The 111,910-nt window shown below is 72.1% G+C and carries 103 protein-coding genes and 3 pseudogenes (1 of these 106 cut by a window edge); 52 read left to right on the top strand and 54 right to left on the bottom strand.

All coding sequences use genetic code 11. From position 1 onward, the window contains the following. Positions 1-203, top strand: partial view of a phosphocholine-specific phospholipase C gene (locus ACWC0C_RS14845; RefSeq protein ID WP_450864220.1) — the end only. The gene continues 1,816 nt to the left of window position 1, outside the view; only the last 203 of its 2,019 coding nucleotides appear in the window; its start codon lies beyond the left edge, outside the window; it ends in the stop codon at positions 201-203. Here the strand turns inward: ACWC0C_RS14845 and ACWC0C_RS14840 are convergent. Then, on the bottom strand, positions 193-1,227 hold the full coding sequence (locus ACWC0C_RS14840) for a Gfo/Idh/MocA family protein (protein ID WP_450864218.1): 1,035 nt from the start codon (positions 1,225-1,227) through the stop codon (positions 193-195). The two genes, ACWC0C_RS14845 and ACWC0C_RS14840, sit on opposite strands and share 11 nt — an antisense overlap. 70 nt (positions 1,228-1,297) lie before the next feature. Further along, positions 1,298-2,392 (bottom strand): baeRF3 domain-containing protein, encoded by a 1,095-nt coding sequence (locus ACWC0C_RS14835; RefSeq protein WP_449197091.1) that lies wholly within the window; start codon positions 2,390-2,392, stop codon positions 1,298-1,300. A gap of 179 nt (positions 2,393-2,571) precedes the next feature. Here ACWC0C_RS14835 and ACWC0C_RS14830 point away from each other — a divergent pair, with 179 nt between their 5' ends. After that, complete coding sequence (locus ACWC0C_RS14830; RefSeq protein ID WP_450864216.1) at positions 2,572-3,351, top strand: alpha/beta fold hydrolase; 780 nt, start codon at positions 2,572-2,574, stop codon at positions 3,349-3,351. Between the two features lie 235 nt (positions 3,352-3,586). Continuing rightward, positions 3,587-5,428: an asparagine synthase (glutamine-hydrolyzing) gene (gene asnB / locus ACWC0C_RS14825; RefSeq protein ID WP_450864214.1), complete on the top strand. Its 1,842-nt coding sequence runs from the start codon at positions 3,587-3,589 to the stop codon at positions 5,426-5,428. Here asnB and ACWC0C_RS14820 read toward each other — a convergent pair. After that, a complete protein-coding gene (locus tag ACWC0C_RS14820; RefSeq protein WP_450864212.1) occupies positions 5,421-5,945 on the bottom strand; it encodes a DUF4232 domain-containing protein in 525 nt (174 codons plus the stop codon). The two genes, asnB and ACWC0C_RS14820, sit on opposite strands and share 8 nt — an antisense overlap. A gap of 126 nt (positions 5,946-6,071) precedes the next feature. Then, the gene (locus ACWC0C_RS14815) at positions 6,072-7,679 is read right to left on the bottom strand and encodes an alpha/beta hydrolase (RefSeq protein ID WP_450864210.1); all 1,608 of its coding nucleotides are present in this window, start codon (positions 7,677-7,679) and stop codon (positions 6,072-6,074) included. Positions 7,680-7,961: 282 nt separating this feature from the next. On the opposite strand from ACWC0C_RS14815, the gene ACWC0C_RS14810 reads away from it, so the two are divergent. The 4 genes from ACWC0C_RS14810 to ACWC0C_RS14795 all read left to right on the top strand — a co-directional run bounded on the left by ACWC0C_RS14810 (position 7,962) and on the right by ACWC0C_RS14795 (position 10,968). Beyond that, the gene (locus ACWC0C_RS14810) at positions 7,962-8,621 is read left to right on the top strand and encodes a chaplin (RefSeq protein WP_450864208.1); all 660 of its coding nucleotides are present in this window, start codon (positions 7,962-7,964) and stop codon (positions 8,619-8,621) included. Between the two features lie 95 nt (positions 8,622-8,716). Beyond that, the gene (locus ACWC0C_RS14805; protein WP_450864206.1) at positions 8,717-8,971 is read left to right on the top strand and encodes a hypothetical protein; all 255 of its coding nucleotides are present in this window, start codon (positions 8,717-8,719) and stop codon (positions 8,969-8,971) included. A 112-nt stretch (positions 8,972-9,083) separates the two neighbouring features. Next, positions 9,084-9,938 carry a GNAT family N-acetyltransferase gene (locus tag ACWC0C_RS14800; protein WP_450864205.1) on the top strand — a complete coding sequence of 285 codons (855 nt, stop codon included), beginning with the start codon at positions 9,084-9,086 and terminating at the stop codon, positions 9,936-9,938. Between the two features lie 253 nt (positions 9,939-10,191). Beyond that, positions 10,192-10,968, top strand: a complete 777-nt coding sequence (locus ACWC0C_RS14795) for a GNAT family N-acetyltransferase (RefSeq protein WP_450864203.1) — start codon at positions 10,192-10,194, stop codon at positions 10,966-10,968. A gap of 7 nt (positions 10,969-10,975) precedes the next feature. Here ACWC0C_RS14795 and ACWC0C_RS14790 read toward each other — a convergent pair whose 3' ends face one another. Further along, complete coding sequence (locus ACWC0C_RS14790) at positions 10,976-11,239, bottom strand: GlsB/YeaQ/YmgE family stress response membrane protein (protein WP_450864201.1); 264 nt, start codon at positions 11,237-11,239, stop codon at positions 10,976-10,978. Positions 11,240-11,452: 213 nt separating this feature from the next. Here ACWC0C_RS14790 and ACWC0C_RS14785 point away from each other — a divergent pair, with 213 nt between their 5' ends. Beyond that, positions 11,453-12,907: a hydrolase gene (locus ACWC0C_RS14785; RefSeq protein WP_449197081.1), complete on the top strand. Its 1,455-nt coding sequence runs from the start codon at positions 11,453-11,455 to the stop codon at positions 12,905-12,907. 50 nt (positions 12,908-12,957) lie between these two features. Here ACWC0C_RS14785 and ACWC0C_RS14780 read toward each other — a convergent pair whose 3' ends face one another. Next, entirely contained in the window at positions 12,958-15,681 is a 2,724-nt protein-coding gene (locus tag ACWC0C_RS14780) for a glycoside hydrolase family 2 protein (protein WP_450864199.1), read from the bottom strand. Positions 15,682-15,788: 107 nt separating this feature from the next. Beyond that, positions 15,789-16,973 carry an ROK family protein gene (locus tag ACWC0C_RS14775; RefSeq protein WP_449197079.1) on the bottom strand — a complete coding sequence of 395 codons (1,185 nt, stop codon included), beginning with the start codon at positions 16,971-16,973 and terminating at the stop codon, positions 15,789-15,791. A 117-nt stretch (positions 16,974-17,090) separates the two neighbouring features. Between ACWC0C_RS14775 and ACWC0C_RS14770 the strand changes: the two genes are divergently transcribed. Together ACWC0C_RS14770 and ACWC0C_RS14765 are read left to right on the top strand one after the other, a co-directional pair. Then, positions 17,091-18,542 (top strand): APC family permease, encoded by a 1,452-nt coding sequence (locus ACWC0C_RS14770; RefSeq protein ID WP_450864197.1) that lies wholly within the window; start codon positions 17,091-17,093, stop codon positions 18,540-18,542. Between the two features lie 266 nt (positions 18,543-18,808). Beyond that, positions 18,809-19,576 (top strand): ArsR/SmtB family transcription factor, encoded by a 768-nt coding sequence (locus tag ACWC0C_RS14765; protein WP_450864512.1) that lies wholly within the window; start codon positions 18,809-18,811, stop codon positions 19,574-19,576. An 88-nt stretch (positions 19,577-19,664) separates the two neighbouring features. Here the strand turns inward: ACWC0C_RS14765 and ACWC0C_RS14760 are convergent, their stop codons facing one another. The 3 genes and pseudogenes from ACWC0C_RS14760 to ACWC0C_RS14750 all read right to left on the bottom strand — a co-directional run. Further along, a complete protein-coding gene (locus ACWC0C_RS14760; RefSeq protein WP_449197077.1) occupies positions 19,665-20,099 on the bottom strand; it encodes an SPW repeat protein in 435 nt (144 codons plus the stop codon). 153 nt (positions 20,100-20,252) lie between these two features. Beyond that, positions 20,253-20,378, bottom strand: a complete 126-nt coding sequence (locus ACWC0C_RS14755) for a hypothetical protein (RefSeq protein ID WP_450864195.1) — start codon at positions 20,376-20,378, stop codon at positions 20,253-20,255. 23 nt (positions 20,379-20,401) lie between these two features. Next, positions 20,402-20,536, bottom strand: a pseudogene (locus tag ACWC0C_RS14750) (LysR family transcriptional regulator); the annotation flags it as partial. A gap of 101 nt (positions 20,537-20,637) precedes the next feature. On the opposite strand from ACWC0C_RS14750, the gene ACWC0C_RS14745 reads away from it, so the two are divergent. The 4 genes from ACWC0C_RS14745 (at position 20,638) to ACWC0C_RS14730 (ending at position 23,480) form a co-directional block, all read left to right on the top strand. Next, positions 20,638-20,721 (top strand): putative leader peptide, encoded by an 84-nt coding sequence (locus ACWC0C_RS14745; RefSeq protein WP_353693630.1) that lies wholly within the window; start codon positions 20,638-20,640, stop codon positions 20,719-20,721. Positions 20,722-21,039: 318 nt separating this feature from the next. Beyond that, positions 21,040-21,594: an NADPH-dependent FMN reductase gene (gene ssuE, locus ACWC0C_RS14740; RefSeq protein ID WP_450864193.1), complete on the top strand. Its 555-nt coding sequence runs from the start codon at positions 21,040-21,042 to the stop codon at positions 21,592-21,594. 178 nt (positions 21,595-21,772) lie between these two features. Beyond that, positions 21,773-22,915, top strand: coding sequence for an LLM class flavin-dependent oxidoreductase (locus ACWC0C_RS14735; protein ID WP_450864191.1), 1,143 nt, complete (start codon positions 21,773-21,775; stop codon positions 22,913-22,915). A 28-nt stretch (positions 22,916-22,943) separates the two neighbouring features. Beyond that, positions 22,944-23,480, top strand: a complete 537-nt coding sequence (locus tag ACWC0C_RS14730) for an HXXEE domain-containing protein (protein WP_449197074.1) — start codon at positions 22,944-22,946, stop codon at positions 23,478-23,480. 135 nt (positions 23,481-23,615) lie between these two features. Here ACWC0C_RS14730 and ACWC0C_RS14725 read toward each other — a convergent pair whose 3' ends face one another. Beyond that, entirely contained in the window at positions 23,616-24,653 is a 1,038-nt protein-coding gene (locus ACWC0C_RS14725; protein WP_450864189.1) for an acyl-CoA dehydrogenase family protein, read from the bottom strand. A gap of 111 nt (positions 24,654-24,764) precedes the next feature. Here ACWC0C_RS14725 and ACWC0C_RS14720 point away from each other — a divergent pair, with 111 nt between their 5' ends. The 8 genes and pseudogenes from ACWC0C_RS14720 (at position 24,765) to ACWC0C_RS14685 (ending at position 32,007) form a co-directional block, all read left to right on the top strand. Then, positions 24,765-25,115, top strand: coding sequence for a YciI family protein (locus ACWC0C_RS14720; protein ID WP_449197072.1), 351 nt, complete (start codon positions 24,765-24,767; stop codon positions 25,113-25,115). A gap of 22 nt (positions 25,116-25,137) precedes the next feature. Continuing rightward, positions 25,138-26,370: an RNA polymerase sigma factor gene (locus ACWC0C_RS14715; protein ID WP_450864187.1), complete on the top strand. Its 1,233-nt coding sequence runs from the start codon at positions 25,138-25,140 to the stop codon at positions 26,368-26,370. 147 nt (positions 26,371-26,517) lie between these two features. Next, positions 26,518-27,840, top strand: coding sequence for an aldehyde dehydrogenase family protein (locus tag ACWC0C_RS14710; protein WP_450864185.1), 1,323 nt, complete (start codon positions 26,518-26,520; stop codon positions 27,838-27,840). Positions 27,841-28,467: 627 nt separating this feature from the next. Further along, a pseudogene (locus ACWC0C_RS14705) lies at positions 28,468-28,866 on the top strand (aldo/keto reductase); the annotation flags it as partial. 193 nt (positions 28,867-29,059) lie between these two features. Then, complete coding sequence (locus ACWC0C_RS14700; protein WP_449197069.1) at positions 29,060-29,440, top strand: BlaI/MecI/CopY family transcriptional regulator; 381 nt, start codon at positions 29,060-29,062, stop codon at positions 29,438-29,440. After that, a complete protein-coding gene (locus tag ACWC0C_RS14695) occupies positions 29,437-30,372 on the top strand; it encodes a M48 family metalloprotease (RefSeq protein ID WP_450864182.1) in 936 nt (311 codons plus the stop codon). The genes ACWC0C_RS14700 and ACWC0C_RS14695 overlap by 4 nt, the downstream gene beginning before the upstream one ends. Before the next feature lie 118 nt (positions 30,373-30,490). Continuing rightward, positions 30,491-30,892, top strand: a complete 402-nt coding sequence (locus tag ACWC0C_RS14690; RefSeq protein ID WP_450864180.1) for a VOC family protein — start codon at positions 30,491-30,493, stop codon at positions 30,890-30,892. 35 nt (positions 30,893-30,927) lie between these two features. Then, entirely contained in the window at positions 30,928-32,007 is a 1,080-nt protein-coding gene (locus tag ACWC0C_RS14685) for an adenosine deaminase (protein ID WP_449197066.1), read from the top strand. On the opposite strand, the gene ACWC0C_RS14680 is transcribed toward ACWC0C_RS14685, so the two are convergent. The 3 genes from ACWC0C_RS14680 to ACWC0C_RS14670 form a co-directional block, all read right to left on the bottom strand. Next, complete coding sequence (locus ACWC0C_RS14680) at positions 31,989-32,504, bottom strand: mycothiol transferase (protein ID WP_450864179.1); 516 nt, start codon at positions 32,502-32,504, stop codon at positions 31,989-31,991. The genes ACWC0C_RS14685 and ACWC0C_RS14680 overlap by 19 nt on opposite strands. A 28-nt stretch (positions 32,505-32,532) precedes the next feature. Continuing rightward, positions 32,533-34,035: a carotenoid oxygenase family protein gene (locus tag ACWC0C_RS14675; protein ID WP_450864177.1), complete on the bottom strand. Its 1,503-nt coding sequence runs from the start codon at positions 34,033-34,035 to the stop codon at positions 32,533-32,535. Between the two features lie 66 nt (positions 34,036-34,101). Beyond that, on the bottom strand, positions 34,102-35,028 hold the full coding sequence (locus tag ACWC0C_RS14670) for a LysR substrate-binding domain-containing protein (protein ID WP_449197063.1): 927 nt from the start codon (positions 35,026-35,028) through the stop codon (positions 34,102-34,104). A 111-nt stretch (positions 35,029-35,139) separates the two neighbouring features. Here ACWC0C_RS14670 and mgrA point away from each other — a divergent pair, with 111 nt between their 5' ends. Then, the gene (gene mgrA, locus ACWC0C_RS14665) at positions 35,140-36,132 is read left to right on the top strand and encodes an L-glyceraldehyde 3-phosphate reductase (RefSeq protein ID WP_450864175.1); all 993 of its coding nucleotides are present in this window, start codon (positions 35,140-35,142) and stop codon (positions 36,130-36,132) included. A 419-nt stretch (positions 36,133-36,551) separates the two neighbouring features. On the opposite strand, the gene ACWC0C_RS14660 is transcribed toward mgrA, so the two are convergent. Continuing rightward, the gene (locus ACWC0C_RS14660) at positions 36,552-36,935 is read right to left on the bottom strand and encodes a nuclear transport factor 2 family protein (RefSeq protein WP_450864173.1); all 384 of its coding nucleotides are present in this window, start codon (positions 36,933-36,935) and stop codon (positions 36,552-36,554) included. 314 nt (positions 36,936-37,249) lie between these two features. On the opposite strand from ACWC0C_RS14660, the gene ACWC0C_RS14655 reads away from it, so the two are divergent. From ACWC0C_RS14655 to ACWC0C_RS14640, 4 genes are all read left to right on the top strand, one after another. Further along, complete coding sequence (locus tag ACWC0C_RS14655) at positions 37,250-37,660, top strand: hypothetical protein (RefSeq protein ID WP_450864171.1); 411 nt, start codon at positions 37,250-37,252, stop codon at positions 37,658-37,660. A 99-nt stretch (positions 37,661-37,759) separates the two neighbouring features. Beyond that, complete coding sequence (locus ACWC0C_RS14650) at positions 37,760-40,099, top strand: FHA domain-containing protein (RefSeq protein ID WP_450864169.1); 2,340 nt, start codon at positions 37,760-37,762, stop codon at positions 40,097-40,099. Between the two features lie 37 nt (positions 40,100-40,136). Beyond that, complete coding sequence (locus ACWC0C_RS14645; protein ID WP_450864167.1) at positions 40,137-40,688, top strand: hypothetical protein; 552 nt, start codon at positions 40,137-40,139, stop codon at positions 40,686-40,688. Beyond that, positions 40,688-41,719: a protein kinase domain-containing protein gene (locus ACWC0C_RS14640; RefSeq protein WP_450864166.1), complete on the top strand. Its 1,032-nt coding sequence runs from the start codon at positions 40,688-40,690 to the stop codon at positions 41,717-41,719. Before ACWC0C_RS14645 ends, ACWC0C_RS14640 begins: the two co-directional genes overlap by 1 nt. Here the strand turns inward: ACWC0C_RS14640 and ACWC0C_RS14635 are convergent. Continuing rightward, positions 41,716-42,984 carry a streptophobe family protein gene (locus tag ACWC0C_RS14635; protein ID WP_450864164.1) on the bottom strand — a complete coding sequence of 423 codons (1,269 nt, stop codon included), beginning with the start codon at positions 42,982-42,984 and terminating at the stop codon, positions 41,716-41,718. The two genes, ACWC0C_RS14640 and ACWC0C_RS14635, sit on opposite strands and share 4 nt — an antisense overlap. A gap of 189 nt (positions 42,985-43,173) precedes the next feature. Here ACWC0C_RS14635 and ACWC0C_RS14630 point away from each other — a divergent pair. Together ACWC0C_RS14630 and ACWC0C_RS14625 are read left to right on the top strand one after the other, a co-directional pair. Beyond that, positions 43,174-44,373 (top strand): annotated as a pseudogene (locus tag ACWC0C_RS14630) (DUF6777 domain-containing protein); the annotation flags it as partial. A gap of 456 nt (positions 44,374-44,829) precedes the next feature. Next, positions 44,830-45,282: an ATP-binding protein gene (locus tag ACWC0C_RS14625; protein ID WP_449197055.1), complete on the top strand. Its 453-nt coding sequence runs from the start codon at positions 44,830-44,832 to the stop codon at positions 45,280-45,282. A gap of 9 nt (positions 45,283-45,291) precedes the next feature. On the opposite strand, the gene ACWC0C_RS14620 is transcribed toward ACWC0C_RS14625, so the two are convergent. Then, complete coding sequence (locus ACWC0C_RS14620; RefSeq protein WP_450864511.1) at positions 45,292-46,140, bottom strand: RNA polymerase sigma factor SigF; 849 nt, start codon at positions 46,138-46,140, stop codon at positions 45,292-45,294. A 198-nt stretch (positions 46,141-46,338) separates the two neighbouring features. On the opposite strand from ACWC0C_RS14620, the gene ACWC0C_RS14615 reads away from it, so the two are divergent. Beyond that, positions 46,339-46,716, top strand: coding sequence for a helix-turn-helix domain-containing protein (locus tag ACWC0C_RS14615; RefSeq protein ID WP_449197054.1), 378 nt, complete (start codon positions 46,339-46,341; stop codon positions 46,714-46,716). Positions 46,717-47,609: 893 nt separating this feature from the next. On the opposite strand, the gene ACWC0C_RS14610 is transcribed toward ACWC0C_RS14615, so the two are convergent. Then, positions 47,610-48,809 carry an epoxide hydrolase family protein gene (locus tag ACWC0C_RS14610; RefSeq protein WP_450864161.1) on the bottom strand — a complete coding sequence of 400 codons (1,200 nt, stop codon included), beginning with the start codon at positions 48,807-48,809 and terminating at the stop codon, positions 47,610-47,612. Between the two features lie 121 nt (positions 48,810-48,930). Here ACWC0C_RS14610 and ACWC0C_RS14605 point away from each other — a divergent pair, with 121 nt between their 5' ends. Continuing rightward, positions 48,931-49,413: a VOC family protein gene (locus ACWC0C_RS14605; protein ID WP_450864159.1), complete on the top strand. Its 483-nt coding sequence runs from the start codon at positions 48,931-48,933 to the stop codon at positions 49,411-49,413. Between the two features lie 22 nt (positions 49,414-49,435). On the opposite strand, the gene ACWC0C_RS14600 is transcribed toward ACWC0C_RS14605, so the two are convergent. The 5 genes from ACWC0C_RS14600 to ACWC0C_RS14580 all read right to left on the bottom strand — a co-directional run bounded on the left by ACWC0C_RS14600 (position 49,436) and on the right by ACWC0C_RS14580 (position 55,128). Beyond that, positions 49,436-50,344, bottom strand: coding sequence for an aminoglycoside phosphotransferase family protein (locus ACWC0C_RS14600; RefSeq protein ID WP_449197051.1), 909 nt, complete (start codon positions 50,342-50,344; stop codon positions 49,436-49,438). 67 nt (positions 50,345-50,411) lie between these two features. Beyond that, positions 50,412-51,290 (bottom strand): geranyl diphosphate 2-C-methyltransferase, encoded by an 879-nt coding sequence (locus ACWC0C_RS14595; protein WP_450864157.1) that lies wholly within the window; start codon positions 51,288-51,290, stop codon positions 50,412-50,414. A gap of 47 nt (positions 51,291-51,337) precedes the next feature. Beyond that, the gene (locus ACWC0C_RS14590) at positions 51,338-52,390 is read right to left on the bottom strand and encodes a family 2 encapsulin nanocompartment cargo protein terpene cyclase (protein ID WP_450864155.1); all 1,053 of its coding nucleotides are present in this window, start codon (positions 52,388-52,390) and stop codon (positions 51,338-51,340) included. Between the two features lie 16 nt (positions 52,391-52,406). After that, positions 52,407-53,849, bottom strand: a complete 1,443-nt coding sequence (locus ACWC0C_RS14585) for a family 2B encapsulin nanocompartment shell protein (protein ID WP_449197048.1) — start codon at positions 53,847-53,849, stop codon at positions 52,407-52,409. A gap of 271 nt (positions 53,850-54,120) precedes the next feature. Then, a complete protein-coding gene (locus tag ACWC0C_RS14580; protein WP_450864510.1) occupies positions 54,121-55,128 on the bottom strand; it encodes a zinc-binding alcohol dehydrogenase family protein in 1,008 nt (335 codons plus the stop codon). Positions 55,129-55,288: 160 nt separating this feature from the next. On the opposite strand from ACWC0C_RS14580, the gene ACWC0C_RS14575 reads away from it, so the two are divergent. Next, on the top strand, positions 55,289-56,083 hold the full coding sequence (locus ACWC0C_RS14575; RefSeq protein ID WP_450864152.1) for a VOC family protein: 795 nt from the start codon (positions 55,289-55,291) through the stop codon (positions 56,081-56,083). Positions 56,084-56,116: 33 nt separating this feature from the next. After that, positions 56,117-56,812, top strand: a complete 696-nt coding sequence (locus ACWC0C_RS14570; protein WP_450864150.1) for a ribonuclease H family protein — start codon at positions 56,117-56,119, stop codon at positions 56,810-56,812. Positions 56,813-56,827: 15 nt separating this feature from the next. Here the strand turns inward: ACWC0C_RS14570 and melC2 are convergent, their stop codons facing one another. Together melC2 and melC1 are read right to left on the bottom strand one after the other, a co-directional pair. Continuing rightward, complete coding sequence (gene melC2, locus ACWC0C_RS14565; RefSeq protein ID WP_450864148.1) at positions 56,828-57,649, bottom strand: tyrosinase MelC2; 822 nt, start codon at positions 57,647-57,649, stop codon at positions 56,828-56,830. Between the two features lie 35 nt (positions 57,650-57,684). Continuing rightward, complete coding sequence (gene melC1 / locus ACWC0C_RS14560; protein ID WP_450864146.1) at positions 57,685-58,086, bottom strand: apotyrosinase chaperone MelC1; 402 nt, start codon at positions 58,084-58,086, stop codon at positions 57,685-57,687. 344 nt (positions 58,087-58,430) lie between these two features. On the opposite strand from melC1, the gene ACWC0C_RS14555 reads away from it, so the two are divergent. The 6 genes from ACWC0C_RS14555 to ACWC0C_RS14530 all read left to right on the top strand — a co-directional run bounded on the left by ACWC0C_RS14555 (position 58,431) and on the right by ACWC0C_RS14530 (position 63,492). Continuing rightward, entirely contained in the window at positions 58,431-59,252 is an 822-nt protein-coding gene (locus tag ACWC0C_RS14555; RefSeq protein ID WP_449197043.1) for a lipase family protein, read from the top strand. Between the two features lie 97 nt (positions 59,253-59,349). After that, positions 59,350-60,834 (top strand): MDR family MFS transporter, encoded by a 1,485-nt coding sequence (locus ACWC0C_RS14550; RefSeq protein ID WP_449197042.1) that lies wholly within the window; start codon positions 59,350-59,352, stop codon positions 60,832-60,834. A 4-nt stretch (positions 60,835-60,838) separates the two neighbouring features. After that, positions 60,839-61,420, top strand: a complete 582-nt coding sequence (locus tag ACWC0C_RS14545; protein WP_449197041.1) for a TetR/AcrR family transcriptional regulator — start codon at positions 60,839-60,841, stop codon at positions 61,418-61,420. A 34-nt stretch (positions 61,421-61,454) separates the two neighbouring features. Further along, complete coding sequence (locus ACWC0C_RS14540) at positions 61,455-61,955, top strand: NAD-dependent epimerase/dehydratase family protein (RefSeq protein ID WP_450864509.1); 501 nt, start codon at positions 61,455-61,457, stop codon at positions 61,953-61,955. Then, a complete protein-coding gene (locus ACWC0C_RS14535) occupies positions 61,940-62,923 on the top strand; it encodes an aldo/keto reductase (protein WP_450864143.1) in 984 nt (327 codons plus the stop codon). Before ACWC0C_RS14540 ends, ACWC0C_RS14535 begins: the two co-directional genes overlap by 16 nt. Before the next feature lie 44 nt (positions 62,924-62,967). After that, positions 62,968-63,492 (top strand): DUF6328 family protein, encoded by a 525-nt coding sequence (locus ACWC0C_RS14530; RefSeq protein ID WP_450864142.1) that lies wholly within the window; start codon positions 62,968-62,970, stop codon positions 63,490-63,492. A 66-nt stretch (positions 63,493-63,558) separates the two neighbouring features. Here the strand turns inward: ACWC0C_RS14530 and ACWC0C_RS14525 are convergent, their stop codons facing one another. The 8 genes from ACWC0C_RS14525 to ACWC0C_RS14490 form a co-directional block, all read right to left on the bottom strand. Further along, positions 63,559-64,602 (bottom strand): hypothetical protein, encoded by a 1,044-nt coding sequence (locus ACWC0C_RS14525; RefSeq protein WP_450864140.1) that lies wholly within the window; start codon positions 64,600-64,602, stop codon positions 63,559-63,561. 120 nt (positions 64,603-64,722) lie between these two features. Beyond that, positions 64,723-65,694, bottom strand: a complete 972-nt coding sequence (locus ACWC0C_RS14520; protein WP_450864139.1) for an LLM class F420-dependent oxidoreductase — start codon at positions 65,692-65,694, stop codon at positions 64,723-64,725. Positions 65,695-65,743: 49 nt separating this feature from the next. Continuing rightward, positions 65,744-67,321: a serine/threonine protein kinase gene (locus ACWC0C_RS14515; protein WP_450864137.1), complete on the bottom strand. Its 1,578-nt coding sequence runs from the start codon at positions 67,319-67,321 to the stop codon at positions 65,744-65,746. 198 nt (positions 67,322-67,519) lie between these two features. Beyond that, positions 67,520-68,479, bottom strand: coding sequence for a threonine/serine dehydratase (locus ACWC0C_RS14510; protein WP_450864135.1), 960 nt, complete (start codon positions 68,477-68,479; stop codon positions 67,520-67,522). Between the two features lie 114 nt (positions 68,480-68,593). Further along, positions 68,594-69,724, bottom strand: coding sequence for a polyprenyl synthetase family protein (locus ACWC0C_RS14505; protein ID WP_450864134.1), 1,131 nt, complete (start codon positions 69,722-69,724; stop codon positions 68,594-68,596). Next, positions 69,721-70,761 (bottom strand): tetratricopeptide repeat protein, encoded by a 1,041-nt coding sequence (locus tag ACWC0C_RS14500; RefSeq protein ID WP_450864132.1) that lies wholly within the window; start codon positions 70,759-70,761, stop codon positions 69,721-69,723. Before ACWC0C_RS14500 ends, ACWC0C_RS14505 begins: the two co-directional genes overlap by 4 nt. Before the next feature lie 156 nt (positions 70,762-70,917). Further along, the gene (locus tag ACWC0C_RS14495; RefSeq protein ID WP_450864130.1) at positions 70,918-71,595 is read right to left on the bottom strand and encodes an AIM24 family protein; all 678 of its coding nucleotides are present in this window, start codon (positions 71,593-71,595) and stop codon (positions 70,918-70,920) included. Between the two features lie 56 nt (positions 71,596-71,651). Beyond that, the gene (locus ACWC0C_RS14490) at positions 71,652-73,088 is read right to left on the bottom strand and encodes a CAP domain-containing protein (protein ID WP_450864129.1); all 1,437 of its coding nucleotides are present in this window, start codon (positions 73,086-73,088) and stop codon (positions 71,652-71,654) included. Between the two features lie 409 nt (positions 73,089-73,497). Here ACWC0C_RS14490 and ACWC0C_RS14485 point away from each other — a divergent pair, with 409 nt between their 5' ends. After that, positions 73,498-75,285, top strand: coding sequence for a M4 family metallopeptidase (locus tag ACWC0C_RS14485; protein WP_450864127.1), 1,788 nt, complete (start codon positions 73,498-73,500; stop codon positions 75,283-75,285). A 245-nt stretch (positions 75,286-75,530) separates the two neighbouring features. Beyond that, on the top strand, positions 75,531-76,751 hold the full coding sequence (locus tag ACWC0C_RS14480) for an SGNH/GDSL hydrolase family protein (protein ID WP_450864126.1): 1,221 nt from the start codon (positions 75,531-75,533) through the stop codon (positions 76,749-76,751). 57 nt (positions 76,752-76,808) lie between these two features. Here the strand turns inward: ACWC0C_RS14480 and ACWC0C_RS14475 are convergent, their stop codons facing one another. The 5 genes from ACWC0C_RS14475 to ACWC0C_RS14455 form a co-directional block, all read right to left on the bottom strand. Then, positions 76,809-77,162, bottom strand: a complete 354-nt coding sequence (locus ACWC0C_RS14475; protein WP_449197027.1) for a UBP-type zinc finger domain-containing protein — start codon at positions 77,160-77,162, stop codon at positions 76,809-76,811. Further along, positions 77,159-78,652 (bottom strand): ATP-binding protein, encoded by a 1,494-nt coding sequence (locus ACWC0C_RS14470; protein WP_449197026.1) that lies wholly within the window; start codon positions 78,650-78,652, stop codon positions 77,159-77,161. The genes ACWC0C_RS14475 and ACWC0C_RS14470 overlap by 4 nt, the downstream gene beginning before the upstream one ends. A 16-nt stretch (positions 78,653-78,668) precedes the next feature. Further along, positions 78,669-80,345 carry an FAD-dependent oxidoreductase gene (locus ACWC0C_RS14465; RefSeq protein WP_450864124.1) on the bottom strand — a complete coding sequence of 559 codons (1,677 nt, stop codon included), beginning with the start codon at positions 80,343-80,345 and terminating at the stop codon, positions 78,669-78,671. A gap of 117 nt (positions 80,346-80,462) precedes the next feature. After that, positions 80,463-80,816 carry a VOC family protein gene (locus ACWC0C_RS14460; protein ID WP_450864122.1) on the bottom strand — a complete coding sequence of 118 codons (354 nt, stop codon included), beginning with the start codon at positions 80,814-80,816 and terminating at the stop codon, positions 80,463-80,465. 13 nt (positions 80,817-80,829) lie between these two features. Then, positions 80,830-81,294: a MarR family winged helix-turn-helix transcriptional regulator gene (locus tag ACWC0C_RS14455; protein ID WP_450864121.1), complete on the bottom strand. Its 465-nt coding sequence runs from the start codon at positions 81,292-81,294 to the stop codon at positions 80,830-80,832. Between the two features lie 88 nt (positions 81,295-81,382). Between ACWC0C_RS14455 and ACWC0C_RS14450 the strand changes: the two genes are divergently transcribed. Both ACWC0C_RS14450 and ACWC0C_RS14445 read left to right on the top strand, forming a co-directional pair. Continuing rightward, positions 81,383-82,309 carry an LLM class flavin-dependent oxidoreductase gene (locus ACWC0C_RS14450; protein ID WP_450864119.1) on the top strand — a complete coding sequence of 309 codons (927 nt, stop codon included), beginning with the start codon at positions 81,383-81,385 and terminating at the stop codon, positions 82,307-82,309. Between the two features lie 44 nt (positions 82,310-82,353). After that, complete coding sequence (locus ACWC0C_RS14445) at positions 82,354-83,220, top strand: universal stress protein (protein WP_450864117.1); 867 nt, start codon at positions 82,354-82,356, stop codon at positions 83,218-83,220. 1 nt (position 83,221) lies between these two features. On the opposite strand, the gene ACWC0C_RS14440 is transcribed toward ACWC0C_RS14445, so the two are convergent. From ACWC0C_RS14440 to ACWC0C_RS14430, 3 genes are all read right to left on the bottom strand, one after another. After that, positions 83,222-84,457: a DUF4032 domain-containing protein gene (locus ACWC0C_RS14440; RefSeq protein ID WP_450864115.1), complete on the bottom strand. Its 1,236-nt coding sequence runs from the start codon at positions 84,455-84,457 to the stop codon at positions 83,222-83,224. Positions 84,458-84,488: 31 nt separating this feature from the next. Then, positions 84,489-85,235 carry an MBL fold metallo-hydrolase gene (locus ACWC0C_RS14435; RefSeq protein ID WP_450864113.1) on the bottom strand — a complete coding sequence of 249 codons (747 nt, stop codon included), beginning with the start codon at positions 85,233-85,235 and terminating at the stop codon, positions 84,489-84,491. A 78-nt stretch (positions 85,236-85,313) separates the two neighbouring features. Further along, positions 85,314-85,943, bottom strand: coding sequence for an alpha-ketoglutarate-dependent dioxygenase AlkB (locus ACWC0C_RS14430; RefSeq protein WP_450864111.1), 630 nt, complete (start codon positions 85,941-85,943; stop codon positions 85,314-85,316). 130 nt (positions 85,944-86,073) lie between these two features. Between ACWC0C_RS14430 and ACWC0C_RS14425 the strand changes: the two genes are divergently transcribed. Next, the gene (locus ACWC0C_RS14425; protein WP_450864508.1) at positions 86,074-86,700 is read left to right on the top strand and encodes a TetR/AcrR family transcriptional regulator; all 627 of its coding nucleotides are present in this window, start codon (positions 86,074-86,076) and stop codon (positions 86,698-86,700) included. 26 nt (positions 86,701-86,726) lie between these two features. Further along, a complete protein-coding gene (locus ACWC0C_RS14420; protein WP_450864109.1) occupies positions 86,727-88,400 on the top strand; it encodes an FAD-binding dehydrogenase in 1,674 nt (557 codons plus the stop codon). Between the two features lie 3 nt (positions 88,401-88,403). On the opposite strand, the gene ACWC0C_RS14415 is transcribed toward ACWC0C_RS14420, so the two are convergent. Further along, the gene (locus ACWC0C_RS14415; protein ID WP_449197015.1) at positions 88,404-88,751 is read right to left on the bottom strand and encodes a DUF488 domain-containing protein; all 348 of its coding nucleotides are present in this window, start codon (positions 88,749-88,751) and stop codon (positions 88,404-88,406) included. Between the two features lie 171 nt (positions 88,752-88,922). On the opposite strand from ACWC0C_RS14415, the gene ACWC0C_RS14410 reads away from it, so the two are divergent. From ACWC0C_RS14410 to ACWC0C_RS14400, 3 genes are all read left to right on the top strand, one after another. Beyond that, positions 88,923-90,350, top strand: coding sequence for a M1 family metallopeptidase (locus ACWC0C_RS14410; protein ID WP_450864106.1), 1,428 nt, complete (start codon positions 88,923-88,925; stop codon positions 90,348-90,350). A 95-nt stretch (positions 90,351-90,445) separates the two neighbouring features. Further along, a complete protein-coding gene (locus ACWC0C_RS14405; RefSeq protein WP_449197013.1) occupies positions 90,446-91,150 on the top strand; it encodes a response regulator transcription factor in 705 nt (234 codons plus the stop codon). Between the two features lie 441 nt (positions 91,151-91,591). After that, on the top strand, positions 91,592-93,427 hold the full coding sequence (locus ACWC0C_RS14400) for a sensor histidine kinase (RefSeq protein ID WP_450864104.1): 1,836 nt from the start codon (positions 91,592-91,594) through the stop codon (positions 93,425-93,427). Positions 93,428-93,473: 46 nt separating this feature from the next. On the opposite strand, the gene ACWC0C_RS14395 is transcribed toward ACWC0C_RS14400, so the two are convergent. Both ACWC0C_RS14395 and ACWC0C_RS14390 read right to left on the bottom strand, forming a co-directional pair. Continuing rightward, complete coding sequence (locus tag ACWC0C_RS14395; protein ID WP_449197011.1) at positions 93,474-93,731, bottom strand: WhiB family transcriptional regulator; 258 nt, start codon at positions 93,729-93,731, stop codon at positions 93,474-93,476. Between the two features lie 352 nt (positions 93,732-94,083). Beyond that, positions 94,084-94,971: a LysR family transcriptional regulator ArgP gene (locus ACWC0C_RS14390; protein WP_450864102.1), complete on the bottom strand. Its 888-nt coding sequence runs from the start codon at positions 94,969-94,971 to the stop codon at positions 94,084-94,086. A gap of 67 nt (positions 94,972-95,038) precedes the next feature. On the opposite strand from ACWC0C_RS14390, the gene ACWC0C_RS14385 reads away from it, so the two are divergent. Together ACWC0C_RS14385 and ACWC0C_RS14380 are read left to right on the top strand one after the other, a co-directional pair. Further along, a complete protein-coding gene (locus ACWC0C_RS14385; RefSeq protein WP_449197009.1) occupies positions 95,039-95,656 on the top strand; it encodes a LysE/ArgO family amino acid transporter in 618 nt (205 codons plus the stop codon). A 95-nt stretch (positions 95,657-95,751) separates the two neighbouring features. Continuing rightward, positions 95,752-97,047 (top strand): MFS transporter, encoded by a 1,296-nt coding sequence (locus ACWC0C_RS14380; protein ID WP_450864100.1) that lies wholly within the window; start codon positions 95,752-95,754, stop codon positions 97,045-97,047. Position 97,048: 1 nt separating this feature from the next. Here the strand turns inward: ACWC0C_RS14380 and ACWC0C_RS14375 are convergent, their stop codons facing one another. Further along, complete coding sequence (locus ACWC0C_RS14375) at positions 97,049-97,507, bottom strand: cyclic nucleotide-binding domain-containing protein (RefSeq protein WP_449197007.1); 459 nt, start codon at positions 97,505-97,507, stop codon at positions 97,049-97,051. A 279-nt stretch (positions 97,508-97,786) separates the two neighbouring features. Further along, positions 97,787-98,029, bottom strand: coding sequence for a hypothetical protein (locus ACWC0C_RS14370; RefSeq protein WP_450864098.1), 243 nt, complete (start codon positions 98,027-98,029; stop codon positions 97,787-97,789). 120 nt (positions 98,030-98,149) lie between these two features. Between ACWC0C_RS14370 and ACWC0C_RS14365 the strand changes: the two genes are divergently transcribed. Next, entirely contained in the window at positions 98,150-98,584 is a 435-nt protein-coding gene (locus tag ACWC0C_RS14365) for an ATP-binding protein (protein ID WP_450864096.1), read from the top strand. 233 nt (positions 98,585-98,817) lie between these two features. Continuing rightward, the gene (locus tag ACWC0C_RS14360) at positions 98,818-99,669 is read left to right on the top strand and encodes a SigB/SigF/SigG family RNA polymerase sigma factor (protein ID WP_450864094.1); all 852 of its coding nucleotides are present in this window, start codon (positions 98,818-98,820) and stop codon (positions 99,667-99,669) included. Positions 99,670-99,712: 43 nt separating this feature from the next. Here the strand turns inward: ACWC0C_RS14360 and ACWC0C_RS14355 are convergent, their stop codons facing one another. From ACWC0C_RS14355 to ACWC0C_RS14320, 8 genes are all read right to left on the bottom strand, one after another. Then, a complete protein-coding gene (locus ACWC0C_RS14355) occupies positions 99,713-101,935 on the bottom strand; it encodes an FUSC family protein (RefSeq protein ID WP_450864507.1) in 2,223 nt (740 codons plus the stop codon). A 127-nt stretch (positions 101,936-102,062) separates the two neighbouring features. Next, positions 102,063-103,439 (bottom strand): NAD(P)/FAD-dependent oxidoreductase, encoded by a 1,377-nt coding sequence (locus ACWC0C_RS14350; RefSeq protein ID WP_450864506.1) that lies wholly within the window; start codon positions 103,437-103,439, stop codon positions 102,063-102,065. A 200-nt stretch (positions 103,440-103,639) separates the two neighbouring features. Next, positions 103,640-104,074 carry an ATP-binding protein gene (locus tag ACWC0C_RS14345; protein ID WP_449197002.1) on the bottom strand — a complete coding sequence of 145 codons (435 nt, stop codon included), beginning with the start codon at positions 104,072-104,074 and terminating at the stop codon, positions 103,640-103,642. Positions 104,075-104,260: 186 nt separating this feature from the next. Next, positions 104,261-106,156 (bottom strand): AMP-dependent synthetase/ligase, encoded by a 1,896-nt coding sequence (locus tag ACWC0C_RS14340; protein ID WP_450864092.1) that lies wholly within the window; start codon positions 106,154-106,156, stop codon positions 104,261-104,263. 168 nt (positions 106,157-106,324) lie between these two features. Further along, complete coding sequence (locus ACWC0C_RS14335; RefSeq protein ID WP_450864090.1) at positions 106,325-107,413, bottom strand: glutamate--cysteine ligase 2; 1,089 nt, start codon at positions 107,411-107,413, stop codon at positions 106,325-106,327. 94 nt (positions 107,414-107,507) lie between these two features. Next, the gene (gene glgB, locus ACWC0C_RS14330; RefSeq protein WP_450864088.1) at positions 107,508-109,754 is read right to left on the bottom strand and encodes a 1,4-alpha-glucan branching enzyme; all 2,247 of its coding nucleotides are present in this window, start codon (positions 109,752-109,754) and stop codon (positions 107,508-107,510) included. Positions 109,755-109,758: 4 nt separating this feature from the next. Next, the gene (locus ACWC0C_RS14325) at positions 109,759-111,123 is read right to left on the bottom strand and encodes a maltokinase N-terminal cap-like domain-containing protein (RefSeq protein WP_450864086.1); all 1,365 of its coding nucleotides are present in this window, start codon (positions 111,121-111,123) and stop codon (positions 109,759-109,761) included. Between the two features lie 31 nt (positions 111,124-111,154). Then, positions 111,155-111,910, bottom strand: a 756-nt coding sequence (locus ACWC0C_RS14320) for an alpha-glucosidase C-terminal domain-containing protein (protein ID WP_450864084.1), incomplete at its 5' end; no start/stop codon positions are given.

Here is a 111,910-nt window from a genome sequence, read left to right as displayed (position 1 = left end):
TCACCATCACCTCCCACCACTACCGCGGCGACGGCCCGTGGACCTACACCGTCGCCCCGGGCGCCTCGGCGGAGGACTACTTCAACGCCGTGGCCTACCAGGACGGCTGGTACGACTTCACGGTGACAGTGGACTCCGACGCGACCTGGTCGCGCCGGTTCACCGGGCACCTGGAGACGGGCGCCGCGAGCGTCAGCGGCTGACTCCGGCGCCAGGGCCGTACAGGTCCGGGCGCGGGGCGAGGGCGACGGCCACCCGGCCGCCGGTCTCCAGCGCCCGGACCCCCGCCTCGGCGACGACGGAGGCCGCGTACCCGTCCCAGGCGCTCGGCCCGGTGACCTCGCCGCGCCGGGTGGCATCGACCCAGGCCTGCACCTCGCGGTCGTAGGCGTCGGCGAAGCGCACCAGGTAGTCCTGCGCCACCTCCTCGCGGGTGCCGCCCGCCGTGGTGACCACCATGGTGTGCTCGTCGCCGATCCGGGCGCTGCCCCTCTCGCAGACGGCCTCGCAGCGCACCTGGTAACCGAAGCCGCAGTTGACGAAGACCTCGACGTCCACGAGCGCGCCCCGTGCGGTCTCGAACAGCACGAACTGCGGATCGAGCAGGCCCTCCGGCGCACCCGCGGACGACGTGGGACGCAGCACCGTCACCGCCGTCAGCTCCTGCCCGAGCAGCCAGCGAGCCGCGTCGATCTCGTGCGAGACGGAGCTGTTGATCAGCATGGCGCTGGTGAAGTCGCCGGGGGAGGAGACATTGCGGTGGGTGCAGTGCAGCATCAGCGGCCGGCCGAGGCTGCCGCCGTCCAGCAGTGCCTTGAGCCGGCGGTACTCGGCGTCGTAGCGGCGCATGAAGCCGATCTGCGCCAGTCGGCGGCCCAGCCTCGCCTCGGCCTCCACGACCCGCAGGGCACCGGTGGAGTCCGGCACCATGGGCTTCTCGCACAGCACCGGCAGCCCGCGGGCGAAGGCGGCGAGCAGGGCCTCCTCGTGCGCGGGGCCGGAGGAGGCGATCAGCACGGCCGCGACACCGGGCGCGTCGAGCGCGGCCACCGGGTCCGCGTGGACGGTCACGCCGTCGAGGCCGGCCACCGCTTCCCCGGCCCGCCCGACATCGGGGTCGGCCACCGCAGCGACCCTTGCCCCGCTGACCACCTGGTCGAGCCGTCGTATGTGGTCGGCCCCCATGTGCCCGGCACCCAGTACGGCCACACCCAGCAGCTCGGCCATGCGCGCGCTCCCTCTCGCCGACGATCACGCCGTAGCGTACGCCGGGGAGGGAGCGCTGCCGTGGGGCGGCTCAGTACCGGAGCACCCCCGCGATGCCGTTCGCGTCGCCCAGTGTGCCGTCGGGGACGAAGCGCACGTCGGCGCCGGTCTCCAGGCACTGCTCCACGATCTCGTCCACGATGTCGTCGCGGGCGTCCAGGTCGCCGGGCTCGGCCGGGACGAGGTGGTCGCCCTGGTCACGGACGGTCGTGCGGTAGTTCTCCTCGACGGCGAGGAGCCGGACGCGCCCCTCCCGGGCGTTCTGCCACAGCTCGTCCACCCCGGCCGCGAAGGTCTTGTGCCCGCGTGCCGAGGTCAGTTCCCTGATCACCGACGAGGCGTCCGCGCGGGCCTCCGCCTCCAGGACCGGCTGCAGGGCCTGCCACACGGCCTCCGCGCCGGCGTGGGCGAGGCCCCCGCGCCGCACGTGCACGGCCGACTTGGCGACGCTGCCGACCTCGTCCAGCAGGGACAGCGCCGCCTGCTCCCCGGTGACGTACACCCGGCGGGGCTGCTCACGCAGGACGGTACTCATCGCGGTGTCGGCCTCGCGCAGGAACTGCCGGGTGCCCTCGTCGGCATACGTGCTCGGCATGTCACCGATCTGCTCCTGGCGCTCGGCGTCGAAGTTCTCCTGCCTGCGCTCCAGCGGGAAGCCGCCGGTGTGTTCCTCCACCACGCGTTCCTCGCCGCCGCTCCACAGGGTGACGCGGTCCGCGGAGACCGACAGGACCCAGAAGGGGCGCTCGGCGGCCTGTGCGGCGACCAGGTTGCGGGTGAGGAAGGTGTCCGAGAGCACCACTCGCTCGGGGACGGCGCGGGCCAGGGACCACACCTGGTGCTCGCCCGGTGCGGCGAAGATCACCAGGCCCTCCTCGGCATGCGCCAGGTCCACTTCCGTCAGCGCCCGGTCGAGCTGTGCCACGACGTCGTTGCGCCGCTCACGGGTGACGGAGGGGTCGGCCTCCAGGCGCTTGCGCGCCTCGGTGACCACATTGCGCAGCCGGACGGGATCCTGGCCGTTCTCGGGTTCGCGGCGGTGCGTCGGGGTCAGCACGGACACCGCCGGATACGGACGCGGCCGCCGCAGTTCGGCGAGGGTCGCGGGACTCAGTGCGTGCTCCATGACAGCACGATAGGTCCGATTCACAGGTACGGCATTCGGGGTAAACCGGAGCGGAGGCCCTCGTGGACCGGGTGCTGGGCAGCCGCGCATCCCCCCGGTGGACAACAGTGACGCGGTGCCCCTCCGACGGCTACCGTACCGGCCAGTAACCGGACCGCGGACCACCCCAGGAGGCCTGAATGCCGCAGCTCGAAGTCGACGGAGCGGCCCTGACGTACGACGACGAGGGTCCCCGTGACGCACGGGAGGTGCCCCTGGTGTTCGTCCACGGCTGGACCGCGAACCGGCACCGCTGGGACCACCAGGTCGCGCACTTCTCCGAAAGACGCCGGGTGATCCGGCTGGACCTGCGCGGACACGGGGAGAGCACCGGGGCCGGGGTGCGTACCATCGCGGAGCTGGCCAAGGACGTCCTCGCCCTCCTCGACCACCTGGAGGCCGAGCGGTTCGTGCTGGTCGGCCACTCGATGGGCGGGATGATCGCGCAGACCATCGCCCTGACCCACCCCGAGCGGGTGGAGCGGATGGTACTGGTGGGCTCCATCGGCCGGATGACGTACAACCGCGGCCGGGGCCTGCTCATGGCCGCCTCCACGCTGGTGCCGTACCGGCTGTTCGTCGCCGCCAACATCCAGCGCGCCTTCGCGCCCGGTTACCCGCGCGAGGAGATCCGCGCCCAGATCCGTGCCTCCGCCGCGACCCCGCGCGAGGTCGTGATGACGCTGTACGGCGCGATGCGTGCCTTCGACGTCCTCGACCGGGCCGGCGAGATCCGCACGCCCACCCTGATGGTGCACGGCTACCACGACGTCCAGTTGCCGGTGCGGCAGATGCTCCGGATGGCCAAGGCCTATCCGGACGCGGTCGTCCGCATCCTCGACGCGGGCCATGAGCTGCCGCTGGAGAAGCCGGCCGAGCTGACCGAGGCGCTCGACTCGTTCCTGGCCGTGAAGGAGTAACGCGCGAGCCGGTTGGTCAAGTTTTTACCCATGGCCGGTTCCCTGCGCTGCCGGCCCGGAGGTCTTGCGGTCGGGGGATTTCGCGAAGGCAAAACGCGGCCGAAATCGAGGGGGAGTGTGTGCCGTTCGTGTTACGGCCGCGTTGACGGTCTCGAACACCTGACGGAGGCTCGTCATATAGGTGCTCGATACAACTGGTTTGCTCTCGACGCGAGCCGGAGGCAGGAGGCAGCGCATGTGCGGCATCACCGGATGGGTCTCCTTCGACCGTGACCTGACCACAGAGGCCACCACATTGCATGCGATGACCGAGACGATGGCCTGCCGCGGCCCGGACGACCGCGGCACCTGGGCCGAGGGCCCGGCCGCCCTCGGCCACCGCCGGCTCGCGATCATCGACCTCCCCGGCGGCCGCCAGCCGATGTCCGTGGCGACCCCGGAGGGAACCGTCGCCATGGTGTACTCCGGCGAGGCGTACAACTTCACGGAACTGCGCCGGGAACTGGAGGGCCGCGGCCACTGGTTCAGCACCGACTCCGACACCGAGGTCGTCCTGCACGGCTACCTCGAATGGGGTGACGCGGTCGCCGAACGGCTCAACGGGATGTACGCGTTCGCCGTGTGGGACGGCCGGCAGGACAAGCTCGTGATGATCCGCGACCGCATGGGCATCAAGCCGTTCTACTTCTACCCCACCTCCGACGGCGTCCTGTTCGGCTCCGAGCCCAAGGCGATCCTCGCCAACCCGCTGGCCCGCCGCCGGGTCACCCTGGACGGCTTGCGGGAACTGCTCGTGCTGATCAAGACGCCCGGCCATGCGATCTGGGACGGCATGCGCGAGGTGGAACCCGGCACGGTCGTCACCGTCGACCGCTCGGGCCTGTCCACCCGCGTCTACTGGCGCCTGCGCACCCGTCCGCACACCGACGACCGCGACACCACCATCGCCACCGTGCGCTCGCTGCTCGACGACATCGTGCGCCGCCAACTGGTCGCCGACGTCCCGCGCTGCACCCTGCTCTCCGGCGGCCTCGACTCCTCGGCGATGACCGCGATCGCCACCCGGCAACTCGCCGAGCAGGGCGAGCAGGTGCGCAGCTTCGCCGTCGACTTCGTCGGCCAGACCGACAACTTCGTCGCCGACGAACTGCGCGGCACCCCCGACACGCCCTTCGTGCACGACGTGGCCGAGCTCGCGGGCACCGACCACCAGGACATCGTGCTCGACGCGCAGTCCCTCGCCGACCCGGCCGTGCGCGAGCTGGTGATCCGCGCCCGCGACCTGCCGGCCGGCTTCGGCGACATGGACACCTCGCTGCTGCTGCTCTTTCGTGCCATTCGTGAGAAGTCCACGGTGGCCCTGTCCGGCGAGTCCGCCGACGAGGTCTTCGGCGGCTACCTGCAGTTCTTCGACGAGGAGGCGCGCCGCGCCGAGACCTTCCCCTGGCTGGCCAGTTTCGCGCGGCACTTCGGCGAGGACTCCGACGTGCTGCGCGCCGACCTCACCAAGTCACTGGACCTGGACGGTTACGTCGCCGACGGCTACCGCACCGCCGTCGCCGGCATCGACCGGCTGGACGGCGAGAGCGACTTCGAGTACCGGATGCGGCGGATGAGCCATCTGCACCTCACCCGCTTCGTGCGCGCCCTGCTCGACCGCAAGGACCGCATGAGCATGGCCGTCGGCCTGGAGGTCCGGGTGCCGTTCTGCGACCACCGGCTGGTCGAGTACGTCTACAACGCCCCCTGGGCGCTGAAGTCCTTCGACGGCCGGGAGAAGAGCCTGCTGCGCGAGGCGGCCGCGGACGTCCTGCCGCGCTCGGTGTACGAGCGGGTCAAGAGCCCGTACCCGTCCACGCAGGACCCCCGCTACGCCCGCGCCCTCCAGGAGCAGGCCAAGGACCTGCTCGCCCGCCCCTCCCACCAGGTCTTCGATCTCGTCGACCGGGACCGGCTCCGCACGGCCGCCGAACGCGAGGCGCCGGTCAGCACCCAGGCGGAACGGCGCGGCCTGGAACGCGCCCTGGACCTCGCGCGCTGGCTGGAGGTGTACGCCCCGGAGGTGATCCTCAGCTGAGGCCGATGGCCCGGTCCGCGGCCGCCGCCGTGGGCTGCCACCACGTCACCACCGGCTCCCACACCAGGACGTGCTTCCCGGTGCCGAGGTGCGCGGCGGTGAAGGTGCGGCCCCAGTGCGCGGCCGAGGCGGCCACGGTCAGGGTGTCCACCCGGCGGGCCTCGGGGTCCGCCGGGTCGTCGATGGTCCGGACGTCGGCGTAGGCGGTCCGGCCCGGCGCGAGCCGGTAGCTGCCGGTGCCGCCCTGGGGCGTCGGCAGCGCGGCGCCGTCCAGGTTCCCGAACGTCACCGTGGGCACCCGGTCGACGACGCACGCACGCGCGTCGCGGTTGGTGATGCGGACGCGCACCACGGTCCGATCGCCGGCCGCGGCCTTCGCCCGGACCGTCAGCGACTTCTCGGGGCAGCGGACGGGCCGGGCGTGGGGCGTGGCGGCCTGGCTCTGCGGCGCGGTCAGCAGCAGGACCGCCGTGGCGGCCGAGGCGGCGGGTACGGCGATGGCGGCGCGGATGCGCATGGTGGTTCCCCCTGTCGCGGTCTCGTACGGGATGCGGCGGCCGAAGCGCGCCCGTCGAGTGTGACGGCCGGGAGGACCGGGAGGTTGTGCCGGATTCGCGCCCGCTCCCCGGTTGCGCCGTCGCTGTCATCCGTTCGTGGGGTTCAGGGTGCCGCTCCAGTCCTCGCCGTTCGCCGGGCAGGAGCTGCCGCTCGGCGGCAGGGAGCCGTAGAGCAGGAAGTCGTCGGTCTTCCGGTGCACGCACTTGGACGTGGTGTACCCGGTGTGGCCCTCACTCTTGTTGTCGAGCACCACGGCCGACGGGCCGAGCCGCGCGGCCGTCTCCACGGTCCACCGGTACGGCGTGGCCGGGTCGCCACGCGTGCCCACGAGCAGCATCTTCGCCGTGTGGACGTCCTTCACCCGGTCGCGGATGAAGTCGGTGCCCTTGGGCCAGCCGTAGCACATCAGGAACTGGGTGAGCCGGTAGCGGCCGAAGACCGGCGAGGCCTGCTCGTAGGCGGCCTGCAGGTTCTTGAGGTCCTTGGTGAGCTGGGCGGCGTCGGGCCGGTCGGGGTCGTCGGCGCAGTCGATCGCCATCAGCGCGGCCGTCAGGTTGTCCGCCGGGACGTCCTGCGGATCGACCAGAGCGCCGTTCTTGCGCTGCCCGCCACCGGGCACCGCGGCGCCCCCGGTCGCGAAGTTCAGCACGCCCCGCGTGTCACCGTCCTGGACCAGCGAGGCCAGGGCGCGCTCCAGCGACGGCCACAACTGCTTGCTGTAGAGGGCCTGCCCGATGGCGCCCACCAGGTCCTGCCCGGTGAACGTGCCGCCGAAGTCCGTCGGGGCCGGGTTCTCGTCGAGCGAGTGCACCAGCCGGACCACCTGGTTCCCGGCCGCACGCCGGTCCTGGCCGAACGGACAGGCGACGTCCGTCGTACACCAGTCCAGGAAATCGTCCAGCGCGGTCTGCTGCCCCTCGGCGCCGGCCACCCCCTGCTCGGACAGCGGCTCGGTCAGGGTGTCCACGCCGTCGAGGGCGATCCGGCCGACCTTGTGCGGGAACTGTGCCGCGTACACCGCGCCGAGCCGCGTCCCGTAGGAGAAACCGAGGTAGTTGAGCTTGTTGTCGCCGAGGGCCTGGCGGATGACGTCCAGGTCACGGGAGGCGTTCACGGTGCCGATGTGGGCCAGCACGGGGCCGGAGTGCCGGGCGCACTCGGCGGCGGCCTTCCGCAGCTGCGCGAGCAGTGCCTCGGGATGGCTGAGGTCGGCGTTGTCGGCCGTCGCGGCCGAGGCCTCGTCGCCGCCCTCGCCGCAGCTGACGGGGGAGGACCGGCCGACGCCGCGCGGGTCGAAGGTGACCACGTCGTAGCCGTTGGTGAGGTCCATGAACTCGGCACCGTCGGCGGCCAGTTCAGGGATCCCCGCAGCGCCTGGCCCGCCGAAGTTCAGCAGCACCGAGCCCTGCTTCTTCCCGGTGCCCTGGTAGCGGGCCAGGGCCACGTCGAGCGTGCCCGCGCGGGGCCGGGCGTAGTCGAGCGGGACGGTGACCTTCCCGCACTGGAGGTCCTTCGGCATGTCCGGGCCCTTGCAGGCGGCCCAGGTCACCTTCTGCCGGTAGAAGCGGGACAGGTCGGGCTGCGGCTGGTCGGCCGTGGCCGCGGGCAGCCGGGTACCGAGCAGCGCCAGGGCCAGGGCTCCGGTACCCGCGCAGCGCCGCACGACGGGCCGTGTGGACAGCTTGACCAGCATTGATCGCCTCCCGGGACGCCTGTCGCGGACCGGGGACGGCGCCCTTCGGATCACCATAAGCGGGCCCCGGACGGCCCGCCTCCGGGCGGGCGGGACGGCGTCCGGTGCCGTACCCTTCGCGCCCTCCATGCCTCTTGGCGATCATTGAGACGCTTTACATGCAGTTCGATAACACTGTCGCTCGACGGGGTGAAAGACCGATAAGCCATAACTCTGACGGTTCGCCTGCGTTTTATGAGATGCGGGTGAGCGCCCGCGACGAAGTCTGGAAGGCAGGAACCTATGAGACGGGCTACCCGTAACGGTGTGATCGCCGTCGTCGCCGCCTCCGGTGCGATGGCCGTGGCACTTCCGGTGTCCGCCGCCTTCGCGGCCGCCGGCGCCTCCGCCGACGGCTCCTCGGCCGGCTCGCCCGGGCTGATCTCCGGCAATGGCATCCAGCTCCCGGTGCACGTGCCGGTGAACGTGTGCGGCAACACCGTGAACGTCATCGGGCTGCTCAATCCGGCCGCCGGCAACGCGTGCACGAACCGGAGCGTCGGCAGGGCCGGTTCGTCGGCGTCCGGCGGGGCCTCGGCGCACGGTGCCGCGCAGGACTCGCCCGGCGTGCTCTCCGGCAACGGGGTCCAGCTCCCCGTCGACGTGCCGGTGAACGTCAGCGGCAACAGCGTCAACGTCGTCGGGGTGGGCAACCCGGCCGAGGGCAACCGATCGGTCAACGGCCCCGGCGGCCGGCCCCGCACCCATCACCCGCACGGCCCGGCCCCGAAGCACCCGGTGAAGCACCGTTCCCACACGCCACAGCCGACGGCGCAGTGGACGACCGCCGCGCTGGCCCACACCGGCATGGACATCACCGCCCCTGTCGTCGCCGGCAGCGCCGCCCTCCTCCTCACGGGCACGGCCCTCTACCGCCGCTTCCGCCCCGACGGCACCCGCTGACCCACCCCCCGCCGAAAGCCCCACCGGACGCCGGCCCGGTGGGGCCTCGTGCGGGCAGGACCAGTCGGTGCCGCACGGTGCAGTACGTTGATCCGGTGACGGACGGCATACGGGACCGATGGCGGACGCTGCCGCGCCGGGCACGCTGGACCGTCGTGGTGTACACGGGCGGATTCCTGGAGGGGACCTGCTTCCACCTCCTCTACCTGGTGGTGACGAAGGCGCCGAAGAGCGTGATGGGCAGCAGTCCCACGGGGCGCAGCACGCCCGCCGGATCCTCCTTCCCCCAGGTCCAGTTGACGTACCAGGTGGCGACCTCGCGACGCTGCGTCCCCTGTCGCGCGCCCTGACCGGTGGCCGGGCGGTGCCGGGTGCAACGGCTGATCTCCCCGTGGCGCGGCCCCCGTTGATCCGGAAGGATGCGGGACGGCAGTCCGGTCCCGACGGAGATGGAGCGCACCGATGACCCCTGCGGCCCCCCACGACCTCGTCTTCACCCAGGCCACCCTCGCCGACTGGCCGGTGATCGCCGGATGGGCGGCGGCGGAGGGCTGGAATCCCGGACTGTCCGACGGGCCCGCGTTCTTCGCGCAGGATCCCGAGGGGTTCTTCCTCGGCCGTATCGACGGGGAGCCGGTGTCGGCCATCTCCGTGGTGAACTACGGGCCGGACTACGCCTTCCTCGGCTGCTATCTCGTCCGCCCCGACCTGCGCGGCCACGGCCACGGCCTCACCACCTGGAAGACCGCCCTCGCCCACGCCGGCGACCGCACCGTGGGTCTGGACGGCGTCGTCGCCCAGCAGGACAACTACCGCCAGTCCGGGTTCGAACTCGCCTACCGCACCATCCGGTTCACGGGGACGGCTCCGCGCAGCGAGGCGCCCGCGGACGTCCGTCCGGCCGGGCCCGCCGACCTCGCCGCGATCACCGCCTACGACAGCGCCTGCTACCCCGCCGACCGTCCGCGCTTCCTCGCCGAGTGGCTCACCGGCCCCGGCCACCGGGCCTTCGTCCGCCACGACGGCACCCGCCTCACCGGCTACGGCGTGCTCCGCCCCGGCCACGACACCCTGCGCATCGGCCCCCTCTTCGCGGACACCGCCGACGACGCCCGCGCCCTGTTCGCCGCCCTCACGGCCGACATCGCCGGACGCGAGGTCGCCATCGACGTGCCCGAGCCGAACACGGCCGGCGTCGCACTCGCCGAAGCGGCCGGGTTCCGGGCCTCGTTCGAAACCGCCCGCATGTACACCGGCCCGGTACGCGAACACGCACAGCACCGTGTATTCGGGGTCACCACCCTGGAACTCGGCTGATCCTCGGGAGCGTGGCGCCGACGCGGCCGAATCGCACCCAGGCGCGCGCCGCCGCGCACATCGGGCAGTGCTTCGCCGGAGGTGCAGACGGTGGCCGCCGCGCGCAAAGCGCTCCGCGGGAGTACCGCGATGTGCCGCCGGGCGTCCGCGGCGCCGTCGTGGCTGATCGCGCAGTTCCCCGCGCCCCTTCGGGCGAGGCCGGTGAGCGCTAATGCCGTTGCCCGGATCGGGCCCGCATGGTCGGGTTGGGGGTATGGACCACTCGGCGGTGCTCGCCCTCTACGACCGTGACATGCGCGAGAACGCGACTCCCGACGGCCCGGGTGCCCGGATCGAACGGGCCGGCGCGGTGGTGCGCCAGGTCGCGGACGCGCAGGGCTGGAACGGCGTGCTCTGGTCGCATCTGGACCCGGCGAGCGCGGACGGGGCGATCCACGAGCAGATCGGCCGCTTCACCGGTCTCGGCCTCGACTTCGAGTGGAAGGTCTACGGCCACGACCGGCCCGAGGATCTCGGCGCCCGGCTCACCGCCGCCGGGTTCCGGGCCGAGCCCGAGGAGACGCTGCTGATCGGCGAGACCGACCGGATCGCCGTGGACGCCGAACTCCCCGGGGGCATCCGGCTCGTGCGGGCCACCGACCCGGCCGGGGTCGACCTGGTCGTGGACGTCCACGAGAAGGCCTTCGGCACCGAGGGCACCCGGCTGCGGCACCGGCTGCTCGCCCGACTGGCCACCGACCCCGGCACGGTCGTCGCCGTGGTCGCGCTCGCCGGCGACGAGCCCGTCAGCGCCGCCCGGATGGAGCTGGTGCCCGGCACCCCGTTCGCCGGGCTGTGGGGCGGCGGCACCGTCGAGGCCTGGCGGGGCCGGGGCGTCTATCGCGCCCTGGTCGCCCACCGGGCCCGCGTCGCCGCCGCCCACGGCCACCCCTATCTCCAGGTCGACGCCTCGCCCATGAGCCGTCCGATCCTGGAACGCCTCGGCTTCCACGCGCTGAGCACTACGACCCCTTATCTGTACGGGAGCTGACCCGACGTCAGCGGCGGACCCGGGCGCGGTCCAGTGCCGCGATGCCCACCGCGGCCAGGGCGATCTGGATGAACCACTCGATCCAGTCGGGCCCCTTGGTGTCCGCGACCCCGAACCCGGCGGCGAGGGCCGTGCCCAGCAGCGCGGCCACGATGCCGACGACGATGGTCCACAGGATGCCGATGTGCTGTCGTCCGGGGACGACCAGGCGCCCCAGGACGCCGATGATGAGCCCGATGAAGATGGCACTGATGATGCCCGAGATATGCATGTCCACCCCTTTTTGTCGTGCCTCCCGCTCAACCATCTGCCCGCTGTAAGCGGAGCCAGTCCGCACCGCTTGTTGCCACGCCTCTCTGTTCACCGGACCTTCATGCCATGTACCTTTCAACCAATCGACGCGTGTAGAACCCTCAAGCGGGCTCTACGCGCGCAGACTTGGCGCCCGCACCGCCTCTCCCCACCCCTCATGGAGGTTCGCCGGATGCTCGGATCCAGGAGATCCCGTCACAGACTCACCACCGCCCTGGCCGGTTTCGGGCTGCTCCTCACCGGAGCCGCCGTCCAGGTCGGCAGTGGCACCGCCGCCCACGCGGCGACCACGCACCGCATCCTGTTCGACAACGCCCACGCCGAGACGGCCGGGAACGCCGACTGGATCATCTCCACCAGCCAGCCCGACCCGCTCGGCCAGGACTCCTCCCCGTCCGCCGAGACCGACTGGACGGGCGCCCTGTCCTCCTGGGGCGTGGCGCTGCAGAAGACCGGCGACTACAGCCTGAAGACGCTGCCGTCGGGCTCCAGCCTCAGCTACGGCGGCTCGTCGTCGACCGACCTGTCGAACTTCGACACACTGGTCCTGCCGGAACCCAACACGCTGTTCACGAGCGCCGAGAAGACGGCGATCATGAACTTCGTGAAGAACGGCGGCGGTCTGTTCATGATCTCCGACCACACCGGAGCCGACCGCAACAACGACGGCTACGACGCGGTCCAGATCCTGAACGACCTGATGACGAACAACAGCGTCGACTCCACCGACCCGTTCGGCTTCTCCATCGACTCGCTGAACATCGGCTCCGACCACCCGGCGGCGATCAGCGACAGCACCGACCCGGTACTGCACGGCTCCTTCGGCACCGTCACCAAGAGCCTCATCGCCAACGGCACCACCGCCACCCTCAAGCCCGCCGACAACTCGTCCGTCAAGGGCCTGCTGTACCGCACCGGTTACTCCGGGAACACCGGCGCGTTCTTCCTGACCAGCACCTTCGGTAGCGGCCGCGTCGCCTTCTGGGGCGACAGCTCCCCGATCGACGACGGCACCGGTCAGGCCGGCAACACCCTCTACGACGGCTGGAACGACTCCAGCGCCACCGACGCCGCCCTCGCCCTCAACGCGACCGCCTGGCTGGCAGGTTCGGGTACCAGCGGCGGCGGCGGAGGAGGAGGCGGCACCGGCACCTGCACCGCCGCCCAGCTCCTCGGCAACAACGGCTTCGAATCCGGCAACAGCACCTGGAGCGCGTCCAGCGGGGTCATCACCAACTCGACCGGCGAGTCGGCTCGTTCGGGCTCGTACTACGCCTGGCTCGACGGCTACGGCACCGCCACCACCGACACCCTGTCCCAGGCGGTGACCATCCCGTCCGGCTGCTCGACGGCGACGCTCAGCTTCTATCTGCACGTCGACACGGCCGAGACCTCGACCAGCACGGCCTACGACACCCTCAAGGTGCAGGTGCTGGGCAGCTCGGGCACGGTCCTGGGCACCCTGGCCACCTACTCGAACCTCAACGCGGCCTCCGGCTACACCCAGCGCAGCTTCAATCTCAGCGGCTACGCCGGGCAGACCGTCACGCTGAAGTTCACCGGTACCGAGGGCTCCCAGTACCAGACGTCGTTCGTCGTGGACGACACCGCGCTCAACGTCGCCTGACGAACCGGGGTGAACCGGGGCCCGGCCTTGTGCCGGGCCCCACGCACGGCTCAGGCCGCCGGCACCGTCCGCTCCGGCGTGTTCCAGCCGGAGACCCGCACACCCGGCGCCGAGCCGTGCAGATCGGCCGTCCGGTAGGTCGCGGTCAGCGTCACCGACTCGCCCGGCCACAGGCTCACCTCGTTGTCCGACCAGCGCACCGGCAGCACCGGCTTCCCCCGTGCGTCCACGAGGTGGACGTCCGCCAGCAGCGCCGGGGTCCGCCCGCCCCCGGTGGTGCGCAGGGTGACCGTCGTGGTCGACGTGCCGTCCGACGACTGCGTGGCCGCCGTCGCCGACACCGGAACCCGTGCCATCGAGGCGAGCCCCTTGAGATCGGCGTAGCTGGTCGTCGGCGTGTAGTACCAGGTGGTCCCGGACCAGTCGAGCGTGTCGGGCCGGGTGGAGAGCCAGTACACGTTCCGGCTCACCTCCTTGCCGTCCGCGTCCGTCAGCACCAGGCGGAGCAGATGGGTGGCCGACAGTCCGCTCACCGCGGACGGCAGGGTGAGGGCCGTGGCGTGCGCCCCGTCGCCGCTCACCGCCAGCCCGGTCACGGTCTTGTCGTACCTCTGTGTGCCGTCGGGGTTGAACAGCGTGGCCCGTGCGGTGAGTCCGGTCGCGGAGGCGTCCCGGTGGTTGACGACGACCACGGAGCGGTCGTCGTACGAGTACTGGACGTGCAGTGGTTCGTTCGCCTTCTTCGCGCCGAAGTAGGCACCGCCCTGGTCGAGGTATCGGTCCGTCAGCTGCCAGTGCAGGGACGTCCAGCCGCTGTTGAACATCCAGTGGATCACCCCGGTCGAGGGTTTCGACGCGTCCGTGGCGTTGCGGTCGTAGGCCTCGAACTGGGCGCGGACGTTCTCGTACTGGGCCAGCTGCGCCTTGCGTACATAGTCGGTGAGGCTGGTGGGGGCGCCGTAGCGGCCGGTGAGGGCGGCGTCGTAGATCTTGAGTGTGCCGAAGACCGAGGACGGCGAGCGGTGGTACTGCCTGGCCGCCGGGTCCGTCCAGAGGGTGTCCAGTTCCGCCGGGGTCAGCATGCGGCGCAGGGTGTCGAGGGTGGGGATGCTCGGGCCCGCGCTGGTCTCGGAGTTGAAGCCGGTGGCCCCGCCCTCGCGTTTGGCGTACCAGTAGCCGGGCGGCACCCAGTCGTACGGGCCGGTCATCTTCATGCCCGAACGGCCCAGCCGTGGCGAGGACTTGTCCGAGGCGGCGGAGACCACCGGAGCCTGCCAGTCGGCGGCCTCCAGGGCGTCCAGATAGGTCTTCTCGATCTTCGCATCGGGCGCGAAGTCGCTGCCGATCAGGAAGGAGATCACGCTCGGGTGGTCCCGCAGCCGGGCTGCCTCGGCGGCCATGGACGCGCCGGCCACCGGATAGTCGGCGTCCGTCCACGGCTCGCCGGGCTCGTCGGCGCCGTTGACGTTGCCCTCCCACTTGTCGCAGCACTCCCAGCCGGGCAGCGTGAGGATGCCGTACCGGTCGGCCAGGTCGAAGAACTCGTCCGGCTCCAGGTGCCCTTCCAGGCGGATCGTGTTCAGGCCGAGGTCGACGGCGTACTTCAGCCGGTCCTCGACGTAACGGCCGTCCCAGCGCAGGAACTCGTCCGGGGACCAGCCACCGCCCTTGATCAGCAGCTTGCGGCCGTTGATCCGGTACTGGCGTGCGCTGTCCGGGCCGAGGGGTGCCTGGACGTCGCGGATGCCGAAGGTCTCGTGCGCGGTGTCGGACGTCGCAGCGGCGACCGACGCGGTGAGATCGAGGCCGTAGAGCGGCTGCCCGCCCATCCCGGCCGGCCACCACACCTTCGGCGAGGCCAGGCGCAGGCCCGGGGTGGCGGCGGGGGAGAAGGTGACGGTCTTCGTCTCGTGGGCGGCGAGTGTGACCTGCCGGGTGAAGCTCGTCTCACCGATGCGTCCGGTGACCTCGGCGGTGACCGCGCTGTCCGTGTCGTTGCGGGCCTGCGCGTTCACCGTCAGGTCGGCGGAAGCGAGCGAGGGCACCGCGAGCTTGGTGATGACATGCGCGTCGCGCAGCGCCACCGGGCCGCCCCTGCGCACCAGGACGTCCCGGACGATGCCCATGTTCCGGTCGGGCGGCGGCTGGAGCCAGTCGATCCACCCCATGGTGAGGTCCTTGCCCGGATCATTGGGCCGGACACGGAAGGCGACCGAGTTGGTGCCGGACCTGACCAGCGAGGTGATGTCCAGCTCGTGGTGCGTATAGGCGCCGGTGACATCCGCGGCCTGCGCCACCTGACGGCCGTTCACAAAGACGTCGGCCGCCGAGATCACCCCGCTGAAGTCGAGGTAGGTCCGCCGCGTGGTGTCCTCGACGGTGAAGTCGGAGCGGTACCACCAGGGGACCTGGAAGTCGGCCGCCGGGATCTTCCGCTGGTTGGTGGAGAAGAACGGGTCGGCGTACCGGCCGTCGGCGAGCAGCGCGGCCAGGACAGTCGAGCGGGGGCCCGCCGGATACCAGCCCCGCGCCGGATAGCCGGGGGAGGAGACGTCCGCCGGTGAGTCGCTCTCCTTCGCGGAGGACTGGATGGCGTAACCGTCGAGCGCGGTACCGGTTCCGGCCGCGGAGGGCACATGGGTGGTCGGGGTGTTCCCCTGTGGCGGGGCCGGATGCCGGGCGCCGGCCCAGGCGCCACTGGTCAGCGAGCCGAGCAGGCCGAGGACCAGCGCGGCGACGGCGCACCGGCGTCCCAGGGCGGGGCGAGGGGGCATGGCAGAGCTCCGGACTTGTAAAGTTAGGAAACTTTACTAACCCGCTTCAAGCTAGGCCGCCGCAAAGACCGTGTCAATGACCGCAGCCGCCCGTGTCCTGCGCCCCGTCAGTTTCCGGCCGCCCTGCGCTCGAACACCACGTCCCGGGCCGTGTCCAGCGCCGTCGCCACCGCGCCGAGCAGGACCGCGTCCTCGCCGAGCCGGCTCGGCGCGATCCGCGGGCGCAGCGGGGTGAGGGCGCGTACGTGCTCCTGGACGGGCCGTAGCAGCAGGTCGACGCTGTGGCCGAGGCCGCCGCCGAGCACCACCAGGTCCGGGTCGAGCACCGCGGCGGCCGCCGCCACGGTGTGCGCGATCCGCTCGCCCTCCAGCTCCACCGCCCGCAGTGCGGCCGCGTTGCCCTGCCGGGCCGCGTCGAAGACCGCCTTCGCCGTCAGCTGCCCGCTCATCCCGAACTCCCGGGCGGCCTCCACGACGGCGACCCCGGACACCGCGTCCTCCAGCCGCTCCGGCTTCTGCCGCCCCGGCCAGGGCAGGAACCCGATCTCGCCGGCCAGCCCGTGCGCCCCCGTGAACAGCCGCCCCTCGCTGACGACGCCCATGCCGAGGCCCGTGCCGATCAGGATGTACGCGAACAGCCGGCTGCCGGTGCCGACGCCGTAGGTGTACTCGCCGAGCGCGGCGAGATTGGCGTCGTTGTGCACCTCCAGCGGTACGCCCAACTCCTCGCGCATCCGGTCGACGAGCCCCGCGCGCCCCCAGCCCGGCAGATGCATCGCGTACCGCACCCGCCGCCGCTTCTCGTCGTAGACGCCCGGCGTGCCGACCACCCCGTGCACCACCTCGGCCGGGTCGACGCCCGAGCCCGCGATCACCTGGCGCGCGGTGCTCACGACCAGGTCGGCCAGCGCGGCGGAGGCGCGGGCCCGGTTGCGTACGTCGGCCCGGGCGACGACCGTGCCGTCCAGGTCGACCACTGCCACCCGTAGCCAGCCGCGCCCGATGTCCACGCCGAGCGCGTACCCGGCGGCCGGGTCGGGGGCGTAGAGCACCGCGGTGCGCCCGCGCTCCGGGGCCTGGGTGCCGACCTCGTGCACCAGGCCGGCCGTCTCCAGGGAGGCCAGCGCGCTGGAGACCGTCGGCTTGGACAGGCCGGTGTCCCGGGCCAGTTGGGCGCGCGACGCGGCGCCGAGGGTGCGCAGCCGGTCCAGCAGCAGCCGCTCGTTGGTGCTGCGCAGCCGCCGGCGGCTCCAGGGCTGCTCCTGCTGCTCTTCGACGTCGGTGACGGCCATCGGACCATTCTCGTGTATGCGGGGCGCATACTTGACGCCTCTAGTAAGGCTCCTTAACTTTATCGGCCAGTCAGCCCGCCGGGCGCCGTCGAAGCGCCCGTGGCGTCAGGAGTCCCCATGTCCGGTAGTCCGCCGCCCCAGGGTGGTTTCGTCCGCCGTGTCGGCCTGTTCCAGGCCACGGCCATCAACATGAGCCAGATGTGCGGCATCGGCCCGTTCGTCACGATCCCGCTGATGGTCACCGCGTTCGGCGGTCCGCAGGCGGTCATCGGCTTCGTCGCGGGCGCCGTCCTCGCGCTCTGCGACGGGCTGGTCTGGGCCGAGCTGGGCGCCTCGATGCCCGGCTCCGGCGGCAGTTACGTCTATCTGCGCCAGGCCTTCCAGTACCGCACGGGCCGGCTGATGCCGTTCCTGTTCGTGTGGACGGCGATGCTCTTCATCCCGCTGATCATGTCCACCGGCGTGGTCGGCTTCGTGCAGTACCTGGGCTATCTGGCCCCGGATCTCGGGCAGACCACCGGCGATCTGACAGGCCTCGGCATCATCGCCCTGGTCGTGATCCTGCTCTGGCGCGGCATCGAGCACATCGCCCGGATCACCGCCGTGATGTGGACCGTGATGATCGCCTCGGTGCTCCTGGTGATCGTCGCCGCGGCCACCGACTTCAGTCCGCATCTGGCCTTCACCTACCCGGCGGGCGCCTTCGACCTGACGAGCAACGGCTTCTGGCTCGGCTTCGCCGCGGGCCTGACCATCGGCATCTACGACTACCTCGGCTACAACACCACCGCCTACATGGGTGCCGAGATCAAGGACCCCGGCCGTACGCTCCCGCGCTCGATCCTCTTCTCCATCCTCGGCATCATGGCGATCTACCTGCTGCTCCAGATCGGCACCCTCGGTGTCATCGACTGGCGGCGGATGACCGACCCGCACGACATCGCCTCCACCTCGGTCGCCTCGGCCGTGCTGGAGAAGACCTGGGGCAAGGGCGCCGCCGACACGGTGACCGTGCTGATCCTGATCACGGCCTTCGCCTCGGTCTTCACCGGCCTGCTCGGCGGCTCCCGCGTCCCCTACGACGCCGCCCGCGACCGCGTGTTCTTCCGCCCCTACGAGAGGCTGCACCCCAAGCACCGCTTCCCGGTGCTGGGCCTGGCGACGATGGGCGTGATCACCGCCGTCGGTTTCCTGATCGGCCGCCACACCGACCTCGCGACCCTGATCCAGTTGCTCACGACGGTCATGGTGATCGTGCAGGCGCTCGCCCAGATCGTGGCGCTGACCGTTGTGCGCAAGCGGCAGCCGACGCTGCGCCGTCCGTACCGGATGTGGCTCTATCCGCTGCCCGGCATCGTTGCGTTCATCGGCTGGTGCGTGATCTACGGCTACGCCGACAAGAGCTCCCCGGGCCGCCATCCCATCGAGTGGTCCCTGGCCTGGGTGGCCCTCGGCTGCGTGGCCTTCGTCGTCTGGGCACGGCTGGAGAAGGTGTGGCCGTTCGGGGCGAAGGAGATCACGGAGGAGTACCTGGCGGGCGCGGACCCCGACGTGGCACCCGTGGGATGACCAACGGGCCTGTGATCAGCTGGAGTTAGGGCAGTCTTCGCAAGCCTCCCCGGCCCGGACCTGAGTCCGCCGGGGAGGCTCGTCTTATGACCGCTCCACGGTGAGCCGGTCCTCGGTGCTCGCGGGGCGGACGGTGACATCGGGAAGGACGGTCTTCGGCCATAAGAGCCGCGAGTGGCGCGAGAGCGCCTTCCCTCGATCACCACATTGACATGCAAGTGATTACCTGCATAACGTAGAGTGTGCGATCAGAAGACGACACCCGCATGGACCGGGTCTTCAAGGCGCTCGCCGACGACACGCGCAGGCGCCTGCTGGACCGGCTCCACGAGAACAACGGCCAGACCCTGGGCGAGCTGTGCGAGCGCATCGCCATGACGCGCCAGTCGGTCACCCAGCACCTGGCCGTCCTGGAAGCCGCCAACCTGATCAGCACGGTGCGGCGGGGGCGGGAAAAGCTGCACTACCTCAACCCCGTGCCGCTCCACGAGATCCAGGAGCGGTGGATCGACAAGTTCGAGCGCCCGCGCCTGAGCGCGCTGGGCGCCCTGAAGCGACGAGCCGAGGAAGCCATGGCCGACAAGCCGAGTTTCGTGTACGTCACCTACATCGCGAGCACGCCCGAGAAGGTCTGGGAGGCGCTCACCGACGCCGACCTGACCGCCGCCTACTGGGGCCACCGCAACGAGTCCGACTGGCAGCCCGGCTCCCGCTGGGCGCACGTGCGCACCGACGGCTCCGGCATCGCCGACGTGGTCGGCAAGGTGGTGGAGAGCGAGCCGCCGACCCGGCTGGTCACCACCTGGGCCGCGCCCGACCAGGAGAACCAGGAGGACCGGCACTCCCGTGTCACCTTCGAGATCCGGCCGTACGAGAACATCGTCCGGCTGACCGTCGTCCACGAGGACCTCAACGACGAGGGCGAGCGCTCGGACGTGGCGGGGGGCTGGCCGGCCGTGCTGTCCAACCTCAAGTCGCTGCTGGAGACCGGCCGGACCCTGCCGCAGGAGCCCTGGCTGGTGCCGGGCCGCTGAGCGGACGAGCGGAGGGCCGGTCCGCCCGGGCGGACCGGCCTCACGTACTACCGGTTCTACGGTTCTTCCTTTCCTCGTGTCTCCTCTTCTACGGCCTGGGGGTGCTCTTCGCCGCCGTACCGGCACAGACGAGGCCGAGTACCAGCGCCAGTGCGCCGATGACGATGTTGTTGATGATCACTCCCTTGTCCGGGGCGCTGCCCACGACCCATGGGGCGATGATCATCCAGATGCCCATGGCGCACATGGCCCAGCTCAGGCCGTACATCCGCTCGGGGGCCCGGGTGAATCCCAGTGCCAGCAGGCCTATCGCTATGCCCAGAATCAGGTTGTGGGCCATGAGCGCGGGCTGGCTCGCCGTGTAGTGCACTATCCACGGAGATGCCGCGCAGTAGAGCCCGAGCAGAAAGACCGGGCCGTCCACGAGCGCCACATCACGACCGCCGAGCATGCGGGCGTAGCGTGCCCGCATTTCGGAGACATCGGGGTGGGTCGATAGGTCACCCCTGTGCAGGTTGGCCATGACTCGTCTCCTTTGACTTTGCAGGCCAGACCGCGTCTGGTGCGGTGTGCGGTTACCGCCGCATACTCCCAGTTTGCTCTTATTTTTTCTTTATGTGTAGACCTGTGCCGGTACCTGGACGTCAGCTGCTGTCGTCGCCGGCGCGCATCGCGATCAGCGGTACGCCGAGCAGGCCCTGGGCGCCGACCGCCGACCGCCGACCGCCGACAGCGAGGCGAGGGGGCTGTCCGGGCGCAGGCGCATCACCGGCAGCCGGTCCACCGCCTCCAGCACGCTCACGATGCGGCAGCAGCTCCCGGCCGGTTCAACGCGGACTGCGACAGACGCAGTTCGTCGGCGGCCCGGCGCGGTGAGCCGAGCCGGGTCACGGCCGCTCTGTATTCCAGCTGTTCGGTCCGCGCCGCCGCAGAATCCGGGGCAACAGGGGCCCGGTTCAAGGGTTTTCCAGTCACGCGTTCGCGAAATTCAATGGTCCGCGATGCGAGACCGGTCGGGTTTTCCTTGACGGTATTCATCTGCGGCTGTCACGATCAACGGCATGATGATGAGACTGGACCTCACGCGGCGACGCCATGTCGACCTCGCGCGTGTCTCCAGCGCCTCCTGTTGCGCCGCGGCCTGATCGCCCGACTCCTCTCCTTTCGGTCCGCCGCTCTCCGCTCCCCATCCGGCACCGCGCCCGAATTCACCGGCTCCTTTGCCGCGCGTGGAATTCGGCATGCTCGGAATCGTCACCGAGCAATTGCGCACCAGGAGTTCCGTATGACCGCGGCACTCGTGAGAACAACGGGTTCGAGGAGTGCATCACCGCCCTGCGCCGGATCCGGGGCGGCAACTCCAGCGCCGCCGCAGCGTCACGGAAGGGGAACCGGAGCCGGAGTCCCTCGCGGCCCGCGTCTGACCGCCGACAGCATCGTGCACTCCCAGAAACGAGGCACCCATGGCCACCGTCCTGTCCGTCTCCGGCAGCCCCTCCGCCTCCTCGCGCACAGGCCGGCTGCTGCGCCACCTGGACCAGCGGCTGATCGCCCAGGGCCACGAGGTGATCCCGCTGGACGTCCGCACCGTCCCGGCCGAGGCCCTGCTCGGCGCGGACTTCCGGCACCCGGCCATCGCCCGGGCCGCCGAGCTGTTCGCCCGTGCCGACGGCGTCGTGATCGGCACACCCATCTACAAGGCGTCGTACTCCGGCGTGCTGAAGGCACTCCTGGACCTGCTCCCGCAGTACGCGCTCACCGGCAAGACCGTGCTGCCGCTGGCCACAGGGGGTTCCACCGCGCATGTCCTCGCCATCGACTACGCGCTGCGCCCGGTGCTGAACTCCATGGGCGCCGCCCACATCGTGCAGGGCTGGTTCACCCTGGACAAGGACATCACCGTACGGGAGGACGGCTCGCTGAGCGTCGCGCCGACCACCGCCGAGGCGCTCGGTCACGTGGTGGACCAGTTCTCCGCCGCTCTCGACCGCACCCCGGTGCTGGCGGCTGCGAGCTGACCGTCATAACCGGCCCGTACGCCGCCCGCAACACGAACGAGGCGCTTCGCGCCGCACCTTTTGGATTGCGCGCCCCGGCCCGCTGGAAGATCCAGCACTTCGGCCGGTATGTGCTGAACGGCACCCGGCCGCCCCGGCACGGCCTGCTCCAACGGACACCCGCGATCGGAGACCCCCCGTGTCCCTCACCTTCCACTGGTTCCTGCCCACCAACGGCGACAGCCGCCATGTCGTCGGCGGCGGCCACGGCACCCCGGCCACCGCCTCCGGCCGGGACAGGCCGCCCACGGTCGCCTACCTGAGCCAGATCGCCCGCGCCGCCGAGGACCTCGGCTTCGTGGGTGCGCTCACCCCGACCGGTGCCTGGTGCGAGGACGCGTGGCTGACCACCGCCATGGTCAGCCAGAACTCCGAGCGGCTGAAGTTCCTCGTCGCCTTCCGGCCCGGTTTCGTCTCGCCGACGCTCGCCGCGCAGATGGCGTCCACGTTCCAGCGGCAGACCGGCGGACGGCTGCTGCTCAACGTGGTCACCGGAGGCGAGAGCCATGAGCAGCGCGCCTACGGCGACTTCCTCGACAAGGACGCCCGGTACCGTCGTACCGGCGAATTCCTGCACATCGTGCGGCAGTTGTGGGACGGGAAGAGCGTCGACCTGCACGGCGAGCACCTGCGGGTCGAGGAGGCGAGGCTCAGCCGGGTGCCCGACCCGGTGCCCGAGGTGTACTTCGGCGGCTCCTCGCCCGCCGCCGGTGAGGTCGCGGCCCGGTACGCGGACGTGTATCTGACCTGGGGTGAGCCGCCCGCGCAGGTCGCCGAGAAGATCGCCTGGATCCGGAAGCTCGCCGCCGAGCACGGCCGCACCCTCCGCTTCGGGATCCGGCTGCACGTCATCACCCGCGACACCTCCGATCACGCCTGGGCGGAGGCGGACCGGCTGCTCGACGGCTTCGACCCGGCCACCGTACGGGCCGTCCAGGCGGGCCTCGCCCGCAGTGAGTCCGAGGGCCAGCAGCGCATGCTCGCCCTGCACGGTGGCAGCCGGGAGAGCCTGGAGATCCATCCCAACCTGTGGGCCGGTATCGGCCTGGTGCGCGGTGGTGCGGGCACCGCCCTCGTCGGCAGCCACGACGAGGTCGCCGAGCGGATCGAGGAGTACCACGCCCTCGGCATCGACGAGTTCGTCCTCTCCGGCTATCCGCATCTGGAGGAGGCGTACTGGTTCGGCGAGGGAGTGCTGCCCCGGCTCGCCGCGCAGGGACTGTGGACGCATCCCGACGGCAAGGCGACCGCTGCCACCGCCGAGGTGCCGTTCACCGGCTGACCAACCGGCCCTGGCAGACTGCCGGTTCATGACCCGAGAACCGAACGACGTCACCGCGGCCGTCACCTGGGGCCTGCTTGCCGCGTGGGCCGTGCACGACACCGAAGAGGTGGTCATGGTCCCGCGCTGGGTGCGCACCCATGTGCCCGAGCTGCGCAAGAGGTTCCCCCGGATGCCGGAGACGGTGTGGCGGCGGCTGGAGTCCGTGGACGCGCGGGAGTTCACCACCGCGGTCGCCGCGATGGCGGTGGTGCTGGCCGCCGCGGCCGCCGACGGCCACCGGACCGGGGGCCGGTCGGCCCTCTACCAGACGGCGCTCAACGCCTTCGGCCTGCACGGCCTGGTCCATCTGGCCCAGGCGGCCGGCATGCGCGGCTACACCCCGGGGTCCGCGACCACACCCCTGGTGGTCCTCCCCTTCACCGTGTGGGCCCGCGGCCGACTGCGCCGGTCAGGCGTCCTACGCCCCACCCGGCCCCGGCACCTTGCCCAGGGCCTAGCCTTCGCCGCGGCAGCCGCGGCCGGCACCCACGCACTGGCCCAGGGGATGCTGCGCCGACGCTGACGACAGGGGCCTGCCCGGGACACACGCAGCGCCTCAGGGCCCTTGTCTGAGTGCCTCGGCCTTGTCCCTACTCAGGCGCCGACGAGCCCTCAGCGCTCTTCGCCCGGTTGCCCGCGCGCCCTCAACGCCCTTCACTCAGGCGCCCCCCAGCGCCCGCAGATGCGCCTCCCGAGTCTCGGTCGTCTGCCCCTGGACGAGCAGGAACAGCGCCTCCCGGGCGAGGCGCTGGGCGCGGCTCGTCAGTGCCATCGACCGGCCGCCGCCGGCCACCACCGCCGCGGTGGTGGCCGTACGCAGCAGCTCGTACGCCTCCGCACGCACCGCCAGCCGCTCCGCGACCCGCTCCAGCGGCTCCGGATGATCGGCCAGGGCATAGGCCCGGCGGCGGATGTCGGCGAGCCGGGCCATGAGCGGGGCGGCCGTCCCCGCGTCCAGCAGGGACAGGGCGGCCTCCGCGACGCCGAACACCGCGGGGTTGGCGTTCAGCGTCCTGGCCCGGTCCCCGGGCGCCCACCGCTCGTACGGCATCCGCAGGGCCACCGCCTCCTCGGGCAGCCACAGCCCGGCCAGCTCCAGCGACACCGTGCGCGCGGCGGTGAGCGCCGCGAGGCGCATCGGCTCCGAGGCCCGCAGCCCCGGCTGGTCGCGCGCCTCAGCGAACGCGAACAGCACCTCGCCCGCGTCGGTCACCCCGGCGAGCAGCAGCACGTCGTTCAGGCCCCACCCGGTGTACCAGGGCACGGTCCCGTGGAAGCTCCAGCCGCCGCCCTCCCGGCGGACGCGCACCGGCACACGCGGATACGACCGCAGATGCGCGTACGCCACCCCGGACAGCAGCTCACCTCGCGACAACGGACCCAACAGCCGTGCGCGGACCGGGAGTTCGCTCTGGACCAGGGTCTGCACCGGGGTGTGGTGCTGGGTCTGCACGAACCACGTCGCACAGCACGCCCCGGCCAGGATCTCCGCGATCCGGCGGACCACGTCCGGCGGCGCGCCCGAGCCCCCGTAGGCGACCGGCGCGCTCGCCCCGAGCAGCCCCGACCTCTTCACCGCGTCGATGTGGCTCGACGGCACGCCCTCCTGGTCGACCCGCTCGGCTTCGGGGACGAGCAGCTCGGCGGCGAGCCGTCGGGCCCGGTCGAGGAGCGGATGCGTGGTGGTGGCTGTCATACAGAGATTCTTTCGAAGATTTCGCCCCGCGCCGTGTCGATCCGGGGGCCGGCCGTTCGTGTAGGAGGTGACAGGCACCCGAGAGATCCTTGAATGACCCAGGAGGACGTCATGAAGCACTACCTGCTCAGCGTGGTCCAGCCGGCCGGCGGCACCCCGCCCGCCCCCGACGAGCTCGCCGCGATCATGCGCGATGTCGAGGCCTTCAACGACGAGCTGCGCGCCGCCGGAGCGTGGGTGTTCGCCGGCGGCCTGCACGGCCCGGAGACCGCCACCGTGCTCCGCCCCAAGGACGGCGACGTCCTCATCACCGACGGCCCGTACGCCGAGGGCAAGGAGTACCTGGGCGGCCTCTGCCTGATCAGGGCCGCCGACCTCGACGAGGCGCTGGAGTGGGGCCGCAAGGCCGCCCTGGCGACCACGCTGCCCATCGAGGTGCGGCCGTTCGTCGACCAGCACTGACGGACGACGCCGACCAGCACCGATGAACGACACAGCCGGCATCGAGGCCGTCTTCCGCGCCGAGTACGGGCGCGCGGTCTCCGTCCTCGTCCGCTTCCTCGGCGACCTCGACCTCGCCGAGGAAGCGGTGCAGGACGCCTTCACCACGGCCGTACGCACCTGGCCGGAGGCCGGCGTGCCGCCGAGCCCGGCCGGCTGGATCATCACCACCGCCCGCAACCGCGCGATCGACCGGCTGCGCCGCGAGTCCTCCCGGGACGCACGGCACGCCGAGGCCACCCGGCTGTACGCGCCACACCTGCTCTCGCCCGACCCGCACACCACCGACGCACCGCCCGAGGAGGGCCCCGTGCGCGACGACCGGCTCCGCCTGATCTTCACCTGCTGCCACCCCGCGCTCGCCCTCCAGGCCCGGGTCGCCCTCACCCTCCGCCTGCTCGGCGGCCTGAGCACGGCCCAGATCGCCCGCGCCTTCCTGGTGCCGGAACCCACGCTCGCCCAGCGGCTGGTGCGGGCCAAGGCAAAGATCCGTGACGCGGGCATCCCGTACCGGATGCCCCGCGACGCCGACCTGCCCGAGCGGCTCGGCGGTGTCCTCGCCGTCGTCTACCTGATCTTCAACGAGGGCTACACCGGCGACCCCGCCCTGTGCGCGGAGGCGCTCCGCCTCGGCCGGCTGCTCGCCTCTCTGATGCCGGACGAACCCGAGGTCACCGGACTGCTCGCGCTGATGCTGCTGACCGAGGCGCGACGGCCGGCCCGTCAGGACGTCGGCGGCGGCCTCGTCCTGCTGTCCGAGCAGGACCGCACGCTCTGGGACCGCGCCCTGATCGCCGAGGGCCAGGACCTGGTCCGCCGCTGTCTGCGCCTGGGCCGGCCGGGGCCTTTCCAGATCCAGGCCGCGATCAACGCCGTACACAGCGACGCCCGGACCGCCGCGGCCACCGACTGGCACCAGATCCTGCGCCTGTACGACCTGCTCATGGCCGTGGCGCCGTCCCCGGTCGTCGCGCTGAACCGGGCGGTCGCCGTGGCCGAGACGGAGGGGCCCGCCAGGGCGCTCGACCTGGTCGACACCCTCGACCTCGACCGCTATCACGTGCTGCACGCCGTGCGCGCCGACCTCCTGCGGCGTCTGGGCCGTACCGCGGAGGCGGCGACGGAGTACGGCCTGGCCGCCGAACTGGCCGGGAGCGAGGCCGAGCGCGCCCACCTGGAGCGGCGCCGACGGGAGACCGGCCCCGCGACGACGTGAACCCGCGCCGGGACCGTCGTCACGCCCAAGTGACCCGCATCACCATGCGCCGCCGGAATCAACTTGAGGACATGAAAGGTTGGCAAATACATCCACCGAGACCTAGGCTCGGGCCGAACCTGCCCGTGCACCACCAGCGAGGCATCCGTGAACCTCCCCGTCATCGAGCAGCCCGCCGACATAGTGGCCCGGCTGCGCGCCACCTTCGCCACAGGCCGCACCAAGTCCGTCGAATGGCGCACCGGCCAGCTGCGCCGCCTGCGCGCGATGCTCACCGAGCGGGGCGCCGACCTCGCCGCCGCCCTCCACGCCGACCTCGGCAAGAGCAGCACCGAGGCCTACCGCACCGAGATCGACTTCACCATCCGCGAGATCGACCACACCCTCGACCACCTCGCGGACTGGCTGCGTCCGGAGCCCGCTCCGGTCCCGGCCCACCTCGGCGCCGACGCCACGGCCTGGACGCAGTACGACCCGCTCGGCGTCGTCCTCGTCATCGCCCCCTGGAACTACCCCGCCCAGCTGCTGCTCGCCCCGATGGTCGGCGCCCTCGCCTCCGGCAACGCGGTCGTCGCCAAGCCGAGTGAGCTGGCCCCGGCCACCTCGGCCGCGCTGGCCGAGCTGATCCCGGCGTACCTGGACACCGACGCGGTCGCCGTGGTCGAGGGCGGCATCCCGGAGACCACGGCCCTGCTGGCCGAGCGCTTCGACCACATCTTCTACACCGGCAACGGCGCCGTCGGCCGGATCGTGATGCGCGCCGCCGCCGAGCACCTCACCCCGGTCACGCTCGAACTGGGCGGCAAGTCCCCGGTGTTCGTGGACCGCGACGCCGACCTGGACGTGGTCGCGGACCGGCTCGCGCGCGGCAAGTTCCTCAACGCCGGCCAGACCTGTGTCGCCCCGGACTACGTCCTGACCGACCCGGAGACCGCCGCCGCCCTGGAGTCCGCGCTGGTCCGCGCGGTCGAGGCGCTGTTCGGCGCCGACCCGGCCGAATCGGCGGAGTACGGCCGGATCATCAACGAGCGGCACTTCGACCGGCTCTTCGGCCTCCTCGGCTCCGGCCGGGTCGCGGTCGGCGGCAAGACCGACAGGGACACCAAGTACATCGCGCCGACCGTCCTCGCGGACGTCGACCCCGCCTCGCCCGTCATGCAGGAGGAGATCTTCGGCCCCATCCTGCCCATCGTCACCGTGCCCGGCCTGGACGAGGCGATCGCGTTCATCAACGACCGCGACAAGCCGCTCGCCCTCTACGTCTTCACCGAGTCCGAGCAGACCCGTGCGCGCATAGCCACCGAGACCTCCTCCGGCGGCCTCGGCTACGGCCTGCCCCTCGCCCATCTCACCGTCTCCGACCTGCCGTTCGGCGGCGTGGGCGAGAGCGGCATGGGCAGCTACCACGGCCGCTACTCCATCGAGACCTTCAGCCACCGCAAGGCGGTCCTGGACAAGCCCCTCGGCTGATCCTCCACCGGCCGCCACTCACCGGCGCGCGGCGCAGTACGCCGCCGGGGCATCGCGGGGGTGGATTCCTGCGGTGGAGCCGCCGCTCGGGGGCAGCGAAGGCTGGGTGGGTCAGGCGTTCGAGGGCCTGTGTGACGCGGGCGGGCGGCGAGGCGTAGGTCCGGGGTCTTGGAGGACGCCGATCGCTGCGGGTCATCCGGGCGGGTGTGTGCCGGGCCGCCCTCGATGCCCGCCCGGCCGTCCCGTCCAGCCACACCGGCGCCGTGGACGCGCACGCCGTGGTGGAGGTACTGACCGTCGAGGGGTCGAGGAACTCGGGGAGCCCGCCGCAGGCCCCTGCCGCGTCTGTGGCGCCCGCCGAACCGGCCGAGGCGAACCCGCGGCTCGCTGCCGGGCTCCGTTCCCAGCGGCGCGACGTGCCGGGCGTGTCGGCTGCGGCGACCCTCTCCTCCGGCATCGGTCTCGCCCCGTACGGCCGGCAGGACGTGGGCGAACGCGCCCTGTGCGAAGTGCTCGCCCGCATTCCCCGGGCCGGTGTGCCGCCGTCGCGACCAGCCTGCCGCGCGCCGCCCGCGACGGTGTGCCGGCCGCGACCCGCTGCGGACCGCGCACCGACCCGTCGGCGGACGCAGGGCGCCCGCCGCCAGCCCCGAAGTCGGCACGCCCGCCGACCGCGCACGTTCGATCGCGGTACTGCGCCGGGCCGTGGAACTCGGCGTCAATCACATCGACAGGGCGGCCTTCTCCTTCTCCGCCACACGCTCCGCCAACGAACTGATCAACACCACCCTCGCCGAGAACCTGCGCCAGCTCGGCCGCGACCACCTCGACGTCGTCAACGGCCGCCGCCGGCAGCGGGATTCGATCGCCGAACTGCGCGTGGCCGTCCTGATCCGGCACCTGGGTACCTCCGGTGTCGAACCGCGCCACCTCGCCGAGGCCCTCGAGATCGCCCCGGTGGTGTGCGTACAGAACCGGTACGCCCTGGACCGTCCCGACCCCGTCGATGACGAGACGCTGCGCCTCACCGTCGACGAACTGGCCCGACGGGACGCCCTGTACACCGTCACCGGCTGACGCGCCCCGGCCGCCGCGTCTCCCGGACAGGCGGCCCTCCCATAATGGGGTGCGGGGAGCACAGTCGTACGAAGGCCGGGTTGACTACTATCGTGTAGACGGTCGCCCGGGCCGCAGACGAAGACGGGGTGAGGAACGTTCCATGACCGAGGCCAAGGACGAGCGCCGGCCGGCCGGTGAACTCGAATCGAGCGTCATGGCCGCACTCTGGGCCGCCGGCGGGTCCCAGACGCCCGGCCAGGTCCAGCGGAGCCTCGGCGCGGACCTGGCCCGTACGACGGTGACCACGATCCTCACCCGCCTGCACGACAAGGGCGTCGTCGAGCGGCACCGACAGGGCCGCGGCTACGCCTATTTCCCGGTCCGGGACGTCCAGGACGCCCACGGCCTCACCGCTCGCCGCATGCACAGCGAACTGGACCGGGACAGCGACCGCGAAACCGTCCTCGCCCGCTTCGTGGCCCAGCTCAGCCCCGACGACGAACGCATCCTGCGGGACCTGCTCGAATCCGACGAACGATGACCGCGCTGCTCCTGCTGCCCCTGCTGCTGCCGTTCGCCCTGCCGGCCCTGGCCCGCCGGGCCCTGAACCGGCTGGCCCCGGTCACCGCGCTGTGGGCGGTCACCGTCTGCGCGGTCGTCCTCGCCGGCTGCTCGCTGGCCGCGCTCGGCTCGTTCGTCCTCGTCGGGCTGTTGAAGGTCCCGCGCTTCGCCGCCCTCGGCGAGCTGATCCATCCGCTGCGCACCGCCTCGGACTTCGTCGTCCTGCCCGCCGCCGCGACCTCCGTCGGCGCCCTTGCCGTCTGCGGCTGGACCCTCGTCCGCTCGGTGCTGCACCAGACCCGCGCCTTCCGCGCGGCCCGCACCGAGGCCGGGCGCGGACCCGCGGCCGGTGATCTGTGCGTGGTGGACTCGCCCCGCCCGGACGCCTACGCCCTGCCCGGCCGCCCGCACCGCATCGTCGTGACCACCGCGATGCTCCGCAGCCTGGACGGCCCCGAGCGGGAGGCGCTGTTCGCCCACGAGCGGGCGCACAACGAAGGCGGCCATCACTACTTCCTCGCCGCCGCCGAACTCGCCGCCCACTGCCACCCCGCGCTGCGCTCCGTCCGCGAGACCATCCGGCTCGCCGCCGAGCGCGCCGCCGACGAGGCCGCCGCCGCCCGGGTCGGTGACCGGCGCCTGATCGCCCGGGCCATCGCCCGCGCCGCCCTCGCCGGACAGGCCGCCCGCTCAGCCGGCTCCGGGCGTCCCGACTTCGCGCCCGCGGCGACCACCGGGCCCGTCCCGCAGCGCGTCCAGGCCCTGCTCGCCGCTCCTCTCGTGCCCCGGGCCGGCCGTGCGATCGCCGGCCTCCTCATCGCCTGCACCGCCGTCTCCTGCGTGGCCTCGGCCGCGGGCATGGCCGACTTCCACCACCGGGTGGAGATCGCCCAGGGCGACGAGCGGCCCTGATCCACCGCCTCCGGCACATCAGGCGAAGCCGCATGGCGACGCGCGTAGAAACATGACTGGCGCCCACGAAGTTTTACGTATAACCTCACCCGCTAACCACCCTCACCGGAAGGTCCCGATGCGACGCGTCGCCCTGGTCACCCTCGTCGTCGACGACTACGACGAGGCCATCCGCTTCTACACCGAGGCCCTCGGCTTCCGGCTCGCCGAGGACACCCCGCGCCCCGACGGCTCCCGCTGGGTCGTGGTGGAGCCGGGCCCGGCGGACCGGGATCCGGGCGCCACAGGGCTGCTCCTCGCCCGCGCCAAGGACGAGGCCCAGCGCTCCCGCATCGGCGACCAGACCGGCGGACGCGTCGGGTTCTTCCTGCACACTGACGACTTCGCCCGCGACCACGCCCGGATGACCGCCGCCGGCGTGACCTTCCTGGAGGAGCCGCGCCACGAGCCGTACGGCACCGTCGCCGTCTTCCAGGACCTGTACGGCAACCGCTGGGACCTGCTCCAGCCCGCCGCCTGATCACTTCAGAACCACCTGCCGAGGAAAGCCCTGCCATGACCGCGCCCCGCATCGACACCGAGACCCTCCGCCGGCTCCCCAAGGCCGTGCTGCACGACCACCTCGACGGCGGCCTGCGCCCCGCCACCGTCGTCGAGCTCGCCGCGGAGGTCGGCCACACCCTGCCCACCACCGACCCCGACGAGCTGGCCGCCTGGTACTTCGAGGCCGCCAACTCCGGCGACCTGGTCCGCTACATAGCCACCTTCGAGCACACCCTCGCCGTCATGCAGACCCGCGAGGGCCTGCTGCGCACCGCCGAGGAGTACGTGCTGGACCTCGCCGCCGACGGTGTCGTCTACGCCGAGGTGCGCTACGCCCCCGAGCTGAACACGAACGGCGGGCTGTCGCTCAGCGAGGTCGTGGAGACCGTCCAGGAGGGCCTCGCCGCCGGTATGGCCAAGGCGGCCGCCGCGGGCACCCCGGTGCGCGTGGGCACCCTGCTGTGCGGCATGCGGATGTTCGACCGGGTCCGGGAGGCCGCCGACCTGGCCGTCGCCTACCGGGACGCCGGTGTCGTCGGCTTCGACATCGCCGGCGCCGAGGACGGCTTCCCGCCCGCCGACCACCTGGCCGCCTTCGAGCACCTGCGCCGCGAGAACGTGCCCTTCACCATCCACGCCGGCGAGGCCCACGGCCTGCCCAGCATCCACCAGGCCCTGCAGGTGTGCGGCGCCCAGCGCATCGGCCACGGCGTGCGGCTCACCGAGGACATCCCCGACCTCGCGGCCGGCAAGCTCGGCCGGCTCGCCTCCTGGGTGCGCGACCGCCGCATCGCCCTGGAGATGTGCCCCACCTCCAACCTGCAGACCGGCTGCGCCACCTCGATCGCCGAGCACCCCATCACCGCGCTGAAGGACCTCGGCTTCCGGGTCACCCTCAACACCGACAACCGTCTGGTGTCGGGCACGACGATGACCCGGGAGATGTCCCTGCTGGTCGAGGAGGCCGGCTGGACCGTCGAGGACCTGCGCACGGTCACGGTGAACGCCCTCAAGAGCGCCTTCATCCCGTTCGACGAGCGCAAGGCCCTCATCGAGGACGTCGTCCTGCCGGGTTACGCGGCCGCGCTCTGAAGCAGCCCCCTGAGATAGGCGGCCTGTCCGACGTGCTGGAGGTCGTCGGACAGGACGCTCACCAGGCGCACGCCCAGGCTGACCGGGGGATCCCAGCGCTCGTCCACGATCCGCTCCAGATCCTTGCCGGCGAGCGCGCGCAGGGCGCCGAGCGTCTGCTCGTGCACGGCGTCGTAGTACCCGGTCAGCAGGTCGGCGGACTCGACCTTCACCTTCGCGACCTTCGCGGGGCTGTGCCCGTAGCCGGTGTCGTGGCGGGGCAGGTCGAGACCGAAGCGCTTCTCCCAGTCCTGGGCGAGCCAGACCTGCTCGAGGTCGAAGGCGTCGGCGATGTGGTCGTCCTGCACCCGGGTGAGGTGCCAGACGAGCCAGGCGATGGAGTTGGCGTCGGGGGCCGGGCGGTGGTGCAGTTCGTCCGGTCCGAGGCCGTCGAGGGCGGCGTGGACTTCTTCCTGGATGCGGCCGTAGCCGTCGATGAGGATGTCCTTTGCATGCATACCGTCCACCATCCCAAACAGCGGCCGATCATGCGTCCGGAATCCAGCTGCCGTGGAAACCGAGCGGCACCCGTCCCGGCAGATGCACCCGCGCCACCGGCTCCCCGGTGAAGTCCTGGGCCGCGAGGACGACCAGGTCGGCGGCGCCCCGGTCCGGGTCGTGGACGTAGGCGATCGCATACCCGTCGTCCTCGGCCGCCCGGTGGTCGGCCGGATCCCGCGGAACGAACACCGCCTCGCCCGCCGCCGCGCCCCTCGGCAGCCGGTGCACCTGGGTGGTGCCGCGCAGCAGATCGTGCTTGACGAGCGCGTTGGAGAACGCGTCGTCGGGCGGGGTGCCACCGTCCGGTGTCAGATACGCGGCCGTCATCGCGGCGGCCGCCGCCGTGTAGCCGTAGCGGTGGCGCCGCGACACCAACGACTCGTTCACCCGCGGGAATTCCTGCGGCCGGTCGTCCAGCACCCGCTGCCGCACCCGCCCGTGGCGCAGGTCGACCGTCCAGCGTTCCAGCCGCGCGGTGCCCGTCGCGTACGGACCGCCCGAGCCACGCCCGGCGACGTGGAACGGCGCCGGGTAGGTCGTCAGGTCGACCACCACGCAGTCACCCTCGTCGTAGGCGTTGAGCGTGTGCGAGAAGAAGACGGGGTCGATCCCGAACCAGCGCACCGGCCCGCCGGTCCGCCGCATGACGCCCACGCGCGTGGGGTGCCGGCGGTTCCAGATGTACGGCACCGGGTCGCCGCGCCCGGCCGCGGCGGGGTCGAAGGTGATCGGGACGTCGATGACGACGACATGCTTCCCGGTGAGCGCGAAGTCGTGCACCATCGGCGCGTCCGGCACCGGGATCCGGGTGGTGCGGGTGACCCGCCCCGAAGGGTCCACCACCAGGTGCCGGACATGGTCCCAGGCCGGATAGTAGGCGATCGCGTGCAACTCACCGGCGTGCACGTCGAACTTGGTGTGCGCGGTGAACGCCCCCTCCAGCGTGCCCCCGAAGTCGTACGTACCCACCGTGCCCAGCTCGCCGTCGAGTTCGTACGGCAGCGGACCGCTCTCCTGCAGCGCGAGGATCCGCCCCCGGTAGGGGACCACATGCGTGTTGCACGCGAAGTCGTCCGGCGGGACCGGACCCGGGTACGGCTCGCCGAGCTTCCTCGCGACCTGCGAGGAGCGCACCCAGCGGTTGCGGTACCACTCGGCCCTGCCCTCGCGCAGCCGGACGCCGTGCACCATGCCCTCACCGAGCATCCAGTGGTGGACCCGGGGATCCTCCAGGCCGAGGACATTAGGGCCGTTGCGCAGGAAGCGGCCGTTCAGCTCGCGCGGGATGCGGCCGGTCACCGGCAGGTCGAAGGCCGTCAGTTCCTCCGTGTCCGGTGCGAACGCCCCTTCCAGAAAGGGATAATGACGTACCGTCAGCTTGCTCGCGGGACCGGCCGCAGCCGGTCCGGTGCCCAGGCCGGTGAGCGCGCCCGCCGCCGCGAGTCCGGCCGTCCCGCGCAGCACGGTCCGCCGTGTGTGTTCCGCCATGACATGTCCTCCTGACCGTCGTCGTCCTGCCGACGGTCCCGAGTCTGGTGCGGCGGGCGGCCGGAATCAGGAGGCCTGGGGCCCCTCCTGGGGTGGTGCCAGACCCCCTGTTCCGCCCCCTGTTTCCAGGAGGGCGACGAGCGCCCGGGCGGCGGGGCTGGTGGCGCGGTCCGGCGGCAGCAGGGCCACGGTCTCGTACTCCGCCTCGCCGGTGCCCTTCAGCGGCAGCGCCGTGAGCGAGGGCCGCTTGTGCCGGAAGTGCCGGGGTACGACCGCGATCCCCAGGTTCTCGTCCACCAGGTCCAGCAGGCTGTGCACGTCGTTGACCTCCAGCGCGACCGTGCGCCGGACACCGGCCGCGACGAACGCGGCGTCGGTCGTGCGGCGCGGACCCCAGTCCGGGTGGAAGTCCACGAAGACCTCACCGGCCAGGTCCTGCGGGGTCAGCACCGCGCCGGTCGAGGCCAGCCGGTGCCCGGGGTGGCACAGCACGGTCATCGGCTCGCTCGTCAGCGACACCGAACGCAGTTGGTCGGTGTCCGCCTGAGTGCGGTAGGCGAAGGCGAGGTCGAGCCGGCCGGCCCCGACCTCCTCGGCCAGCGCGCCCGAGCCGGCCTGCCGCAGCCGGATCTCCACATCCGGATGCCGGCCCCGGAACGCGGCCAGCATCCGGGCCACGTGCACCCCGGCGATGCACTGCTCGGTACCCAGCGCCAGCGTGCCGCGCAGCACGCCCTGCACCGCCGCCACCGCCTCGTGCGCCGAACGCACCTGCGCCAGGATCCGCTCGGCCTCCACCAGCAGCGCCCGCCCCGCCTCGGTGAGCGTCACCCGCCGGGTGGTGCGCACGAACAACGGCGCCCGCAGCTCCCGCTCCAGCGCCCGGATGGACGCCGAGAGACCCGACTGGGACACCATCAGGCGTTCCGCGGCCCGGGTGAAATGCTGGTCCTCGGCTACGGCGACGAAATGCTGGAGATGGCGCAGTTCCATGATTGAGAAGCCTAGCCGCACAATTCCATCGGATTCTTCTGTTGGACCGCTGCGTAAGGCTCGCGCGAGAGTGGCACCGCCAGACCGTGTGCCAACCCCTCTGGAGTCGCGTTGTACACCGCACACCCCGACCGTTACGCCGACATGCCCTACCGGCGCACCGGACGCAGCGGACTGAAGCTCCCCGCACTGTCCCTCGGCCTGTGGCACAACTTCGGCCCGGACCGGCCCGCCGAGACCCAGCGGGCCATCCTGCGCCGCGCCTTCGACCTCGGCGTCACCCACTTCGACCTCGCCAACAACTACGGCCCGCCGCCCGGGGCCGCCGAGTCCGCGCTGGGCGAGGCCCTCAGGGCGGACTTCGGGCCGTACCGCGACGAGCTGATCATCTCCACCAAGGCCGGCTACCTCATGTGGCCCGGCCCGTACGGTGAATGGGGCTCGCGCAAGTACCTGCTGTCCTCGCTCGACCAGAGCCTGACGCGGATGGGCGTGGACTACGTCGACATCTTCTACTCGCACCGCCCCGACCCGGACACTCCGCTGGAGGAGACGATGGGCGCTTTGCACACCGCGGTGCGGCAGGGCAAGGCGCTCTACGTCGGTGTCTCCAACTACTCGGCGCAGCAGACCCGCGACGCCGCCCGCATCCTGGCCGACCTCGGCACCCCGCTCCTCATCCACCAGCCGCGCTACTCGATGCTCGACCGGCGCCCCGAGGACGAGGGCCTGCTCGACGCCCTGGACGAACTCCAGGTCGGTTCCATCGTCTACTCCCCGCTGGAGCAGGGCCTGCTCACCGGCCGCTACCTGGACGGCATCCCGGAGGGCTCCCGCGCCGCGAGCGACAGCCCCTTCCTGAACTCGGACGCGGTCACCGAGGACCTCGTCGCCCGGCTGCGCGCCCTCGACAAGATCGCCGAGTCCCGCGGTCAGACCCTGGCCCAGCTGGCCCTGGCGTGGGTGCTGCGCGGCGGCCGGGTCACCTCGGCGCTGGTCGGCGCGAGCAGCCCGCAGCAGCTCGAGGACAGCGTCGGCACCATCCGCAACCTGCACTTCGACGCCGGGGAACTGGCACGGATCGACATGATCGTGAAGGGCTGAGAAGGCCGAGCGGGGTCGCGTACCGGGCGGCTCGCACAGCTTGCTCGGTGAGCTGCTCGGCGAGACCGGTGTCGATGATCCGGCCTGGGCACACGCCGAAGGCCCGCACGCCTCGGCCCGGCCCCGCCGGTGCACATCCCGGAGGCCGGGAACCCCTCCTCGCCCTCGACGCCGGCGGCGTCGTGGTGGGGGGATCCCCTCGCTGTGAACGCCCTAGCCGTCGCGGACGCACGCGGCGTGTTCTCCGGTGGTTTCACGGCCCGCGGGCGCCGGCGGACGAGCGGCCGCCCCCGCCCTGCGCCTGATGTACGCCGACTGCGCCCACCCCTGGCGGCCGAAGGAACCGGCGCGACCGTCGCGATGTCCCTGTGGCCGTACCGGGCAGGTCCAGCCACAGGGTCAGCGCCGGCCAGGCGGTGTCACGCACCCGCCGGGATCCGGTCGAGAAAGCCCAGCACCTGCCGGATGCGGCCCTCGTCGTCCAGCGTGACCACGTCGAACCCGGCGACCGGCGCCGAACCCTCGGGCTCGTTCACCAGCTCCCAGGCGAAGCGCGCGGTGTCGTGGTGCCCGTCCACCGTGCCCAGCGGGCGGAAGACGAACCCGGGGAACTGCTCGTGGACCGCCGCGATCACGGCCGCGATGCCCTCGTGGCCGCGGACGTCGGCGAGGGGGTCGGTGTAGCCGCCGTCCGTGGCCCACGCGGCGGCGACCGCCTTCTTCAGCGCCTCCGGCTCGGTGGCGTTCCAGGCCTCGAAGTAACGGGCGGCGGCGGTCTCGTAGCGGTCGGTGTTCGCGGACATGGTGAATCAGCCTCCATCGAGGTCGTAACTGCCGGTCAGATCCGGATCCGGGGCTTCGCCGATCCGGTGTGACCACCATGCCGGAGGGTCGAGGGGCGGGTCGATTACCTGCCTGGTAATGCCGAAGTCCCCGCGCACGCAGGCGTATTCCGGCCAGAACGGACGGTGAATATGCCAACAGACTGGCCGGAAACTCATGGTGACAGCGTTTCAGGAGTGGCGATACTCGAACGCCAGGGGCACTTCACCGCACAGGAGCCGCACGGAGAGCGAGGGCCAGGCCGGCAACCAGCGAGGCGACGGGGGAGTGGGACGTGCACGACGAATTCCTGTGCCATGTCACGGCGTACGGCATCTGCGACGGCCGGCGCATCGGCGTACCGCTCGGCACCTATCGCGCCCCGACGCTGGCCCTGGCTCTGTGGTGGCTGCGCGACCGGGCGTCCTGGATCGCCGAGCGCCTGGACCCGAGCCCGCAGGACCCCGCCTTCCCGACGGGAGCGCTGGTGCCGGTCGCGGACACCGTGGCCGACGTGCCCGCCCTGCTGCGCGCCTGGTGTGCCGACACCGTCCGGCAGGAGCTGGTGGCCGACGAGCTGTCCGGTGGGCGGCTGGTGCGGATCGCCGCCAGCGACGACACCACCGAGTACGAACTGCTCGCCGAGTCCGTCGACGCGCTGCGCATGCAGCGCACCCTGCCGGCGCTCGTCGTCCCCGTCGCCTGACACGTGTCCGTCCGCCGGTGGGCACGCATCTCCGGCCGCCGACGGTGACGCATCCTCGGCGCCGGGCGCACATGTGAGCGAATCGGTACAATTCTGACCATGGCGGAGCGACCGGTCGCCCCGACGGCGCCCGAACTCGTCCTGGAGACCGACACGGGTTCCACGGTGATGAGCCCGGGCCACGAGTACCACGTCGGACGCGACCCGTTGAGCGACATCGTCCTCGACGATGCCCGGGTCTCGTGGCACCACGCCGTGCTGCGCTGTTCCCACGATCACTGGACCCTGACGGACCAGCACAGCACCAACGGCACCTACGCCGATGGCCGCAGGATCGACGAGTGGGGCGTGCGCCCCGGCAGCGTGATCCGGTTCGGCAACCCCGTCGACGGCCCCCGCGCGGTCCTCGCCGGCGCCCTGCGACCCGCCCGCGACCGCCCCTCCGCGGTGTCGCTGCCCCTGCTGACCAGCACTTTCCGTCGGCCCTCCAGCGTCCGCCCGCTGCCCGCGCGCACCGTCCGCATCGGCCGGGCCGCCGAGAACGACCTCGTGGTGGACGACCTGATCGTCTCCCGCCGCCACGCCGAACTGCGCGTTCACACTGACGGCACGTACGAGATCGTCGACCTCGGCAGCCACAACGGCACCTACCTCAACGGCCGGCCCATCAGCCGCGCTCCCCTGGGCGCCGGTGACATCGTGGGCATCGGACACTCCGCGTTCTGCCTGGTCGGCGACGAACTCCAGGAGTACGTGGACACCGGCGAGGTCTCCCTTGACGTCCAGGACCTCACCGTCGCCGTCGACAGCGGCCGCAAGGTGCTCCTCGACCAGGTGTCCTTCCCGGTGGGCGAGAAGTGCCTGCTCGCCGTCGTCGGACCGAGCGGCGCCGGCAAGTCCACGCTGCTGAACGCCCTGACCGGGCAGCGCCCCGCCGACCACGGCACCGTCCTGTACGACGGCCGCGACCTCTACCGCGACTACGCCGAGCTGCGCCAGCGCATCGGCCTGGTCCCGCAGGACGACATCCTGCACGTGCAGCTGACCGTGCGCGGCGCCCTCACCTACGCCGCCGAACTGCGCTTCCCCGAGGACACCGCGAAGTCCGAGCGCCGGGAGCGGGTCGAGGAGGTCATCCGGGAGCTGGGCCTCGAACAGCGCGCCGAGCAGCCCGTGCACAGCCTCTCCGGCGGGCAGCGCAAGCGGGTGAGCGTGGCCCTGGAGCTGCTGACCAAGCCGTCCCTGCTCTTCCTCGACGAGCCCACCTCCGGCCTCGACCCCGGCATGGACCGCTCGGTGATGAACATGCTGCGCGGCCTCGCGGACGACGGCCGTACCGTCATCGTCGTCACCCACAGCGTGCTCAGCCTGGACGTCTGCGACCGCCTTCTGGTGCTGGCGCCGGGCGGCCGGACCGCCTGGTTCGGACCGCCCGCGGACGCTCTGGGCTTCTTCGGGTTCGACGAGTGGCCGGAGGCCTTCGAGGCGTTCGAGCGGGACACCGGCCGGGACTGGGCGGGGGACTACCGTGACTCGTCGTCCTACCGCAAGTACATCGCGAAGTGCAGCGCGCGGCCGCATGTGCCGCGCACCGGCCCGGTCGCGGCCGCCCCGCAGCCGAGGCCGCGCAGCTGGGGAGCCCAGTTCTCGACCCTGGTGCGCCGCTACGCGGCCGTCCTCGCCGCCGACCGCACCTTCCTCGCCATCATGATCGGGCTGCCGTTCGTCATGGGCGCGATGGCCCGGGCCGTCGCCGGCAGCAAACTCACCTTCGACACCGCGGCCAACGTGCTGCTCACCCTGTGCGTGGGCGGCGTGCTGACGGGCGCCGCCAACGCCGTGCGCGAGCTGGTCAAGGAACGTGTGATCTACCGGCGCGAGAGAGCCGTCGGCCTGCCCAGATCGGCCTACGTGATGTCGAAGGTCGTCGTCCTCGGGGTCATCACCGTGCTGCAGGCCGTCGTCCTCACCCTCGTCGGGCTGGTCGGCGTCGACCTCAACGCACCCGGCGGCGACGGAGTGCTGATGCCGCCCCTGTTCGAGATCATCGCCGCCGTGGCCATGCTCTCCTTCGCCGCGATGATGCTCGGCCTGCTGATCTCCGCGCTGGTCCGCAAGGAGGAGGTGACGATGCCGCTGCTGGTGCTGCTCACCGTCGTCCAGGTCGTCTTCTGCGGGACCCTGCTGAAACTGAACGGCGTGCTCGGTCTCGAGCAGATCGCCTGGCTGGTGCCCGCGCGGTGGGCGCTGGGCGCCATGGCCGGCACCGTCGACCTGGGCCGGATCATGCCGGGCCAGCTCACCGCGGACCCGTTCTTCCGGCACTCGGCGGGCGTGTGGCTGCGCAACATGGTCATGCTGGTGGTGCTGGCGGCCGCCTTCTGCTGCGCGCTCGGCCGGCTGCTGCGGCGGCACGAGCCCCCCGTGATGCGGAAGTAGGCGGCACGATGGCACACACGCGGAAGCAGGCGCCCCGATGATCAAAGCGCCCAGTTCCGGATTCCGGCCCACACACGTCGTGCCGCGCCGTGGCCTGCCCGCCTGGGAGGAGCCCGACCCGGCCCGGCCCACCGTGCCGCTCGATCCGCTGCTGCCGGTCGAGCTCGTGGAGCGGCGCGGCGACTGGGCGTACGTCCGCTGTTCCAACGGCTGGGGCGCCTGGGTCGACGGCCGTCGGCTCGTGTCCGTACCCGAGGAACCGCCCGCCGCCGAGGGCCCGGCCGGCACCGGCGATCCGCTGCCCCTGCTGGCCCGCGCCGCACAGGCCCTGGCCGACTACCGGTCCGCGGTGCAGGAGCTGGCGGCCGGCGCCCTGGACGGAGAGGACTTCGAGGACCGTACCCGGGACCTCAGGATCGGGATCGTGGTGGACCGGGAGTCCATGTGGCTGTACGACCCCGAGCAGGGCCGCTGGGTCTACGCCGACGGTCGGCGGCTGACCACTTACGCCACCGACCGTGAGGTCACCGGCGAGGGCGGCACCGGGCACGCCCCGACCCGGGTGGTGGCACCCGAGGGTGAGCGCTGATGGCGCGCGAGACCAGCCTGTTCTCCGGCCGTCCCTCGGAACTGATCGGCCGGCAGGTGGCGAGCTACCGGATCGAGAGCGAGATCGGGCGCGGTGGCATGGCCGTCGTCTACCGGGCCCGTGACCTGCGCCTGGACCGCACGGTCGCACTCAAGCTGCTCGCCCCCGAACTGGCCCGGAATGACACCTTCCGCAAGCGGTTCACCCATGAGTCCCAGGTGGCCGCGGCGATCGACCACCCGCACATCGTGCCGGTCTTCGAGGCCGGCGAGACCGACGGGGTGCTCTTCATCGCCATGCGGTACGTCTCCGGCAGCGATCTGCGCCGTCTCCTCGACCAGCGCGGACCGCTGCCGCTGCCGGACGCAGCGCGGATCGCCGCACAGGTGGCCTCCGCCCTCGACGCCGCCCATGAGCACGGCCTGGTCCACCGGGACGTCAAGCCCGGCAACATCCTGATCGCCGAGGGCATCGACAGCGACCACCCCGAGCACGTGTACCTCACCGACTTCGGGCTCACCAAGAAGTCGCTGTCCCTGACCGGCTTCACCAGCGTCGGCCAGTTCGTCGGCACCCTGGACTACGTGGCCCCCGAGCAGATCTCCGGCCGCCCGGTCGACGGCCGCTGCGACGTCTACGGCCTGGCCTGCGTCGTCTACGAGAGCCTCGCCGGCCGCCCGCCCTTCCTGCGCGACGACGACATGGCCCTGCTCTGGGCCCACCAGTACGACGATCCGCCCCCGCCGAGCGAGGCCCGCCCCGGCCTCCCCCCGGCCCTCGACCCGGTCTTCGCCAAGGCCCTCGCCAAGAGCCCGGATGCCCGTTACGACACCTGCCTCGCCTTCGTCGCCGCCCTGCGCGCCGGCCCGGAGTCCGCCCCCGGCCGGCCCGGCGCCCGCCCGGCGACGGAGCCCGACACGGAGACGGAGCCCGACACGGAGACGGACCACATGGTGACCGAGGCCCCGGGTCCCCCGCACTGGGCCGAGCCGATGTTCCAGGCCCCAGGGCCTGCGCCGGAGGCACCCTAAGGCCGGCCCACCTCGCCGCGTCGGTGCACCGGGCGGGCCAGCAGGGCGCCCAGGAACCCGGCGACCAGGCCCCACAGCGCGCCCAGGCCCACCGCCCGCCACAGCTGGGGCTTGAGGAACAGCTCCCCGGACAGCCCGCCGCCCAGGTCGCCGATGCCGAGCAGGGAGAGTCCGTAGTACGCCGAGACACGGCCCGTCAGGCAGATCATCAGCACCGTCAGCGCCAGTGCCACGGCCAGGTGCACGGCGTGCTGCCACAGGCGGATCCGGGCCGGTGAGCGGGCAGCCATCCGGAAGGCCACGGCCAGCAGCAGGATCACGTCCACGACCACCAGCCACCACCAGCGGCCGTCGTGGTCGGTGAGCGAGCGCAGATTCAGCGCCGAGACGTCCGGGGTGCGCAGGATCGCGTTCAGGACGTGCGGCATCGGCAGGCCGAACGGGCCGTCCACGCGGCCGTTCCAGGTCGCTCCCATGCCGAGGGTGAGGGCCAGCCAGGCCAGATTGGGCAGGCCGAGCAGAATCAGCGCGAAGGTCTCCGAGGCGTGCCCGCGGGTGGCGGCCGTGAGCAGCGCGATGACGAGGCCGACCACGACGTACGCGAGGAGCAGGTCCACCATCGCGCGCGCGGCCGGGCGCACCGACTCCTGGCACCGCAGCAGCCGCCCCGGCAGCGGCGCCCCGCGCGCGACCATCAGCGCCAGCAGCAGTACCCCGGCCAGCCACAACAGCCCGAACAGCACGGTCAGCGGCACGCTCGTGGTGAACCCGACCCTCGGCGCCGCCTCGAACAGCCCGGTCAGGTCGCTCAGCGTGCCGCTGCCCACGTCCACCGCGAAGGTCTGTCGGGCGGCGAAGGCCAGGCCGATCAGCGCCAGCAGCCACAGCACCGCGATCCGAGCGGCCCAGCCGGCCAGCTCCCCGGCCGAGGCGACCGCCCGGTGCCGCAGCGGGCGCAGAAAACCCGCGCCGATCGCCAGGGCACCGGCGAGGGTCACCGACAGCGGGATCACGGTGAGCCCGGCGTGCGTCTCCGCCAGCGCGCCCGCGTTGCCCGAGAGTTCCACGCTGCCGCCGACCGCCGTGACCAGCGTCGCGGCCACCACCCTCGGGAACGCCCCGTCCGGCAGGTCCGCCGCTCCGGCCGCCCACAGTCCGAGCGCAGCCGCCAGCACCATGACGGCCAGCCCGGTCAGCACCGCGGCCACGGCCTGTGCCCAGCCGTGACGGGAGGCAGGCTGTGCGGAGACGGTTGGAGCGCTCACGGTTGACACGCTAAACAGCGGCCGGGCACCCCGCCCGCCGGGTGGGCCGTCCGCGTCGGCTTGCGAGCTGCACCATCCTGCGGCACACAATGGGATTAACGTGCAGTCAAATGCACCAAAAAGGTACTGACCGAAAAAAGCCGCGCATTACGCCGCTCATCGCGACGATCGCGACGGAAAGAAGTGCTCGTGAGCGCCGAACCTCCGTCTGCCGGCCGCCCGACCGGCCCGCCCTCCGGCCCGCTTTCCGGCTCCTCCCGACCCCCCTCCGGACCACCGCCCGCCCAACCACCGGGCGGCGGCGCCGGATCCGAGGGGCCGCACGGGCCGTGGTGGAAGTCAGTACCGCGAGTGGCGGCCCTCACCGCCGCCCTCGTCGCCGCCGTGGTCCTCGCGGTGGTCTTCACCCGTCCGGGTGGTGGCGGCTCCACCGCCAAGGGCGGCGAGGTCTTCCTGCAGTCCGCGGCCAGCAGCGGCCAGGACCCGTTCACGCAGTCGAGCCAGAACCAGAGTTCGGCCCCGCCCCCACCCTCCGCCTCCGCCGCGCCCTCGGGCACGCCCAACGCGGTGCAGGGAGTGGACGGCGGAGCGCCCGGCCTGTACGGCGGCACCAAGAGCAAACCCGCCTGCGACGTCGAGAAGCAGATCAAGTTCCTCCAGGCAGACCCGGGCAAGGAGAAGGCCTTCGGCTCCGTGGTCGGTGTCCAGCCCTCCGGTGTGCCCGCCTACCTGCGCTCGCTGACCCCGGTTCAGCTGCGCGTCGACACCCGGGTCACCAACCACGGTTACCGCAACGGCGTCGCCACCTCCTACCAGTCGGTGCTCCAGGCAGGCACCGCCGTGCTGGTGGACAGCCACGGCGTACCCCGCGTGCGCTGCGCCTGCGGCAACCCGCTGACCCCGCCGGTCGCCCAGCAGACCGCACCGAAGCTGGTGGGTCCCCGCTGGTCCTCGTACCAGCCCTCGAACGTGGTCGTGGTGACCCCCGCGCCGACCGTCGTCAACGTCTTCGTGCTCTACGACATCCCCGACTCCAACTGGATCAGCCGTCACAGCGGCGACTTCAACTGCCGGCACGACCAGCACGCCAGGCCGCCGAAGTACCCGCACCCGTGGCACCCGCCTGTGCCGTGCCCGCCCGGGTCGCCGGGGCCCTGCCGCTCCACCTCGGGCAAGCCGAACCCGTCGACGTCGTCCTCTTCGCCGTCCTCGTCGACTTCGTCCTCGCCTTCCTCTTCGTCCTCCTCGCCTTCTTCGTCCTCGTCGCCCTCGTCGTCGAGTTCGTCCCCGTCGTCGCCCTCGTCCTCGGAGCCGTCGTCCACTTCGCCGTCGTCCTCCTCCTCGTCGGAGTCGACGCCGTCCGAGTCGTCGTCCTCGGAGTCGACGCCATCTGAGTCGACGTCGGAGTCGACACCGGCTGAGTCGACGTCGGAGTCGACACCGGCTGAGTCGACGTCGGAGTCGACGCCGTCGGAGGCGCCGTCGACCGAGACGACCTCCGAGGAGCCGTCGGCACCGTCGGCAGGCTCTCCGTCGAGCGAGCAGCAGGAGTCGCCGGAGCAGCAGCAGACGACCGAGGAGTCGAACGCCCCCGCGCCGCCGTCCTCGGAGGAGAACGTTCCCGGCCCGGCGACCCCCGAGACGCCCGAGGAGACCCCGGGTGCGCCCAGCGAGCCGGAGCAGCAGGGCACGCCCGAGCAGTGAGCGGTCCGCCCCTGTGAGCACCGTGACGATCGCCACTGTGCGAGGTCGGTGAACGGCGCGGGGGACTGCTGAGCCCGGCTCGGGGTACGAGGACGGGTGCAACAGGCGACCGGCAGGGCCGGGCTTTCCGAGAGAGACAGCATGACCAAGCACCTGGGCGGGACAGTGATACCGACTGGTTTCGACGTACCCGTGGAACCGCTGAGACGCGCGGCGCACTACACCGGCGAACCCGGATGCATCGCCGAGGCACGCGCCTTCGCGTTCCAGTTCCTGCAGCAGTTGCGCACCGAGTGGTGCGCCACCGCCGACGGCCGGGCCGACGGCGAGCTGCTCCTGCTCGTGAGCGAACTCGTCACCAACGCCGACCGGCACAGCAACGGCCCGTACATCCTGGAACTGGAAGGCACCGACAGCTCCGTCACGGTGTGCGTCTACGACAGCAGCTCCGCCCTGCCGCGCCGCTTCCCCAAGGACCCCGAACGCGTCGGGCGGCACGGTCTGGAGATCGTGTACGCCCTGGCCTCGGAGGTCAGCGCGGAGCGCGTGCCCGTGGGCAAGCGGGTGCGCGCCCGCTTCGAACTGTCGTACTGAGGGTCCGCGTCAGGCGCAGCCGAGTTCGCCGAGCATCCCTTGGCGCAGCCGGGTGATGATCCGCTTGATCAGCCGGGACACGTGCATCTGCGAACAGCCGAGCTGTTCCCCGATCTCCGCCTGAGTGGCCTCCTCGACGAACCGCAGATGGATGATCTGCCGGTCCCGCTCGCTGAGTTCGGCCATCAGCGGCGCCAGCGCGTGGAAGTCCTCGACGAGCCTCAGCCCCTCCTCCTCCACGCCGATGAAGTCGGCGAGCACCGCCTCGCCGTCCTCCGGGCCGTCGCCGGTGAGCGCGGCGTCCAGGGAGGCGGAGTTGTACCCGTTGGAGGCGAACTGGGCCTCGACCACCTCGTGCTCGGAGAGGTTCAGCAGCGTCGCCAGCTCGGCCACCGTGGGGTTCCGGTCCAGCCGGCTGGACAGCTCCTCGCGCGCCTTGGCCAGCTCCACCCGCAGCTCCTGGAGCCGGCGCGGCACGTGGACCGCCCATGTGGTGTCCCGGAAGAACCGCTTGATCTCGCCGACTATGTAGGGCAGGGCGAAGGACGTGAACTCCACCTCGCGGGCCAGCTCGAACCGGTCGATGGCCTTGATCAGACCGATCATGCCGGTCTGGACGATGTCCTCCATGTCGTCGCCGCGGCCACGGAACCGTCCGGCCGCGAACCGGACCAGCGACATGTTCATCTCGATGAGGGTGTTGCGCGCGTACTGGTACTCGAGCGTGCCCTCCTCCAGCTCGGTCAGCCGGCGGAAGAACTGGCGGGACAGCTCCCGAGCGTCACGTGGTGCGACGGACGCCGGGTCCGCGATGTACTCGGCGACCTCTGCTTCCGACCGGATCCCGGCGGTGTGCATTACCTCTCCCACGAAAGTCACGGTGTGCGTTTGCCCGGGTTACCCCGAATTCACTGTTTCATGCATGCGTTGCGGTCTCGCTCACGGGGCGAGTACCCCCGGTCACGCCGCGCATGCATGCGGGGATGCGCGGTGGTTTCTTTCAGGGCGCAATGTCGACCCCTTGCCCCCTGCCTCTCGCCTCATAGGCTGACCCGGGTGAGCAACCAGGTGAGCAACGAAGCGCAAGTGATCCCCCTGCGACCGGCGCCCGCGCGTCCGGCGAAGCCCGAGTCCGGGCCCACGGGGGAGAGGGAACCGTTGTGGCGCGATCTGGTCGGTGAGGTGCTGCGCCGCGAGCGGCGGGCACAGGACCGTACGCTCAAGGACGTGGCGGACGCGGCCAGGATCTCGCTGCCCTACCTCTCCGAGATCGAGCGCGGCCGCAAGGAAGCGTCCTCGGAGGTCCTCGGGGCCGCGGCCCGCGCGCTCGGCCTGGGCCTGGGCGACCTGCTGTCGCTGACCCACGCCGAGCTCACCCGACGCACGACCACCGCTCCGCGCCGCCCCTACAACACGCTCTGCCTGGCCGCGTGACGACCGGTCCCCGTCATGCGCCGAACCGCAACGGTCCCGGGCAAGGACACCGCGGGTCGCCGGCCAACCCGCGCCCGGGGCTTTCGGCTGCGACGGCATGGGCCGCACCGGGGCCCTAACCGGCCGCCGGCCGTGGCGGCCTCGGGCGGACCGGGGTCCTGCGGCGGCCGGCGTCTGCTCGGGTCGGTCTGAGCTGCACCGGGATCGTGCAGGGATGGCCTCTGCCTTTGAGGGCGTGAGCCGCACCGACCCCCTGCACGGCTGGCGTCGGCTCAGCTCGGTCTTATCTGCGCCGGGGTCCTGCACGGCTGGCCTCTGCTCCTGGCGGCCTGAGCTGCATCGGGGTCGTGCAGGGGTGGCCTTTGCTTTTGGCGGCCTGAGCCGTACCAGCCCCCTGCAAGGTGGCGACTGCTCCTGGCAGCCTTAGCTGCACCGGGGTTCTGCAGGGGTGACCCCTCCTCTGGCGGCCTGAGCCCTACCGGGCCCCTGCGCGGATGGCCTCTGCCCCCGGCGGCCTGACCCGCACCCGGGTCCGGCGCAGGTGGCCTCCGGTCCAGGTCGCCTCAACCGCGTTGGCCGCCCAAGGGACTTCGGCCTCCGGCCACCCAGCACTGTGGGCAACGGAGCTCTGCACTTGGCTGCCTGAGCCGCGCGGCCCTAAAGGGGCTCAGCCGGCCGCCTGAACTCCAAGGCCCCGCAAGCCGCTCCGCCCGGCCTCTTGTAGCTGCACCAACACCGCAAGGCGCTTCGCCCGGCTGGCGTGTGGGCTCTGCTCGTCTCGCGAGGGGCTCTGTCCGGCCGGTCGAGCTTCACCGACCCCGCGAGGCCCCCCGGACGCTGAGTCCCAACGCCCCCCAAGGCGCTCCGTCCGGTTGGTAGGCCGGGTGTTCGCGTCACTTCTCGTGCAGGTCCCGGAAGAAGGCCCGGACGTCGTCGATCAGCAGGTCCGGTTCCTCCATGGCTGCGAAGTGGCCGCCCCGGTCGAGTTCCGTCCAGCGGACGAGGTTCTCGGTCCGTTCTGCCTTGTGGCGGAGCGGGATCTGGGGGTCGGCCGGGAAGGAGGCCAGTGCGGTGGGGGCGGTGGACGGGGCGGCCGGCCGGGCGGTGCGGTCGCCGGTGGCGTGGGCCCGCTCGTAGTAGATGCGGGCGGACGAACCGGCCGTACCGGTCAGCCAGTACAGCATCACGTTGGTGAGCAGCCGGTCCCGGTCCACTGCCTGCTCCGGTAGGTCCTCGCTGTCCGTCCACTCCCGGAACTTCTCCACGATCCAGGCGAGTTGACCGACGGGCGAGTCCGTCAGGGCGTAGGCGAGGGTGTGCGGACGGGTGGACTGCAGGACCGCGTACCCGGTGCCCTCGCGGGACCACTCGTCCCACCGGCGCCAGGACCGCAGCGTCCGCTCCCGGTCCTCGGGATCGAGCGCGGCCAGTTCCTCCTCGGCCGGCTCGGCGGCCGCCTGCGCGCCCGGCAGCAGATTGAGGTGGACGCCGATCACCCGGTCCGGATGCGCGCGGCCCAGCTCGCGCGAGATCGCCGCGCCCCAGTCGCCGCCCTGCAGACCGAACCGCTCGTAGCCGAGCCGCCGCATCAGCTCCACCCAGGCGTCGGCCACCCGGCGCGCCTCCCAGCCCCGCTCCGTGGTGGGCCCGGACAGCCCGAAGCCCGGAATGCTCGGCACGACGACATGGAAGGCGTCGGCCGCGTCACCGCCGTACGCCACCGGGTCGGTGAGCGGGCCGACCACGTCCAGGAACTCCACGATCGAGCCCGGCCAGCCATGGGTGATCACGAGAGGTGTGGCGTCCGGCTCCGGGGAGGGGACGTGGGCGAAGTGCACCTTGGCACCGTCGATCGTGGTGGTGAACTGGGGCCACCGGTTCAGCTCGGCCTCGGCGGCGCGCCAGTCGTACTCGTGCCGCCAGTACCGGACCAGTTCCCGCAGATAGCCGGCCGGGACGCCGTACTCCCAGCCGGCTCCGGGCAGCTCGGCGGGCCAACGAGTGCGGTCGAGGCGGTCGTACAGGTCGTCGAGGTCGCTCTGCGGGACCGACAGCCGGAAGGGCTCGATGCGTTCGGCGGGTGTGGAGGTCATGATCCGGATGCTAGGCGCGGACGCCGTTCACCCGCCCGGATTATCCGGCGTCCCGGCCGATGAGTTTTACCGCGAGGATCGGTCGACACAGGTGACCGCGTTCCCCGCCCAGGAGGTGCTCATGACCACCGACGGATTCACCACATGTCTCTGGTTCGACGGCCAGGCCGAGGAGGCCGCCGAGTTCTACGTGTCGGTCTTCAAGAACTCCAGCATCGGCCGGGTCAGCCACTACACCGACGCCGGGCTCGGTCAGACGGGCTCCGTGCTGACCGTCGAGTTCACCGCCAACGGCCAGAAGTTCGTCGCGCTCAACGGCGGCCCCCAGTTCAAGTTCAACGAGGCCGTCTCCTTCCAGATCCTGTGCGCCGACCAGGAGGAGATCGACTACTACTGGACCCGGCTCACCGAGAACGGCGGCGAGGGCGGCCCCTGCGGCTGGCTCAAGGACCGGTTCGGCGTCTCCTGGCAGGTCGTCTACGGCCGGCTCGCCGACATGATCCACGACCCCGACCGGGAGAAGGTCGACCGTGCCACGAAGGCCATGATGGCGATGGGCAAGCTGGACGTCGCCGCGCTGGACAAGGCGTACGCGGGGGAGTAGCGGACCCCCGGTCCTGCCGCCGTCACCCGGCCTCGGCGAGGATCTCGGCGATCACATGCCGGGAGTTCTCCACCAGGGCCGGGTTGGTGTCCCAGTAGTACGGCAGCTGGATCAGCGAGATGGACAGCGCCCAGCCCCGCCCCCGCGCCCACTCCGCGTCGTCGGCGCCGACGGCCTTGCGGAAGGTGTCCCGGACGGACGCCGGCAGCAGGTTCCAGGCCACGATCAGATCCACGGCCGGGTCACCCACCCCCGCACAGCCGAAGTCGATGACCGCGCTCAGCCGGCCCTCGTCGACCAGCACGTTCCCCGGGGAGAGGTCCCCGTGGGCCCACACCGGCGGCCCGGTGTGCTCCGGGGCGCGCAGGGACCGCTCCCACAGGGCCGTGACCGCGCCGGTGTCGATCCTTGCGCCCAGCTCGGCGACGGCCGCGCGGGTGGGTTCGTCCCGGTCCCGCAAGGGGCCGCCCCGATAACCGGGCGGCCCGTCCTGCGGGTCGATCCGGCGCAGCGCGCGCACGAACGCCGCGAGGTCCTCGGCGAGCCGCTCCGGTTCCCGCACGGCGCCCGCCACCGGATTGCGTCCCTCCAACCAGCGGTAGACGGACCAGGGCCATGGATAACCCTGGTCCGGCTCGCCGGTGCCCACCGGCTCGGGCACGGCGACCGGCAGGAGCGGCCCGAGCCGGGGCAGCCAGCGCTGTTCGTGCGTCACATCCGGTACGGCGCCGGGCCGCCGTGGCAGCCGTACCAGCAGGTCGGTGCCCAGCCGGAACATGGCGTTCTCGGTCCCGGAGGATGCGAGCCGCCGGACGGGCAGCGCCGCCCACCGCGGGAAGCGGCGGGCGATCAGGCGCTGGACGAGCGGGGCGTCGAGGTCGGCCTCGTCCGCGTGCATTGTCGGCGGATCGAGGCTGTCGTGGGCACTCATGGGGCCCATCCCAGCGCCTCGGCGCCCTCGCCGTCCACGGAATTACGCCGGACTTCCCGGCACGGATTCAGACCCGGTCGGCGGCGATCAGCAGGTACTGGAAGCTGCCGTTGCGATAGGCGTCCAGGAACGTGTCCTCGATGCCCGTGACCAGGTGGTCGGCCTGGCGGCGCAGTTCCCAGTAGGGGATCGTGGCCTCGGTCAGGTCCTGGACGTGGACCGGCACGAGGCGGTTGCGGGCCATCGCCCTGAAGTACTCCGAGCGCGGGTGGATGTCGCAGATGTAGTGGGCGTTGATCAGCGACACCTCGCGCGAGGCCTGCCCGTAGGTGTCGTTGTAGCAGCCGGTGATCACCACATAGCGTCCGCCGCGGCGCAGCAGCCGGGCGTGCTCGGCGAACAGCAGGTCCAGCTCGACGTACATGGTGGACTCGTTGTTCCACGAGGCCGCGTACGCGCCGGTCTCGAGGCGGGTGTCGAGCATGTTGCGGTGGTGGTAGCGCACCTTGTCGTCGATGCCCCGGGCGCCGGCCTGCTCGTTCGCGAACTCGGCCTGTTTGGCGGAGATCGTCACGCCGTCGGCGTGGCAGCCGTAGCGCAGATGCGCCACGACACTGCCGCCGCCGCGACCGCAGCCCGCGTCGAAGACGCGGTCGGCGGGTGTCAGCGGCCCGAGGTACGAGGCGAGCAGTTCGGCCTGGGCGTGTTCCAGGCGGTGCAGTTCGGCGGTGACGCGGGCCCGACGCCGGTCGGGATCGGGCTCGTCGAGCACCGACCGGTCGGCCTCCCCGATGCCGTAGTGGTGGTGGTACAGGTCGTCGATCTTGCCGAGTTCGAGGTTGACCGGGTTCTCCTCGGCGTTCCAGTAGTCCGCGACCCGGCTCTGGTAGGTGGACTGGGCCGGGACCGGAACGGGCGTGGTCCGGTCAACGGGGGCAGTGGTCAACGATGGCTCCTCGTGGCGCATGTGACGGTGTTTCGGATGAGGGGCGGTCACCAGTAGTCGGGCAGGTGGTATCGGTGGGTGTTGGTGGCGTGCCACTCGTGGTTGCCGGACACCCAGGCGGCGAGCCCCCGGGCGTAGCGCTCCACGAGGGGCGAGGTGGCGGACAGCGCGGCCGACTCCTCCTCGAAGGCCTCCATGATCCCGTTGTGGATCTCGACGGACTTCAGATAGGCGGCCTTCAGCCCGCACCGCTCGTTGGCGGCGACGACCTGCGGCAGGTTGAGGTGGGCCGGGTCGCTCGCCAGCTCCTTGGTGAAGGAGTAGAGGTCGTTGACGATCGTCGTGGCGTTGGACGCGAGGGCGGTGATCCGCTGGATCTCGGGGCGGGCGTAGATCTGCTCGGGCAGTTCATAGCCGTCCACGGCGTCGACGAGCGACAGACAGGGGCGGAAGTTGTTGAACTGCCGCATCACCAGGTACTCCCAGACCCGCGGCACGTACTTGGTCTCCATCCAGGCGGCCTCGCCCAGATAGCCCAGGTGCAGCCGGGCGATGTCGTGCACGAACCGGTCGGTCTGGCTGGGCGTGGCGAAGGTCGCGTAGTCCTCGATGGCGAAGTAGTAAGAGCGCAGCGGACCGTCGGCCTGGATGCCCTGCCGCCACTCCTCCTCCAGCTCCGGGATGCCGTGGTAGGGGTCGAGCGCCGACTGCGCGATGATCAGCGGGCCGCCCAGGCCGCGCCGCGATCCGCCCCTGCCCTCGTCCTCCTCGCAGTAGCAGGAGTCGACGATGTTCTCGGCCAGCAGCAGCTTCCCGGCGGCGGTGAGACGGTCCAGGTCGAGGCCGCCCGGATGCTGGAGTACGACGGCCCGGCCGAACTGGAAGCCGGAGAAGTCTCCTTTCCAGGCCGAGGGGAACAGGTCCAGGTCCCGGGCCCAGGCCTCCAGGCGCTGGTCGATCTCGGCCGCCTTCTCCGGGTCGGCGGGCACCGCGGGCCGGTGCAGCAGCCCGGGGATGGCTCCGGTGCGCCGGCTTTGCAGGCTCCGGGCGAGATTCGGGGGGCCGGGCAGCCGGTAGGCGGCGGTCGTGGTTGTGGTCATGGGGCGCTCCAGGCGGTCATTCGGGGAGCCGGCCGATCTGGACGTTCTCCAGGATCCCGGCCGCGTCGGGCACGAGGATGGCCAGCGAGTAGTAAGCGGTCACGAGGTAGTTGACGATCGCGGCAGAGTCGATGCCCATGAACCGGACGTTCAGGCCCGGCTGATGCTCCTCCGGGATGCCCGTCTGGTAGAGGCCGATGACCCCCTGATCGGCCTCGCCGGTGCGCAGGGCGATGATGCTGCTGGTGTGGTCGTCGCTGATCGGGATCTTGCCACAGGGGAAGATCGGCACACCGCGCCACGCCGGTACCTCGTGGCCGTCGACACTCACGGTGCCGGGGACCAGGCCACGCCGGTTGCATTGTCGGAAGAACGCCGCGATCGCCTTGGGATGGGCGAGCAACACCTTCGTCTTGCGCCGCATGGAGAGCAGTTCGTCCATGTCGTCCGGCGTGGGCGGGCCGGTGAAGGTGCTGATCCGCTGGCCGTAGTCGACGTTGTGCAGCAGCCCGAACTCCCGGTTGTTGACCAGCTCCCACTCCTGGCGCTCGCGGATCTCCTCGACCGTGAGCCTGAGCTGCTGCTGGGTCTGGTCCATCGGGTGGTTGTAAAGATCGGCGACCCGGGTGTGCACCCGAAGCACGGCCTGGGTGAGGGACAACTCGTATTCGCGCGGGGCGAGTTCGTAGTCCACGAAGCCGCCCGGCAGCGTGGGCTCGCCGACATGGCCGGCCTGCACCGGCACCTCGGCCTCGCCCTTGCGGTTCATGGGCCTGTGCTGCCGCTCGACATACGCCTGGAGATGCGCGGCGAGGGACGGCACCCGCTCGGTGAACTCCTGCACGACCGCCCACGGCAGCGCGAGCACCACGCCCGCGGTCTCGGCCCGCACCGAGGCCAGCCACAGCGGGTCGGACTGGCCGACCGCCTCGTCGCCCATCTGGTCGCCGTCGGTGACGATCCCGGTGATCTCCTCCTCCCCGTACTTGCCGGCGGTGTAGCGGGTGAACCGGCCGTGCACGACCAGATAGGCCTCCGTGACGGGCTGGCCGGCCTCGAAGAGCACCTGCCCGGCGCGCACCTCGCGGGGCTGGAAGCGGCCGGAGATCTCCCGCAGCACCTCGGTGTCGGGGTAGCCACGCAGGATCGGCAGCTCGGTCAGTGTCTCCGGGATGACCCGGATGTCGTCGGCGCCGTTCTGCACGAAGTGCACCCGGCCGCGCCCCGTGCGCAGCTGCAGCCGGCGGTTGACCCGGTAGGCGCCGCCCTTGACGTCCACCCACGGCAGGGTCTTCAGCAGCCATCGCGAGGTGATGGCCTGCATCTGCGGTTCGGACTTGGTGGTCGTGGTGAGCTGGCGGGCCGCCCGGGTGCTCAGACTGGTGAGCTGCCCGTCGGCCGCGGGCTCGGGGGCCGGTTCGTCGACGGCGGGACCGGTGGCGCTGTCCGGTGTGGTCACATTCCCTCCAGCGGGGCTGCGTGCTAACAAGCGGGGCTGCATGCGAACAGAGGTGGCCGGATCGATGGCTGGTGAGCGTGGTGGCCCTGCACCGGAGCCAAGCCAAACAGTCCTCCTGAGGTGCCCGATACAGCGCGAAGGGGGCGGAACAATCCACTCGAGGTCGTAAACCTGTCGATCGGGGCACGTCCGGCAAACTGAATGCCCACGCGCCGGTGCAGTGCGCCCCCGGTCAGCCGTCCGCGCGCCGGTGTGGTGCGCCCCCGGGCCCTCAGGACAGGTCGTTGACCAGGACGGCCGCCCCGTCGAACCGGCCGGCCTTGAGGTCGCCGAGCGCCTGTGGGGCCCGTGACAGCGCATAGGGGTGCGTGGTCGCGCGGATACCGTGCCGGGCGGCGAGGGCGAGGAACTCCCGGCCGTCGGCACGGGTGTTGGAGGTGACGCTGCGCAGTTCCTTCTCGTAGAACAGCTCGGTCTCGTAGTGCAGCGGTGGTACGTCGGTCAGGTGGATGCCGGCGAGGGCCAGCACCCCGCCCCGGTCCAGGGCGCGCAGCGCCACCGGGACCAGGTCGCCGGCCGGGGCGAACAGGATCGCGCCGTCCAGCGGCTCGGGCGGCGGCTCGTGGACGTCGTGCGCCGAGGCCGCGCCCAGCTCCAGGGCCAGCCGCCGGGCCGCCGCACTCCGGGTGACCACATGCACCCGGGCGCCCTCGGCGAGCGCCACCTGCGCACACAGATGGGCGCTGCCGCCGAAGCCGTACAGCCCGAGCCGGCCGCCGGCGGGCAGCGCGGTCCGGCGCAGCGCGCGATGGCCGATGATCCCCGCGCACAGCAGCGGCGCCGCCGACACGTCGTCCAGGGCGTCCGGCAGCCGGTAGGCGAAGCCGGCCGGCACGGTCGTGTACTCGGCGTATCCGCCGTCGGCGTCCCAGCCGGTGTACTCCGAGTGCGGGCACAGGTTCTCGGCGCCCCGGGCGCAGTACGCGCACACCCCGTCGGTGCGCCGCAGCCAGGCCACACCCACCCGGTCGCCCGCCGTGAAGTCCCGCACCGCGGCCCCCGCCCCCACGACCTCGCCGACGACCTCGTGGCCGGGGGTCACCCCGGCCCGGTGCACCGGCAGATCGCCCTCGGCGACATGCAGATCGGTCCGGCACACCCCGCAGGCCCGCACCCGCACCAGCAGCTCGTCCGCCCCTGGCACCGGCACCGGCCGCTCCACCAGCCGCAGCGGATGCCCGTCGACCGGCCCCGGCCGCACCACCGACCACGCCCGCAACGTGCCCGCCGTCATCGCATCGTCGCCTCCATCCCCAGTGTCCGGCGGCTCCCCGCCTCGGCGCGCGGGCAGGGGGCGGGATGGCTAGCGTGAGCTTCGGGACCCAAGCCTTCAGGCGGAGGATCATCCGTACGGGACACAGACCAGGAGGGCCGCGAGCATGGCCGTGCAACCCGAGGGAACGCCCTGTTGGGCCGATGCGATGTTCAGCGACGTCGAGGGAGCCAAGCGCTTCTACAGCGACGTCCTCGGCTGGAGCTTCGGCGAGTCGTCGTCGGAGTACGGCAACTACACGCAGGCCTACGCGGACGGCAAGGCGGTCGCCGCCGTCGTCCCGCCCATGCCCGGCCAGGAGGGCCAGTCGCAGTGGTGCCTGTACTTCGCCTCTCCGGACGCCGCCGCCACCGCGGAGCGGATCCGGGCGAGCGGTGGCGAGGTGCTGATGGAGCCGATGCGGGTCGGTGACTTCGGCACGATGTGCCTGGCCCGTGAGCCGAGCGGGGCCGTCTTCGGCGTCTGGCAGGCCGGTACCCACGAGGGCTTCGAGGCGATCGCGACCCCGGGCGCCTACTGCTGGGCCGAGGTCTTCACCCGTGAGCCCGAGAAGGCCGACACCTTCCTCTCCGCCGTCTTCCCGTACCGGATGAAGGACATGGTGGACGACGCGGTGGACTTCCGGATGTTCGACATCGGTGAGAGCACCGTTCTCGGCCGGATGCGGATGACCGACGACTTCCCGCCCGAGGTGCCGTCGTACATCAATGTCTACTTCACCGTCGAGGACTGCGACGAGGCCGTGGCCCGTGCCACCAAGCTGGGCGGTGTCCTCCGCTTCGGGCCGATGAGCAGCCCCTTCGGCCGGTTCGCGGCGCTCAGCGACCCGCAGGGCGCTAACTTCTCCGTGATCGACATCACGACCAAGGAGGGCGAGATGCCCAAGGCCAAGGAGGCCTGACCCGCCCGCGACGGCCTCCGGCCGGATCGTGGCATGATCGGGCACATGCGTGAACGTGTGGTGGCCGCGTGCGACGGGGCTTCGAAGGGAAACCCCGGACCGGCCGGATGGGCATGGGTGGTCTCCGACGACGAGCGGACCGCCGCCCGCTGGGAGGCGGGCCCGCTCGGCCGGGCCACCAACAACGTCGCCGAACTCACCGCCCTGGAGCGGCTGCTCACGGCCGTCGATCCGGACGTGCCGCTGGAGATCCGGATGGACTCCCAGTACGCGATGAAGGCCGTCACCACCTGGCTGCCCGGCTGGAAGCGCAACGGCTGGAAGACCGCCGGCGGCAAGCCCGTCGCCAACCAGGAGCTCGTCGTCCGCATAGACGCGCTGCTCGACGGCCGGACCGTCGAGTTCCGCTACGTCCCGGCCCACCAGGTCGACGGCGACCCGCTGAACGACTTCGCCGACCGCGCCGCCAGCCAGGCCGCCTCGGTCCAGGAGGCGGCGGGCAGCGCGCTCGGCTCCCCGGAGCCGCCGCCGTCGCCCGGCACCCCGAAGGCGGCCGCCCCGCGCCGGAAGGCGCCCCGCCGCGCCGGCGGCGGAGCGTCGTCGTCCCGCACGATCAAGGCGAAGTTTCCCGGCCGCTGCCTGTGCGGCCGCTCCTACGCGGCCGGCGAGTCCATCGCCAAGAACGCGCAGGGCTGGGGCCACCCGGAGTGCCGTACCGCCGAGGCCTGATCACGGCCGGTCTGCTCAGCTGTCGAAGGTGTAGTACTTCGTGTGGTCCAGCAGGTCCGCCGGGCGCACGTCGTTCCACGGCTTCATCGTGTCGTTCAGGTCGACGACGTCCGGCGTGCCGCCGGCCGGCACATACGCCGCGTCCGGGTGCCGCCGCTGCCACTCCGCCCACAGCTTGTCGACGTAGGCGTGGTGCAGCCAGAACACCGGGTCGTTGGGGGAGACCCCGGTGGCCATCTGGCCGCCGACCCAGACATGGACCCGGTTGTGCAGATTGACCCCGCGCCACCCCTCCAGGTTGTTGCGGAAGCCGTCCGAGGCGCTGTTGTACGGCGCCATGTCGTACGTCGCTATCGACAGCACCGACTCCACCTCCGCGCGTGTCGGCAGCTCGCGCACCCCCATGCCCAGCGAGCGGCGCAGGAAGCCACGGCCGTCCACCCGTATGTTCATCGGCCAGTTCCCGGCCGAGGCGGCGAACGGGCCGTCCATCACCCGGCCGTCCGTGCTGCGCCCGGTGCCGCCGAGGAAGTCCGGCGCCCACAGCCCGGCACGCACCGTGCGGTCGGTGCTCCAGTCCCAGTACGGCAGCGCGACCGAGGAGTCCACCGCTTGTAGCGCCTGCTCGAAGTCGAGCAGGAATCTGCGGTGCCAGGGCAGGAAGGACGGGGAGCGGTGGCCGGTCCGCTCGCCGGTGTCGGTGTCCGACATGATGAACTCGTTGTGCGTGCGGACGAACTCGTCGTAGCGTCCGTTGCGCTTCAACTCCAGCACCGCGTTGACGAATCGCTTCTTCTCGTCGGCGGTCAGGGTGGCCTGGTTCTTGCGTACGGTCATGGTGCGCGATGCTCCGGAAAGTCCTCGGGGGGCGGTCAGTTGGCGGGGAAGGGCAGCAGCGGGGCGCCCTGCAGCTCGTCCACGGCGGCCCGGGCGGCGGCGCGCGGGGTGGGCACCGGGTCGTAGTGGCTGACGACGCTGATCCAGCTGCCGTCGGCGTTGCGCATCACGTGCAGCTGCACGCCGTCGATCAACACCTCGAATCCACCGCCGTGTTCGTGGTGGTGGTGACCGCCGCCGCTCATCGGGCGGCCCTGTATCCGGCGGCCCTTGTAGACCTCGTCGAAGGTCTTCGGCATCGGCATCGGCATGGGGTGGCCGTGGCCGTGGCCGTGGCCGGCCGCCGAGGCCGTGGGTGCCGCGAGGACGGTGACGGTGGCCGTCGCGGCGAGGGCCGCGGTCGCGGTGAGCGCGCGGCGCCGGGTGATGTCGGGCATACGGGTCCTCCTGGAGCGTGTTCCGGTGGTGACGACGCATGCCTATCGGGGGCTCCTGGACGCCGAGAAATCCCCCGGAGCTGGATGGCTGTGATCCGGACAATTGACCACATGTCGTACAGCGTTGAACGAAGATGATCTTGCTGCGGCCGGGGGCTGATTCGTTCCGGAACGGGCAATTCCTTGCCGCGCGGACCGCCTTTTGAGGCATCCTTCCCGCCCGCCGCCCGTCCGAGTGGCCCGGCTCACCACGCCAAACTGACGCGATCGAACAGCCTGGCCGCTCTGCTACCCTGCGACACAGTTCGATTACTCTGAGTGACCGAAGCGAGGAGTCCCGTTCCATGGCCGTGCCCGTCTCGTTCGATCAGGCCCCGTCCGGCTACAGCCTGCAACGCGCCTACTGGCTGGCCCGCGCGGCCGACCTGGCCTACAAGGACCGCACCGTCATCGAGGACCAGGCCGCCCAATGGGGCTTCGGCCGGGTCCGCCACCACGAGACCCGCTTCACCCCGCCCTTCCCGCTGCAGGACACCCAGGCATACACGATGGCCGGCGACCGGATGATCGTCACCGCGTTCCGTGGCACCGAACCCACCCGGATCAAGGACTGGCTCACCGACGCCACCACCCCGCCGAGGCCCGGCCCCGGCGGCAACGGATACGTCCACCACGGATTCGCCGAGGCCCTGGAATCGATCTACCCGGCCGTCCGTGACGCCCTCGCCGAACTGCGCACCGACGGCCAGAGCGTGTACTTCACCGGGCACAGCCTCGGCGGCGCCCTGGCGATGCTGGCCGGCGCCCGCATGTATCTGGAGGACCCGCACCTGGCCGCCGACGGTGTCTACACCTACGGTCAGCCGCGCACCTGCGACCGGCTGCTCGCCGAGGCGTTCCACAAGGGATTCGGCGGCCGTATGTACCGCTTCGTCAACAACAACGACATCGTCCCCCAGCTGCCCCCCGAGCCCGCCTTCACCCACGTCCGCGCGCTGCGCTACTTCGACGCCGGCGGCAGGCTGCACGAGAGCATGCCGGTGTTCTCGGCCCTGACCGACCGGGCCAAGGGGCTGACCGCCGACGCGTTCGCACCCGCCTCCGACGGCATCCGCGACCACTTCATGCGCAACTATCTGGCGGCCCTGGAGAAGAACCTCGACTGAGTACCCCGCGGCGGCGCCGGAAACATTGGTGAATGGCCATTCACTCGGTAGGGTGAATAGCCATTCACCACCCGCCGCCCAGTCCGCAGGAGCGCCGATGGACCAGCCCGCCCCGATATCCCGGCCGCCGGCCGGAGCGCCCCCGCTGCGCGACCGGCTCACCATCCCGGTGCTGGCATCGGGCGGCATCCTCATGGCGGTCATGCAGACCGTCGTCGTCCCGCTGCTGCCGGACCTGCCCCGGCTCACCGGCGCGTCCGCCGCGACCGTCTCCTGGACGGTGACCGCCACCCTGCTCTCCGGCGCCGTCCTCACCCCGGTGCTCGGCCGGGCCGGCGACATGTACGGCAAGCGCCGGGTGCTCACCTGCGCGCTCACCCTGATGACCATCGGCTCGGTGCTGTGCGCGCTGACCTCGGACATCGGCGTGCTCATCGCCGCCCGCGCGCTCCAGGGCGCCGCCGCCTCCGTCGTCCCGCTGTCGATCAGCATCCTGCGCGACGAACTCCCGCCGGAGCGCCGGGGTTCGGCGGTGGCGCTGATGAGTTCCACCGTCGGCATCGGCGCCGCCCTCGGTCTGCCCCTCGCCGCGCTGGTCGTCCAGTACGCCGACTGGCACACCATGTTCTGGCTGACCAGCGCCCTGGGCGCGCTGGGTGTCGCGGCGACCTGGTGGGCGGTCAGGGAATCGCCGGTACGCGAGCCGGGCCGGTTCGACGTGCCCGGCGCGCTCGGGCTGGCCGCCGGCCTGGTCTGCCTGTTGCTGGGCGTGTCCCAGGGCGGCACCTGGGGCTGGGGGAGCGCCCGGGTCCTCGGGCTGTTCCTCGGTGCCGTCGTCGTCCTCGCCCTGTGGTGGTGGCAGCAGCTGCGCGCCCAAAAGCCACTGGTCGACCTGCGGCTGGTCTCCCGGCCGCGCGTGGGCCTGTCGCACGTGGCCGCCCTGCTGACCGGATTCGCCTTCTACGCCAACTCGCTGGTCACCGCGCAGCTCGTGCAGGCGCCGAAGGCCACCGGCTACGGCCTCGGCCTGTCGATCGTCGCCACGGGCCTGTGCCTGCTGCCCGGTGGTGTGACCATGCTGCTGTTCTCGCCGCTGTCCGCCCGTATCTCGGCCGCCCGCGGCCCGCGGATCACCCTCGCCCTGGGCGCCGCCGTCATCGCCTGCGGCTACGCGGTCCGCATCGCCGACAGCCGCGACCTGTGGATGATCATCATCGGGGCCACCGTGGTGGCGACGGGCACCACGCTCGCCTACTCGGCGCTGCCCACCCTGATCCTGCGGGCCGTCCCGGCCGGGCAGACCGCCTCCGCCAACGGGGTCAACGTCCTCATGCGCACCATCGGGCAGGCCACCTCCAGCGCCGCCGTCGCCGCCGTCCTCGTGCACCACAGCAGCCCGGTCGGCGGCGTCCCGGTCCCCAGCCTGCACGGCTACCTGCTCGCGTTCGCGATGGCGGGCGCCGTGGCCCTCGCGGGCTGCGCGGCCGCCCTGTCCATCCCGGGCGACGGCCCCGCGGACGGCACCCGGCGCGCCGAGGGCACCACCCGGGGCGCCCGCGACGAGGCGATGGAGGGAGCATGAGGGTGTGAGCACTCCCCCCGCACCGAGCCTGTCCGCCCGCCGCGACGCCGAGGCCACCAAGGCGGCCATCCTCAAAGCGGCCCGCTACCTCCTCGCCCGGCACGCGCACGCCGACATCACACTGAAGGCGGTCGCCGAACGGGCCGGTGTCAGCCCGCCGTTGATCGTGAAGTACTTCGGCAACAAGGACGCCCTGTTCGCCCAGGTGATGTCCTTCGACACCGACGCGGACGCCCTGCTGGACGCGCCGCTCACCGACCTCGGCCGGCACATGGCCCGGCACGTGCTGGCCAGCCAGCGCGAGCGCGGCGCCGACCCGCTGCTGCGCATCGCCTTCGCCCCGCTGCACGGCGACCGCGGCGACATCCTGCGCGCCAACTTCCGCGCCCAGGTGACCGAACGCCTCGCCGCCCGCCTCACCGGCCCCGACACCGGCCTGCGCGCCGAACTCGCCGTCGCCGCGCTCGTCGGCCTCGGCGTGATGTACGGCATCGCCCGCGGCCCGCACCTGCTGGCGAGCGATGTCGACACCATCGCCGACCGCTACGGGCCCCTCGTCCAGGCCCAGTTGACCCCGGGCGGCTGACTCGGCGAGCCTCGTCGGGACCGGTGAGCAGGGCCTGCGCGGTCCTGCGGAAGGCCGCGAGCAGACGGTCGTTGTCGTCGGCGAGGGCCACCGGGTCGTCGGCCTCGCCCGTTCGGAGGACGGCGCGGCCGCGCCGAAGGCGGCCCCAGCCGAGGTCCACCGGGGCAGCCTGGACGACCCCGACGGGCTGGCCCGCGCGGCGGCCGAGGCCGAGGGCGTCATCCATCTCGCCGCCATACCCAGCGGTACCCACGCCCATGCCGCGGGCTTCGCCGACCCGTGCGCCATCGAGGCGATGGGCTCCGCCCTCGCGGGCTCCGGCCGGCCCTTCGTGGTCACGCCGGGCACGCTGATCGCCGCGGCGGGCCGCCTCGGCACCGAGGCCCGGCAGTTCGGCCGCGGCCACCGCCGCGCAGCAGACCGCGCCGGCCGAATGGGCCATGCGGGTGGAAAACACTTGGCTCGACCGCCGGAGCGGCTCGCTCCGCGTGCTCCGGTGCCGGATGACAGACTGGCGCCATGGACGAACGCGTAATCGGCAGGTCGGGCCAGTGGGCATCGGTGGTCGGTCTCGGCACGTGGCAGCTGGGCGCCGACTGGGGCGAGGTGGACGACAAGCAGGCCCTGTCCGTCCTGGAGGCGGCGGCCGAGGCGGGGGTCACCTTCTTCGACACGGCCGACGTGTACGGCGACGGACGCAGCGAGGAGACCATCGCCTCCTTCCTGCGCGGCCGGCCCGATCTGCATGTGCTGGTGGCGACCAAGATGGGCCGCCGGGTCGACCAGATCCCCGAGAACTACGTCCTGGACAACTTCCGCGCCTGGAACGACCGCTCGCGCCGCAACCTCGGCGTCGACCGCATCGACCTGGTGCAACTGCACTGCCCGCCCACGCCCGTCTACTCCTGCGACGCGGTGTTCGACGCCCTGGACACCCTGGTCGAGGAGGAGCGCGTCGCCGCGTACGGGGTGAGCGTGGAGACCTGCGCGCAGGCGCTGACCGCGATCGCCCGGCCGCACGTGGCGAGCGTGCAGATCATCCTCAACCCGTTCCGCATGAAGCCGCTGTACGAGGTGCTGCCCGCGGCCCGCGAGGCCGGCGTCGGCATCATCGCGCGCGTGCCGCTCGCCTCCGGACTGCTGTCCGGCAAGTACACCAAGGACACGGTGTTCGCAGCCGACGACCACCGCACGTTCAACCGGCACGGCGAGGCCTTCGACCAGGGCGAGACCTTCTCCGGCGTCGACTACGAGACCGGGGTCGAGGCCGCCGCCGAGTTCGCCGCGCTGGCCCCGCAGGGGTACACCCCGGCCCAGCTGGCGCTGCGCTGGATCATCGAGCAGGACGGCGTGACCACGGTGATCCCGGGCGCCCGCAACCCCGAGCAGGCCCGCGCGAACGCGGCCGCCGCCAAGCTGCCGCCGCTGCCCCGGGAGACGTTCACCGCGATCCGTGAGCTGTACGAGCGGCGGATCAAGGACCAGGTCGAGCACCGCTGGTGAGCGGGCTCGTTTGAACGAACGGCCGGACGGTTACACGCAAGCGCATGGAGGAGGAAGGACGGCTCAGGGGGCGGCACGAGACCGAGGAGGAGCGGGCCGACCGGATGTGGGGCGAGCTCATCCAGGAGGTCCGTGTCGCCCAGACCGGTGTGCAGATCCTGTTCGGCTTTCTGCTGACCGTGGTCTTCCAGGCCAAGTACGCGCAGCTTTCCGCCGTCGACCAGGTCATCTACATCGTGACCGTCGTCCTGGGCGCCTGCACGACCGGCGCCCTCGTCGGACCCGTGTCCCTGCACCGCCTGGTCGCCGGCCGCCGGGTCAAGCCGCAGGCGGTACGGCTGGCGTCCCGGATGACGTTTGCCGGCCTGGTCCTGCTCCTCGCGACGATGACGTCCTCCGTACTGCTGATCCTCCGGGTGGCCACGAACGGCGGCTATGTGCCGTACCTGGTGGCGGCCGTCGTCGTCTGGTACCTGGTCTGCTGGTACGGCCTGCCCCTGTGGGCCCGGCACCGGCACACGGCCCGGTCGCAGGCCCGGTCCGAGGGCCCGCGGCCGGGCGGCGAGTAGGGGAACGGCGCGACCAGCCACCGACGGCCCGCAGCCAAAGGACCACACGGACGGCGGAGCGCTGCGTCACCCCTGCGGCGGAGTCCCGCCGGCTCCGCGCAGCGCGGCCAGGCAGCTGCCGATGGCTTGCTGGAGCTCCTCCAGGCGCTGGACCATGTCGTCCTCGTAGAAGTCCTGGGCGTCGTCGAAGGTCAGCTCCTCGAACGCCCTGGTCGCCTTCTGCAGGCTGCTGTAGAACTTCGTCCGCCGCTCCTGGACGCGAAGTTCGGGGTCGGCCTCGACCGCCTCGGCGACGAGCGACTTCATGGTGTCGTAGGCCTCGGTGGCCCACTCACCGCTGTCCTCGCCGTCCTCCAGCTCGCCGATCAGGGACAGATGCCGCTCCGCCTCCTCGCGAAGCTCGGCCGGTGCCTCGACGGTCTGCCCGGCCGGGGTCTTGATCTGCCCGGACTCGGCGATGTGACGGACGTACCCGATCCGGTCGGCCGCCCGGCTCTCGGTCGCGACGGCCTTCTTCAGGTCGTCGGTCCGTACGACGTCACGCGCCAGCTCCGCCTGCAGCTCGGGGTCCTCCCGCAGCCGGTCCAGCAGCGCGGCGCGGGCCGTGCGGGCGGTGGAGGGGTCGGCGAGGATCGCGGCGCGCAGGGCGGTCGGGTTCTCGGCGACCTCCAGCGCCTTGGTGGGGCGGATGCCCTCGGCGGCCTCGGCGGCCTCGGCGATCGCGGTGCCACGCTCAGAGGTCGCGCTGTTGCGGGAGACGTAGTAGCTCAGCCACACGTCCGCGTCCGGCAGATCGACCTCCTGGCCCGGCCGCAGCGCCTCGAAGTGCGGCACGAGCCCGTCGTCGGCGGCCCGGTCCCAGGCCTTGTAGTAGCGCATGACCCGCTCCGGGGAGCAGCCGGCCAGCTGGGCGAACTCCTTCGCGGACACCTTCGGCGTCTCACCGGCGGCCTGTCCGCCCGGCCGTACACTGCGGGCCACCATCAGCGCGAAGGCCCAGCCTCCGGTACGCGCGTACACCCCGAACTCACGGGCGTCACGCGCCACCAGGTCGGACAGCGGCGGCGCGGCCGGGGCGGACGTGTCGGACGGCTCGATGACCAGGGTCACGGATGACTCTCCTGCAAGAATGCTCAAGGGACCGCACCCGGGAGCGGGCGCAGGCAGGAAAGCCTATATGGACGCATTGGCCATGCTTTGGCGGACCCGTGCGGGCAGCGCGGGACGAGGTCAGCCGAAGGCCTCCCGCAGTGCGGGCAGCAGGGTCTTCGCCGACCAGTCCAGGTACTCGGGCTGTGCGTCGCCGCCGATCTGCACGAGGGCGATCTCCCCGAACCCGGCCTCCGCGTAGAGCCGTACGGCCGCCACGAAGGCGTCCGGGTCGTCGCCGCACGGGATCGCGGCGGCGACGTCGTCCTCGTCCACGAACCGCGTCGCGGACTCGAAGGAGTCGGGGTGCGGCAGTTCGGCGTTCACCTTCCAGCCGAGCCCGAACCAGCGGAACTGGGAGTGGGCGCGCTTGACGGCCGTGTTCCGGTCGGGGTCGTAGCACACCGGCAGCTGGCCGATGCGGGGTTTGCCGCTGCCGCCGTGCCGGTCGAAGGCCTCCAGCAGCCCCGGTTTCGGTTCGGTCGCGATGACCAGGTCGGCGAGGTGCCCGGCGAGCTTGCAGGACTGTTCGCCGGAGACGGCGATGCCGATCGGCGGCGGCTGCTCCGGCAGATCCCACAGCCGGGCGGACTCCACGTCGTAGTGCTGTCCGTGATGGGTGACATGACCGCCCGCGAAGAGCGCACGGATGATCTCCACGGCCTCTTCGAGCATCTCGTGGCGCACGTCCACCGGGGGCCAACCGCCGCCCACCACATGCTCGTTGAGGTTCTCGCCCGAGCCGAGACCGAGCCGGAACCGGCCTCCCGACAGCAGCTGCACGGTGGCCGCCTGCTGCGCCACGATCGCCGGGTGGTAGCGGAGGATGGGGCAGGTCACGTAGGTCATCAGCGGGATCCGCGAGGTGGCCTGGGCGGCGGCGCCCAGCACGCTCCACGCGTACGAGGAGTGGCCCTGCGAGCGCAGCCACGGAAAGTAGTGGTCGGAGATGACCGAGAAGTCGAACCCGGTCTCCTCGGCCCGTACGACGTGGTCCACGAGGTCCCGGGGGCCGGTCTGCTCGGTCATCATCGTGTATCCGATCTGCACCATAAGTGGCGAGTCCCCTGGTCGACGCTCCGAAAACGAACCGGGGCGCCCGTCAGCCCTCCGCCACCCGGAACGTCTGCAGGAACGTCTTCAGCGCCTGCTGGTTCGCGGCGTCGTTCCAGGTGGTGGCCGGGGTGGTGAAGCGCAGGGAGTAGCCTTCGCCGCCCCCCGGCAGGAAGCCGCGCCCGAAGGTGTGCACCCGCGCGTCCCCGGTCCCGGCCAGCCACTCCAGGTCGGCGGCCTCGTGGCCCTGGTAGGTGGTGGCCCGGACGGTGCCGACGCGGTGGTAGCCGGGAAGCTGCTCCAGCGTCGGTTCGACGTCCTCCCGCCAGATCGCCACGGGATCCGGGCCGACGTGCTCGCTGTGCGTGACGGCGAGGGTGGGGGAGGTGCCGTCCCGGCCGAAGGTGATGCGGTAGGTGCCGCCGGCCCGGGAGGTGGTCAGGCGTTTCCAGCCCTCGGGCAGGGCCACGGAGAAGCCCTCCGGGGCGGTGTAGCGGTGGTAGCCGGCCGGCAGGGCGGAGGGAGCACTCGAGGTGGGGCTCACGGAGGGCGTCACGGAGGGCGTCACGGTGCCGCCCGCCTGTTTTCCGGCGGGGGTGGCCGAGGTGCTGGGGCGGGCCGGTGCCTGCGCGGTGCCGGTGCCCGGCAGATGGTGGGTCGCGGCCAGGACGGCGGCGGTCACGGTGATGACGGCCAGTGCGGTACCGGCCGCCAGGACCCGTGTGCTGCGCTCCCGCCCGGCCAGGCGCACCCCCGTGTACGCGCCGCGCAGCCGGGGCACCGGGGCCGGCTCCCGGTCGGCGTCGGAGTCCTCGTCCAGGGTGCGGATCAGGGCCTCGCGGACCACCGGCCGGCTCAGCCGCTCCCGCGAGTTCTTCCGCAGCAGCCCCTGTACGGCCTGGGTGAGCGGGCCCGCGCGCAGCGGGGTGCGCAGCGGCAGCCGGTCGACGGCCTTCAGGGTGGCGTCGGGGCGGCCGCGGTCCCGGAACGGCGGCCGGCCCTCCACCATCGTGTACAGCAGCGCACCCAGCGCCCACAGGTCGGCGGCCGGCCCGATCCGCTCGTCGCGGGCCTGCTCCGGGGAGGCGTACGACGGCGCCGTGAGCCGCGGCACCAGGGTCGCGCCGGCCAGCCCGAAGCCGGTGACGACGACCGGACCGCTGTCCCGCACGAAGATCTGCCCCGGGCTCAACTCGCCGTGGGTGATGCCCTCGTCGTGCGCGGCCCGCAGCACGTCGAGCAGCTCCAGGCCGATCCGGGCGGCCCGAGCCGTGTTGAACGCGCCCTCGCGGTCCAGGAGTTCGGCGAGGGGCGTGCCGTCGATCCACTCGGCGACCGTCCACAGGGTGCCGGCCTCCACCACCGCGTCGACGACCGAGGCGACCTGCCCGGGACACAGCAGCCGCATGGTCTCGGAGGTCCGGATGACGCGGGCCGTGGCCCGGCGCGCGGTGTCGTCGTCGGCGGGCTCCGGCAGGGCGGTCTGGGCCACCATCCGGGGCTGCTCCACCGCCACGTCCTCGGCGTACCACCACAAGCGGTTCGTCTCGCGGGCGAAGACCTCCAGGAGCCGGTAGCGTCCGGCGACCAACTCGTGTGCGGAGACGTGCGCCTTGACCATGGTCATCCCTCGCTGGAACCCCTGTTGCGTGTCTCACAGAGGTACGCGGGGCGAGTGGGGGTGCGTTCAAAGAATCCGCGAGCCGGGCGCCGTTCCTGCCTTTCATTCAATTCTTCGAAAGGGCTTGCGAGTTTGGGATGGCCGCACCCAGCGGTCGTTTGACCTGCGGGTAACCGAGGGTAAATTGCCGGGTGCGGCCATGTGTCACAGCAGCCCGAACCGCTCGGCCCAGCCGGTGAGTTCCCGAGGCGCCGTATTGCCGCCGCACACCACGAGACCGATCCGGGCGCCGTCGCCGACCCGTGCCACCACCTGCCGGGCGGCGGGCAGCAGACAGCCCGCGGCCGGCTCGGCCCACACCTTGGCGCGGTCGGCGAGCTCCAGCGAGCCCTGCACCGCCTCCCGGTCCGGGACCACCAGCACCTCCTCGACCAGCGCGGACACATGGTCGTAGGTCAGCCGGCACACGGAGGGCGCGCTGAGCGTGGTGACCAGGGACGACACGGGCACCGGCACCGGTCCGCCCGCCTTGAGCGCGGCGGACATGGCCTCGGCGCCCTCGGTCTCCACGCCCCACACGCGGACCCCGGGACGCAGGGCGGCCAGGGCCGCCGCGACCCCGGCGATCAGCCCACCACCGCCGATGCTGACGATGACGTCCGTCAGGTCCTCCGCGTCCGCGGCCAACTCCAGCCCGACCGTGCCCTGTCCGGCGATCACCACCGGGTCGTCGAACGGGTGGACCAGGGTCAGCCCCTCATCCCTGAGTTGCGTCACCAGCTGGAACGCGCTGTCCATACCGTCGGTCAGCCGCACCGACGCCCCCGCCTCCTCGGCGAGCGCGATGGAACGGGCGGGCGCGGTACGGGGCATGACCACGGTCGCCTTCACATCGAGGACGGCGGCCATCACCGCGAGGGCGATTCCGTGGTTGCCGCCGCTGACCGCGACCACGCCCGCCGCACGCTCGGCCTCGGTCAGCTCCAGCAGCTTCGCCGTCGCCCCGCGTGCCTTGAACGAGCCGGTGCACTGGAGCAGTTCGAGCTTGGCGGTGACCGGAACGCCGAGCAGTTCGGTCAGGCCCGGGCTCGGTACCGTCGGCGTCCGCACGAGGTGTCCGGCGATCCGCTCCGCCGCGGCTTCGATCTCCTTGATGCCGATCAAGGTGCTTCACCCTTCCGGCGCGGGGGTGTGGGCCGCGCCGATCGCACCCTCACCCGCGAGGCCCGGCGTGGTCAACACGGTTTCACCGAGCGGTCCCGCGAGGGATCCGTGAGGTCACAGCTCTCGGTCCACCAGGTGGTCCAGCAGCCGCACCAGGTCCCCGGCGGCCTCGGCGGCCAGCGGCGCCTCAGTGAGCAGCGTCCGGGCGGCGGCGGTGTGCGCGCGGGCCTCGGCCAGCGTCGCATTACGGCCACCCGCGGCCTCGATCAGCGCGGCGGCCTCCTCGGCCCGCCCGGGCGTGTCAAGCAGCTCGGGCAGCCCGCGAGCCGCCGGGGAGCCGAGCGCGGCCAGCACCGGGTACGTCTTCTTGCGCTCCCGCAGATCGCCGCCCACGGGCTTGCCGGTGACGTCCGGGTCGCCCCAGATCCCCAGCACGTCGTCGACCAGCTGGAAGGCGACGCCGAGATGCCGTCCCGCCCGGTCCAGCGCGCCGACGGTCGCTTCGGGTGCCCCGCCGTACAGGGCGCCCAGCGCGGCGGCACAGCCCAGCAACGCGCCGGTCTTGCCCTCCGCCATCGCCCGGTATTCCCCGGGCGTCACCCGCTCCGGGCCGGTGCACGGCCGGGTGGCGAACAGCAGGTCGTCGGCCTGCCCGCGCACCAGATCGGCGAGGGCCGCCGACAGCAGCCGTACGGCGCGCGCACTGTGCGGCGTGGCGGCGAGGGTCTCGACCGCCAGCGCGAACAGGGCGTCCCCGGCGAGCACCGCCGGGCCCGTGCCGTACGCCTTCCACACGGCGGGGCGGCGGCGCCGGGTCTCGTCGCCGTCCATGATGTCGTCGTGCAGCAGCGAGAAGGCGTGCACCAGCTCCACCGCGACCGCGGCCGGGATGCCCGCCCGCCCGTCGGCGCCCGCCGCCTGCGCACCGAGCACCGCCAGCGCCTGCCGTACGCCCTTGCCGCCGGGCCCGGAGGCGGGCGCACCGCCGGCCGAGGGGGTGCCTTCCGGATCCTGGTGGCGATGCGTGGGCATGGCACCACCGGGCTCGGCTCGACCGGAAGGCACCGTCGCTTCCCGCCGGCCCGATCCCGAGGACACCTCCTCGCACCAGCCGAAGGAGTACGCGGCCATCTCGGCCAGCCACGGATGCAGCCGCCCCACCGACTCCCGCAGCGCGGGGCCCACCAAGTCCCGGCAGCGGGCGAGGATTTCGGGAGCGGAGGGCGGGGCCTGTACCGGGGTCATCGTGCGACCTCCGTGCCGAGGCCGAACTCCTCCTGGGCCCGGGCGACCATCTCGCGGGCGTGCTTCAGTCCGCTGCGCTCCAACGTCCTTGCCAGATCGGCGAGTTCACTCGCGGTCTCGGCGCGGTCCCGGCCCAGCTGCGCCCGCGACTTGGCGAGACCCAGCCGGGCCAGCGCCTCGCCACGCGGCTCGCTCATCGCGCGGAACTCCTCCAGCGCCAGCTCGTACAGGTTCCGCGCCTCGGTGTAACGCCCGGCCCGGTACATGACGTTGCCGCGCATCTTGTGGTTGTAGGCGAGCGCGCTGGAGAGGTTCATCGCCCGGCAGCCGGCCTCCGCCCGGGACAGCAGCTCCAGCGCCCGCTCGGTGTCCTTGTCGCGCACCGAGAGGATGTCGGCCAGTCCGCGCAGCGCCCAGGCGTGCCCGCGCCGGTCCTCCGCCCGCTCGGCTATCTCGGCCGCCTCCTCGAACAGCGCGTACGCCCGGTCGTAGTCGCCGGTGTTGCGGTGTATCTGCGCGATTCCCTCCAGCGCCCACACCGTGTGCCGGGCCTCGCCGCGCCTGCGGGCCTCGGCCAGCAGCTGCTCGTGCAGCCGGCCGACCGCCGCGTAGTTGCCCTGGATCCGGCCGGTCTCCGCGAGCCCGGCCAGCGAGTAACCGCGGACAACGATGTCCCCGCCCCGCTCGCCGAGTTCGGCGGCCAGTCCGAGCAGCCGCCAGGCCAGGGGGAAGGCACCACGCTGCCGGGCGAGCGTGCCGCCGCTCCACAGCGCCCACGCCATCGCGGCGGTGTCGCCGGCCGCACGGGCGGCGCGGTAGCTGGCCTTCCAGGCCCGGTCCGCGTCCCCTACGTGGCCGAGCCGCCGGTGTGCCTCGGCGACGGCGAGCCCGCACCGGGCCGCCTCGGCGGGACGCCCGGACCGCTCGGCCTCGCGCAGCTTCTCGGTGCCCTCCGCCAGCACATCGACCAGCGAGGAGTTCACGGACAGGGTGGTCAGGGCGCCCTGGTACTCCGGGGCGAAAGCCTTGCTGTACATACGTACCTCTCTATACACGGCATGTATACGCAGCGTGTATAGCGTCGGGGAAATACGCCCCGGCCGAAGGGACCGGGGCGTGTCGGTCTGTTGTCGATCAAGACGCGGGTACGGCGACGGGGGTTGCCCGTGCGACGTGGATCACCGTGTGAAGGTTCAGTGCTGCTGGGCCTTCTGCGGGGTCAGCTCGCTCGGGCGCACCACGACGAAGCCCTCGCCCTGCAGCATCAGCTGCACGGCCTCGCCGGAACCGCCGCGCAGCATCGAGCCGATGGACTGGGAGCGGTGCAGCGAGGTCTGCAGATGCGCGGTCCAGCCGACCACGGCGTCCGTGTCGACGAACACCGGGGACTGCGCGGAGACCGGGATGACCAGCGGGTTGCCCTCGCAGACCAGACCGAGCCGGCCCTGGCCGCTGAACACACTGTTGAACAGACCGCCGCCGGCGATGCCGGACCCCTTCACCGTCCTGATCTCGTACGACAGTGAGGCGTCGAAGCACAGCACGTTGCGGCCGTTGACCGTGAACTGGTCGCCGGGCTCGACCTCGACGATGAAGCAGTTCTGGGCCTCGTGCGCGAACCAGGCCTCGCCCTGCCCGCGCACCGCCATGAGGGGCAACCCCTCACCGGTGACCGCACGCTTCAGCATGCCGCCGACGCCCTGCCCCTTGCGCTCGAACTTGAGGCTCCCCCGGTAGGCGATCATCGCACCCTGGCGGGCGTACATCTCGCCGTTCACCGCGTACTTGACGCACTTGGCGTTCTCGACGGACATGCCCGGCTCCACGGCCGGCTGCACCACGTGCTCACTGGAAAAGAGATCACCCTTCATGCCGGGCATGGTGTCCCGGAGGATGTCATTCCGCCAAGATCACGGAAAGTGCCTGCTCAACCACCGAACAACTGGGTCCAGTAGGTGCCCGCCCGGCCGCCGCCCGCGAAGCCGACGCCTATGTGGCCGAACTCCCGCTTGAGGATGTTGGCGCGATGGCCGGGACTGTTCATCCAGCCGTTCACGACCTCGGCGGGGGAGCGCTGGCCGCAGGCGATGTTCTCGCCGATCGTGCGCCTCTGGGACCCCGCGGCGGCGGCCCGGTCCCAGGGCTGGGAGCCGTCGGGGGAGGTGTGGTCGTAGAAGTCGCGGGCCACCATGTCCGCACAGTGCGCCTGCGCGGCGGCCGTGAGCAGCGGGTCCGCCGCCAGCGGGGACAGGCCGGCCCGGCCGCGTTCGGCATTGGTGAGCGCGAGGACTTCGGCGGCCGTGCGGGACAGCGCGTCCGGGGTGAGCGGAGCTGCCCACAGTGCGGTCCAGTACCGGTCACCGGCGTCGGCGTGGGCCAGGGCGGCGTGCCGAAAGGCCGGGTCGAGCAGGGTGCGCCGGGACCGTGCCGATCCCAGGCAGTACTCCACGAACTCGGCCGCGCTGCGCGGCCCGGAGACGAGGTGTTCGCCGACCGTGATGTACGCGTATCCGGCGGCGCTGATCCGCTGGTGCACCGAGACTCCGTCCCGCCCCTCGCCACCGAGCCGCCCGGCATCCGCCATGGCCCGGGCATGCACCCGCGCGGCGGAGCCGAGCCGCGCGTCCAGGCCGACGGCCGGGGAACCGGCCCGCGCGCGGGCCGAGTTGACCAGGCGGAGGAACGCGTCGGCGGGGCCTTCCGCGAGGTGGGGGGAGTGTGGGCTTGAGCCGGGCGCGGGGGATTGGGCGGACGGGCTGCGTGGCGTGGTCGTCGGTCGGGCGGCGGATGGGGCGCTCGGCGTGTTGGTGGTGGAGCGGGCGGTGTGGCCGTTCGGTGCCGAGTGGTCCGGGGGCCCTGCCGTGGCCGTCGTCTGTCCGCCGGCGTCCGTGACCTCCACCCCGAAGTCCCGGGCCAGCCCGGCCAGCCCGTCCGCGTACCCCTGTCCGATCGCCCGCAGCTTCCAGCCGGTGCCCGGCCGTGGATACAGCTCGGCGAGCAGCAGCACGGTCTCCGGCCCGGGCCGCGGCGGTGTGAACCGGGACACCGTGCGCCCGGAGCCGTCCGTGACCTCCAGACGGGGAGCGGGCAACCGCCCGAGCGGCGTACCGGGCTCGGCCGCACTCACCATGACCGTGACCCGGCACGCACCGCCGCGCAGCCGGGCCGGCTCGACGACCAGGCTGTCCCCGCTCAGCCGGACCCCCGGTGCCTGGGGCTGGTTGTAGAACACGAAGTCGGCGTCGGACCCGACCCGGCCGTCCGCTCCGGTGACAAGGGCGGACACGTCGAAGGCCCCGGCCACCCGAAGCCGCACCACACCACCGGGCAGCGGCATATTGCCCCCGGGTACGAGCTCGCTCATCACGGAAGGGACAACGCCGGGCACCGATAAGAAGGTTCCGCCGCGCACTGGAGACGAGGACCGCGCCCCGCCCCACCCTTGCCGAGACCATCCGGCACCCACTTCCAGCGACAGGAATCCGTACGAGGTTTGATGCGACATCGGTCACATTCCGGCCCTGGAACCTAGGGGATGGAGCCAACGTCTCCACAGCCGACACACAGTTGGTCAGTCGGTGATCACTCTGTGGCGACCATTCGTAAAGGATTGCCATAGAAGGTTGCGAAATCCATCATTCCGCCTTTACGTGCACATGACTGATCCGTAAGGGTTACGCCTCGGGGCCCGACCAGCCCCCGTGGCGCGAATCGCGTCATGCCTCAAGGCGGTTGGTGATCCCTGCTGCCTTCGAACGAAGGAACCCTGATCCTTGCGTAGACCGCACATACGCAGCGTCGCTGTCGCCATCGCGGTGACGACCGCTGCCACGGGTCTGGCCGGTACGGCTTTCGCGGGTCCCTCCACGGGGGTGGAGCGGTCCGCGGCGTCCGCCACCACCGACGCCAAGGCGGTGGTGGAGGCGGCGCGCACCGCGGCCTTCGCCCACACCTCGGCGACCGGCGTCTCCAAGGGTGACGACCTGCACGCGCAGGACGTCATGCTCGACCCCGAGGGCGCCCGGCACGTCCGCTTCGTCCGCACGCACGACGGCATGCCCGTCCTCGGCGGCGACCTCATCGTCCACCTCGACCACAAGCTGGCCTACACGGGCGTCACCCGTGCCGCCCAGCACGCCGTCGAGCCCGCCTCCTCCCAGGCCAAGCTGACCGCGGACCAGGCCGCCGCCAAGGCCGCCCAGGCCGCCAAGGGCGACGCGGGCACCGCCCAGCTCGTCGTCGACGCGCGCGGCGGCTCCTCCGCCCTCGCCTACCAGGTGACGGTCACCGACCAGAGCGGCACCAACACGGTCGTCATCGACGCCGTCACCGGCAAGGTGCGCAGCAACACGCCCAACAGCGACGAGTTCCTGTCGCCGAAGCTGCTGGAGAGCCTGCGCAAGCACGGCGAGACGGCCGACCCGGCCACCGGCGTCGGCTCCGCCTCGCCCGAGGCCGGCCTGCTCGGCTCCGGCGGCCTGGGCGCCACGACCTACCCGTCGGCCGCCAAGGGCACCGGCAAGACCCTCTTCGTGGGCACCGTCGGTCTGACCACCACGGCGACCTCGCGCGGCCACTACCAGCTCAAGGACCCGAGCCGGTACGGCACCGAGACGCGGGACGCCAAGGGCACGACCACCGAGAAGTTCGGCTCGGCCGCGAAGTTCACCAACACGACCAACGTGTGGGGCAACGGCGCGACCAGCAACCGTGCCAGCGCCGCGGCCGATGCCCAGTACGGCATCACCAAGACCCTGGACTTCTACAAGAGCACCTTCGGGCGCAAGGGCATCGCCAACAACAGCAAGGCGGCCCAGGGCATGGTCCACTGGGGCAACAAGGTCGCCAACGCCTTCTGGGACCCGACCTGCAACTGCATGCTGTACGGCGACGGCGACGGCCAGATGTTCAAGAAGCCGCTCGTCGTCCTCGACGTCACCGGCCACGAGCTGACGCACGGCGTGGTGGACGCGACCGCGAAGCTGGAGCCGACCTACGTCGACTCCGACGGCAACCAGTACGGTGAGCCCGGCGCGCTGAACGAGTCGCTCGCGGACATCTTCGGCTCCAACGTCGAGTTCTACGCCAACAACGCGAAGGACACGCCGGACTACCTCATCGGCGAGAAGCTGGGTCTGGCGCAGAAGTTCCTGCGCCGCCTCGACCACCCGTCGCTCGACAAGCTCGAGGGCACGATCGACTACTGGTCGCCGGACACGTACTACACCGAGGTGCACGCCGGTTCCGGTGTCTCCTCGCACGCGTACTACCTGCTCGCCGAGGGCAGCGGCAAGAAGACGATCAACGGGGTCAACTACGACTCGCCGACCTACAACCACTCCACGGTCAAGGGCATCGGTCGAGCCAAGGCCACCGCGATCTTCTACCGTGCGCTCACCCGCTACATGGTCTCCACGACCAGCTTCCACGACGCGCGCATCGCGACGCTGAAGGCGGCCAAGGACCTGTACGGCGCGAACAGCACCGAGTACAAGACGGTCGACAAGGCGTGGGCCGCGGTCAACGTCACCGCCGCCAACACCCCGGCCGCCCGTCACTGACGGAACTGCCGTACCACCGGATGCCCCGCCTCGCGCGGGGCATCCGCATGTCCGGGGCCCACTGGTGCGGGCGCCGTCCGGCAACTACCGTACGGCGGGATGACCCGCCGGGGCCCCTTCCAGACCGACACCGAGGTGCGCATCCGCGGTGTCGGCGGGACCATGACCTGCGTGGGATACGCAGGCACCTCCCGGACGGCCCGCAGGCGACCTGGCGGGTCCGTCGCGCTTCGGGACTTCGCGCGGTGAACGGCCGGCTAGGACGCGTCTCCCGCGTCGCCGCCGCCCTGGTCACGGCCGCTGTCGGCCAGTTCGTGCCCGCCCGCGCGGCCGACCCGCCGCCGGCCTCCGCCGCCTCCGCCTCCGGGGTCGTCACCTGGGCGGCGAGCGCCGACCGGATGGGCGAGGGCACGGCCGGGCAGGACTACCGGCTCGTCGTCCACACCAGCGTCGGCGGCACCGGCCTGCGCGTCCGCGTCACCAACGCCTTCGGCGACCGTCCGCTGGCTCTGGACGACGTCCACGCCGGCCTGCGCGGCGCGGGCGCCGCACTGCGCCCCGGCAGCAACCGGCGGCTGACCTTCGGCGGGAAGCGCACGGTCACCGTGCCCGCGGGCGCCGCCGTCTGGAGCGACCCGCTGCCCGGCACCTGGCCGGCCGGCACCGACCTGGCCATCAGCCTGCACACCCCGAACGCGGCAGGACCGGCGACCGGCCACTGGATGGCCCTGCAGACGTCGTACACCGGCCGGGGTGACCACACCGCCGAGGACAGCGACCGCAACTGGCGCGGGACGACCGGCTCCTGGTGGTACGTCGACGCCGTGTCCGTACGGCCGACCCGCGCGGACACCGGGGCCGTGGCCGCGCTCGGTGACTCCCTGACCGACGGCCGGCACTCCACGAGCGGGCTGAACCACCGCTGGACGGACTACCTCGCCCGGCGCCTGAACACCGCCCACACCGGCGTCGAGGGCGTCGCCGACGAAGGCATCTCGGGCAACAAGGTGCTCGCGGACGGCGCCGGGCGGAGCGCCCTGAACCGGCTGGACCGGGACGTGCTGTCCCTGCCCGGGGTGCGTACCGTCTTCCTCTTCGAGGGCGTGAACGACCTCAAGGCCCATACCGGTGTCACCGCGGAAGACCTGATCGCGGGGTACCGGGAGATCACCGAGCGGGTGCACGCGGCGGGGAAGTGCGTGGTCGCCGCCACCATCGGCCCGTTCCAGGGCTGGCCCGAATGGGACCCGGCCGCCGACGCCGTACGCCGGGAAGTGAACCGGTTCATCCGCACCAGCGGGGCGTTCGACGCGGTCGCCGACTTCGACCGCGTTCTGCGCGGCCGCCACGACCCGGCCCGGATGCTGCCGTTCCTCGACGGCGGAGACCACCTGCACCCCGACGACAGGGGCATGCGGGTGATCGCCGGCGCCGTCGACCTCGGCAGGCTCGACTGCGCCCCCTGACGGGGGCTCCGGCTCGGGTCACCCCGACCCGGTCGGCTCCGGGCGAGAAGCCGCAGCTCAACCCCGCAACGTCTCCGCCCAGTTGGCCGGCACCCGCCCCGCAGGTCCGGGCACCGGCTGGTCGTCCGGATGGCTGACCGGCGGCGCAAGGTCGGGCCCCGTCGCATACAGCTCATCCGTCGCGTAGTTCCAGAACCATCCCTCGCCCGGCTCGAAACTCCGGATCACCGGATGCCCCGTCGCGTGGTAGTGAGCGGTCGCATGCTTCGCGGGGGAGTCGTCGCAGCACCCGATGTGCCCGCACTGCGCGCACCGGCGCAGATGGAACCACCAGCCGCCGGCCTCCTCGCACTCCGCACAGCCCGTGCCGCTGGGCGGAACGTTGACGTCGAACCCCTCGACGATTCTCATACGGTCTCCTCCGCTTGCTCCTCGGTCGACACGGGCGATTCGGACAGCTCGGACAGCTCGGAGTCGGCGGTCAGCGGCAGCAGCACCTGGAAGCGGGTGTCGCCCGGCACCGATTCCACACGCAGCGCGCCGTGGTGCTTGTTGACGACGATCCGCCAGGAGATGTCCAGGCCGAGCCCGGTGCCCTCACCGACCGGTTTCGTGGTGAAGAACGGGTCGAAGATCCGGTCCTTGATCTCGGGCGGGACGCCGGGTCCGGTGTCCTTGAACTCCACCAGCAGCCGCTCGTGGTCGAGTCCGGTCCGCACGGTCAACGTACCCGTGCCGCCCGCGCCGTTGATGGCGGACACCGCGTTGTCGATCAGATTCGTCCACACCTGGTTCAGCTCGGCCGGATACGCGGGCACCGGCGGCAGCGTGCGGTCGTACTCCTTCACGACCTCGATTCCGGCGCCGATCTTGCCGGACAGCATCAGCAGCGTGCTGTCGAGGAGTTCGTGCACGTCCACCACCCGGTAGGGAGCCCGGTCCAGTTGCGAGTACTGCTTGGCCGCGTCGACGAGATGCGAGATCCGGGTGGTGGAGTCCTCGATCTCGTTCATCAACAGCTCGGTCTCGATGGTGTAGTTGAGCCAGCCGATCGCGCCGGGCAGGATCTCCTCGTCCACGGCCGCCGCGACCTGCCGCAGCCAGTCGACGTCGAGTCCGGCCTGCACGAAGGCCGGCGCCAGCTGCCAGGCCTGGCCGATGTCGTGGTCCTCCAGCCAGTCGGTGAGCAGGTCCTCCCGGTCGCTGGCCTCCAGCGGGCTGAGCGCCGGAGCCTTGGCGACCCGTTCGGCGGTGCGCTCCTGGATCTCGATCAGGCTCGCCAACTGGTCCCGCGAGAAGGGGCCCTCGGCGATCACGGCGAGCTTGTGCCGCATCTTCGCGACCCGTTCGCGGAGCGTGGCCGTGGCCCGTACGGCCGCCGCCGCGGGGTTGTTCAGCTCGTGCGTGAGCCCCGCCGACAGCGAGCCGAGCGCCAGCAGCCGCTCCCGCTGCCCGATCGTCGCCTGGGTGTTCTTCGCCCCGAAGAACAAGCCCTCCAGCAGGTGCACGGCCATCGGGAACCACTCGGTCATGACGTCCGCGAAGATGTCCGCCGGCAGCACGAAGAACCGCGTCGGCTCCGTCACCCGCATCGAGTTGTTGTAGACCTGCCGCACCCGGTCGCCGAGGTAGGCCTGCATGGCGCCCGCGTACACCCCGGGCTGCGAGGTGCGGGTGACCTCCACGTCGTCACCGCCGACCCGGCGGGAGAGCACGACCGTGCCCTCGATCATCACGAAGAAGCAGGTGGCGGGGTCACCCTCGGTGTACACCGGACCGGGCTGGAACAGCTCCACGCGGCCCTCGCTGCACAACCGGCCCAGCTGCTCGGGGCTCAGCTTCTCGAAGAGGAACAGCGAGCCGATCTCCTTGGGACTGCACGGCATGATCTGCCCGCTCATGACTGCTCCAGATCGTTCATGACTGTTCCAGATACCGGTGGACGAGCATCACGGCCATGGCCCCCTCGCCGACGGCGGACGCGACCCGCTTGGCGGACTCGGCACGGGCGTCACCCGCCACGAACACGCCGGGCACGCTGGTCTCCAGGTGGTACGGCGGCCGGTCCAGCTCCCAGCCGGCCGGCGGCCGCCCGTCGGCGGTCAGATCGGGCCCTGCCAGGATGAACCCGCGCTTGTCGCGCAGCACCGCGTCGCCCAGCCAGTCGGTCAGCGGGGCGGCACCGATGAACACGAACATCCATTGCGCGTCGACCCGTTCGCTCTCCCCGGACACCGTGTGGCGCAGCGTCAGTTGCTCCAGGTGGTCCGCGCCGTGCGCCGCGTCCACGACCGTGTTCGGGCGCACCGAGATGTTCGGCGCCTCGTTGATCTGCTGGATCAGGTAGTACGACATCGACGCCGACAGATCGGGTCCGCGCACCAGCAGCGTCACCGACTTCGCGCCCCGGGACAGGTACATCGCCGCCTGGCCCGCCGAGTTGGCGCCGCCGACGATGTAGATGTCCTGCCCCTGGCAGGCGGCCGCCTCGGTCAGTGCCGAGCCGTAGAACACCCCGCAGCCGGTCAGATCGGTGCAGCCGGCGGCCTCCAGCTGCCGGTACTGCACGCCGGTCGCGAGGATCACGCTGTGCGCGGCGATCGCCGAACCGTCCGCGAACCGTACGACCCGGGCGGCGCCGTTGACCTCGAGTCCCGTCACCTCACGGGCGGTCAGGATCTCGGCACCGAACTTGGCGGCCTGCCGACGTGCCCGGTTGGTGAGCTGAGCGCCGGAGACGCCGTCGGGGAAGCCCAGGTAGTTCTCGATCCGGGAGCTCTGCCCGGCCTGCCCGCCGGTCGCCGACCGTTCGACGAGCACGGTCCTCAGGCCTTCCGAGGCCCCGTACACGGCCGCGCCGAGCCCGGCCGGTCCGCCGCCGATCACGATGAGGTCGTAGAAGTCGGCCGTCGGCGTCGTCGCCAGGCCCACCCGCGCCGCCAGCTCGGGCGCCTCCGGTTCGACCAGTGTGCCGCCGTCCGGCGTGATCACCAGCGGCAGTCGCTGCCCGTCCTGCCCGGCGGCCGCCAGCAGCCGCTGTCCCTCGGGCTCCTCCACCGAGTACCAGCGGTACGGCACCTGGTTGCGGGCGAGGAACTCGCGCACGTCCGACGACCGCGCCGACCAGCGGTGCCCGACGACCTTGGTGCTGGGCACGGGCCGGTAGGCGCTGGTGCGCCAGGCCTCCAGCAGGTCGTCCAGGACCGGGTAGAGCTTCTCCTCCGGCGGGTCCCAGGGCTTGAGCAGATAGTGGTCGAGGTCGACCACGTTGATCGCGTCGATGGCCGCGTTGGTGTCCGCGTACGCGGTCAGCAGCACCCGCCGCGCCCCCGGATAGACGTCCAGCGCCCGTTCCAGGAACTCGATGCCGTTCATCTGCGGCATGCGGTAGTCGGCCAGGATCACCGCGACCAGGTCGCCGCGCAGCTTCAGCTCGCGCAGCGCCTCGAGCGCGGACTCCCCGGACTCCGCGCGCACGATCCGGTACGACTCGCCGTAGCGCCGCCGCAGATCGCGGGCGACCGCACGGGAGACCCCCGGGTCGTCGTCCACGGTCAGGATGACGGTCCGCGCTGCGACGGCGGCCTGTGCCATACGTCTCCCACCCCGAGTGCCGGTTCCACGGGACGGTGTCGTGGGGACCACCGCACCGGTTCGCAGCCATCGTATGTTCGATCGCCCGGGTTCGCTCCGGCTAGGGCGGGTCCGTGATCAGGGACGGCGCTGCCCGAGCACGCAGAATTCGTTGCCCTCGGGATCCATGAGCACCACCCACGGCTGTTCCCCCTGCCCGACGTCCGCGTGCCGGGCGCCGAGCGCGAGGAGCCGGGCCACCTCGGCGGCCTGGTCGTCGGGGCGGAAGTCGAGGTGCAGGCGGTTCTTGACCGTCTTCTTCTCCGGCACCGGTGCGAACAGCAGCCCCGGCAGCCGGTCGGGGGCGGGCCGGATCTCGTACTCGTCCTCGGCGTCGTTCACCACGACCCAGCCCAGCGCCTCGGCCCACCAGCGCCCGAGCGCCACCGGGTCGGCCGCGTCGACGTTCACCTGCTCCCACTCCACAGCCATGCCGGGAGCGTAGTCAGCGGGCGGCGGCGGGGCCACCGTGTTTCGCTTCCGCCTCCGTGACACCGGCCAGTGTCCGCAGCGCGCCCAGGAAACGCTCGGCGTCCGCGTCGGAGAGGGCTGCGAGGAACCGGCGTTCGGCCTCCGCGCGGGCCCGCTCGGCGCGGCGCAGGACCTCCTGGCCGTGCGCGGTCGGCTCGACGGTGTTCCGGCGCCGGTCCTCGGGACTGCGGCGGCGCGCCACGAGCCCCTTGTCCTCCAGGGCGTCGAGGAGGGCGACCATCGTGGTCCGGTCGACGCCGATCCTCCCCGCGGCCTCCATCTGCGACAGCGGCCGGTCCGCCGCCAGCACGGCGAGCACCGCCAGCTGCCGTCCGTCGACACCGAAGGGCTCCAGGGCCCGCGCGGAGGCCTCGGTGTACCGCAGGTGCGCGTGCTTGAGCAGATAGCCGAGGCGTGAGGTCAGCGGAGCCGTGGTCATGGGCATATCGTAGGCAAAGACTGATAGTCAGTACTGCTGATGATTCGCTAGGCTGACGATTGCGTGAGATCGGCGAGGGGATGGGGCCATGAACCGACCGACGGACAGCACGGTGACCTTCGGGGTCAAGACGACGCCGATGCGAGTCGGCTACGACGAGATCCTGCGCGTCTGGGAGGAGGCCGACGACCTTCCCGACCTCGCGGACGCCTGGCTGTGGGACCACCTGATGCCGATCGCCGGCCCCAAGGACGGGACGGTGCTGGAGGGGTGGACCCTGCTCGCCGCACTGGCCGCGCGCACCCGGCGACTGCGGCTGGGGCTGCTGGTGACGAGCAACCGGATCCGGCCGCCGGCCGTCCTCGGCAAGATCGCCACCACGGTCGACGTCATCTCGGGTGGCCGGCTCGTCATGGGGCTCGGCGTGGGCGGCACCCATCAGCCGCCCGGCGCGGGCGGTGTCGCCGGTGAGAACCCGGCCGTCGCCGAGTACACCGCCTACGGCCTCACCCTGGTCCCGCCCGCGGAGGGCATCGCCCGCCTCGCGGAGACCGTCGCCATCCTCAAGGGGATGTGGACCCAGGACGTCTTCGACTTCCAGGGCCGGTACTACACGCTGAGCGGCACGCGCCACGAACCGAAGCCGGTCCAGCGCCCCGGCCCGCCCCTGCTGATCGGCGGCTGGGGCGAGCGCACCCTGCGCCTGGTCGCCGAACACGCCGACATCTGGAACATCCCCGGACCACCGCACAACTCCGTGGAGACCATCGCCGAATGCGCCCGCGTCCTGGATGCCCACTGCGCCGCCCTGGGCCGCGACCCGCGGTCGATCACCCGGTCGGTGCAGTACATCGTGTCCTACGACGACCCGGCCACGGACCGTCGGATCATCACCGAGCTGATCCGGGCGGGCTTCACGCACATCGTGCTCAGCCTGCGCGCCCCCTACCCACGAGGGATCTGCCGACGGCTCGTGGACGAGATCATCGTGCCCGTGCGGGATGGTGCCCGATAGTGGGCAGCAGCACCGGGAGAGAGCGGCGACGAGGAGGCCCACGCATGACACGCCCGATCACGGCAGGGGTGGACGGTACGGAGGAGAGCCTGGCCGCGCTGGCCTGGGCCGGCCGGGAGGCCGTACGCCGCGGGCTGCCGCTGCGCGTGGTGCACGCCTGGCGCTATGCCGAGTCGCTCGCCACCGCCGACCGGGACACCCAGCACGGATGGGTGTCGGAGGGCGTGGCGGAGGCCGTGCGCGCCGTCTCCGAGCGGCACCCGGGGCTGGAGGTCGGCGTCGACGTCGTCGAGGGCGACCCCGTGCACGCGCTGGCCCGCACGGCGGCCGAGGCCGAGATGCTGGTGCTGGGCTCACGCGGGCACGGGCCCGTGATCGGGTTCCTGCTGGGCTCGGTCGGCCGGCAGGTGATCGCCGAGGCGGCTCGGCCGGTGGTCCTGGTGCGCGCCGGGGACCAGCCGACGGCGGAGGCGGCGGGGCGGGACGTCGTCGTGGGCCAGCACGGCGATGCCGAGGACAGCGCGGCCACGCTGCGGTTCGCCTTCGAGGCGGCGGCGGCCCGCGGCGCGACCGTTCGGGCCGTGCGGGCATGGACCCTGCCGCCGGTCTTCGCCTACAGCCCCGGCTCGCTCAAGCTCCTCGACGACGCGGGCGGCCTCGAACCCTACGAGAAGGAGGCGCTGACCGAGGCGCTCAGCCCGTGGCGGGAGCGGTTCCCGGACGTGCCCGTGGCCGAGCATGTCGAGATGGGCAGCGCGGGCCAGGTGCTGCTGTCGGTGGCCGGCCGGGCCCAGCTGATGGTCGTCGGGCGCCGGTCCCACCGTACGGCCGTGGGCGCCCGGATCGGCTCGGTCGCGCACGGGGTGCTGCACCACGCCGACTGCCCGGTCGCCGTGGTCCCGCACGAGTGAGTTACTCGCGGTCGGCCGGCCCCAGGGCGGCGCGCGCCGTGGGCAGGACGTTCTCGATGTAGTCCTTGACGGCGGTGCCGAGGCCGATGTCGTGCTGCGCGTGCTCGGACAGGTACCAGCGGTGTTCGAGGAGCTGGTGGTAGATCTCGGCCGGGTCCATGGAGCCGCGCAGCTCGAGCGGCACGGCCCGCACGGTGGGCCGGAACACGTCCCGCACCCAGCGGTGGGCCAGCACCTCGGGGCGGGCGGCGAGGGGGTCGCCCGGGGCGTAGTCGTCCTGGGTGGTCATCCAGCTCTCCAGGTCGCTCAGCAGCCGCCGCGCCTGGTTCTCCTCGGTGTCCAGGCCGGTCAGCCGCAGCAGCTGACGCTGGTGGTGGCCGGCGTCGACGACCTTCGGCACGAAGGTGACGCTGTCGCCGCCCGCGGAGTGCTCGATCTGCATCTCGGCCACGTCGAAGCCGAGTTCGTTCAGGCGGCGGATGCGGCGTTCGATGTAGTGGTACTTGCCCGCCGGGTACACCGAGGTGCGGGTCAGCTCCTGCCACAGGCCCTGGTACCGGGTGCAGATCTCGTGCCCGAACTCCACCGGGTCGACGGACGGGTGCAGCGCGCCGGACGCCTCCAGGTCCAGCAGCTCGCCGCTGATGTTCACCCGGGCCAGGTCCAGGTCGTAGTCCCGCTGCCCGGGGCTCAGCCGCGGGTGCAGCTCGCCGGTCTCGGCGTCGACCAGATAGGCGGCGTAGGCGCCCGCGTCCCGCCGGAAGAGGGTGTTGGACAGCGAGCAGTCGCCCCAGGCGAACCCGGTCAGATGCAGGCGCACCAGCAGCACGGCGAGGGCGTCCATCAGCCGGTGCATGGTCGCCGGGCGCATGGTCGTCTCGAACATCGAGCGGTACGGCATCGAGCCGCGCAGATGCCGGGTGACCAGGACCGGCTCCAGCGGGGCGCCGGAACGGTCGGTGCGGCCGGTGACCACCGCGAGCGGGTCGACCGCGGGGATGCCGAGCCGGTCGAGGTCGCGCAGCAGCCCGTACTCGCGCAGCGCGGGCCGCTCCGCCAGTTCCTTGACGGCGATCACCTCGTCACCGGCGTGCGCGTACCGCACGACATGCCGGGAGATGCCCCGCGGGAGCGGCACGAGGTACTCGTCCGGCCACTCCTCCAGGGGCACGTCCCAGGGCAGCGCGAGTAGGAGGGCGGGGTGCTCCGGGTTCGTGGCACTGATCTGCAAGGCCATGGCACGAACCCTACGGCCCCGCCCCGGTGTTCTAGGAGGCCCGCTCCCGGGCCTGCTCGGTCGCCGCGCGCACCGAACCCCGGTGCACCGGCCCGTGGCCCGGCAGCAGGGTGTCGCCGTCCAGCGCGCCGATCACGTCCAGGGAGGCCAGGACCCGGGCGCGCTCGTGGTGGAAGAAGTCGAGCAGTATCTGCGGGCCCTTGACCCGCGAGGTCGCGTGCCCGCTGACCAGCGCGTCGCCGGAGATCACGATGCCCGCCCCGGGGAGGTGGTAGACGCAGTGGCCGTCCGTGTGACCGGGGGTGTGCACGGGGACGGGGCGGCCGGGCAGGTCCAGCGGGCCCTCGGCCGGGAAGGGCTCGGGCGCGGTGACGGGGTTGTGGTCGGTGCCGCCGACCCGGATCACATGCATCGCCCACGGCACGACACCGGGCCGCCAGGCGTTGCGCACCACGTCCCCGATGGTGGCCTGCTGCAGGAACTCCCGCCGCGCATGCGGCACTTCGGCCGGGTGCAGATAGACGGGGGTGCCGTGGGTGGCGCGCAGGTACTCCGCCGAGCCCAGGTGGTCGTTGTGCGCGTGGGTGATCAGTACGGCGGCGACCGCCTCCGGTGAACTGCCGACGGCGGCCAGGGACTCCAGGACCCCCTCCCGGTCCCCGGGGTAGCCGGTGTCCACGAGAGTGACGGCGTCACCGTCCTTGAGGATGACCCAGTTGACGTGGTTGCCGTGCACCAGATAGGTGCCGTCGGCGACTTGGTGTACCTCTGCCCGCATGATCTCCCCGAGCCCTGTGCGGCTGACCGTCGGGGACAGCCAACCAGATGCGCCGCTGCACCGCACCGGCGGGTCGCGTCACCGCACCCCGTGGGGCCGGAACTGGATGCTGATGCGCGGCCCCGCGGCCCGGGCGGTCTTCGGTACGCAGTGCTCCCAGGTGCGCTGGCAGGAGCCGCCCATCACGATCAGGTCGCCGTGCCCGAGCGGCCGCCGCAGCGCCGCACCGCCTCCGCCGACCGGACGCAGCACCAGGTCACGCGGGGCGCCGACGGAGAGGATCGCGACCATCGTGTCCTCGCGTGCGCCCCGCCCGATCCGGTCCCCGTGCCAGGCCACGCTGTCCCGGCCGTCGCGGTAGAAGCACAGCCCGGCGGTCGTGAACGGCTCGCCCAGCTCCTCGGCGTAGTTCCGGGACAGGGCGTCCCGGGCCTCGTCCAGCACCGGATGGGGGAGCGGGTCGTGCGCCGAGTAGAAGGCCAGCAGGCGCGGTACGGCCACCACGTTGTCGTACATCGTGCGGCGCTCCGCGCGCCACGGCACGTCCGCCGCGAGCGCCTCGAACAGCGCGTCGGCCCCGCTCAGCCAGCCCGGCAGTACGTCGATCCAGGCGCCGGCGCCCAGCTCGGTCCGGCGCAGCCCGTCGAGCGAGCCGAGCCGCAGCTCGTCGGTCTGGTCGAACAGGGAGCCCTGGAGATGCGTGGACATGGGCCCAGCGTACTCCTTAATCGAAAATACGTTCCCATGGTCGGGGTGGTCAGGGTGGTCGGGGTGGTCGAGGGCTTTTGATACATCGATGTATCGGATACATTCCCGTATCGAACGGGAGGTCGCGGCGATGATGGCGCAGGAAGCGGAGCGGCGGGTCACCAAGCGGCGGGCTCGGACACGGGCCAACCTGCTCGACGCCGCCTTCGCGGTGTTCGCCGCCAAGGGGTTCGGCCGCGTCTCCATCGAGGAGGTCTGCGAGGCCGCCGGCTACAGCAGGGGCGCCTTCTACTCGAACTTCGCCACCCTGGACGAGCTGTTCTTCGCCCTGTACCAGGAGCGCGCCGACCTCATCGCGGGCCAGGTGGCCGAGGCGCTCGGCCGGGACGGGCCCGGACTCGACGTGCAGGCCTCCGTGGACCGGGTCACCGAGGTGCTGCTGCTCGACGTGGACTGGCTGCTGGTCAAGACCGACTTCCTGGTGCACGCGGCCCGCGATCCGGAGGTCGCCCGGGTCCTCCTCGAGCACCGCGCCCGGCTCCGGGAGGCGATCGCCGACCGGCTGCTGAGGGCCCGCGGCCACACCGAACTGCCGGCCGTGCTCGGCGATGTCGAGGGCGCCGCACGCGCGGTGGTCGCGGCCTACGACGGCGTCACCACCCAACTGCTGCTGGACAAGGACGTCGACGCGGCCCGCACCTGGCTCAAGCAACTGCTCACCGCCCTGCTGACGGACGGCAGCGGCACGCCCCTATGAGTCGCAGAGGGAAGGAAACGGACGCCATGGACGCGGACGTCATCGTCGTCGGAGCCGGCCTCGCCGGCCTGGTCGCGGCGCACGAACTCAACCGACAGGGCCGCCGGGTGGCCCTGGTCGACCAGGAGAACGCCGCCAACCTCGGCGGACAGGCCTTCTGGTCCTTCGGTGGACTCTTCCTCGTCGGCTCCCCGGAACAGCGCCGCCTCGGCATCAAGGACTCCTTCGACCTCGCCTGGAACGACTGGCGGGGCAGCGCCCGGTTCGACCGGCTCGACGACGAGGACTCCTGGGCGGTGCGCTGGGCCCGCGCCTATGTCGAGTTCGCGGCCGGTGAGAAGCGGTCCTGGCTCAAGGGGCACGGCATCGAGCTGCTGCCGACCGTCGGCTGGGCCGAGCGCGGCGACCTCAGGGCGTGCGGTCACGGCAACTCCGTACCCCGCTTCCACATCGCCTGGGGCACCGGCACCGGCGTGGTCGAACCCTTCGTGAAGTACGCCCGCCAGGCCGCCCGGGACGGGCTGCTCACCTTCTACCACCGCCACCGGGTCGACGAGCTGGTCATCGAGAACGGCACGGCACGCGGGGTGCGCGGCACCGTCCTGGCCGAGGACCGCTCACCGCGCGGCGTCGCCTCCAACCGCGACCCTATCGGCGACTTCGCGCTCACCGCCCAGGCGGTCGTCGTCACCACCGGCGGCATCGGCGCCGCCCACGACATCGTCCGCCGCCACTGGCCCGCCCGGCTCGGCACCCCGCCGGCCGAGATGGTCACCGGCGTCCCGGCCTACGTCGACGGCCGGATGCTCGACATCAGCGCCGAGGCGGGCGTCCGGCTGGTCAACCGGGACCGCATGTGGCACTACACCGAGGGCCTGCGGAACTGGGACCCGATCTGGCCCGGCCACGGCATCCGCATCCTGCCCGGCCCGTCCTCCATCTGGCTGGACGCCCTCGGCCGCCGCCTGCCCGACCCCTGCCTGCCGGGCTACGACACCCTGGGCACCCTCAAGTACCTGCGCACCACCGAGGACATCGCCGGATACGACCACTCCTGGTTCATCCTCACCCGGAAGATCATCGAGAAGGAGTTCGCGCTCTCCGGCTCCGAGCAGAACCCCGACATCGCCGCCAAGGACCGCAAGGCGGTGCTGCGCGACCGGCTGCTCGGCAAGGGCGCGCCCGCACCGGTGCAGGCCTTCGTCGACAAGGGCGCGGACTTCGTGACCGCGGGCAACCTGGAGCAGCTGGTCGGCAAGATGAACGCGCTGACCGACAAGCCGCTGCTGGACGCGGCCGAGGTGCGCCACCAGATCGAGGCCCGCGACCTGCAGATCGCCAACCCCTACAGCAAGGACTCGCAGGTCCAGGGCATCCACAACGCCCGCCGCTACATCGGCGACCGTCTCGGCCGGGTGGCCACGCCGCACCGCCTCCTCGACCCGGCCGCGGGCCCGCTCATCGGCGTCCGGCTGCACGTACTGACCCGCAAGACCCTCGGCGGCATCCAGACCGACCTCGACTCGCGCGCCCTGGCCGCGGACGGCACGCCGATCGAGGGGCTGTACGCGGCGGGCGAGGTGGCCGGCTTCGGCGGCGGCGGTGTGCACGGCTACAACGCGCTGGAGGGCACGTTCCTCGGCGGCTGCCTGTTCTCCGGGCGGGCCGCGGGCCGGCACGCCGCCCAGCACACGGGCTGACGGTCAGCCCGTCAGCAGCTCCGCGAGCACCTGGGCGTGGCTCTCCTCGGGCGTCTTGGACGACGTCAACAGGGTCACCGGGCCCTTGCGGACCGCCTTCCTGAGGCCGTCGAGCGGTTCGGCGGCCTCGGCGGCGTCGAGTTCCGCCTCGTAGCGGCGGCGGAACTCCTCGTACGCGCCGCCGCCGTGGTACCACTTGCGCAGCTCGGTGGAGGGCGTGAGCGCCTTGGGCCACTGGTCGACGTGCGCCTCGTCCTTGGCGAGGCCGCGCGGCCACAGCCGGTCGACCAGCACCCGCAGGCCGTCGTCGGGCTCGGGCGGTTCGTAGATCCGGCGCACACGCACGCTCATGGTCGTTTCTCCCTCACAGGACGGTGGACGGTTCTGTGAGCGTACTTCCGTGCGCCCGGCCTCCCCGGGCGGCGACGCGGCGAGACTTGACCTGAACGTGGGGGAGTCCCTGACACTCCCGCGCCTAGTCTGTCGGCCAGACGATCACCAGCCACCTGCCGAGGAGCGCCCGTGACGCCACCCCGCAGACAGCCCGCCCGGCGCCGCACCGCCGGCCTGCGCCGCGAGACGGTCCTCGCCACCGTCCCCGTCGCCGTGGCGGCACTGATCGGCGCCGCCGGACCCACGGCGGCGGACGCGACCGGCGCGCCCGGCGTGGGCGACCCCTACTTCCCGCTCAGCGGCAACGGCGGCTACCACGTCCGGCACTACGACCTGACGCTCCGTTACGACCCCTCCTCCCGGCACCTCGACGGCAAGGCCGTGCTCACCGCCCGCGCCACCCAGAACCTCGGCCGCTTCGACCTCGACCTCAAGGGCCTGAAGGTCACCGGAGTCACCGTCGACGGCGCGCCCGCGGTCTTCCGGCGCGTCGGCCAGGAACTCGTCGTCAGCTCGCGCCACACCCTGCGCACCGGCCGGGACTTCCGGGTCACCGTCGCCTACAACGGCACCCCGAAGCCGGTCACCGACCCCGACGGCAGCGCGGACGGCTGGATCCCCACCGACGACGGCGCCTTCGTCGCGGGCGAACCGCAGGGCGCGATGACCTGGTTCCCGGCGAACAACCACCCCAAGGACAAGGCGTCGTACGACTTCACCATCACCGTCCCGCAGGGGCGCACGGCCGTCGCCAACGGTGTTCTCCTCGGACAGCGGACCACACACGGCCGTACGACCTTCCACTGGCGCGAGACCCAGCCGATGGCTTCCTACCTGGCCACCGCGACCGTCGGAAAGTTCAAGGTCGAGCAGTTCACCACCCACGACGGCATACAGGTGTACAACGCCGTCGACCCGCGCGAGGCGAGCGCGGCCGCCCCGGTGCTGAAGCGGCTGCCGTCCGTCCTCGAGTGGGAGAGCAAGCTGTTCGGGCCGTACCCCTTCCGCTCCGCCGGGTCGATCGTCGACCACGCCCCGGACGCCGGCTACGCCCTGGAGACCCAGACCCGGCCGCTCTACGACTCCGCGCCCGACCTGAGCACCCTCGTCCACGAGAACGCCCACCAGTGGTTCGGCGACTCCGTCTCGCTGACCTCCTGGAAGGACATCTGGCTCAACGAGGGCTTCGCCACCTACACCGAGTGGCTGTATGCCGAACAGCATGGCGGCGACAGCGCCCAGAAGACCTTCAACGCCCTCTACGCCCGCCCGGCGGGCGACCACCTGTGGTCCTTCCCGCCCGGTGACCCGGGCAGCGGCAAGAGCATCTTCGACACACCCGTCTACGTCCGCGGCGCCATGACCCTGCACGAACTGCGCAAGGCCGTCGGTGACCGGGCCTTCTTCCGGATCCTGCGTTCCTGGGCGGCCGGACAACGCGGCGGCCATGGCACGACGGCACAGTTCGAGCGGCTCGCCGAGCGGATCTCGGGGAAGCGGCTGGACACCCTGTTCCACACCTGGCTGTACGCGAAGGGCAAGCCGAACAGGGCCTGAACCCTGACCGGTTCCACACAAGTGTCGGCCAGGGTCGACACCATGATGGGGTACGCCGACCGGTCGGCCGGCTGAGCCGCCTAGGATCCGAACTCGTGTGCGCACATGTACTGGTCGCCGAGGACGACGAGAAGCAGGCCGAACTGATCCGCCGTTCCCTGCTGGCCGAGGGACACACCGCCACGGTGGTGCACGACGGCGCCGCCGCGCTGGACGCCGCCCGCCGGCTCAGGCCCGACCTGGTCGTCCTGGACCTGATGCTGCCGGTCGTCGACGGCTTCGGCGTGTGCCGGGCGCTGCGCGGCGGCGACGCCCCGGACATCCCGGTGGTCATGCTCACCGCCCGCTCCGCCGAGGACGATCTGCTGCTCGGGCTCGAACTGGGCGCCGACGACTACATGACCAAGCCGTACAGCCCGCGCGAGCTGATGGCCCGCATCCGCACGGTGCTACGGCGCAGCGGGCGCGGGAGCGGCCCCCGGGACGCCGACCCCGTGGTACGGGCCGCCGGGATCGGCGTCGACCCCGAACGGCACGAGGTGCGCTGCGACGGCGTGGCCGTGGACTGCACGCCAGCCGAGTTCCAGATCCTGCTGGCCATGGCCGCCGAGCCGGAACGGGTGTTCACCCGGCGGCAGCTGTTGCAGTGCACCCGCGGCTTCGACCGGGCCTCCACCGAGCGGGCCGTCGACGTGCACATCATGAACCTCCGCCGCAAGATCGAACCCGACCCGCGCCGCCCGGTCCGGCTGCTGACCGTGTTCGGCGTCGGCTACAAACTGAGCGGCGCCCGCCCGTGAGACGCCGGGGGGCTGGGGTGGGGTGGGTGGTGCCCGTGGGGCGTCGGGAGTCGGGGGTGGGGTGCGTGGCGTTCGTGGCGCGTCGGGTGTCGGGGGTGGGGGCGGGGCGGGTGCTTGCGGCGGCTCGCGGGGCGTGCCGGCGCCCTGTGCGTCCGGCGGTGCGGAGTGCCTGCGGCGGCCCGTGCAGGTGCGTGGGGGCTGGTGTCGCGCCTGCCGTGGTGTGTGAGTCGGTGCCGCGCCGGGTGGTGTCCGTCCTCGGTCCGGCGCCCTGTATGCCGTGGGGCGCGCGGCGATTTCGCCGGCCGCTGCGGGCGGACACCACCCGCCGCGTCCCCTTCTCGCCGTCTGCGGCTGCGGCCGCGCCGCTCGCCCCCCACTGCAACGCCGCCGTCCGCCGGATGCCGGTCAGGGCGGGGGCGCCGGGGTGAGCGGGAGGTGTTTGTGAAGCGCCGGATCCCGTTGCGCAAACGGCTGCTCGTCCGGCTGCTGTTCGTCTCCGCCCTGATCGCCGTCTGTTCGGTGGCGGCCACCGCCTGGCTCGCGGTCACGACGACGACCAGCGCCCTGAAGGAGGAGCAGGGCCAGGACCTCGCCGCCGACAACAGGATCCTGGCCCGGCTCAGCGGGTACGCCGCCACCCACTCCGACTGGAGGGACGTCCGGCACACCGTCCGTCAGCTGGCGGCCGAGACAGGACGCCGGATCGCGCTCACCACCACCGACCGCACCCTCGTCGCCGACTCCGCGCCCCGCGGCACCCCGCTGCCGCCCCGGCCCGCCGCCACCGTCGACCCGTTGCGCACCGACACCTACAGCGAGACCGGAGCCCAGCTCAGCGGCATCGACCCGCGCGTGGTCGGTCCCTACCGGCTGCCGGCGAAGGAGCGCGCGCAACTGGACGCGCTGGCCGCCAGGCGCACACAGTGCTACGAGCGCTACGGCCTCCAGACGAGCCTCCTGCGTACGGCGAGCGGGCGGCCCGTCGTCACCACCCCGGACGGCACCGATCCCGGTGGCTTCGGCGCGGCGGTGTGCGAGGACGGAAGGCTCAACACGCCCACCCCGACGGAAGGCAAGGCCCTGGCCGACCTCACCGACCTCGCCAGGCCCTGCCTGAAACAGTCCGGCCTGGACCTGGGCGGGCAGCTGTTCCTCACCTTCGACCCCAGCGGCAAGGACCCCTTCGGGGGCGGCTACCTCGTCGCCAAGTACGCCAAGGCGGGCAAGGGGGCCATGGCGCGGGCCGCCCAGCGCTGCATTCTTACCGCCCGGCGTACCCAGCTAGAGCCTTACGTCACCCCGGTGGCCGACCTGTTCCTCGGCATCGGCGACCAGAACCCCTCCCGCTTCGACATGTCCCCGGCCAACAAGGCCAAGGTGATCGGCGCGGCCGGACTGGTCCTCGCGGTCACCGTCGCCGTGACCGCCGTCGTCGCGGTCCGGCTCGTACGGCCGTTGCGCGCGCTGACCGAGGCCGCCGGGGCGCCGCCCGAACTGCACGTACGGGTCCCGGTGACCACCCGGGACGAGACCGGCATCCTCGCGGAGGCCTTCAACGACCTGACCGAGCGCCGCGAACGCCTGGAGGCCCAGCGCAAGGCGATGGTCAGCGACATCGCGCACGAGCTGCGCAGCCCGCTCACCAACATCCGCGGTTGGCTGGAGGTGGTCCGCGACGGAGTCGTAGAGCCCGACCCGCCGCTGCTGGACTCGTTGCACGAGGAGGCGCTCGTGCTGCAGCGGATCATCGACGACCTGCAGGACCTCGCCGCCGCCGACGCCGGCACGCTGCGGCTGCACCGCGAGCCGCTGCGCGCCGCCGATCTGCTGGACCAGGTCGCCGCCGCCCACCGGGTCGCCGCCGCTGCCGCCGGGGTCGCCCTGCGCACCGAGGCCGACGCCGCCGCCTGGCTGGACGCCGACCCGGTGCGCATGCGGCAGGCCCTCGGCAACCTCGTCTCCAACGCCCTGCGGCACACCCCGGCCGACGGCACGGTCACGCTCGCCGCCCGCCGGGACGGCGCCGACGTCGTCCTCACCGTCACCGACATCGGCACGGGCATCGCCCCCGAGGACGTGCCGCATGTCTTCGACCGGTTCTGGCGCGCCGAGAAGTCCCGCAGCCGGCGCACCGGCGGCAGCGGCCTGGGCCTGCCGATCGTCCGCCACCTGGTCGCCGCCCACGGCGGCACGGCCGACGCCGCGAGCGAGCCCGGCGAGGGCGCGGTCTTCACCCTGCGGCTGCCCGCGGCCGGCCCACCCGCGGACGACCCCTGACCCGGCCTGCCGGACCGAACCTCTGTGACGCCCGGGGGCCTCGGTGTCAGGGCCGGCCGGAGCGCTGCCGGGAGCGGACACGGCGGTATAGGGCGCGGCGCTCCAGCTCGGTCGTCCCGCCCCAGATGCCGATGCCCTGGCCCGTCCCCAGCGCCCAGTCCAGGCACGGTTCCCGGACGGGGCAGTGCCCGCAGACCGCCTTGGCCCGCTGGGTCTGCACCTGCGCAGGACCGGTGGTGCCGATGGGGAAGAACAGGTCGGGGTCCTCGTAACGGCACGCGGCATGCTCGCGCCAGTTGTCCATCGAAGTCTCCTGGATTCGGATCGAAGTCGTCCGTGCCTCTCGAATGCGTACGCGGATTCGGGTGACCGGTGGGAGCGGTGCGAAACGGCGTATCCGGCAGGGGAACGCGCGACCGCCGCGATCCGGACACGGGCGCGCGGGCGGCCCGGAGCGAGCCGTACACGCTCAACAGGCCGGGGCAACAGGGCGGATGGGCCACCAGGCCGCGGACACCCCTGCCCGACCGGGCACCGGCGGCGCGGAGTCGGGGCGAGGACCGGAGCGGAACCGCCGTCCACCGCGCCACCGCCCGACCACCGTACTCCGCATGGCACTTGCGAGGGTGCGAAACGGATAAACCGTGACGTGACCGTCAGCGGCGCAGCGCCTCGGCCGCCGTCGCCGTCACCGCCTCGGCCAGCGCCGCCAGCGCGGGGGAGTCGAGCCGCCACTGCTGCCAGTACAGCGTGATGTCCATCCACTCCCCGGGCGCGAGGAGCACCAGCCGGCCCGCCGACAGCAGCGGGTCCGCCTGCACCTCCGGCACCATGCCCCAGCCGAGCCCCGCGGCGACCGCGTCCAGGAAACCCTCCGAGGTGGGCACGAGGTGCCGGAGCGGGCCGGCCGAGCTGCGGCCCAGCCGGCGTGCGAAGGCGTCCTGGAAGTCGTCCTTGCGGTCGAAGAACACGACGGGGGCCTCGGGCAGGGCCTCCCGCAGCGGCCGCCGGCGCAGGTGGGTCTCGCTGAACTGCGGTGCGGCGACCGGGAGATAACGCATCCGCCCGAGCGTCCGGACGGCGCAGCCCGGCACCGGATCGGACGCGGTGGTCACCGCCGCCATCACCAGGCCCTCGCGCAGCAGGGCGATGGTGTGCCCCTCGTCCTCCCGGTGCAGTTCGAAGCAGAGGCCCGCCACCCGGGTCAGCGCCGGCAGGAACCAGGTCGCCAGCGAGTCCGCGTTCACCGCCACCGACACCCGCGTCGGCTCCCCGGCACCGCTCAGCCCCAGCTCGCCCCGGGCGTCCCGTTCCAGCCGGGCGAGCTGCCGGGCGTAGCGCACCAGCACCGCGCCCGACTCCGTGGGCCGCACCGGTTTGGTGCGCTGCAGCAGTACCCGGCCGGTGCGCTGTTCCAGCGCCTTGACCCGCTGGCTGACCGCCGACGGCGTCACATGCAACGCGGCCGCGGCGGCGTCGAAGGTGCCCTCGTCCACCACGGCGAGCAGCGTCCGCACCTGCTCCAGGGGAAGTTCCGTCATCACAGGAGCTAAGGATACGTAAGAATCTTTAGCTGGACTGGCGCGGAGTGGTGTTCCTAGCGTCTACGGCATGAACCACGCCCTGACCGCCGCTGCCGCAGGATTCGGCAGCGGCCTCTCCCTGATCATCGCCATCGGCGCCCAGAACGCCTTCGTCCTGCGCCAGGGGGTGCGCCGCGACGCGGTCCTCGCCGTGGTGGGCATCTGCGCCCTGTCCGACGCGGTGCTCATCGCGCTCGGCGTGGGCGGGGTCGGGGCCGTCGTGGTGGCCTGGCCGGGCGCGGTCCGGGCGGTCGGGATCGTCGGCGGTGCCTTCCTGCTCTGCTACGGCGCCCTCGCCGCCCGCCGGGTGCTCAGGCCGGGCACGGCCGGGCTGAGCACCGAGGGGGAGGCCGCGGGCTCCCGGCGCCGGGCGGTGCTCACCTGTCTGGCGCTGACCTGGCTCAATCCGCATGTCTACCTGGACACCGTGTTCCTGCTCGGCTCCCTCGCCGCCGACCGGGGCGCGCTGCGCTGGACCTTCGGGCTCGGCGCCGCGCTCGCCAGCCTGTGCTGGTTCGCCGCGCTCGGCTTCGGCGCCCGGCTGCTCGGCCGATTCCTGGCCCGGCCGGCGGCCTGGCGGGTCCTGGACGGTCTGGTCGCCGTCACCATGCTGGCGCTGGGGGCCATGCTCATCGCCGGATCCTGAGCGAATCCGTTGGGCGTGCACAGGGGTTGCTGAGATAGTTAGGCTCTCAAATCGAAAAGATGTAGCGAGCAACCTCTATCGGCAACAGGACACCCGTGGACACGAGCGAGAGCAGCACCACCGAACCCGACTCCGCGACCGGCCCGGCGGCCCCGCCGCGCCGCGGCTGGCGCCGCTGGGCGATGGACACCCGTCCCCTGAGCATCCCCGCCTACCGGCGCCTGTGGTCGTCGACCATCGTCACCGCCGTCGGCAGCCAGCTCACCGCCGTCGCCGTGCCCAAGCAGATCTACGACATCACGCACTCCTCGGCATGGGTCGGCTACGCCAGCCTGGCCGGCCTCCTGCCCATGGTGGTGTTCGCGCTCTGGGGCGGCGCGGTCGCCGACACCGTCGACCGCCGCAAGCTGTTGCTGGTCACCAACTCCGGCATCGCGGTGACCTCGCTGCTGTTCTGGGCGCAGGCCGTCTCCGGGCTGGACTCGGTCGGCGTGCTGATGGTGCTGCTCGCGCTCCAGCAGGCGTTCTTCGGGCTCAATTCCCCGGCCCGCAACGCCTCCATCGCCCGGCTGGTCCCCGCCGGGCAACTGCCCGCCGCCAACGCGCTCGGCTCCACGGTCATGCAGACCGGCCTGGTGGCGGGCCCGCTGCTCGCCGGTGTGCTGATCCCGGTCATCGGGCTGCCCGAGCTGTACCTGGTCGACGCCCTGGCGCTCTGCGTGACCGTGTGGGCCGTCTTCCAGCTGCCCGCACTGCCGCCGCTCGGCGAGGCAGCCCGCCGGGCCGGGGTGCGCGAGATAGCCGCCGGGTTCCGCTACATATCCCGGCACAAGGTGCTGCTGCTGTCCTTCCTGGCCGACATCGTCGCCATGGTCCTCGGCATGCCCCGAGCCCTGTTCCCGCAGCTGGCCGCGCAGACCTACCACTCCTACGGCGAGGGTCTCGCGCTCGGTGTGCTCTTCGCCGGCATCCCGGTCGGCGCGGTGCTCGGCGGCCTGTTCTCCGGGGTGTTCTCCCGGGCCCGCCGGCACGGCTGGATGGTCATCGGGGCGGTCGTCGGCTGGGGCGCGGCCATCGCCGGGTTCGGGCTGAGCGGCAACCTGTGGGTGGCCCTGGCCTTCCTCGCCGTGGCCGGCGTCGCCGACATGGTCTCGATGGTGTTCCGCGGCGCGATCCTGCTGTCGGCGGCGACCGACGAGATGCGCGGCCGGATGCAGGGCGTCTTCACGGTGGTCGTCGTGGGCGGTCCGCGCCTGGCCGATGTGCTGCACGGCACGGGCGGCTCGGCGTTCGGCCCGCGCGCCGCCGTGGCGGGCGGCGGCCTTCTGGTCGTCGTCGTGATGCTCGCGCTGGCCGCTTCCGTACCGGCGCTGCGCCGTTACCGGATCTGAACTACAGCAGGCCGGTGCGCCGCTGGATCGAGTACTGGTCCATCAGCTTGCCCCGGGTCGTCTCCAGACGGTGGGCGAGGATCTCGGCCACCGTCCGCACCAGCGAGAGCCCGAGCAGCGGATCCTCCACGCACAGCGCGAGCACGGAGGGCCCGTCGAACTCGTAGGCCCGTACGTTGCTGAAGGCCACCGCGCCGAAGTCCCACTGGTACGGCGGGAACAGCCAGGACCAGCCGAGCATGTCGCCCGCGCCCAGCGTGGCCACCGTCACCCGCTGCCGGGAGGTGACCTGCGTGTCCAGATGGACCGCGCCCGAACGGATCACCCAGAACCGGTCGGCGGTACCGCCCGCCTCGAAGATGCGGGTGTCCTCCGGGAACCCGACCTCCTCGGCCAGTTCCATCAGGCGCTCGCGCTGCGCCTGGGGCAGGGCGGTCAGCAGTTTTATCGCTTTGGTCATGGCGCGGTGCTCCTCGCCGGCGGCGGTTCGGGTGCTGTCGCTATGCCCATTTCAGCCGCTGCCGCCCCTTCGGGCACCTCGAAGGACGCGGATTTCCTCGCCGTATCCCGGTCCACGGCCGCATCCGGGCAGCAAAAAGCCCTGGCTGGACGGGGGAAGCCAGCCAGGGCCGTATGCGGTGGCGCGGCGGAGGGAGGAAGGACGGTTCCGGTCACCTCGGGCACCACGTATGTATGAACGATAAACCATCTGTGAGGCGTTTCGGTAACCAGAAGCGGGTCACGTGACCTGTTTCACGCCTTCCGCCGGGGCCGGCGGCCTGCCCGGGCAGACGATCTCCTCCAGCACCCGCAGCACCGCCTCGAACGCCCGCGCCCGGACCGCCGCCTCCCGCGCGCCGTCCGGATCCGTCGCCGCCAGGCTCTCCGCGCGCTCCCGCCAGGCCTGTTCCTCCCTGGCCGCGCGCTCCAGGCCGCGCCGGATGCGCCGCAACAACTCATCCGCGTCCACGACATCGGTCATACCCGCCGGGTACCCGGGAGGTCCGCGGTGATGACAGGGGTACCGGCAGTGTTTGAGGGCGCCAGGAGCGGTCAGCCGAAAGGGAGCAGAGCAATCCGGGCGGCGCTCAGGGAGGAAAGGATGCGCGAGAAGCACCGGACCAGCTCCTCCGCAACGCTGCGGGAACCATGCCGCCGACTGCCGTGCCGGCCCGCCGACGCCCGCAGAACCGTACAGCGCGTGGTGGCCGAACGGTGCAGGGCCCGCGCCATCCCCTGTGGTGCCGAGGCCATGGAGGACGCCCTGCTGGTCACCTCGGAACTCACCACCAACGCCATCCTGCACGGCGGCGGCATCACCGGTTTCGACGTCGACGTCGACTCCGGCGGTGTACGGGTGTCGGTGAGCGACCGCAGCGACGCGCTGCCGGTGGCCGCCCCGCCCGTCGACGAGTGCGGCCACACCCGGGTCGGCGGTCGCGGCTGGCCCATCGTGTGCCGGCTGGCGCGGGACGTGCGGGTCGCGGAGCTGCCCTGCGGGGGCAAGTGCATCACGGCCGTCGTACCACTGCGCTGAATCCCCGCGAACTTCCGCCCGTGCGGTGTTTGTTCCCCGGACCGAGGGGCAGGCGGAAACCCGTGCTTCGGACCGGAGGCGCGCGCCCGGCGGGAACCGTACGACTGCCTGGGTCCCCCTCCCGGCGGACCGGGCTGACCACCCGCGGCGAACCCTGACACCACCGTTCGGGCAGGGCACCGGAACCTCCGTTCCGGCGCTTGCCCCGACACCACGTTCAGGAGCGATTCCGCATGCTGACCGATATGTCGACAAGCCCTCCCGGCACATCCGGCACGCACTCCGCCGCCGCACCGGCGCGGCGGCCCCATGACGACGCCCCCGACACGGCGGGGCTGTTCACACGGCTGGCGGCGCTGGACGGCGGCCCCGAGCGGGACGCCGTACGCGACGAACTCGTCGCGGCCTGGCTGCCCATGGCCCACCGGATCGCCGGCCGCTTCCGCGACCGCGGCGAGTCCGTGGAGGACCTGCGGCAGGTGGCCGCGCTCGGACTGGTGAAGGCCGTCGACCGGTTCGACCCGTCCCGCGGGGCCTTCGAGAGCTACGCCGTGCCGACCATCACCGGTGAGATCAAGCGGCACTTCCGGGACCGGATGTGGGCGCTCAGGGTGCCGCGCCGGGTGCAGGAACTGCGCAACCGGGTACGCGTGGCCCGCCGTGAACTCACCCAGCTCCCCGGCAGCCCCGAACCCACCGCCGCCGCCATGGCCGCCCACACCGGCCTCACCGAGGAGGAGGTTGGCACGGGGAGGGAGGCCCTGGACAGCTTCAGCACCCTCTCGCTGGACGCCGAACTGTCCACCGGGGACGACGGCTACAGCCTCGCCGACACCCTCGGCGCGGCGGACACCTCCTACGACGTCGTCGTCGACCGCGAGGCCGCCAAGGAAGGGCTGCGCCGGCTGCCCGAGCGGGAGCGGGCCATCCTCTACATGCGGTTCTTCGAGGACATGACCCAGAGCCGCATCGCCGACCGGCTGGGCATCTCCCAGATGCACGTCTCCCGGCTGATCAGCCGCAGCTGCGCCCGCGTCCGCGACGAGGCGATGGGCCGGCGCGCGTGCGGAACCGACCCGGCATGAGGTCCCCCAGTCTTCGACCGGGGGTGCCCCAGGCGACAGAACGTCACTTCTTCGGCCGGTCCGCCCCGGTGGTGATGCCCAGCGGCCGGGCCAGACCCGAGACCGCCTCGTCCAGCCGCTGCAGATGGCGCAGCACCCGGTCGGTGACCCGGCCGTAGCGCGGGGTGCGCAGGGTTCCCGGCTCCAGCATCGAGGCGATGCTGGGACCGGTCTCGATCTCCGCCGTGGCACGCGGGTCCGCGACATGCGCGGCGATCGCCTCGATGTTGTGCACGATCCGCGCTCCCGCCCCGCGCAGCCGGGGGTCGGCCGCGATCGACGGGTGCGTCGGCAGCAGCTCGGCCGTGGCCGCGAGCGAGCGTCCGTGGTAGGCGCAGGTCTCCAGCAGCGCCACCACGTACCGGGCGGTGTCCCGGCGGGAACGCAGCGGGCTGATCGGGTGGGTGAGCGGCTGGGTGGCGGCGCGCAGGTCGGCCAGCGCCTGGTCGAGGTCGCGCGCCCCGTCCACCAGATCGGCCGGCGGCGCGCCGCTCAGCTGGTCCATGGCGGCACGGGTGACGTCCGCCAGCTTGTCGAGGACGTCGACGAGGAGGTCGTTGGTGCGGCGGTCGGTGTGGACCGGCAGCACCAGCGCCGCCGCGATCACCCCGCAGACTGCGCCCAGCGCCGTCTCCTCCACGCGCAGCACCAGCACCGACACGCTGTAGGTGCTCAGCAGCGTGTAGAGCAGCCCCAGCATCGCCGTCACGAAGAACGACATCAGCGTGTAGGACAGGGGCGCGGTGTAGAACATCGCGAAGATGAACAGCAGCACCAGGGCGAACGCCGTCCACGTGTGGTGCCCGACCAGCCCGGCGAGTCCGATGCCGGCCACCACGCCGAGCACCGTGCCCAGCAGCCGACGGTAGCCCTTCACCAGGATCTCGCCGGTCGAGGCGGTGTTGAGGAACACGATCCAGCAGGTCAGCACCGCCCAGTACCAGCGCTGACTGGACAGCAGCTCACCGCCCGCGATGGCCAGCGCGGAGCCGACGGCCACCTGGACCGCGGCCCGTGTCGTCGGCCTCTTGAGACCGGTCGGCTCCGGTTCCTCCGCCTCCCTCTCCTCGCCCGCCTCGATCGCGGCGTCCTCCGCGTCCAGCTCCTCGCGCGAGCGGGTGGTCGCGGGGCTGTCGTCGGACTCGTCCTGCGGCCCGTCCAGCGCCAGCCGCAGACCCAGCGCGGCCCGGGCGGCCTCGCCGAGCCCCCGGAAGACGTCCTGTATGGCCGGGGAGGCCTTGGGCAGGTTCTCCTCCTCGCGGTAGCCGAGCAGCCGGTTGCGCACCTGGGCCAGCGCGGTGCCCCGGGCCTCGTCGACCGGCCGCAGCATCAGCAGCCGCAGCGCCCCCAGGTCCCGCAGCAGCGCCACCGTCGCCTCGTCCCGCACCGGCAGTTCCCCGCCCGAGGGCAGCGGGGCGCCGGGCAGATGCAGGGTCAGGGTGTCGGTCCGCTCGGCGCTGCGCGCGGTGAGCAGCAGCAGGCCGAGCCGCTCGGAGGCGATCTCGGCGTCGGCGATCCGGCGCTGCAACAGCCGGGCCACCGCGGCGTCCGAGGTGCCGTCCTCCAGCCGCCCCTGGATCATCAGCGCCGTCTCGTGCAGTCGCGCGGTCGCCGTGCGCAGGTCCTCCAGGACCTTCTCCACGTCGTCGGGTCCGGCGGCCGGCAACTCGGCCTGGACGGCGATCAGCTGCGCGAGCCGAGCACGGAAGGCTCGGCGCAGCCGGTCCAGGGTGCCCGCCGGGGTCTGCGGCAGCAGCACGAAGCGCGCGGTGGCGCTGCACGCGAACGCCACGCAGATGACCCCGTACAGCGCGGGCAGCGTGGAGGTGGTCGCGTGCACGAACAGGGAGAGGAAGTAGATCTGGAACCCGATCAGACCCAGGGCCGTGCCGCGGTCGCCGAACCGGCGGCCGTAGACCGCGCAGAAGATGAGCACGACGAAGAACAGGTCCCCGACGACGACCCGTTGGTTCAGCAGCGCACCCAGCGACACCGAGGCCAGCGCCACCGGCAGACCGAGCGCGAGCGTCACGGCCTGCTGGGAGCGCTGCTTGTCGTGGATGGCGAAGGTCGACACCATCGCCGCCATGGCACCGGCGACCAGGTGGGGCACCGGCACCCGCAGGGCCGCCAGGACGGCGAGGGTGAGCGCGATCGCGGTGACCGTGCGGGCTCCCGCGGTGAGCCGGAGCAGCCCGGGATCGGATGCCGCGAGCCGGTCCCACATCCGTACCCGACCCGACCGTCCCGCTGTGCTCACGCCGCCGCGCTCTCTCCCGTGCCGGAAATCGATCTCCGACCCAGCATCGCACGACGGCCCGGGCCACCTGCCCCCGGCCGGGGTCGCCGCCGCCTCACGGGCCGTCGACGGCCTTGCCCTCCGCCCGGGCCCGCACCTGCTCCGGAGTCAGATACGAGTCGGTGAACTCGAAGTCCTTCAGCCGGGCGGGCTTGCGGGCCTGGAAGCCGGTGCGGACGAAATCGTCGCCCGCTACCGCGTTCAGCAGCCAGTTGGTCATCACCCGGGTCTTGGCGACGTTGGTGCGCAGCGCCCCCCAGTGATAGCCGCGGGCCACCGCCTGGGCCGGTACCCCGCGCAGCTCGATGCCGAGCGGCTTGGACACCGCGTCCTTGCCGCCGAGGTCGACGACGAGCCCCAGGTCGCGGTGCACATACGGCGTCAGCGGCTGCCCCCGCAGCGTAGCGATGACGTTGTCGGCGACCTTCCTGCCCTGGCGCATGGCGTGCTGCGCGGTGGGCGGGCAGACCGCGCCCGGCTCGCCCTTGGCCTCGTCGGGCACGGCGGCCGCGTCCCCGAGCGCGAACACCCCGTCGTGGCCGGGCAGGGCCATCTCCGTGTTCACCACGAGCCTGCCGCGGACCGTTTCCGCGCCGAGCGTGCCGATCAGCGGGCTCGCGACCACACCGGCCGTCCAGATCAGGGTGTGCGTCGGCACCACCCGGCCGTCGGTGAAGGTGACCTCCTCCGCCCCGGCCTTCTCGATGGACACGCCCAGCGACACCTCGATACCGCGCCGCTTCAGGATCTCCTGCGCGCTGCGGCCGAGCTTCTCGCCGAGCTCCGGCATCAGCTTGGGCGCGATGTCGATCAGATGCCACTTGATCAGGCCGGGGTCCAGGCGCGGGTAGCGCTGGACGGCGGCGTGCGTCAGCCGCTGCAGACAGGCGGCGGTCTCGGTGCCGGCGTAGCCGCCGCCGACCACCACGAACTGCAGCCGTGCGGCGCGCTCGGCCGGGTCGTCGCTGGCGTCCGCGAGGTCGAGCTGTGAGATGACGTGGTCGCGGATGTAGGCGGCCTCGGCGAGGGTCTTCATCCCGAAGGCGTGCTCGGTCAGCCCCGGGATGTCGAAGGTGCGGGTCACGCTGCCGGGGGCCAGCACGATGTAGTCGTAGGGCTCGTCGACGGTCTTGTCGGTGATGGTGCGGACGACGCACACCTTGGACTTCAGGTCCACGCCGATGGCGCCCCCCGGGATGATCCGGGTGCGGTACTTCTTGCTGCGGCGCAGGCTCAGGGCGATCGACTGCGGCGTGAGCACGCCGGAGGCGACCTGGGGCAGCAGGGGCAGGTACAGCTGGTAGGCGTACGGCGTCACCAGGGTGACGTCGGCTTCGGCGGGAGCGAGTTTCCGCTCCAGGCGGCGCACGCACTCGACGCCGGCGAAGCCTGCGCCAACCACCAGGATCCTGGGTCGTGTCACGGTGTTCATCCCTCTCTGCGGCTCCAGGCGGTCCGACTCGACGCCGTTCGCCTGCCCTGGACCGGTGCGCACCACCTTGATCCCACCGTGCCCCGGACCGTTCCGCGAGCCGGGTGCGGCAGGCAGACGAACGCGTGGGCACCAGCATGCCCCCACTCGGGCCGGAGTAACCGGTCGTCGCACACATACACGTCGTACACGCGGTGCGGTCACCAGGGCAGGAAGACGTGGATGTCCTTGCCCTCGTCGTGGACGACGACGCTGACCTGCGTGCACAGCGTGTGCACCAGGTGCCAGCCGATGCCGCCGCCGCCCGTGCGCGGATGGAAGGGCCGCGGTTCCGGCGGGGTCCTGCTCGTGTCGCGCATCGTCACGTGCACCCCGTCGAAGGTGCGGCGCATCCGCAGACCGAACGGGCCGGGCGCGTACTGGATGACGTTGGCGGCCAGCTCCGTCACGACCAGCAGGATGTCGTCCCAGTACTCGTGCGCGGCCGGCGGCGTCCGCGTGGCGAGCGCGCACAGGAACTCCTCCGCGGCGAGCCGCGCCTCCGTGACGTTGCACAGCTCACCCGCGAAGGAGAAGGTGCGCTCGTACCTGTCCTCCGCGGACGGTGTGTCGTCCCCACGCGGCTTCGTCGCCATCTCGCCTACCCCGGTCCCGGCCGGTCCGGGCCTTGGCGGAACCCTCCGACCAGGACGGTTGTCGGTGCTGGTCTCGTCCTGCGCTTGCGAGTTCCCGCAGCCGGGCGGGCTATCCGTCCGCCCCGGCCCCGCGTGCGTCCGCCCCGGCCCCGCGTGCGTCCGGCTCCGGCTCCGCGGCGCAGGACGTCAGCGGAAGACGTCGTCCGGCTCGTCCCACTCCGCCGGCTCCTGTGGGGCCCGGGCCGCCCGGGACCGCGCCTGGTACATCGCCTCGATCTCGGCGGCGTAGTGGCGCACGATCGCGTCCCGGCGCAGCTTCATCGACGGGGTGAGCAGCCCGTTGTGCGCGGCGAACGGCTCCGGGAGGACCCGGTAGACCCGGATGGACTCCGCACGGGACACGGTGCTGTTCGCGGAGGCGACGGCCCGCGCGATCTCCTCCCGCAGCGCGTTCTCCTCGCGGGTCTCCCGAGCCGGGCTGTCCGCCTGGAGGGCCAGGGCGCCCCGCCAGTGCGCGAGGAACTCCGGGTCCAGGGTGATCAGGGCGCCGACACAGGGCCGGTCGTCGCCGATCACGACCGCCTGGTGGACGAGCGGATGCATGCGCAGCCGCTGCTCCAGCGGGGCCGGGGCGACACTCTTGCCGCCATTGGTGACGATGATGTCCTTCTTGCGCCCGGTGATCGTCAGATACCCCTCGGAGTCCAGCCGCCCGATGTCCCCGGTGGCCAGCCAGCCGCCGCGCAGCGCGGCCCGCGTCGCCGGCTCGTCGCCGATGTAGCCCTGGAACACCGACGGCCCGCGCACCAGGATCTCCCCGTCGTCGGCCACCTGGACCTCCGTGCCCGGCAGCGGCCGGCCGACCGTCCCGGACTTCTCCCGGCCGAGCGGTTGCATGGTGATCCCGCCGGAGGCCTCGGTGAGGCCGTACCCGTCGTGCACGAACACGCCGATGCCCGCGTAGAACAGGGTCAGTTCGCGGCTGAGCGAGGAGCCGCCGGAGGTGCCGCGCAGCACCCGCCCGCCGAGCGCGGCGCGCAGCCTGCGGTACACCGTCCGCTCGTACAGGGCGTGTTGCAGCCTGAGCTCGAAACCCGGTCCGGCGCCGGTGCCCAGCCGGCGGTGCTCCTCGGCGGCGGCGAAGTCCCGCGCGGTCTGCGCGGCCCGCTCGAACAGGTCACCACGGCCCGCCTGTTCGGCGGCCCGCAGGAACTTCTTGTAGAGCTTCTCGAAGACCGACGGTACGCCGTACAGATACGTCGGCCGGAACGTGCTCAGCGCCGACGCCAGCGACGCCTCGGTGGGCTCCGGCTCGTGCGCCATCAGGGCGCCGCCGCGCACACAGGTCAGCATGATCATGATGCCGTACACATGGGAGAACGGCAGAAACGCCAGCACGGACGGCTGTTCGCCCGGCGGCGCCGCGGTGTGCAGCCAGCCGGCCAGCAGCGTGTCGCAGGGGTAGGCCAGGCCACGGTGGCTCAGCGCGCAGCCCTGGGGCCGGCCGGAGGTGCCCGAGGTGTAGACGACGGCCGCCGTGGCGTCCGGCAGCACGATCCGGCGCAGCGACTCCACGGTGGTGTACGGCACGACCGCGCCCTGCCGGACGAGTTCGGCGAGCGCGCCCGCGTCCAGCTGCCAGACGTGCCTCAGCCGCGGCAGCCGGGTGCACACCGTGCCGACCGTCATGACACCCTGCTCGTCCTCCACGACCACGGCCACACAGCCGGCGTCCCGCAGGATCCACTCGACCTGGTCGCGTGAGGAGGCCGGGTGGATCGGCACGATCTCCGCGCCCACCGCCCACAGCGCGTGGCTGAGCACGGTCCACTCGTAGCGGGTGCGGGACATGAGGGCCACCCGGTGGCCGGGGGAGATCCCGGCGGCGACCAGCCCCTTGGCCAGGTCGACCACCTCGTCCCGCAGCTCGACGGCCGTCACCTCCTGCCAGACGGTGGCGGCGGGATCCGCGCGGTGCGCGAGCACCGGCAGGGTGGGCTCGCGCTCGGCGGTGTCGAAGACGCTGTCGGCGAGGCCGCCGGTGAGCGAAGTAACGGCGGGAGCGAAAGCGACGTCGCGCATGCGCTGCTCCTGGGTGTACGGAGGGTCACACCGCCGATCGGCTCTGTGTCGGCGGTGCTCGAATGTAGCCGAGACGAGCGCGTTCGGTGCAGGGAACGGGGAAGTCGTGATCGTCCGATGACGTGGGCGTGTCCTTGGGGCCCGGTGCCGATCGGCCGGCCGGGCCGGTCAGCCCTGGGTGTGCCGTACGCACTCGGTGACGACGCCCCGCAGGCTGCCGGTCCTCACCAGCAGCCGTCGCTGCTCGCGCGCCCCGTTGCCCCGCCGCAGCAGCTCCGTGATGCCCTGCTCGGCGCGCTCCGCGTCACCGCAGGCGGTGAGGGCCTCCCCGGTGTGCTCCAGCAGCGTGCGCAGCACCCGCGGCGCGGGGTCGGGCCGCATGGTCGCCGGGTCGAGCAGGTTCTGCTCCAGGCCGAACCGGGCGGCCTGCCAGTCGGCGAGTCGCAGCAGGCTCACGCTGTGGTCGGGCGCCGGCCGGCCCGCCCGCCAGTCCCGTGCGGCGGTCTCCACGAGCGCGCGGGTCAGCGTCGCGATCAGCGCGGCGGTGTCCGCGCCGAGGCATACGTCCGCCACCCGGATCTCCACGGTCGGATAGCGGACGGCCAGCCGCGCGTCGAAGTAGACCATTCCCCGGTCCAGCAGGGCACCGGTGGCCACCATGTCCGCCACCCGCCGGTGATACCGCTCGGGCGAGCGGAACAGCTCGGTCGGTCCGGCCGACGGCCAGCGGTTCCACACCCGGCTGCGATAGCTGGCGTAGCCGGTGTCCCTTCCCTGCCAGAACGGGGAGTTCCCGCTCATCGCACGGAGCACCGGAAGCCATGGGCGGATCCGGTCCAGGACCCCGATGCCCTCCTCGTCCGACTCCACGCACACATGCACATGACAGCCGCACACCAACTGCTCCCAGGTGGGTATCCCGAAGTGCTCGGCCAGCCATTCGTAGCGCTCGTTCACGCTGAGGGCGGGGCTGACCGGCAGGGGGGAGGTGGCCAGCGCCGCGACCGCGCAGCCCAGCTCCCCGGCGTGCCGGGCCGCCTCCTTGCGGCAGCGCACGATCTCCTCGCCGAGGGCCGCCATGTCCGCCTGCGGATGCGTGGCGAACTCCAGCATCTGCCGGAACAGCTCCTTCTCGAACACATGCTGCCCGGGATCGTCATGGGCGACCCGGGCGAGGACGGCCGCCGCCAGCGCCTTCGGTTCGCCGCTGTCCGGGTCGACCAGAAGGAGTTCCTCCTCCACTCCGACAGTGCGCACGTGGTGCCACCCTTTCGTGTTCATGCCACGAGGGGCAGTCGTGGGTCCGTACGACCCCCGACTGCCCCTGGGCGGGCCGCCGACACCTGTGGTTTCAGTGCTCCGGCGCGAGCCAGACCGTGGCCAGCGGCGGCAGCGTGAGTCCCAGGAAACCGTCCTCGGGCTTCAGCGGCGCCCCGCTGCCGACCCCGCTGCCGCCGTAGCGGACGTCGTCGGTGTTCAGCTCCTGCTGCCAGGTGCAGGCGGGAATCCCGTCCGGGACCCACAGCCGGTAGTCCTGCCGGACGACCGGCGAGAAGTTCGACACCGCCAGCAGGGGAGAGCCGTCGGCGGCGAACCGCACGAACGCGAAGACGTTGTCGTCCGCCGCGTCGCACAGCACCCAGCGGAACCCGCCCGGGTCGGTGTCCCGCTGCCACAGCGCAGGGGTCGCCCGGTACCGGCTGTTCAGGTCCCGTACGAGTTCCCGCACGCCCCGGTGGTCGCCGGCCGAGTGGTAGTCGTCGCCGAGCAGCCACCACTCGGGGCCGTGCGGCTCGGACCACTCGGCGCCCTGGGCGAACTCCTGTCCCATGAACAGCAGCTGTTTGCCCGGGTGGGCCCACATGAAGCCCAGGTAGGCGCGGTGGTTGGCCCGCCGCTGCCACCAGTCGCCGGGCATCTTGGACACCAGTGCCTGCTTGCCGTGCACGACCTCGTCGTGGGAGATCGGCAGGATGTAGTTCTCGCTGTAGGCGTACACCATCGAGAAGGTCATCTCGTTGTGGTGGTACTTGCGGTGCACCGGCTCCTTCTGGATGTACTGGAGCGAGTCGTGCATCCAGCCCATGTTCCACTTCAGCCCGAAGCCGAGCCCGCCGCTGTCCGTCGGCCGGGTCACCCCGTCCCAGGCGGTGGACTCCTCGGCGATGGTCACCACGCCCGGGCAGCGCCGGTAGACGGTGGCGTTCATCTCCTGCAGGAAGGCGACCGCGTCCAGGTCCTCGCGCCCGCCGAAGACGTTCGGCTCCCACTGGCCGGAGTCCCGCGAGTAGTCGAGGTAGAGCATCGAGGCGACGGCGTCCACCCGCAGCCCGTCGATGTGGAACTCCTGGCACCAGTACACCGCGTTGGCGACGAGGAAGTTGCGCACCTCGGTCCGGCCGTAGTCGAACTCGTACGTTCCCCAGTCCGGGTGCTCGGCGCGCGCCGCGTTCCCGGGCTCGTAGAGGGGATCCCCGTCGAACCGGGCCAGCGCCCAGTCGTCCTTGGGGAAGTGCGCGGGCACCCAGTCCATGATCACACCGATGCCGGCCCGGTGCAGCGCGTCCACCAGGTACTTGAAGTCGTCCGGGGAGCCGAGGCGGGGCGTCGGCGCGTAGTAGGAGGTGACCTGGTAGCCCCAGGAGCCGCTGAACGGATACCCGGCGACCGGCATCAGCTCGACGTGTGTGAAGCCCATCTCCTGGACGTAGGCGGGCAGCTCGTCGGCCAGCTGCCGATAGGTCAATCCTGGTCGCCAGGACGGCAGATGGACCTCGTACACCGAGAACGGTGCCTGGTGCACCGGTGTGTCGCCCCGGTGGGCCATCCACCGCGCGTCGCCCCACTCGTACCGCGAGACCGCGACGACCGACGCCGTGTCGGGCGGCACCTCCGTGCACCGCGCCATCGGGTCCGCCTTGAGGAGCCGGTGGCCGTAGCGCGAGGTGATCTCGAACTTGTACCGGGCGCCCTCGCCGATCCCGGGCAGGAACAGCTCCCACACCCCCGACGCGCCCAGCGACCGCATCGGGTACTGCGTGCCGTCCCAGTACGTGAAGTCCCCGGCCACCCGCACCCCCTGGGCGTTGGGCGCCCACACGGTGAAGCGGGTGCCGGTCACGCCCTGGTGGGTCATCGGCTCGGCGCCGAGCGCCTGCCACAGCTGCTCGTGCCGGCCCTCCCGGATCAGATGCAGGTCCAGCTCGCCGAGGGCCGGCAGGAAGCGGTACGGATCGTGCACCTCCTGCTCGACGTCGTCGTAGGTCACCCGCAACGTGTACGACGGGATCTCGGCGTACGGCAGGACGGCCGCGAAGAGACCGTCGCCCTCCGAGCGGAGGGCGTCGTGCCTCCCGTCGACCACGACGCTCACCGCCCGCGCGTTCGGGCGCAGCGCCCGGAACAGGGTGCCGCCCGGGACCGGGTGGGCGCCCAGCAGGGCGTGCGGATCGTGGTGGGCGCCGCCGAGCAGCCGGCCGCGGTCGGCCGGGTCGAGCGCAGCGAGATGGGGGTCCCCCCGGACGTAGTCCGGGGGATGGACGGCCGGGGGCGGCACGGGGCCGGCCGCCTCGGGGAGCGAGGTGTCGCGCAGAGCCATGACGTCAGCCTCCCCACACGGCGAGCCGCTTGATCGCCGCCATTGGTACCGGCAGCCAGTCCGGCCGGTGTCTCGCCTCGTACAGCACCTCGTAGACCGCCCTGTCCGTCTCGTGCGCGCGCAGCAGCGCGTGCTTCTTGCGTGGATCCCAGCCGGCACGGGCCGCGTAGCCCGCGCAGAACGCCTCCCGGCAGCGGCGCGCCCATTCGGGTCGCCACGGGCGGCGCTGCCGGGCCGCGTAGTCGAAGGAGCGCAGCATCCCCGCCACGTCCCGCACCGGAGAGTGCGCGGCCCGCCGCTCGGCGAGCGGCCGGGACGGCTCGCCCTCGAAGTCGATCACGAACCAGTCACGGCCGGCCCGCAGCACCTGCCCGAGGTGCAGATCGCCGTGGATGCGCTGGGCGGGCGGCCCGGTGTCGCAGGTGGCCAGCGCCCGGAACGCGGCCCGCAGCCCGGGCACGAAGGGCACCAGCCCCGGCACGGCGTGCGCGGCCGCGTCCAGCCGTGCGCACATCGCCTGTGCCGTACGGCCGTTCTCGCCCGGCCCGGCCGGCCCGAACGCCTCGGCGAGCGCGAGGTGCACCTCGGCCATGGCCCGGCCCAGTTCACAGGCCTCGGTGGTGAAGTCGTCGCCGGCGGCGAGCGCGCGCAGCGCCAGCGTCCAGCCGTCGGTCGCGTCCGGCAGGAACGGCTGCAGCACGCCCAGCGTGGCCGGCTGTGGCGCGGTCGTACCGAACCAGGCCACCGGCGCCGGCACCCGGGTGCAGCCCTGCGCGGCCAGCGCGGCGGTGACCTCCAGGTCCGGGTTGACGCCCGGCTGGATACGGCGGAAGACCTTCAGGATGTACGCGTCGCCGTACACGATCGAGGAGTTGGACTGTTCGGCGTCCAGCAGCCGCGGCGGCAGACCTCCGGGCAGATGGGCGTCCGGGTCCGACTCGAACCGCAGCGGGCCGGCCGCGCCGGGCTGCCGCAGCCGCTCCAGCAGCAGATGCGCCGAGCGGGGGTCGTGGAGCGCGTCGTACACCGCGAGTCCGGCGAACGGGCCCTGCTCGGCCCGCCCGATGTACGCCCGCTCCAGCCGCGGGGCGAGGCGCTCGCGCAGGCCGAGCAGCAGCTGGTAGCAGTCGCCGGGTGGGGAAGTGCCGCCCGGGGTGGGCACGGGCGCGTGCGAGGCGTGCACCAGCAGGTGCAGACAGCCCGGGAACAGCTCGGTCAGGGACAGCACCGACAGATCGGTGACGGGACGGTCCTTGCCCGCGAACCAGCGTTGCATCGGCAGCCATTGGCGCAGCAGCCCACCCAGCGAGGCCAGCGGTCCGTCGAGACCGGCCGCGGCTCTCGGCCGGACTGTGATGGTCTTCGGCATGGTGACGCGTCCTTTCCTCGGCGCCGGTCGGTCAGCGGCGGCGGCCGATGCGGGATGCGACTCGGGTGAGCCGGAACCAGTAGAAGCCGTGGCCTTGCAGCGTCAGCAGGTAGGGAAGCTCACCGATCGCGGGGAAGCGGACCCCGCCGATCAGCTCGACGGGGTGCCGTCCGTCGTAGACCCGCAGATCGAGCTCGGTGGGCTGCGCGAAGCGGGAGAAGTTGTTCACGCACAGCACCAGGTCGTCGCCGTACTCGCGCAGGAACGCCAGCACCGCCGGGTTGGAGGACGTCAGTTCGGTGAACGTGCCCAGTCCGAAGGCGGGATTCTGCTTGCGGATCTCGATCATGCGCCGCGTCCAGTGCAGCAGCGAGGACGGCGAGGACATGGAGGCCTCGACGTTGGTGACCTGATAGCCGTAGACCGGGTCCATGATCGTGGGCAGGAAGAGGCGTCCCGGGTCGCTGGAGGAGAAGCCCGCGTTGCGGTCGGGGGTCCACTGCATGGGGGTGCGGACGGCGTCGCGGTCGCCGAGCCAGATGTTGTCGCCCATGCCGATCTCGTCGCCGTAGTAGAGGATCGGTGAGCCGGGCAGGGACAGCAGGAGGGCGGTGAACAGCTCGATCTGGTTGCGGTCGTTGTCCAGGAGGGGCGCGAGGCGGCGGCGGATGCCGATGTTGGCGCGCATCCGGGGGTCTTTGGCGTATTCGGCCCACATGTAGTCGCGCTCTTCGTCGGTGACCATTTCGAGGGTCAGCTCGTCGTGGTTGCGCAGGAAGATGCCCCA

This window comes from Streptomyces sp. NPDC001709, assembly GCF_053596375.1.
This window is presented reverse-complemented; position numbering and strand designations above follow the sequence as displayed.

What these genes read in the sequence shown, in the direction of transcription:
- ACWC0C_RS14840 (WP_450864218.1), bottom strand. Translation starts at nt 1,227, where the DNA reads ATGGCCGAGCTGCTGGGTGTGGCCGTACTGGGTGCCGGGCACATGGGG.
- ACWC0C_RS14835 (WP_449197091.1), bottom strand. Translation starts at nt 2,392, where the DNA reads ATGGAGCACGCACTGAGTCCCGCGACCCTCGCCGAACTGCGGCGGCCG.
- ACWC0C_RS14830 (WP_450864216.1), top strand. Translation starts at nt 2,572, where the DNA reads ATGCCGCAGCTCGAAGTCGACGGAGCGGCCCTGACGTACGACGACGAG.
- asnB (WP_450864214.1), top strand. Translation starts at nt 3,587, where the DNA reads ATGTGCGGCATCACCGGATGGGTCTCCTTCGACCGTGACCTGACCACA.
- ACWC0C_RS14820 (WP_450864212.1), bottom strand. Translation starts at nt 5,945, where the DNA reads ATGCGCATCCGCGCCGCCATCGCCGTACCCGCCGCCTCGGCCGCCACG.
- ACWC0C_RS14815 (WP_450864210.1), bottom strand. Translation starts at nt 7,679, where the DNA reads ATGCTGGTCAAGCTGTCCACACGGCCCGTCGTGCGGCGCTGCGCGGGT.
- ACWC0C_RS14810 (WP_450864208.1), top strand. Translation starts at nt 7,962, where the DNA reads ATGAGACGGGCTACCCGTAACGGTGTGATCGCCGTCGTCGCCGCCTCC.
- ACWC0C_RS14800 (WP_450864205.1), top strand. Translation starts at nt 9,084, where the DNA reads ATGACCCCTGCGGCCCCCCACGACCTCGTCTTCACCCAGGCCACCCTC.
- ACWC0C_RS14795 (WP_450864203.1), top strand. Translation starts at nt 10,192, where the DNA reads ATGGACCACTCGGCGGTGCTCGCCCTCTACGACCGTGACATGCGCGAG.
- ACWC0C_RS14790 (WP_450864201.1), bottom strand. Translation starts at nt 11,239, where the DNA reads ATGCATATCTCGGGCATCATCAGTGCCATCTTCATCGGGCTCATCATC.
- ACWC0C_RS14785 (WP_449197081.1), top strand. Translation starts at nt 11,453, where the DNA reads ATGCTCGGATCCAGGAGATCCCGTCACAGACTCACCACCGCCCTGGCC.
- ACWC0C_RS14780 (WP_450864199.1), bottom strand. Translation starts at nt 15,681, where the DNA reads ATGCCCCCTCGCCCCGCCCTGGGACGCCGGTGCGCCGTCGCCGCGCTG.
- ACWC0C_RS14775 (WP_449197079.1), bottom strand. Translation starts at nt 16,973, where the DNA reads ATGGCCGTCACCGACGTCGAAGAGCAGCAGGAGCAGCCCTGGAGCCGC.
- ACWC0C_RS14770 (WP_450864197.1), top strand. Translation starts at nt 17,091, where the DNA reads ATGTCCGGTAGTCCGCCGCCCCAGGGTGGTTTCGTCCGCCGTGTCGGC.
- ACWC0C_RS14765 (WP_450864512.1), top strand. Translation starts at nt 18,809, where the DNA reads ATGGACCGGGTCTTCAAGGCGCTCGCCGACGACACGCGCAGGCGCCTG.
- ACWC0C_RS14760 (WP_449197077.1), bottom strand. Translation starts at nt 20,099, where the DNA reads ATGGCCAACCTGCACAGGGGTGACCTATCGACCCACCCCGATGTCTCC.
- ACWC0C_RS14745 (WP_353693630.1), top strand. Translation starts at nt 20,638, where the DNA reads ATGATGATGAGACTGGACCTCACGCGGCGACGCCATGTCGACCTCGCG.
- ssuE (WP_450864193.1), top strand. Translation starts at nt 21,040, where the DNA reads ATGGCCACCGTCCTGTCCGTCTCCGGCAGCCCCTCCGCCTCCTCGCGC.
- ACWC0C_RS14730 (WP_449197074.1), top strand. Translation starts at nt 22,944, where the DNA reads ATGACCCGAGAACCGAACGACGTCACCGCGGCCGTCACCTGGGGCCTG.
- ACWC0C_RS14725 (WP_450864189.1), bottom strand. Translation starts at nt 24,653, where the DNA reads ATGACAGCCACCACCACGCATCCGCTCCTCGACCGGGCCCGACGGCTC.
- ACWC0C_RS14720 (WP_449197072.1), top strand. Translation starts at nt 24,765, where the DNA reads ATGAAGCACTACCTGCTCAGCGTGGTCCAGCCGGCCGGCGGCACCCCG.
- ACWC0C_RS14715 (WP_450864187.1), top strand. Translation starts at nt 25,138, where the DNA reads ATGAACGACACAGCCGGCATCGAGGCCGTCTTCCGCGCCGAGTACGGG.
- ACWC0C_RS14700 (WP_449197069.1), top strand. Translation starts at nt 29,060, where the DNA reads ATGACCGAGGCCAAGGACGAGCGCCGGCCGGCCGGTGAACTCGAATCG.
- ACWC0C_RS14695 (WP_450864182.1), top strand. Translation starts at nt 29,437, where the DNA reads ATGACCGCGCTGCTCCTGCTGCCCCTGCTGCTGCCGTTCGCCCTGCCG.
- ACWC0C_RS14690 (WP_450864180.1), top strand. Translation starts at nt 30,491, where the DNA reads ATGCGACGCGTCGCCCTGGTCACCCTCGTCGTCGACGACTACGACGAG.
- ACWC0C_RS14685 (WP_449197066.1), top strand. Translation starts at nt 30,928, where the DNA reads ATGACCGCGCCCCGCATCGACACCGAGACCCTCCGCCGGCTCCCCAAG.
- ACWC0C_RS14680 (WP_450864179.1), bottom strand. Translation starts at nt 32,504, where the DNA reads ATGCATGCAAAGGACATCCTCATCGACGGCTACGGCCGCATCCAGGAA.
- ACWC0C_RS14675 (WP_450864177.1), bottom strand. Translation starts at nt 34,035, where the DNA reads ATGGCGGAACACACACGGCGGACCGTGCTGCGCGGGACGGCCGGACTC.
- ACWC0C_RS14670 (WP_449197063.1), bottom strand. Translation starts at nt 35,028, where the DNA reads ATGGAACTGCGCCATCTCCAGCATTTCGTCGCCGTAGCCGAGGACCAG.
- ACWC0C_RS14660 (WP_450864173.1), bottom strand. Translation starts at nt 36,935, where the DNA reads ATGTCCGCGAACACCGACCGCTACGAGACCGCCGCCGCCCGTTACTTC.
- ACWC0C_RS14650 (WP_450864169.1), top strand. Translation starts at nt 37,760, where the DNA reads ATGGCGGAGCGACCGGTCGCCCCGACGGCGCCCGAACTCGTCCTGGAG.
- ACWC0C_RS14645 (WP_450864167.1), top strand. Translation starts at nt 40,137, where the DNA reads ATGATCAAAGCGCCCAGTTCCGGATTCCGGCCCACACACGTCGTGCCG.
- ACWC0C_RS14640 (WP_450864166.1), top strand. Translation starts at nt 40,688, where the DNA reads ATGGCGCGCGAGACCAGCCTGTTCTCCGGCCGTCCCTCGGAACTGATC.
- ACWC0C_RS14625 (WP_449197055.1), top strand. Translation starts at nt 44,830, where the DNA reads ATGACCAAGCACCTGGGCGGGACAGTGATACCGACTGGTTTCGACGTA.
- ACWC0C_RS14620 (WP_450864511.1), bottom strand. Translation starts at nt 46,140, where the DNA reads ATGCACACCGCCGGGATCCGGTCGGAAGCAGAGGTCGCCGAGTACATC.
- ACWC0C_RS14610 (WP_450864161.1), bottom strand. Translation starts at nt 48,809, where the DNA reads ATGACCTCCACACCCGCCGAACGCATCGAGCCCTTCCGGCTGTCGGTC.
- ACWC0C_RS14605 (WP_450864159.1), top strand. Translation starts at nt 48,931, where the DNA reads ATGACCACCGACGGATTCACCACATGTCTCTGGTTCGACGGCCAGGCC.
- ACWC0C_RS14600 (WP_449197051.1), bottom strand. Translation starts at nt 50,344, where the DNA reads ATGAGTGCCCACGACAGCCTCGATCCGCCGACAATGCACGCGGACGAG.
- ACWC0C_RS14590 (WP_450864155.1), bottom strand. Translation starts at nt 52,390, where the DNA reads ATGACCACAACCACGACCGCCGCCTACCGGCTGCCCGGCCCCCCGAAT.
- ACWC0C_RS14575 (WP_450864152.1), top strand. Translation starts at nt 55,289, where the DNA reads ATGGCCGTGCAACCCGAGGGAACGCCCTGTTGGGCCGATGCGATGTTC.
- ACWC0C_RS14570 (WP_450864150.1), top strand. Translation starts at nt 56,117, where the DNA reads ATGATCGGGCACATGCGTGAACGTGTGGTGGCCGCGTGCGACGGGGCT.
- melC2 (WP_450864148.1), bottom strand. Translation starts at nt 57,649, where the DNA reads ATGACCGTACGCAAGAACCAGGCCACCCTGACCGCCGACGAGAAGAAG.
- melC1 (WP_450864146.1), bottom strand. Translation starts at nt 58,086, where the DNA reads ATGCCCGACATCACCCGGCGCCGCGCGCTCACCGCGACCGCGGCCCTC.
- ACWC0C_RS14555 (WP_449197043.1), top strand. Translation starts at nt 58,431, where the DNA reads ATGGCCGTGCCCGTCTCGTTCGATCAGGCCCCGTCCGGCTACAGCCTG.
- ACWC0C_RS14550 (WP_449197042.1), top strand. Translation starts at nt 59,350, where the DNA reads ATGGACCAGCCCGCCCCGATATCCCGGCCGCCGGCCGGAGCGCCCCCG.
- ACWC0C_RS14535 (WP_450864143.1), top strand. Translation starts at nt 61,940, where the DNA reads ATGGACGAACGCGTAATCGGCAGGTCGGGCCAGTGGGCATCGGTGGTC.
- ACWC0C_RS14530 (WP_450864142.1), top strand. Translation starts at nt 62,968, where the DNA reads ATGGAGGAGGAAGGACGGCTCAGGGGGCGGCACGAGACCGAGGAGGAG.
- ACWC0C_RS14520 (WP_450864139.1), bottom strand. Translation starts at nt 65,694, where the DNA reads ATGGTGCAGATCGGATACACGATGATGACCGAGCAGACCGGCCCCCGG.
- ACWC0C_RS14515 (WP_450864137.1), bottom strand. Translation starts at nt 67,321, where the DNA reads ATGACCATGGTCAAGGCGCACGTCTCCGCACACGAGTTGGTCGCCGGA.
- ACWC0C_RS14505 (WP_450864134.1), bottom strand. Translation starts at nt 69,724, where the DNA reads ATGACCCCGGTACAGGCCCCGCCCTCCGCTCCCGAAATCCTCGCCCGC.
- ACWC0C_RS14500 (WP_450864132.1), bottom strand. Translation starts at nt 70,761, where the DNA reads ATGTACAGCAAGGCTTTCGCCCCGGAGTACCAGGGCGCCCTGACCACC.
- ACWC0C_RS14495 (WP_450864130.1), bottom strand. Translation starts at nt 71,595, where the DNA reads ATGAAGGGTGATCTCTTTTCCAGTGAGCACGTGGTGCAGCCGGCCGTG.
- ACWC0C_RS14490 (WP_450864129.1), bottom strand. Translation starts at nt 73,088, where the DNA reads ATGAGCGAGCTCGTACCCGGGGGCAATATGCCGCTGCCCGGTGGTGTG.
- ACWC0C_RS14475 (WP_449197027.1), bottom strand. Translation starts at nt 77,162, where the DNA reads ATGAGAATCGTCGAGGGGTTCGACGTCAACGTTCCGCCCAGCGGCACG.
- ACWC0C_RS14470 (WP_449197026.1), bottom strand. Translation starts at nt 78,652, where the DNA reads ATGAGCGGGCAGATCATGCCGTGCAGTCCCAAGGAGATCGGCTCGCTG.
- ACWC0C_RS14465 (WP_450864124.1), bottom strand. Translation starts at nt 80,345, where the DNA reads ATGGCACAGGCCGCCGTCGCAGCGCGGACCGTCATCCTGACCGTGGAC.
- ACWC0C_RS14460 (WP_450864122.1), bottom strand. Translation starts at nt 80,816, where the DNA reads ATGGCTGTGGAGTGGGAGCAGGTGAACGTCGACGCGGCCGACCCGGTG.
- ACWC0C_RS14455 (WP_450864121.1), bottom strand. Translation starts at nt 81,294, where the DNA reads ATGACCACGGCTCCGCTGACCTCACGCCTCGGCTATCTGCTCAAGCAC.
- ACWC0C_RS14450 (WP_450864119.1), top strand. Translation starts at nt 81,383, where the DNA reads ATGAACCGACCGACGGACAGCACGGTGACCTTCGGGGTCAAGACGACG.
- ACWC0C_RS14445 (WP_450864117.1), top strand. Translation starts at nt 82,354, where the DNA reads ATGACACGCCCGATCACGGCAGGGGTGGACGGTACGGAGGAGAGCCTG.
- ACWC0C_RS14440 (WP_450864115.1), bottom strand. Translation starts at nt 84,457, where the DNA reads ATGGCCTTGCAGATCAGTGCCACGAACCCGGAGCACCCCGCCCTCCTA.
- ACWC0C_RS14435 (WP_450864113.1), bottom strand. Translation starts at nt 85,235, where the DNA reads ATGCGGGCAGAGGTACACCAAGTCGCCGACGGCACCTATCTGGTGCAC.
- ACWC0C_RS14430 (WP_450864111.1), bottom strand. Translation starts at nt 85,943, where the DNA reads ATGTCCACGCATCTCCAGGGCTCCCTGTTCGACCAGACCGACGAGCTG.
- ACWC0C_RS14425 (WP_450864508.1), top strand. Translation starts at nt 86,074, where the DNA reads ATGATGGCGCAGGAAGCGGAGCGGCGGGTCACCAAGCGGCGGGCTCGG.
- ACWC0C_RS14420 (WP_450864109.1), top strand. Translation starts at nt 86,727, where the DNA reads ATGGACGCGGACGTCATCGTCGTCGGAGCCGGCCTCGCCGGCCTGGTC.
- ACWC0C_RS14415 (WP_449197015.1), bottom strand. Translation starts at nt 88,751, where the DNA reads ATGAGCGTGCGTGTGCGCCGGATCTACGAACCGCCCGAGCCCGACGAC.
- ACWC0C_RS14395 (WP_449197011.1), bottom strand. Translation starts at nt 93,731, where the DNA reads ATGGACAACTGGCGCGAGCATGCCGCGTGCCGTTACGAGGACCCCGAC.
- ACWC0C_RS14385 (WP_449197009.1), top strand. Translation starts at nt 95,039, where the DNA reads ATGAACCACGCCCTGACCGCCGCTGCCGCAGGATTCGGCAGCGGCCTC.
- ACWC0C_RS14375 (WP_449197007.1), bottom strand. Translation starts at nt 97,507, where the DNA reads ATGACCAAAGCGATAAAACTGCTGACCGCCCTGCCCCAGGCGCAGCGC.
- ACWC0C_RS14370 (WP_450864098.1), bottom strand. Translation starts at nt 98,029, where the DNA reads ATGACCGATGTCGTGGACGCGGATGAGTTGTTGCGGCGCATCCGGCGC.
- ACWC0C_RS14365 (WP_450864096.1), top strand. Translation starts at nt 98,150, where the DNA reads ATGCGCGAGAAGCACCGGACCAGCTCCTCCGCAACGCTGCGGGAACCA.
- ACWC0C_RS14360 (WP_450864094.1), top strand. Translation starts at nt 98,818, where the DNA reads ATGCTGACCGATATGTCGACAAGCCCTCCCGGCACATCCGGCACGCAC.
- ACWC0C_RS14355 (WP_450864507.1), bottom strand. Translation starts at nt 101,935, where the DNA reads ATGTGGGACCGGCTCGCGGCATCCGATCCCGGGCTGCTCCGGCTCACC.
- ACWC0C_RS14350 (WP_450864506.1), bottom strand. Translation starts at nt 103,439, where the DNA reads ATGAACACCGTGACACGACCCAGGATCCTGGTGGTTGGCGCAGGCTTC.
- ACWC0C_RS14345 (WP_449197002.1), bottom strand. Translation starts at nt 104,074, where the DNA reads ATGGCGACGAAGCCGCGTGGGGACGACACACCGTCCGCGGAGGACAGG.
- ACWC0C_RS14340 (WP_450864092.1), bottom strand. Translation starts at nt 106,156, where the DNA reads ATGCGCGACGTCGCTTTCGCTCCCGCCGTTACTTCGCTCACCGGCGGC.
- glgB (WP_450864088.1), bottom strand. Translation starts at nt 109,754, where the DNA reads ATGGCTCTGCGCGACACCTCGCTCCCCGAGGCGGCCGGCCCCGTGCCG.
- ACWC0C_RS14325 (WP_450864086.1), bottom strand. Translation starts at nt 111,123, where the DNA reads ATGCCGAAGACCATCACAGTCCGGCCGAGAGCCGCGGCCGGTCTCGAC.